This is a genomic window from Stenotrophomonas sp. VV52 (assembly GCF_002893095.1).
GTDB classification, from domain to species: domain Bacteria; phylum Pseudomonadota; class Gammaproteobacteria; order Xanthomonadales; family Xanthomonadaceae; genus Stenotrophomonas; species Stenotrophomonas aracearum.
On record NZ_PKQQ01000007.1, the window covers coordinates 169,987 to 264,396 of the forward strand.

The window sequence follows — 94,410 nt, forward strand, 5'->3', positions numbered from 1 at the left end:
TGCGCCAGATCGAAAACGACATCGAAGACCCCAGCGCCCAGCTGCATGCCATGACGATGGACCTGGTCGACGAGGTGGTGCGCAGCGAACAGCTGATGGACCAGCTGGCGATTCCGCCGGCCTTCCGCGACTGGATCGCCGACAGCTGGCGCCGCCGCGAGCCGCACCTGTACGGCCGCTTGGACTTCGCCTATGACGGCACCGGCCCGGCCAAGCTCTACGAGCTCAATTACGACACGCCGACCTCGCTGTTCGAAGCCTCGTTCTTCCAGTGGCAATGGCTGGAAGACCAGCGCAACCAGAACCGCCTGCCGCCGCAGGCCGACCAGTTCAACGCGATCCATGAAGCGCTGGTGGAGCGGTTTGCCGAACTGAGCGCGCAGCTGCCGCCGCCGCTGTACTTCAGCGCGGTAGGCAGTTCGGAGGAAGACCAGGGCACCGTGGACTACCTGCGCGACTGCGCGGCCCAGGCCGGGTTGCGCGGCGAGGCGATCGCGATCGAAGACATCGGCCTGTCCGAAGATGGCCGCTTCACCGCGCTGGACGACACGGTCATTGGCAGCCTGTTCAAGCTGTACCCGCTGGAAGACCTGATGACCGAATCGTTCGGCCAGGCGCTGCCCAGCTCCGGCGTGCAGCTGCTGGAACCGGCGTGGAAGGCGATCCTCAGCAACAAGGGCGTGCTGCCGCTGCTGTGGCAGCGCCACCGGGGCCACCCCAACCTGCTCGCGGCCGAGTTCGACGACGGCAGCGCATTGCCCGCGGGTTGGGTGCGCAAGCCGCTGTTCTCGCGCGAAGGTGCGAACGTGGCCATGCACCTGGCGGACGGCAGCTGGCAGGAGAGCGAAGGCCCGTACACCGGTCCGGCGATCCGCCAGGCCGCGCACCCGCTCACCGCGTTCGACGGCGGCTACCCGCTGATCGGCAGCTGGGTGGTCGGCGACCACGCGTGTGGCATGGGGATTCGCGAAGACAACAGCCGGATTACCCGCGACAGCGCGCGGTTCGTACCGCACGCGATCATCGACGAAGCGCCGACGCGCATCTTTGTTTGATTGCGAGCCGGGCAGAGCCCGGCTCTACGGGTAGTGCCGGGCTCTGCCCGGCAGGTCTCACAGCAACCCGTCGCGCTTCACCGCCAGATACCGCTCCACAAGCGCTCCCGGCAACGCATCCGCCGTCACATCCAGCACCATCACCCGGTGACTGCGCAGCGCCTCATGCGCGTCATTGCGCTGCTGCAGGTAACGCGCGATCGCACCCGCCTGCACCGCGTCCTGCAGCGTTTCCACCTCCTGCTCCAGCGCCGCGTCCAGCTCGCGCTCGCGCAGGCTGGCCACGCACACCAGGTGCTGGCGCTGCAGCAGGCGTACCGCCACCAGCAGGTCTTCGATGTCTTCGTCGCGCACGTTGGTGACCAGCATCACCAATGAACGTCGGCGCTGGCGCAGGCTGAGTTCGGTAGCCGCCGCCAGGTAGTCGGTGGCCACCGGCTGCGCCTGCAGGTCGTAGCTGGCGCGCAGCAGCGCGTCGATCGCGCCCATCCCGCGCTGCGGTGCCACCCAGCGGCTTTCGCCGCCGGCCGCAAACAGGCCCACCCCGTCGCCCTGGCGCAGCGCCAGGTAGGACACCACCAGCGACGCGTTGAGCACGTGGTCGAAATGCGAAATGCCACCTTCGCTGGCCATCATCCGTCGGCCGGTGTCGATCATCAGCACCAGCTGCTGGTTCTTCTCGTCCTGGTACTCGCGCGAGATCAGCTTGCGCGCGCGTGAGGTCGCCTTCCAGTCGATCTGGCGCAGGCTGTCGCCGATGCGGTATTCGCGCATCTGGTGGAAGTCGGTGCCTTCACCGCGCCGCCGCTTGAGGTGCGCGCCGACCAGCCGCGAGGCCTGTTCGGCGCTGAACAATGCGAAGCGGGTCAGCGGCGCGAAGTTGGGGTACACACGCACGGTCAGCGCCGGCGGCAACACGCGCCGCTGGCGCCACAGCCGCCACGGTGCATGCACGCGCAGGTGCACGCCTTCGAAGGCGAAGCGACCACGCGCGGTCGGCGTGAGCGTGTACTCCACGCTGCTGGCCACCAGCGGCTTGAGCGTGAGCGCACGCGGCAGGCCCTGCAGCGTCCACGCACCCGGCACCAGGTCGAACACGTCCACGCGCTGACGGCGGCTGGATTCAAACCGCAGCGTGGTGCGCCGTTCCACGTTCAGCGCCAGCGCCTCGGGCAGCTCGCGCTGCACGGTTGGCGAAGGCTGCCCGCGCAACCGCAACAGGTCGATCAGCGCCAACACCGCGATCGCAGCGGCGGTGGCCTGCCACGCCCACAGGGGCAGCAACCCGAACGCCACCGGCAGGCCGAGCAGTCCCCAGCCCACCAGCAACGCCAGCAGCAGCGGGCCTGGCCTCATTTGCGCGGCGCTTCCACCTTGGCCAGCAACGCGGTCAGTGCATCGTCGGCCGACTGGCCCTCGATCTGCAGCTCCGGGGCCAGCGCAATGCGATGGCGTAGCGCCGGGCGGGCCACTTCGCGCACGTCATCGGGGGTGACGAAGTCGCGCCCGGACAGGACCGCCTGGGCGCGCGCCGCACGCACCAGCGCAATGCTGCCACGCGGACCGGCGCCCAGTGCGATGCCGGGGAAGTGGCGGGTGGCGGCGACGATGCGCACCGCATAGTCCACCACCTCCGGATCCACCGTGATCGCCGCGGTGGCCTGCTGCAGCGCGATCACCTCGGCGGCGTTGAGCACGCGCGGCACCTGCGACAGGTCGAAGTCGGACGCGCTGCGCCCGGTGGTGATCGCGTCCACCATGCGCTTCTCGTCCTCCAGCGCCGGGTAGTCGATGATCACCTTGAGCAGGAAGCGGTCCAGCTGCGCTTCGGGCAGTGGGTAGGTGCCTTCCTGCTCCACCGGGTTCTGCGTGGCCAGTGCCAGGAACGGCGGGCTCAGCACGAAGGCCTTGCCTTCGATGGTGACCTGGCCTTCCTGCATCACTTCCAGCAACGCCGACTGGGTCTTGGCCGGGGCGCGGTTGATCTCGTCGGCCAGCAGCAGGTTGGTGAACACCGGGCCGCGCCGGATCTTGAAGCTTTCCGACTTCGGGTCGTACACCGCATGCCCGCTGACGTCGCTGGGCATCAGGTCGGGGGTGAACTGCACGCGGCCATAGTCCAGCTCCAGCGCCTGCGCCAATGCACGCACCAGCAGGGTCTTGCCCAGCCCGGGTACGCCTTCGATCAGCACGTGGCCACCGGCCAGCAGCGCGATCAGGATCTGGTCGAGCACCTCGGCCTGGCCGATGAAGGCGCGGCCGACGGCCTCGCGCACGGCATCGACACGCTCGACCAGGCTCTGGCCGGTCAGCGCGGGAGGGGACAGCGGCGGCGGAACGGTCGGCTCGGTCATAGCAGGTTTCTCATCTGGATCAGCAGGCGGATGCGGTCACGCAGGGCCGCGACATCCTTCGATGCCGGTACCTGCAGGGCGGTCTGGACGCGGGTGTATGGCCACTGCAGCAGGGTGGCGATGGCGTGCACCTGCGCGTCGCCGCTCAACGCGGCGGCGGTCGGCGCGCGCCGACGCAGGCGCGCGAGGAACGCGCGGCGCACGGCGTCGTACAGCAGCGGCGCCTTGCCATAGCGCAGCAGGTGTTCACCGCTGCCACGCACGTGTTCGAGCAGCGAGCGGCGTTCGGTGGCCGGCGCCGGCAGTTCGCTGCCCAGCCGCTGCGCGCGTTGCCACAGCCAGCCGAGCAGCGCCAGCAGCAGCGGCACCCACACCGGCCAGCCCTGGTAGAAGATGCGCGACCACAGGGTCGGCGGACGCGAGCCGTAGATCAGCCACACCGTGCCCTTGCCGTAGTTGGGCTCAAGCAGGTAGCGGGTCAGGTCGCGGTGGGCCGTGTCGTGCAGGCCGTCGGCCAGGCTGCCTTTGGGGTCGTCCGCGGTGAAGCTGCGCGGCGTGCCCTTCAGGAACTCCATGTCCGACAGCACATCGATGGTGCCGGCCCCTTTGCGCAGCCGGACGAACACCAGGCCGTCGTCGTCGCCCCACTCGCGTTCCACGCGGATGCCCTGCGGCGGGTCGATGCCGAAACGCAGCCCTGCGCAGAACTCGGAGTGCCCCGGGTCGTCGGCCACATGGAACGGCTTGCACACGCCCTCGTAGTACTCGGTGTCCACGCCCAGTGCATCCAGCAGCGGGCCCTGCGCGGCGTCCTCGTCCCGGTAGGGCACGGAGGTGCGCAGCAGCAGATGGCCACCGCGCTCGACCCAGGCCAGCAGGGCCTGCGTGGTGGGCGCGGGCACGTCGACACTGTCCTGCAGCAACAGCACCGTGTCGGCCGGCGCGAGCTGCATGCGCGGCAGGTCGATGCGCGGACTGCTATGCGTGGTGAGTCCGTCGGCGCGCAGCGCCTGACCCAGCACGTACAACGGGTTGTAACTGGCCTCGCCCTGCGGCGGCAGGTGTTCGGTGTGGGTCACTTTTTCGTGCGTGCGCAGGAACACGATCGACAGCGGCACGCCGATCGCCAGCAGCACGCCCAGCACCAGCAGCCAGCGCAGGCGGGCGCTCATGCGCGCCACCGGAACTGCGACTGCAGGGTGCTGGCCAGGTTCTCGAAATCATCCGGCTCGGGCAGGCGCCCGGCGTAGGCCGCGTACTGCCAGACCCGCACCACGCGTGCGAACAGCGTGCGGTCGGTTTCGTCGGGCATGCGTCGCGACGCACGCAGGCACTGCGATTCGGTCGCGCCCGGTGGCAGCACCACCCCGGCGCGTTCGCTCATCGACTCCACGCTGGCGCGGTACAGCAGGGCCAGCGCCTGGCGTGGGCGGCCCTGCTGCCACAGGTCGCGCGCGCGCGCGGCCGGATCCGGCGGAATCACCTCGGGCAGTTCCACCGCTTCTTCCACCACCGCGCCTTCCGTTCGGCGTCGGCGTGTGCCGGTGCCGCGCAACCAGCGCACCCACCAGGGGGACGTGACCAGCAGGAACAGCACCAGCGCGCCGACCAGCCCCCACAGGAGCCATTCGGCGATCTGCGCCGGCAGGCGCGGGCCCTTGGCGAACGGATTGGCGTCCTTGTCCCGGTTCTTGTCCCGCTTCTCTTTCTCCTTCTCCGCATCGCTCTGCGTACGTTCCCAGCGGCTGACCTCGCGGGTGGGCGTTACCAGCGGATCTTCATAGGCACGCTGCACGGCCTGGCGGAAGCCGGCGGTATCGGGCGTGCCCCCGAAGATGACCGCCGGGGTGTTGGAAGGATCGTCAGCCGGGACGTCTTCGGGGATGCCTTCATCGTCCGCGTCCGCGTCGGCATCTTCATGGAAACCGTCCGGCGTCCCGCAGCTGGGTGCCTCGTCGGATGCCTGCGCATGCAGTGCGCCCATCGGCCAGCACAGCACCAGCGCCAACACCAGCAATGGCGCCGCCTGCTGCAGGCGTTCGCGCAGGCCTCGGAAGGCGATCTCCACGTCCCAGGCTTCCATTTCGGTACGACGGTTGAGGTACAGCGCGAAGCCGGCCCCGGCGTAGAACGGCCCGATCAAGGTGGCCGCCAGCCAGAACAGGAAATTCACCCCCAGCTTCGCCCAGGCCGGCATGTCCTGGCGCACCATCTCCCAGGCCGCGCGCCAGGAATCGGAGAGCAGCTCCAGCGGCACGAACAGGAAGATCGCCGCGATGCAGCCGCTGACGACGACCAGCTCGAACACCATGCACATGGACGTGAGCAGCACCGCGTGTCCGAACGTGCCGCCCAGCACCGCGCGGCGCCGCACGCTGCGCTGCGCGGCATCGCTGCCTTCCAGCAGGTTCACCGGCAGCAGCAGGGAGCGGAACGGACTGAAACGGCGCCAGCCCAGGTAGCCCCAGAAGCCGCGCCAGCCCCAGTGGCGCTGCGCGCGCAGGGTCTGCAGCGGGCGCGGCTCCTCGCCGAACACGCCGCGCGACATCACATACAGTGCGATCCGGTCGGAGATCGGCTTGAGCCACCACATCAGCAACCAGGCCCAACCGAACGCATCGGCCCACCAGGCCGCGGCGTTGACCAGCGCGAACAGCGGCAGCGACACGCACACCAGCGGCAGCCAGATCGCGCGCGCATGGCGGCGCACCAGTGCGGTGCCCAGTTCCATCGCTTCCCACTCCGAGCGCGCGCGCAGGGTGACGTTGAGCTGGTCAATCCGCATCGCCGGCTCCGCGTCCACCGCGCCACAGCCACACCAGCACCCCCATCCACAACACGGCGGCCACGCTGTACTTGCCCCACGCGGGGACTTCGGCAATGGACGACCAGAACGCTTCGATGAAGGCGGCCACCAACAGCATCGCCGCCACCCCCAGGCACAGGCGTGCGCCGATGCGGCCACCGTCGACCAGCGCGTCGATGCGTCGGCGCCGTCCGGGCGCCAGCAGCTTCATGCCCAGCTGCAGGCCGGCACCGCCGGCGATCACGATGGCGGTCAGCTCGAATGCACCGTGGCCGACCACGAAGCGCCAGAACGGGTCGCCGTGGCCGATGTGCTGCAGGTGGCCGGCAGCGGCGCCGATGGTGAGCCCGTTGAACAGCAGCACCAGCACCGTGCCCAGTCCTGCCAGCAGGCCGCTGGCGAAGGTGCGCAGGCCGATGCTGATGTTGTTCATGATGTAGTAGCCGAACATCATCCAGTCGGTACCGCTGTCCCGCCCCAGGTGCGGCGAGGACGGGTCGTACATGCGTTCCATCGAGGCGATCTGCGCGTTGTCCATCAGCAGGTGGACCAGTTCCGGGTGCCACTGCAGCAGCGCGAAGCTGCCCACCAGCGGCACCACGAACAGCGCGGTGGCCACCCACATGCTGCGCGCCTGGCTGCGCACCAGCTGCGGGAAATCGGCCAGCAGGAATTCCAGCGCACGCCGCCAGCGCGGGGGCGGCGTGCGGTAGAGCACGCCGTGGCCCTGCTGCATCAGCAGCTGCAGTCGCGCCACCAGCTGCGGGCTGTAGCCGCGCCGGCGGGCCAGCGCCAACTGCTGGCACAGGCGCCGGTAGCGTTGCGGAAAATCTTCGTCGTTGAGCGTGGTCGGGTCCAGGGTGTTGCGCGCGTGCCGCGTACGGCCGCCGCGCAGCGCGAACCAGCGCTCCAGCGCCTGCCACTCGGCCTGGTACCGGGCCACGAACTGTTCCTGCCTCATCGGCGCCCCAGCAGCCAGTTGGCCATGGCATACAGGCGCAGTACGCCGACCTGGCCCTGGCCGCCGCTGATCGGTGCGGCCACTGCGGCCAGTTCCTGCTGGCGCGGGCCGGACAGGCGCGGCGCGCGTTCGGCAAAGGCGATGATGGCGGCCTGTTCGGCCGGCTGCAGCGGCTGCGGCGGGGCCAGCACGGTGTCGATGGCCACGCTGCCCGGGAGCGGCCGGGCGCTGTCGTGCACCACCACGGTGCCGGCCACCAGGTCGCCGAGGCGGCGACCGTTGCGGTCGAACAGGCTCGAGAGCAGGCCCAGCGCGTAGGCGAACGGCAGCATGTCCACGGTGCGCAGCAGGTTGCGGGTGATGGCCGCCATCCAGCCGATCGGCGCGCCGTCCTGCGCGACCACGCGCAGTCCCAGTACGCGCTTGCCCACGGTGCGGCCCCACAGGGCTTCCTGCACGATGGTGTAGGCCCACATCAGCAGGAACATCAGGCCCAGGTACAGGCCTCGGCCGAACTCGCCCAGCACGGTGAGCGGAATGCTGAGCAGCATCAGCGCGCCGACACGGATCACGAAGTCGATCGCCCAGGCCAGCGCGCGCGGCACCGGTCCGGCGGCGGGCAGGTGCAGGGGCACGCCTTCGGGCGTGATCACTTCACGGTAGGTATCCAGCATGGGCGCGCTCATGCGCACACGTCACTCCGGACGGCTGCCAACGGCATGCGGTTCTCGACGGCTTCCTGGGTCGGGTGTCGACTGTACCGCGCGCCGCTCACATTCCCAAATACTTGTCCTTCAAGCGCACGTAGTGGTCGGCCGAGTAGTGCAGCGACTCGATCTCATGGGGGCTGAGCGTGCGCACCGGGCGCGCCGGGTTGCCCACCCACAATTCGCCTTCGCCAACCACCTTGCCCGGCCCGATCACCGCGCCCGCCCCGACGAAGCTGTGTCGGCTGACCGTGGCCCCGTCCAGGATGCAGGCGCCCATGCCGATCAGGCTGTACTCGCCGATGGTGCAGGCATGGATGATGGTGCCATGGCCCACGGTGACGCCTTCGCCGATCAGGGTCGGGTAGCCGCCCTTGTTGTACGGGCTGTGGTGGCTGACATGGATGATGGTGCCGTCCTGGATGTTGCTCCGCGCACCGATCCGCACATGGTTGACGTCGCCACGGATCACCGTGCCGGGCCACACCGACACGTCGTCGCCCAGCACCACGTCACCGATGATGGTGCAGGCCGGGTCGATATAGGCGCGTTCGCCGACGACGGGGAAGGTGTCAAGAAAAGGACGAAGAGAAACCATGGGAAAAATTCCGGTAGAGCCACGCCCTGCGTGGCTGAAGCAATCAATCAGGCGACGCGACTACGCCGCGCGCGCTCCAGATGCACCAGCAGCAGCGAAATCGCCGCCGGGGTCATGCCCGGAATCCGCTGTGCCTGCCCAATGGTCTGCGGCCGCACCCGCTCCAGCTTCTGCTGCACCTCCGCCGAGAGCCCGCGCACGCCCGCGTAATCGAAGCCGGCGTCGATGGCGGTGTTCTCATGCCGCTGCTGGCGCTCGATCTCCTCGCGCTGGCGGTCCAGGTAACCGGCGTACTTCACGCCGATCTCCACCTGCTCGGCCACCTTCGCATCGTCCACGCCCGGGCCCAGCGAGGGCACCTGCATCAGCTTGGCGTAGTCCAGTTCGGGGCGCTTGATCAGGTCCAGCACGTTGGTTTCGCGGCTCACCGCCACGCCCAGCGTGGCCTCCACTTCACGACCCAGCGCATTGGCCGGGGTCGCCCACAGCGCACGCAGGCGCGCCGACTCCTGCGCCACCGCCTCCTGCTTGGCCTGGAACGCAGCCCAACGTCGGTCGTCGACCACGCCCAGCTCACGACCGATCCCGGTCAGGCGCACGTCGGCGTTGTCTTCGCGCAGCTGCAGCCGGTACTCGGCGCGGCTGGTGAACATACGATACGGCTCGGTGGTGCCGTGGGTGATCAGGTCATCCACCAGCACGCCCAGGTAGGCCTCGTCGCGGCGCGGGCACCAGCCCGCTTCGTCGCGCACGTGGCGCGCGGCGTTCAAGCCGGCCAGCAGGCCCTGCGCGGCGGCTTCTTCATAGCCGGTGGTGCCGTTGATCTGGCCGGCGAAGAACAGCCCCGACACCGCCTTGGTCTCCAGCGTGTTGTTCAGTCCGCGCGGATCGAAGAAGTCGTATTCGATGGCGTAACCCGGGCGGGTGATGTGCGCGTTCTCGAAACCGCGGATGCTGCGCACCAGTGCCAGCTGCACATCAAACGGCAGCGAGGTGGAAATGCCGTTGGGGTAGATCTCCACCACGTCCAGCCCTTCGGGCTCGACGAAGATCTGGTGGCTGGCCTTTTCGGCAAAGCGCACCACCTTGTCTTCGATCGACGGGCAGTAGCGCGGGCCGATGCCTTCGATCTGCCCGCTGTACAGCGGCGAGCGGTGCAGCGCGCTGCGAATGATCTCGTGGGTGTGCTCGCTGGTGTGGGTGATCCAGCAGCTCACCTGCTGCGGGTGCTCGTCCACGCTGCCCAGGAACGACATCACCGGGCGCGGATCGTCGCCGGGCTGCTCGTCCATCACGCTGTAGTCCAGCGAGCGGCCATCGATGCGCGGGGGCGTGCCGGTCTTGAGCCGGTCGATCGCGAACGGGCGCTCGCGCAGGCGTGCAGCCAACGTGGTGGCCGGCGGGTCGCCCATGCGGCCGGCGGCGTACTGGGTCTGGCCGACATGGATCTTGCCGGCCAGGAAGGTGCCGGCGGTCAGGACCACTGCCGGTGCATTGAACTGCAGCCCGGTCTGGGTGATCACACCGCGCACCGCATCGCCTTCAATGACCAGGTCGTCCACCGCGGCCTGGAACACGGTGAGGTTCGGCTGGGCCTCGACCATGCCGCGGACGGCCATGCGGTACAGGTTGCGGTCGGCCTGGCAGCGGGTGGCGCGCACGGCCGGGCCCTTGGACGCATTGAGCGTGCGCCACTGGATACCGGCACGATCCGCGGCATGCGCCATGGCGCCGCCGAGGGCGTCGATCTCCTTGACCAGATGGCCCTTGCCGATCCCGCCGATGGCCGGGTTGCAGCTCATCGCGCCGATGGTTTCCACGTTGTGGGTCAGCAGCAGGGTGCGTACGCCACTGCGGGCAGCCGCCAGCGCGGCTTCGGTGCCGGCATGGCCGCCGCCGATCACGATGACGTCGTAGCCGTAGAAAGAATCGGTCATGGGGTGCTCGGAGCGGGGCCGGAACGGCCCGGATCAGCCCTGGGGCAGGGCGCGGGCGACAATTTTAGCGCCGTTCGGGGCGGTTCCCTGAATGGGGGCATGCAAAAAAATCCGCAATCAGCCCTCAAGTTGGCACGTTATCTGCAGATAACCCAATAGCACCCAGGATGGCAGGCGCCGTCAGGCGCTACGGATCGGAATTGGAACAGGGGCTGATCCATGCGCATCCCGGGGAAGCAGAGGGGCCGGCAGTCGGGGGACTGTCGGCCCTGTTTTTTTGTCCCGCTTACGCCCGTAAAGCAGAAGGCCCCGCCATTGGCGGGGCCTTCTGCTTTGTAGGTGCCGACATCCGACAGGGCCGGAACAGGGGGGATCCAGATGTTCCTGTCGGATATCGACGTAGAGCTCAATGTGACGCCCCTCGTCGTTTTTGTCACTTTTCGACCGAGGCCGTCACTGCCCGTCTAGAGTGGACTGAGTACCTGGTGAAAATCAAGCGGTCTCACTTCTCAAGTGTGCGCTGGTGCAACTTATTCATGTTCCGCCACGGCGAGCCGTTGTTCCGCTGTTGCGGCGGCGGGGTCGGCCGCGACTGCGGCATACTGGGCGGACGCTGCTGCTGGACCTGCTGCGGCGGACGATCCGGACGCTGCGGGCGGCCCACCGAGTCCATGTTCCGCCACGGCGAGCCGCCGTTGTACGGCGGGCGCGGACGGTCCGGCGGACGCACCTGGCCGCCATTGCCGTTGCCGGGACGCGGCGGCGGGCGATGGTTGTGCGGCGGGCGGTAGTTCGGATACGGACGGTAGATCGGGTAGTTGTAATAGCCACCGTAGCCGCCATAGCCGTAGTAGCCACCGCCACCGTAGTAGCCGCTGCCGTAGCCATACGGATAGCCGGCCGGGTAGCGGTACTCCACCGACGGCGCGCCGTGGTAGTAGCCGCTGCCACCACCGCCGCCGCCCACGTAGTCGTAGGTCGCGCAGCCGGACAGGGCCAACAACAGGCCGCCGGCGAACATCAGGCGCATCTTCATCATTCGAGTCCCCCCTAGGGTAGGTGTCCAGCTTCGGGCCGGGGCATTGAATCGGCCCTTAACTCGGGCCGGTGCGGATGAACCGTTGCCGTTTCATCCGTTAATCTTGTGTCATGACCGATTCATCCCTGCCCTGCGTCGATGACCTGTTGGCCGCCGCCGCGCGGATCGCACCGCATGCCAGCGTCACCCCGGTACTGCAGTCGCGCGCGCTGGACGCGATGAGCGGCGCACGGCTGGCATTCAAGGCCGAACATCTGCAGCGCGGTGGCGCGTTCAAGTTCCGCGGCGCCTGCAATGCGGTCTGGGCCCTGCCCGAGACGGTCGCCGCGCGCGGCGTGGTCACGCATTCCTCGGGCAACCACGGTGCCGCGCTGGCGTTGGCCGCGCGCACCCGGGGCATTGCCTGCCACGTGGTGGTGCCCGACGGCGCGGTCGCGGCCAAGCTGGCCAATATCGAACGCCACGGAGCGACCCTGTGGCGCTGCGCGCCCAGCATCGCCGCACGTGAGGCGATGTGCGCCCAGGTTGAGGCCGACACGGGTGCGACGCTGGTGCATCCCTATGCCGACGCGCGGGTGATCGCCGGGCAGGGCACCGCCGCGTTGGAGCTGATCGGCAGCCACGGACCCTTCGACACCCTGGTGGTGCCGGTGGGCGGTGGCGGGCTGGCGGCCGGCACCCGGTTGGCACTGCAGGCCGCGGCGCCCAACGCCCGGCTGGTGCTGGCCGAACCGGCCGGCGCGGCCGATACCGCACGTTCGCTGGCCGCAGGCGCGCTGCGCCTGGACTTCACCCCCGACACGATCTGCGACGGCCTGCGCGGCACCCTGGGTGCGCCCAACTTCGCGCTGCTGCACGGCGCGGCCGACGTGGTCGTGGTGGATGACGCGGCGACCGTGGCGGCCATGCGCCTGCTCTGGCAGGTGCTCAAGCAGGTGGTGGAACCTTCATCGGCCATCGCCCTGGCCGCGATCCTGGCCGAACCGGCGCGCTTTGCCGGGCAGCGGGTCGGCGTTGTGCTGTCCGGCGGCAATGTCGACCTTGACGCGCTGCCATGGGCGCTGGCATGACCCGGCGCCACCGGGTCGGACTGGCCGGCTGGCTGTGGCGGTTGTGCCTGCTGCTGGCGGCGTGGCTGCTGTGCGTGACCGCGTGGATCGTCTGGGTCGGTGAGCGCGACCAGGCGGCGAAGGCCGACGCGATCATCGTGCTGGGCGCTGCCGCCTACGACGCCAAGCCCTCGCCGGTGTTCGAAGAGCGCATCCGACATGGTTTGGACCTGTACCACCAGGGCTATGCGCCACTGCTGATCTTCACCGGCGGCTATGGCGGCACTGGAGCGCGTTTTTCCGAATCGCAGGTGGCGCGCCGCTATGCGCTGAAGCAGGGCGTGCCGGAAAACGCGATCCTGATCGAAACCGCGTCGCGCACCACCCGGCAGAATCTGGTGGAAGCGCAGCGCCTGATGGAGAAGCGCAAGCTGCACCGGGTGATCATCGTCAGCGACCCGCTGCACATGGCGCGCGCGCTGCGCCTGGCGCATGAGCTGGGCATCGATGCATTGGCGTCCTCAACGCCGAGCACGCGCTTCCGCAGTTTCCACACCAGCTGGAAGTTCCTGGCGCAGGAAATCTATTTCTTCCACCGGGACATGATCTCGACCGGGGCCTGATCAGGTCGTCCTGCGACGGATCGGAATGGCCGACACCGGCACCGTGGCGACGTCATGTCCGTGCTCCCTGATCGGCGCGCCGGCTTCGGGCGCCCACGCATGCGCGTAGATCACTTCCCAGCTGCTCGGCAGCGTGCCGTCTTCGCGGCGCAGCGGTTCGTAGGAGGCGCGCGCGGCGGCGAAACGGCCACGCCCGGTCAAGGTGTGGCGGCGGTCCTGCCGCGCGTTGGTGGCGCCGATCGCGCGCAGCTCGCGCATCAGCGCGTCCATGTCCTTGTACGTCAAGGTGAACAGGTCGCGGTCCAGTACCGGGTCGCGGAAGCCGGACATCATCAGCGCGTCGCCAAACTGCGCGATCGGCGGGAAGCGGCTCACATGCGGGACGTCGTCGGCGCTGGCGAACGCGTCGCGCAGTTCGATCAGCGTCTCCGGCCCGAAGGTGGAACACACCAGCAGCCCGCCCGGCTTGAGCGCGCGGCGGAAGCCAGCGAACACCGCCGGCAGGTCGTCCACCCACTGCAGGCACAGGTTGCTGTAGATCACGTCAACGCTCTGGTCCAGCAGCGGCAACGCGCGCGCGTCGCCGCACACGCGCGAGAACGGCTTCCACCAACCGGCCTGCTTCTTCGACTCGCGCAGCATCGGCAGGGCCATGTCCAGCGCGATCACCTGCGCCTTCGGCCAGCGCTTCTTCATTGCCGCGCTCGCATGCCCGGTGCCGCTGCCAACGTCCAGCACCACCTCCGGCTGCCGCGCTTCCAGGTAATCCAGCGACTCGAGCAGGCGCTTTTCGACCTCGCGCTGCAGGGCAGCGGCGGCGTCGTAACTGGTGGCGGCACGCGAGAACGCGCGGCGGACATGCTGGGGATCGAAGTCGGTGGTCATGCAAGGCTCACTGCGGAAAGCAACTGCGGAAAACAGGAAGGTACGGGTCAGAACGTGCCAGGGTAGGCGCCGCCGTCGATCAGCAGGTTCTGCCCGGTGATGTAGCCGGCCTGGGCACTGCACAGGAACGCGCAGGCGGCGCCGAACTCATCGGCCTTGCCGAACCGGCCGGCGGGAATATGGGTGCGCTTGCGTTCGGCGATCTGCCCGGCGTCGACGCCCTGCTGCTGCGCCATGTAGGCGAAGTTGCCGCGCAGGCGGTCGGTGTCGAACTGGCCCGGCAGCAGGTTGTTGAGGGTGACATTGTTGGCCACGGTACGGCGGGCCAGCCCGGCTACGAAGCCGGTCAGGCCGGAGCGCGCACCGTTGGACAGCGCCAGGATGTCGATCGGTGCCTTCACCGACGACGAGGTGATGTTGACCACGCGGCCGAAGCCGCGCTCGATCATGCCGTCCACGGTGGCGCGGATCAGCGCGATGGGCGCCAGCATGTTCGCGTCCAGCGCCGCGATCCAGTCCGCGCGTTCGAACTGGCGGAAGTCGCCGGCCGGCGGGCCGCCGGCATTGGTGACCAGGATGTCCACCTGCGGGCAGGCCGCCAGTGCGGCGGCGCGGCCGGCGTCGGTGGTGACGTCGGCGACCACGGTGACCACCTTGCCGGCACCGGGAAGCGCCCGCAGTTCCGCACCCGCTTGTTCCAGTGCCTGTTCACCGCGTGCGGCGATCACCACGTTCACCCCTTCGCGGGCGAGTGCGCGGGCGCAGCCCAGGCCCAATCCCTTGCTGGCGGCGCAGACGAGGGCCCAGCGGCCGGCAATTCCAAGGTCCATGGCTCAGTTCCGTAAAGGCGGAAGGGTGGAAACAAAGTGGAGCAGCTGTGCGGCCACGTCGTCGGTGTGGCCGAGGAACGGCGCGTGGCCGCCATGGGCGACCACATGCACGCTGGAACGCGGTGCCAGCGCCGCAGCGGCCTGCATGCCACGCGCCGACACCAGCCGGTCGCGCTGCCCGGCCAGCCACAGGCTGGGGACCGGCAGGCTGGGCAGGGCGCCGCGCAGGTCGGTGCCCTCGAGCAGGCGCAGGCCTTCCTGCAGCGCGCGCGGCGTGGGCTCGCCGCGCTCCACCAACATGGCGCGCAGGCTGCGCAGCTCCTGGCGGGCGTGCTCGGAGCCCATCGCATCCAGTGCCAGGAAGCGCTCCAGCGTGCCGCGGTAGTCGGTGGCCAGATCCTGGCCGAACTGTTCGAACACGGACGGTTCCACTGCGTGCGGCCAGTCCTCGCCACGCACGAAGCGCGGCGTGGCCGCGATCATCGCCAAGCCGCGCACCTTGGGCACGGTGGCCGCGGCGTGCAGTGCGAACAGGCCGCCCAGCGACCAGCCGCACCACACGGCCGGCGGGGTGGCGGCGGCAATCGCGTTGACCACGAAAGGCAGGCGCAGCGGCGTGGCATCGTCGCGGCTGTGGCCATGCCCGGGCAGGTCCACCCGATGCAGCTCGAACTGTGCGGCCAGCCGCTCCACCAGCGGTGCGAACACGCCGCCATGCAGGGCCCAGCCGTGGATCAGCACCAGCGCCGGCCCGCTGCCGGTCACCTCGATATGCATGCTCACCGGTACCGCCCGTGCATCACGCGCTCAGTGCATCCAGTGACTGCTGGCGCAGCACATGGTCGCGCGCGTGCGCGATCGCGTCGGTCAATGCGCGCACTTCCGGAACGGTGTGCAGCGCGGACAGGGTCACGCGCAGGCGTGCCTTGCCCTCGGGCACGGTCGGCGGACGGATCGCGCTGACCAGGAAACCGGCTGCTTCCAACGCGGCCGACAGCGCCATCACGGTCGACTCGGCGCCGCACAGCAGCGGCTGGATCGGCGTGTCCGACGGCATCAGTTCGAGCCCGTGCTGGCGTGCGCCGGCACGGAACACGCCGACCAGTTCGGCCAGCTTCTCGCGGCGCCAGTCGTCGCGGCGGGCCAGCCTCACCGCCGCCAGTGCGGCAGCGGCCTGCGCCGGCGGCACGGCGGTGGTGTAGATGTAGGGGCGTGCGGTTTCGGCCAGGTGCTGGATCAGCGCGTCATCGCCGACCACTACTGCACCACTGCCCCCCAGCGCCTTGCCGAGCGTGACCAGCTGCAACGGCACGTCGGCCACGCCCAGCCCGGCCTCGGCTACGCAGCCCCGGCCATGCTCGCCGACCACGCCCACGCCGTGCGCGTCGTCGACATACAGCAGGGCCTGCTGCATGCGCGCCACCAGCGACAGCGAGCGCAGCGGCGCGATATCGCCGTCCATGCTGAAGACGCCGTCGGTGACCAGCATCGCCGCGCCTTCGGCCGCATGCTTGAGCTGGCGCAGCGCGCCTTCGGTGTCCAGGTGCGGGTAGCGGCGCAGGCGGCAACCGGCCAGCCGCGTGGCGTCGAGCAGGCTGGCGTGGTTGAGCCGGTCCTGCACGCACACGTCATCTTCTTCGGTCAGCAGCGCCTGCTGCACGGCCAGGTTGGCGGCGAAGCCGCTGCCGAACAGCAGCGCGCGCGGGTAGCCGAGCCAGTCGGCCACTTCCTGCTCCAGCGCCTCGTGCAGCGCATGGTGGCCGCAGATCAGGTGCGAGGCGGTGGCGCCGGCGCCTTCGCGCGCGGCAGCGTCCTGCAGCGCACTGACCACGCCGAACTGCTGGGACAGGCCCAGGTAGTCGTTGCTGCAGAAGCCAGTGAGCCACTGGCCATTGAGTTCCAGACGCACGCCATCCCGGCGGGTCACGGTGCGGCGCACGCGGATCCGGCCCTGCGCATCGCGAAGCTTGCGCTGGGACTGAATACGGTCGTGCAGGTCAGGACGGGCCATGGTCGTCATGTCTCATGGGCGGGCAGGGGAGCTAGCGTACCCGGTTGCCGGGCGTTGCGCTGCACCGCCCGGGGCGGGGCTCAGGCCGCTTGTCCGCAACCGCCGCCACAGGTGATGTCGGCATGCACGGTGGCATCCACCTGCACCGCCATCGGGCGCAGTCCCAACCGGCTGAACAGGACCAGGTCGCGCTCGGTGTCCGGGTTGCCGGTGGTCAGCAGCTTCTCCCCGTAGAAGATGGAGTTGGCCCCGGCCAGGAAGCACAACGCCTGCAGCTCGTCGCTCATCGTCTCGCGCCCGGCCGAGAGCCGCACCATGGCCTTGGGCATGGTGATGCGGGCCACCGCGATCATGCGCACGAACTCGAACGGATCCAGCTCGGCGCTGCCGTGCAGCGGCGTGCCCGCGACCTGGACCAGCCGGTTGATCGGCACCGAATCGGGGTGGGCTGGCAGGTTGGCCAGCGCCAGCAGCAGTCCGGCGCGGTGCGCACGGGTCTCGCCCATGCCGACGATGCCGCCGCAGCAGGTCTTCAGCCCGGCCCGGCGCACGTGTTCCAGCGTATCCAGCCGGTCCTGGTACTGGCGGGTGTGGATGATCGAGTCGTAGTAGTCCGGCGCGGTGTCCAGGTTGTGGTTGTAGTAGTCCAGCCCGGCCTCGCGCAGGGCAGCTGCCTGCTGGCCATCGAGCATGCCCAGGGTGGCGCAGGTCTCCAGCCCCAGCGCCTTCACCTCGCGGATCATCGCCGCCACCTTCGGAATGTCGCGGTCCTTGGGCGAACGCCAGGCCGCACCCATGCAGAACCGCGACGCGCCCGCCGCCTTGGCCTGCCGGGCCTTGGCGACCACCTCGTCGGTGGCCATCAGCTTCTGCGCGCTCACCCCGGTGTCATAGCGCTGCGCCTGCGGGCAGTACGCGCAGTCTTCCGGGCAGCCGCCGGTCTTGACCGAGAGCAGGGTGGACACCTGGACCTCGGCCGGATCGAACGCCTCCCGATGCACGCCCGCGGCCCGGTACAGCAGCTCCGGGAGGGGCAGCTCAAACAGCGCCAGCAGCTCCTCGGGGTGCCAGTCGTGGCGGATGACAGAAGCCATGGGAGTGTCCTGACAGATTGCGGAAGCGAGGGGCGGCAGTCTGGTGAACGTCATCGTGACTGTCAACTTATCGGTATCGATTACGGTTTACATGGGTAGTGCCGCTGTCACCGTTAATGTAAGATAAAAACATCATTAATCCATTCTGTGATGATTTAATTCAACATACAAAATGCGTATCCGACTTTTCATGAACAATGTGAGATAAATGCATCACCAAGCCATCCTGTGATGGATATATCCGACATGGCAAAGCGAACTCCTCCTGCAAGACCGCAGCATGCCAAACGCATTGAAGCGATGGGGCAACGCCTTCGTACTGCCCGGTTGGCCCGGGGGATGACCCAGGCCAACCTTGCCGAACGGGTGGGCGTGGACCGCACCACGATTGGCAAACTTGAGGCAGGCGACCCCAGTACAAGTCTCTCGACAGTGCTCCGCGTGTTGTCCACGCTGGGCCTTGAGCAGGACATCGACAGGATCGCAGCAGCCGACGAGGTGGGGGCACAGCTCGCTGCCGGGAACCTGCGACGTCCGTCTCCGCAGCGGAGCAAGCCAAGCCGGCGTGTTGCCGGAACTCAAACCGATCAGGTCAACGAAATGCGAACGCCTGCGGCCAGCAGGGTTGCAGAGCCCGAAGCAGACCGTTATGCACTGCGTGACCGCCATCGGCCGCCGCCGATCCCGCTTCCTCCAGGTGCGAGAGCCAAACCAACGCGGGGCAGCTAGGGATGGCAACGTCCGAACAGGTCGATCGGGAAGTCTGGCTCGACGCGCCAGCGCTATGCAGGCCAGTGCAATTGGGTTGGCTGAGCAAACGTCCGAGCAGGGCAGGGGATATCGTCGCCTTTGCCTATGCCGACCAGTGGCTGGACGGTGTACAGGGAACGCCATCATTTGCGCTCGACGGAAGCTTGCCGCTGGTCGAGGGTTGGCAGTACGCCCACAGCGGTGCAGCCGGACTGGCCCCTGCCTTCCATGACTGCTCGCCAGATCGCTGGGGTCGCCTTCTGATGGAACGTCGAGAAGCGGCCCGCGCACGCCGTGACGGCGAAAAGCCAAAGGGTCTGCGTGCCTGGGACTATCTGATGGGCGTGGACGACTACACCCGGATGGGCGCTCTACGGTTGCGTGACCCGGACAGCGGCGTCTGGATGGCCGACGGGGAACCTGCAACACCGCCCATCACCGATTTGCGGCGTCTGGAGACCATCGCGGAGAAGGTGGAGTCGGGCGCCAGGATGACTCCGGACGAGGAGGCGCGATGGCTGACGCAACTGGTGGCGCCTGGCGCCTCGCTCGGCGGTGCCAGGCCCAAGGCAGGCTACCGTGATCCCGATGGCTCCCTGTGGCTGGCCAAGTTTCCCGGTCGCGACGACGGCCATGACGTTGGCCTATGGGAATACGTCACCCGCGAGCTTGCTGTCGCAGCAGGCATAGAGATGCCGCCTGCAGTACTTCTGGCCCTGTCGCCACGCGGGCACACTTTCGCCGTAAGGCGCTTTGATCGAGTCGGAACCGATCGTATCCACTTTGCCTCGGCCCACACGCTTCTCCAAGCCGAACACAGCGAAGACCACAGCTATCTCGACCTGGCACGCGTCATTGAAGAGCACGGCGCTGAAGGACAGATCAAGAGCGATCTCGAACAGCTGTTTCGACGGGTTCTCTTCAATGTGGTCATGGGGAACCGTGACGACCACCTTCGCAATCACGGCTTTCTGCGGCAGCAGACAGGATGGATGCTGTCCCCGGCCTATGACATCAACCCCAACACGGCCAGCGACACACACGTGCTCGCACTGGATGCAGGTGACCCGACGCCAGGCACGGCGCATGTTCTGGACACCGCGGGCTACTATCAACTCTCCGAAGAACGCGCAGCCAACATTGAACTCGAAGTGCGACGCGCAGCGGAGCGCTGGAAACACGTCGCACGAGCTCACGGAGCGAAAAGGACGGAAATTGACCTGATGGAAACCGTCATTGATCCCCATCGCTGACTCGCTTCTGGTCCGGTTGGCCACACCCGGAGCGGGCTTTTACTGATATCGCCGAGCGGCTTCGCGCTCGAAGCTTGTGAGGCCGATTCAACTCTCGCCTTCTGAAATGCTCAGCAGCTTCCGCAACGTGCTTTCGTGGATGGGCCGTCAGGTCCTGCCGCTGCGTTGCCTGGTCTGCGCCGATCCGGGCCATGAGGGGTTGGACCTGTGCGCCGCGTGCTACGCCGACCTGCCCTGGAACGACCATGCCTGCCCGCTGTGCGCGCTGCCCCTGCCGCCGGAGGAGCCGGCGGCCATCTGTGGGGCATGTCTGCGTCAGCCGCCACGGCAGATGGGCGCAGCTGCCACCTTCATCTACGCGCCGCCCATCGACCGTCTGGTCCTGCGTTTCAAGTTCCATCAGGACTTGGCGGCAGGAAGGCTGCTGTCGCAGTTGATGCTGCAGGCTGTCCCGGAGTTCGCGTTGGACCCGTTGATGCCGATGCCGCTGCACCGGCGGCGGCTGCGCGAGCGCGGTTACGACCAGGCGCGGGAGTTGGCCCGGCCCCTGGCGCGTGAACTGGGCGTGCCGCTGTGGTCGGGGCTGTGCCGCAGCCGCGCCACGGTGGCGCAGTCGACGCTGGACGCGGAGGCCCGCCGCCAGAACCTGCGCGGGGCCTTCGCCGTAACGGCCACCCCGCCGTCCCGGCTGACCCTGGTCGATGATGTGATGACCACTGGCGCCACTCTGGACGGCGCCATGCGCGCGCTGAAGCGATCCGGGATGGAGCAGGCCACGCTGTGGGTATGCGCCCGCGCGCCCTGACACCTTGTCGCGGCGCCCATGCAGGCCTAGCATCGCGCTTGACCTCCTTCACAGGAACACCGTCATGAGCCAGGCGTCGGATCTGCGCGGTACCTCGTTGTTGTCGTGGGTGGGCCGCAGCTGGTGGGTACTGCTGCTGTACGGCCTGGTGGCCATCGGCTTCGGCCTGATCGCGGTGATGCGGCCCCTGTCGGCGGCAGCCGGCCTGGCCTGGGCCATCGGGGTCATGGCCCTGATCGAAGGCCTGATCAGCCTGTTCGCGGTGTTCGGCGGCAACAGCGGCGCGCCGCGCGGCTGGGCGCTGGTCTACGCGGTGGCGTCCGTCGGCTTCGGTGCACTGGCGGTGATCAATCCACTGGTGACCGCAAAGGTCCTGGTACTGCTGCTGGCGATCTGGCTGGTCATGGCCGGCGTGTACCGCATCGTCTACGCGATCCGGGTGCGCAAGCAGATCGAAGGCGAATGGCTGCTCATCGTCAGCGGCCTGCTGGCCATCGTGCTGGGCGGCATGATGTTCGCCAACCCGCTGGGCGGGGTGGCGGTGACCACGCTGTGGATCGGCATCGGCAGCCTGCTCTACGGCTTCCTGCAGATCGCAGTGGCATTCCGCCTGCGGAAGCTGCGCTGAGGCTTCCGCAGCGCGGTCAGCGGAACCGCGCTTCGATTTCTTCCAGTGTCTTGCCCTTGGTCTCCGGCAGCAGGAACGCGGCCACCAGGAAGTACAGCAACGTGCAGCCGGCCCAGAAGAAGAACATGCTGGCGTAGCCGTGGTGGCCGACCGTGGGCAGGAAGATCGCGGCGATCACGGTGGACACGAACTGGTTGATCAGCAGTGCGATGCTCATGCCGTTGGAACGGATGCGGGTAGGCATCAGCTCGGACAACGCCAGCCACACGCAGACGCCGGGGCCCACCGCGAAGAAGGCCACGAACAGCAGGATGCAGCCGGCCACCAGCCAGCCGTGGGTGGGCGACGGCACCGGGCCGATCACCGCGCGCTCGATGACCAGCGGCGCGCTTGCGGCGGCAGCCGGGTCCGGGAACGGATTGAGGTGGAGGCGGCGGAAGAACGTGCCGATCACGCTGTCGGCCGAGACCGCATCTTCGCGGCGGATCTGCAGCGTGGTGTCGATCGGGTTGTCGCTGCGCAGCGAGCGTACGTTGCTGAAGCCGCCATAAGAGTAGGAGACGGTGAGCTGCAGCGGCTGCCCCTCGGCGCTGCCGTCCAGGCGGCGCCACTGCGCGGCATCCATCGGCAGCGCAAGGGAGTCGCCGACCAGCTGCTGCTGCAGCGTGGCGTGCACGTCCAACCGGCCATGCTCGCTGCGCACGAACAGCAGCGCCGCGCACAGCAACGCCACGGTGATGCCGCCGGTACCCAGCATCAGCAGGAACTTGCGGCCCTTGCGGTCCACCAGCACCAACGCGACCACGGTCATCAGCGCATTGAGCAGCTTGATCGAAACGTCGGCCCAGTTGGCCACCGCTCCGGGCAGGCCGGCCTGGTGCAGGATGTTCACCGCATAGGCCAGCACCGAATTGATGCCGGTGGCCTGGGTGAAGGCCAGCACCAGGCAGGCCAGTATGAATGGCCACACGTAACGGCGGCTCAGGAGCGGGTCGCGCTTTGCGGGCGTGCCGTCGCTGGCGGGGGCGTCAGGCGCCTGCATGCGGGCCAGGGTGGCTTCCACCTCGGTCGGCGCCACGGTGCGCTGCAGTGCGCGGCGGGCTTTGTCGATGCGACCGCGGCGCACCAGCCAGCGCGGCGATTCGCTGATCAGCAGCGCGCCGCCGGTGAACACCAGCCCCGGCAGCAGGCAGCTCCAGAAGATGGTGCGCCATGCATGGTCCTTCACCGCGAACAGCAGGCGCTGCTGCTCTTCGCCGGGCAGGTGCGCCACGGCTGCCGTGGCCACGTCCACGCTGTGGGCGTGGTACAGGCCGATCACCGCCGCCAACACGAGGCCGATGGTGAGCAGCAGCTGGAACATTGCCGCACCGCGACCGCGCCGCTCCGGGCTGAGCACTTCAGCCAGGTACAGCGGCACCACCACGCCGATCAGGCCGCCGCTGATGCCCTGCAACAGCCGCCCCATCAACAGCGGTCCGTAACCCTCCGAGAGCGCCATCACCGGAATGCTGGCGGTGAACAACAGCCCGGCCAGCACCATCGCCCCGCGCCGCCCGATCAGGTCGGCCACCGCGCCGGCAAACAATGATGAGAGCACGCTGCCCAGCAGTACCGCGGCCACCACGAAACCCAGCTGCTGGGTGGTGAGCTGCCAGCTGGCCGTAGCGGTGGCCTCGAGATAAGGCAGCGCGCCAGCGATGATGCCGATGTCGATGCCGTAGAGCAGGCCGCCCATGCCGCCAATGAACAGCAGATAGCGCACCGGCCAACGCGGTGCGTCGGCGACAGCGGGCACGGGCATGGCGGCGGAAGCGTCGTTCATGGTGCGGTCCTGTCTACGTTTTGAGCGCGCCGCAGCCGGCGCGGAGTGACTTAGTCGAGCGTGATGCGTTCGCCTTCCACCACGACCTGCTGCACGCGCAGGTCGCGGTCGAGCACCACCAGGTCCGCCCAGGCGCCAGGTTGCAGGCGACCCCGGTCTTCCAGCCCCAGATAGTCGGCCGGGAAGCGTGAAACACGGTCTGAGGCGTCATCCAGCGCCAGTCCCAGCGCAACCAGGTTGCGCAGCGCCTGGTCCATGGTCAGTGCGCTGCCGGCCAGCGAACCGCTTTCCAGACGCACGCAGCCCAGGCACTTGTGCACCCGCTGCACGCCCAGCGCGTACTCGCCATCGGGCATGCCGGTGGCGGCGGTGGCGTCGGTCACGCAGTACAGGCGCGGGATCGCGCGCAATGCGGTGCGGATCGCGCCGGGGTGGACGTGCTGCAGGTCGGGGATGAGTTCGGCGTACTGCGCATGCGCCAGCGCCGCGGTGGCGATGCCGGGGTGGTAGTGGTCCACGCCGGTCATGCCGTTGAACAGATGGGTGAAGCCCGCTGCGCCGGCGTCCAGCGCCGCTACGCCCTCTTCATAACTGCCGGCGCTGTGACCCAGCTGCACGCGGATGCCCAGCGCACTCAAGGCGGGAATCAGCGCCAGGTGCTGGCCGATCTCTGGCGCCATGGTCAGCACCTTGATCGGTGCGATGGCGTGCAGCTGGCGCACGTCGTCCAGCGTGGCTTCCACCACCAGCGGCGGCTGCGCGCCCAGCCGTTCGGCGCTGATGAAGGGCCCTTCCAGATGCACGCCCAGCACGCGGGCGGTGCCCGGCGCGCGCTGCGTGATCGCACCTGCCAACCCCTGCAGCGCCCGCACGATGTCGTCCGCCTCGGCGGTCATGGTGGTGCCCAGCAACGCGGTGGTGCCATGCCGCGCATGCGCGCGCGCCACGGTCACGGCGGTGTCGCCACCCTGCATGATGTCCACCCCGGCGCCGCCATGCACATGCAGGTCGACGAAGCCCGGCAGGATGTACGGCACCTCGTCGTCGCCACGCGGGTCGGCGTGCTCGCTGCGGATCGCAACGATGCGCTGGTCGAAGTGGATGTCGCCACGCACCCACCCGGACGGGGTCAGTACGCGGCCATGCAGGAAGGCGGCAGGGTTCACGGCGGGGACTCGGCGATGATCACTTCGATGCCCAGCTTCTGCAGCCCGTCCAGGTAGTCCGGGTCGATGCTGGCGTCGGTGATGATGGTGTGGACCTGGTCGAGGCGGGCGATGCGGTGCAGGCTGACGTGGCCGAACTTGGACGCGTCGGTCAGCACCACCACGCGGCGCGCGCGCTCCACCATGCGGTGGTTGAGGCGGGCTTCGGCTTCGTGGTGGGTGGTGAGCCCGAACTGCAGGTCCAGGCCATCCACGCCCAGGAACAGGGTGTCGAAACTGTAGGTGTTGAGGCTGGCCTCGGCTTGGCTGCCCTGCAGCGACAGCGATTGCTTGCGCAGCAGGCCGCCGGTGAGCAGCAGTTCCACGCCCGGTGCATTGGCCAGTTCCCAGGCGATGTTGAGCCCGTTGGTCATCACCGTCACGTCCTGGTGTTCGCGCAGGTGGCGGGCCAGGGTCATGGTGGTGGACCCGGAGTCGATGATGATGTTGTCGCCGGCCCGCACCAGCCGCGCGGCATGCGCGCCGATGCTGTCCTTCAGCGGCAGGTTCAGCGCGTCCTTCTGGTGGATGTCCTGTTCCAGCGGCGGCTTGCGCACCAGCGTGGCACCGCCGTGGGTGCGCGTGGCCAGGCCCTGCGACTCGATGTGGGTCAGGTCGGCACGGATGGTCACGGCCGACACGCCGAAACGGTCCACCAGTTCACTGACCTGCACGTTGCCGTGGTCGACCAGCAACTGCAGGATCTGCTGGCGGCGCTGCCGTGTGTTTCGCATGAAGGCGATTCCGTTCGGAAGGAAAGCCGAAGCTTACCGTTCCGAAACCTCCGTGGCAGAAAAACTTTCGTTGACGCACGCTCGCGCGTACTCGGCCAGGCGCAGCCCCACCTTGTGGCGGATCAGCGCCAGCGGCTCGACGGCCAGCACGCCGGCCTGCACCGCACGGGTCTGCTCCGGCAGGAACTGGCTGAGCAGCATCAGCGGCGGTGGCACCCGGGTCAGGTTGTCGACCAGCGTGGCCAACGCCGCCTGCACTTCCGGCTCACCCCAGTAGTAGCGGCTGCGGTCGCTCAGCGAGTACGCACGCAGCAGGCGCTGTTCGTGCGCGCTGCCGGTGTAATAGCTGGCCCAGCTGCCGGGCTTGTCCAGCATGCAGCGCTCCAGCACGTCGATCAGCTGCGAGGCCTCGGCGGCGGGCAGCAGTTCGCGTTCGATCATCGCCAGCGCGAACACCGCTTCGCGGAACGCATACGTCGCCGCCGGACCGACCTTGAGGATGGCGAAATGGTCGCGCACCAGCGCGTGCAGGCCCGCTTCGGTCTGGTAGTCGGTGGAGTGCGCCTCGAACACGATGCGCGGCTGGGTTTCCACGAACGCGGAGAGCGCCTGCGCGGCGGCCGGGTCGTAGTAGTGCACGCTGCTGTGGTCAAAATCCACGCCGGGTTGCACCACCATCGCGATCACCCGTTCCCATGCCGGCAGCAGGTCCGGTGCAGAGAAGGCTTCGCGATGGATCGCCAGCGTGAGCGCGGCGGCCGTCGGCGTGGTTACCGCCAGCCCGCCTTCCAGCGAGGCCTCGCCGCCCGGCACCGGCACTTCGGTGCCGATCACATACACCGGTGGCGGCAGGCCGTTCTCGGCAGCGGTACGCTCGGCGATGCGCGCCAGCTCCGCCGAACGCGCCGCGACGATGGCGTCGGGCAGCGGGGTCGGATCGTCGGCGCAGGACATGCTGCAGTCCAGGTGGATCTTGTGGAAGCCGGCCGCCACGTACGCAGCGATCAGCGTGCGCGCGTTGGCCATCGCCACGTCGGCAGGCCCCTTCTGCCAGGCATTCGGACCGAGGTGGTCGCCGCCCAGGATGAGCCGCTCCACCGGGAAATCGTGGTTGCGTGCCAGCTGCAGTACGTAGTCGCGGTACTGCGGCGGGGTCATGCCGGTGTAGCCGCCGAACTGGTCCACCTGGTTGGAGGTGGCTTCGACAAGCAGCACCGTGTCGTACGTACGCGCCACGTCCATGGCCGCCAGCAGCACCTGCTCGTTGCTGCAGCACACGCTGTACAGGCCAACAGGCTGGCCCTGGCGATGGGCAGCGATCAACGATTGAACGGCAGACATGGCAGCACTCCTGGCGCAGCAGAATGGGGGAAGGGATTCAGGGCGCGCCGTGCAGCTGGCGGGCCAGCAACGCCGCGCCGCGTGCACCGCCGGCATCGCCGAACACCGGCGGCAGGATCGGCGGCACGCGCACCCCATTGAACAGGTAGGCCGCGATGGCCGCAGGCAGGTCGCGGTACAGCTGTTCCAGCTTGGAAAGGCCGCCGCCCAGCACGATCACGTGCGGGTCCAGCGCCAGGATCAGGCTGGCGAAGCTGTAGCCGAGCAGGTCGCGATGGATCGCCAGTGCGCGCAGCGCGATCGGGTCGCCGGCGTGCGCCAGTTCGACCACCGTAGTGGCGTCGCGGGCCTGGCCGCCGTGGCGTTCGTGGATCATGGCCAGGCCGCTGCCGGACACGTAGCGCTCCAGGCAGCCGCGCAGGCCGCAACCGCAGTCCAGCAGTGGCAGGTCGTGGCGCAGCTGCAGGGTGGCGGGCAGGCTCCAGTGACCCCACTCGCCGGCGATGCCGTTGTTGCCAGCCACCAGCTGGCCGTGCAGGCAGTAGCCGCCGCCGGCACCGGTGCCCAGGATGACGCCGAACATGCTGGGGTAACCGGCCGCGGCACCGTCATGCGCCTCGGACAGCGCAAAGCACTGCAGGTCGTTGCCCAGCGCGAGCGGGCGTTGCAGCCGCGCTTCCAGATCGTGCCCGACGGTACGCCCGCTCAGGGCCGGTACGTTGGCGCTGAGCTGCACACCGCTGTCGCGGTCGCGCACGCCGGGCAGTCCGATGCCCACTGCACTGGCGCGCGTTCCGAGCGCAGCGTCGGCATCGTCCACCAGCTGGCCGATGGTTTCGACGAACGCGGCGTAGTCGTGGGTGGGGGTGGCCACGCGCTGGCGGTGGTGCACCTTCAGTCCGGCGTCGCAGGCCACCAGTTCGATCTTGGTGCCACCGATGTCGATGCCATACCAGCGCTGCAGGGGCATATCGGACTCAGCCATGGTCGTGGATGGTCACGCCCTGCACCACGCGGTTGACGGTGCCGTCGGGGAAGGGGTTGTCGGGGGTCAGGCCCAGCGCGGCCGAACGCTGCAGCGCGAAGCACTGCGCCATCACCAGCCAGAGCGGGGCGAGCCAGGTGTCGGGCAGGGCGGGCACGTCGAGCACGAAGTCGCCTTCGGCGCTGTCCGCGCCGGCCGGGCCGACCGAGATCACCCGTGCGGCGATGCCATCACGGCGCAGCTCTTCCAGCAGGTCCTGTTCGTAGCGGCGTGCCAGCGGCAGCGCGCTGCGCAGCATCACCACCAGCGTGGTGCCGTTGAGCGTGGATTTGGGGCCGTGGCGGAAGCCCAGCGGCGTGTTGGCCAGTGCAAGCACGCGGCCGGCGGTGAGCTCCAGTACCTTCAACGCGGCTTCGCGTGCGGTAGCCTCCAGCGGTCCGCTGCCCAGGTAGATCACCCGCGAGATGTCGCCTTGCGCAAGCGCAGCGACCGGCGCGTCCCAGGCCTGCACGGCCTGTTCGCCACACTCTGCGAGGTTGCGCAGGCGCGCGGTGCGTTCCGCCCACGGAGCGCGCTCGAACACGCTCAAGGCGGCCAGCAGCATGCAGCTCAGGCTGCTGGTCATGGCGAACGCGCGGTCGCAGCTGGCCGGCGGCATCAGCAGAGACAGCGTGTCGCTGCGACCCTGACCGCGCTGCGCCAGCGCGCCATCGGCATTGCAGGTGATGTCCAGGAACCGCGCCTCGTCCACCTGCGCACGCACCAGTTCCACTGCTGCCACGCTCTCCGGGCTGGAACCGCTGCGCCCGAACGACACCAGCAGGGTCGGGCGGTCGCGCTGCAGGTACAGCATCGGGTGGGTCAGCAGGCTGGTGGTGTGGAGGGCGCGCACGTCGGCCGGCCACTGCGCGTTGATCTGGTCGGCCACCATCTCGGCAATGAAGCCCGAGCTGCCGGCACCGGTGAAGATCACCCGCTGGTTGGGATTGTTCAGGGCGTCGCCCAGGAAGGCGTCGATTCGTTCGCGCGCGCCGTCGATCACCGCAGCCAGGTTCGACCACAGGGCCGGTTGCTGCGCGATCTCTTCAGCGGTATGCGCGCCACCAAGGCGCTGCCAGGCGGGCAAATCAGGGAGCAGGGTGACGTCCATTCGCGGTTCCTGTTGGGCAGGCAAACAATCTTCGTTTTCTTTCGAAATGTCAAATAACGAAAGATATAAATAAGATTGGTCGGTCACAGTTTGCAATCGCAATTTTCCCGGCAGCGCAATCGGAATCGTGCGCGCCGTGACAACTCAAGGGAAAATCCGCGCATTCAGGTAACAGAAAGCAAGTGGTGCTTTGCATCAACTTTCGTTTCAAACAAATTCCTAAGCTTTTTTCTTTGCAATTTATTGACATCTTTCGACAGCCTGCCCCATAGTCGGCCGCACTGGTTTCGGACACCCGCCAACTGCGGGCTTTGGGGGCGAAGTGGTTACCCGTTGTCGACGCACCGTACTGGCCATCGCGCTGCTTTCGTCCCTGTCGCTGGCGGCCCTGCCTGCGATGGCCGCGCCGCTGGGCAATCTCGCCACGGTGCAGGCTGCGCCTGGCAGCGAGACCACCGCCTGGAACCTCAGCACCGACAATGGCATGACCGTGCGCGTGGACCTGCTGCGCACCGATCTGCTGCGCGTGCAGGCCAGCCGCACCGGCACGTTGCAACCGGCGGGCGACAAGGCTGCGCCGATTGTGTTGCCGCAGCCCGCCGGCGCCGTACCGTTCACGCTTGAAGAAGACGCCGCCGAGGTGCGCATCCGCACCGACGCGCTGGTACTGCACATCCAGCGAAAGCCACTGCGGCTTGCACTGGACCGCCGCGAGGGCGGCAAGGACGTGGCGCTGTGGCGCGAACTGCAACCGCTGGACCTGGACACCGCACAGAGCGTGCAGGTGCTCAGCAGCCAGCCGGACGAGCAGTTCGTCGGCGGCGGCCAGCAGAACGGCCGGTTCGCCTTCAAGGGACGCGAACTGGAGGTGTCCTATTCCGGCGGCTGGGAAGAGGGCGACCGCCCCAACCCGGCGCCGATGCTGCTCAGCTCGCGTGGCTGGGGCATGCTGCGCAACACCTGGAGCGATGGCAGCTACGACCTGCGCCAGGCCGACCAGGCCACGCTGCTGCATCGCGAAGACCGCTTCGATGCCTATTACTTCGTCGGCGACGGTCTGCCCGCGCTGCTGGATCGCTACACCGCGCTGACCGGCCGCGCCGCGTTGCTGCCGCGCTGGGCGTTCTCGTATGGCGATGCCGACTGCTACAACGACGGCGACAACATCAAGAAGCCCGGCAGCGTGCCCGAAGGCTGGAGCGATGGCCCCACCGGCACCACCCCGGACGTGGTCGACAGCGTGGCGAAGCAGTACCGCGCGCACGACATGCCTGGTGGCTGGATCCTGCCCAACGACGGCTACGGCTGCGGCTACAAGGGCCTTCCGGAGACGGTGAAGGGCCTGGCCGGCTACGGTTTCAAGACCGGGCTGTGGACCGAGAACGGCGTGGACAAGATCGCCTGGGAAGTGGGCACCGCCGGTACCCGCGTGCAGAAGCTGGACGTGGCCTGGACCGGCAAGGGCTACCAGTTCGCGATGGACGCAAACCAATCCGCGTTCAACGGCATCCTGCACAACTCCGACTCGCGCCCGTTCCTGTGGACGGTGATGGGCTGGGCCGGCATCCAGCGTTACGCGGTGGCCTGGACCGGCGACCAGAGCAGCAGCTGGGACTACATCCGCTGGCACATTCCCACCCTGGTCGGTTCCGGGCTGTCAGGCATGGCCTACGCCAGCGGCGACGTGGATGCGATTTTCGGCGGCAGCGCCGAAACCTTCACCCGCGACCTGCAGTGGAAGGCGTTCACTCCCGTGCTGATGGGCATGTCCGGCTGGTCGGGCAGTGCGCGCAAGCACCCGTGGTGGTACGACGAACCCTACCGCAGCATCAACCGCGACTACCTCAAGCTCAAGATGCGCATGACCCCGTACATGTACGGGCTGGCGCATGAGGCGGCCACCACCGGCGCGCCGATCCTGCGCGCGCTGATGTGGGACTACCCGCAGGATCCGAATGCGTGGGACGAAACGTTCAAGTACCAGTTCCTGCTCGGCCGCGATCTGCTGGTGGCGCCGGTGTACCGCAGCCAGGCCGCCAGCCGTGGTTGGCGCCGCGACATCCATCTGCCGCAGGGCCGCTGGATCGACTATTGGGACGGTCGCGAACTGCAGGTGGGGGCGGAAGGCCGCACCCTGGATCGTCCGGTGGAACTGGCCACGATTCCCCTGTTCGTGCGCGCCGGTGCGATCGTGCCGATGTACCCGGAGATGCTGTTCGACGGCGAAAAGCCGCTCGACGAAGTCACCTTCGACCTGTACCCACAGGGCAGCTCGCAGTACACGCTGTACGAAGACGACGGCAACACCCGCCGCTATGAGAAGGGCGAGTCCAGCCAGCAGCAGGTGCGCATGCAGGCACCGGCGCAGGGCAGCGGTCCGGTGCAGGTCAGCATCGACGGCGTACGCGGCCAGTACCAGGGCCAGCTGGCGCAGCGGCGCTATGCGCTGCGCGTGCTGAGCCGGCAGCGCCCGACGGCGGTGGCCCTCGACGGCCTCGCGCTGCCAATGCTGGCCGACGCTGCCGCGTGGAACGGGGCCAGCGAAGGCTGGTACTACGACGCTGCCGAGCGCAAGGGCACCGTGCATGTGCGCACCGCTGCGGTGGACATCCGCACGCCGCTGGCCTTCCAGCTCGACATCCCGCAGGCCACGGCGCCTGCCGATGACGCCTTCCCCGCCGCGCCGGTGCTGGGCCGCGCGCTGCCCGCCGACAGCCTGCTGGTGGTCAACCGCCCGGCCGAAGAGCGCGGCTATGAACTGGAGAAAGCCTTCGACGACGACCCGGCCACCTGGTTCCGCACCGTGCGCAACCAGGCCGTACGCACCGGCGCCCACGAATGGGTGATCGGGTTCGGCGAACGCCGCCTGGTCGACGGTATCGTGCTGGCGCCGCGCAACGACCAGCACTGGAAGAGTGGCCAGGTCCGCGACTACGAGATCTACCTGGCCGACACCAATGGCGAGTGGGGCGAACCGATCAAGCGCGGCCGCCTGGCGCTCAGGCAGGACAAGCAGCAGATCGACTTCCCCGCGCATGCCGGCCGCCTGCTGCGCTTCCGCGTGCTCAGCGTGCAGAACCCGGAAGGCGACGGCGCCGCCGCCAGCGATCCGATGGTCACCGCCGCGCAGGGCAGCGTCGCCCGCGCGGTGGACGCCCTGCAGCCGCGCGACGTCGGGCCGATCACGCTGAGTACGTTCCAGATCCTGGAGCACCAGGTACCCGAGCGTCCGGCGCAGCAGCGCTACCTCTCCGAGCTGGCGCTGCCGGCCGCCGCGACCGCACAGGTGCGCGCCGACCTCGCCTTCCAGGGCGGCCAGCCGATGCGCATGAACGGCCTGCTGTTCCGCCGTGGACTGGGCGTGGGTCCGGCCAGCCGCATCGACCTGCAGTTGCAGGGCCAGTGGCGCCTGCTGCGTGCCGACCTCGGTATCGATGACGCCTGCCGCACCGCTGGTGGCATGCAGTTCCAGGTCTGGGGCGATGGCCGGCTGCTGTACGACAGTGGCCTGGTCAAGGCGCCGGGCGTGGTCAAACCCGAACTCGACATCCGCGGGCTGCAGACCCTCAGCCTGCGCACCCTGGGCGCACAAGGCGCGCAGCCTACCCAGGTATGCGGCAACTGGGCCAACGCCGCACTGATCGGACAGGAGGGCGATACCGCCAGCATCGTATCGCCGTAACCCACCGCACCACGCGTCATACCACCTCACTCCACGGTTTTCCGACTTCGGCCCTCTGGCCGTGGTGCGGGGAACTGTTGCCCGAAACAAACCCACCCTGGCAGCCCCACGCTGCGGAATGTACAAGGAGCCAACGATGTTGAACGCACGCCATCGCCGCATCCCCGCCACCCCCTTGTCCGTCGCGCTGGGCCTTGCCCTGGCCGTGAGCGGCCCCGCGTTCGCGCAGGACGACGACACCGCCACCGACGCCAAGTCCAAAGCCAACGCCAACGCCACCGAACTCGCGCGCGTGCAGGTCACCGGCTCCAACATCCGCCGCAGCGACGTGGAAACGTCCTCGCCGGTGCAGGTGATCAGCAAGCAGGACATCGAGAACATGGGCGCCCGCACCCTGCTGCAGGTGCTCGACAACCTGCCGGCGGCGCGGCCCGGCCAGCAGGATTCGCGTTCGCTGTTCACCGGCTCCGACGGCGCCTCGCAGGCCAACCTGCGCGGGCTGGGCGCGCAGGGCACGCTGGTGCTGCTCAACGGTCGCCGCCTCTCGTACTACGGTGCACCGGCCGGGTTCCAGACCCAGTTCGTCAACATCGACGCCATTCCTGCCGCCGCCATCGAACGCATGGAAGTGCTGACCGACGGCGCCTCTGCCGTATACGGAACCGACGCGGTCGCCGGAGTGATCAACGTGATCACCAAGCAGAGCTACCAGGGCGCGGAGGTCAACATCACCGCCGACCGTTCCTCGCGCATCGACTCCTACGGCGAGCAGCAGGGCAGCATCACCGCCGGCTTCGGCGACCTGGACGAGGACCGCTACAACATCTACGCCTCGGTCAACCTGTACCGGCGCAATGCAATTCCGCTCAGCGACTTCTACGACAAGCGGCCCAGCCAGTACTACGTCAACAACCCGAACTACATCACCAACCTGCGCCTGGGCACCGGCAGCAAGCCGGGCGTGTTCAACCCAGGCAGCTACTTTGCGTTCGATCCGGTCACCGGTGCAAAGGTCCAGGAGGCGGCGCCGGGCTGCAACAACATCCTCACTACCGAAGCAGCGGGTCCCCGCTGCATCTGGGAAACGTGGATGAACAACGAGATCGACGCAGGCGCGAAGACCGAGCGCAACACCGTCTACCTCAACGGGCACTTCCTGCTGGGTGAGTCCACCGAGGCATTCGCCGAAGCCACCTACACCGACATCGACCTGACCGCCAACGGCGGCACGCCGCGCGCCTACAACACCACTACCGGCAACCCCACCAGCTGGTTCTCGCGCAACACCGGTACCACCGTCAACCAGTTCCTGTACCCGTACCTCGGCCCCAACAACGAGTACAACCTTGCCAGCCCGGAGCTCAAGGCGATGATGGGCGGCGTGGTAGGCCTGCAGTACCTGCTGCAGGACGTTGGCGCCAACCACTTCGGCCAGCGCAACACCGACCAGAGCTATCGCGTACTGGCCGGCCTGCGTGGCAGCCTGGGCGAAGACTGGAACTGGGAAACGGCCTTCGCTACCGCCGGCACCCACTCGGTGACCTACCAGACCACCAACGTGAACCTGGAAGGTTTCGAGCGTGCGTTCGGACCGTACACCGTGGACCCGGGCACCGGGCGCGTGATCATCTCCGATCATCCGGCGTACCAGTTCGGCGTGATCAACGAGAAGAACGCCCAGCTGATCCGCGAAGCGTTCCCGACCTTCGACATCCAGTCCTGGACCCGGCTGCACACCCTGGACGGCAAGATCGAGGGCCCGTTGTTCAGCATGCCTGCCGGCGACGTGCGCGCCGCGTTTGGTTTCAATGCCACCCGCGAAACGTTCTACACGCCTGGCAACCCGGACGCGGCCAATGGCCTGATCACCCAGCAGGGTGGCTCGTGGTTCGATGGCAAGCGCAACACCTATGCGCTGTTCGCCGAAGCCGTGGCGCCGCTGACCGACAAGCTTGAACTGGATGCGGCGCTGCGCGTGGACAAGTACCCCAACTTCAGCGCCAACCTCGCCCCGAAGATCGGCTTGAAGTACCAGGTGCTGCCGCAGCTGCTGCTGCGTGGCACGTACTCCGAAGGCTTCCGTGCCCCCAGCCTGGCTGAGGCAGGTACCGGTGGTGTGTTCGCCCAGCTGGGCGGCTTCCGTGACGAGATCCGTTGCGACGAGACCAATGCCATCGCCAACCTGCTGCGCCAGTCCAGCCGCAGCGGCGACGTGGAGCTGGGCAACTCACTGCTCAACAGCGACTGCAGCCGCACCGTGGCACGCATGACCCAGCCCAACCCGGATCTCAAGCCGGAAAAGGCGAAGATCTCAACACTGGGTTTCGTCTATGAGCCGGCCAGCTGGATGTCGATCTCCGCCGACTACTGGTTCATCTATCGCCGCAACGAGATTGCTGCGCCCGACTACAGCAAGGAAGAAGACATCCAGTCGATGACCCGCTCGCCGATCACCGATGCGGATCGCGCCAACCAGGCGGCGCTGGCGGCCATGTGCGCCGGTCCGGCCAGCGGCGTGGCTTGCCCGACCACGCTGCCGGGCTACAGCGTCGGCAACGTGTCCAGCGTGGTGGGACAGTACAAGAACCAGGGCCGCACGCTGGTGGACGGCTTCGATATCGACGCACGCAGCCGCTTCTCGCTGGGCGACTGGGGCTCGATGAACATCGGCGTGGCGGCGACCATCGCGCGGCGCAAGGAGACCTACACCGACGATGAACTGCGCTGGTACTACGGCAACACCATCGGGTACTACGGCAACCCCCGTCTGCGCGCCACCTTCAACGCGGACTGGAACTACAAGCAGGTCACCACCAGCTTCTTCATCAACTACGTGGGCACCACCAAGTGGGCCTGGGACCGGATCGATGCGGAAGACAACAACCCGGAAACCTGCACGGCCGGTTACCTCCCGGTGAACCCGGCCCAGTGCGACGGCGTGCCGTCGTGGTGGACCGCCAACCTCAGCGTGGGCTGGCGCCCGGACGACCACTGGAGCCTGGGCTTCACGGTCAAGAACCTGTTCAACCGTCTGCCGTTCTACGACCCGAACAGCTTCTTGGGTGACTCCAGTGACTATGCCAGCATCTTCGGCCGCAGCTACAGTCTGCAGGTCGGCTACAAATTCTGATTGTTGCAACAGGAGTAACGTTCCATGAAACGTAGGGAATTCATTGCCGCCAGCGCGGCCCTGGCCGCCACCAGCCTGCTGCCGGAAACCCCGGCCTGGGCCCGCGGGCGCACGCTGCGGCTGGGCCTGATCGGTACCGGCATGCGCGGCCAGGTGCTGCTCAAGGAGCTGGTCCGCCGCGACGACGTTGAAGTGGTCGCGCTGTGCGACATCGAACCGATCATGCTCAAGAAGGGCATGGACATGGTGGCGAAGACCGGCAAGCCCGCACCCAAGGCGTACGGCCAGGACGGCGACCGCAACGCCTGGAAGCGCCTGCTCGAGCAGCGCGGCCTGGACGGCGTGATCATCGCCACCCCGTGGGAATACCACGCCCCGATGGCCATTGCCGCCATGCAGGCCAAGGTGGCCGTGGGCTGCGAAGTGGTGGCCGGCATCACCCTGCAGGACCACTGGGACGTCCTCAAGACCCAGCTTTCCACCGGCACGCCGTACATGCTGCTGGAGAACGTCTGCTACCGCCGCGACGTGATGGCCGCGCTGCAGATGGTGCGCAAGGGCGTGTTCGGTGAACTGGTGCACCTGCAGGCCGGTTACCAGCACGACCTGCGCGGGGTGAAGTTCAATTCCGGCGATCCCTCCCAGCCGTACGACAGCGGGGTGGAATTCGGCCCCAACGCCTGGTCCGAAGCGCGCTGGCGCACCCAGCACTCGGTGGATCGCAACGGCGAGCTCTACCCCAGCCACGGCATCGGTCCGTGTGCCATGTACACCGGCATCAATCGCGGCAACCGCTTCACCCACATCAACGCCTTCGCCAGCAAGTCGCGCGGCCTGCATGAGTACACCGTGGCCAAGAGTGGCGGCACCACCCACCCCAGCACCAAGGTGACGTTCAAGCTGGGCGACATCGTGACCACCACCCTGGCCTGCGAGAATGGCGAGACCATCCTGCTGCAGCACGACACCTCGCTGCCGCGTCCGTACTCCATGGGCTTCCGCGTGCAGGGCACCAAGGGCCTGTGGATGGACGTCAACCAGTCCATCCACATCGAAGGCCGCAGCCCGCCGCACAAATGGGAAGCCTTCCAGACCTACCAGGACCAGTACGAACACCCGCTGTGGAAGCAGCACGCCGACACCGCCGCCAGCGCCGGCCACGGCGGCATGGACTGGTTCGTGATTCACGCGTTCGTTGAATCGCTCAAGGCCAAGGCCCCGATGCCGATCGACATCTACGATGCCATCACCTGGAGTGCGATCACGCCGCTGTCCGAGCAGTCCATCGCCAACAGCTTCCAGACGTTGGAGTTCCCGGACTTCACCGCTGGGTTGTGGAAGCAGCGAAAGCCGATCTTTGCGTTCGACGGGACGTACTGATCAATGGACCAGCCCGGCGCAACTTCGGTGCGCCGGGTACCCCGCAACCACGGACGAACACAACGCGGTAGAGCCACGCCCTGCGTGGCTGCGCGGTGAATTCTGCGGAACGGGGAAAGATGGCGCGCCCGGAGGGATTCGAACCCCCGACCAATGGCTTCGGAAGCCACTACTCTATCCGGCTGAGCTACGGGCGCATCTTGGAACCGCCGCAGCGCCATGAGACGGTGCGGGACGGGCATTCTATCCGTAAACGCGGCGCAGGTCTGCCCCCTTGGGCCAATCGCGTCGCAGCGCACCCCGTCGGGGGGCTTGGCGGTATCCTTTACGCATGGCTTACGAACGTTTTGACGCCCCCGCCGGCGCACCGCCGTCGCGTTGGGGCCAGTACTGGAAACTGATGCGCGCCGATCGCCCGATCGGCACCCTGCTGCTGCTGTGGCCCACCTGGTGGGCGTTGTGGCTGGCTGCCGGCGGCCTGCCGCCGTTGTGGATCCTGTTCGTGTTCACTGCCGGGGTCTGGCTGACGCGTTCGGCCGGCTGCGTGATCAACGACTACGCCGACCGCTGGCTGGACCCGCACGTCAAGCGCACCAAGGACCGCCCGCTGGCCAGTGGCCGCGTCTCCGGGCGCGAGGCGCTGGTGCTGTTTGCCGGGCTGATGCTGGTGGCGTTCGCGCTGGTGCTCACCCTGAACGCCCTGACCATCGGCATGAGCTTCATCGGCATCTTCCTGGCCGCCAGCTATCCGTACCTCAAGCGCTATACCCACCTGCCGCAGGTGTACCTGGGCATGGCGTTCGGCTGGGGCATCCCGATGGCGTTCGCCGCCATCCAGGGCGAAGTGCCGGTGGTGGGCTGGCTGCTGTACGGCGCCAACATCCTCTGGTCCACCGCCTATGACACCTGGTACGCCATGGTCGACCGCGACGACGACCTGAAGATGGGCTCGCACTCCACCGCCATCCTGTTCGGCGACCTGGACCTGGTCATCCAGGGCATCCTGTACGCGCTGTTCCTGGGCACCATGGCGATGGTCGGCATGCGCAGCGGGTTGGGGCTCTACTACTGGCTGGGCGTGGCCGTGGCCGCCGGGCTGATCGCGTACGAATTCTGGATCGCCCGCAAGCGCGAGCGCGACCCCTGCTTCAAGGCCTTCCTGCACAACAACTGGGTGGGTGCGGCGTTGTTCGCCGGTATTGCTGCTGCGTTGGCGCTGGGCTGAGGGCCACCCGGCTGGGGCCGGGTGCTACCAATTGATGAACCTGGGAGGGTAGGGCATGGCCACTACGGCATCGGCGGCAACGCAGGACGGCTGGATGGCGCGCGCCGCGCTGCGTTCGGCGGCATGGGCAGAAAAGTGGTTCCCCGACGCGTACGTGTTCGCGGTGCTGGGCGTGGTGATCGTGGCGCTGGCCGCCATGGGCTTCGGCGCTACCCCGCAGGCCACCGCCAAGGCCTTTGGCGACGGCTTCTGGAGCCTGATTCCCTTCACCATGCAGATGGCCTTCGTGGTCATCGGCGGCTATGCCGTGGCCACCGCGCCGGTGGTGGCTCGCTTCATCGAGCTGCTGGCCCGGGTGCCGCGCACCGGCCGGTGCGCGGTGGTGTACGTGGGCCTGGTCAGCATGCTGGCCTCGCTGCTCAGCTGGGGGTTCTCGCTGGTGTTCGGCGGACTGCTGGTGCGGGCGCTGGCCCGCCGCGAAGAACTGCACATGGACTACCGCGCTGCCGGTGCCTCGGCGTACCTGGGCCTGGGCGCAGTGTGGGCGATGGGGCTCAGCTCCTCGGCCGCGCAGCTGCAGGCCAACCCGGCCAGCATGCCGCCCGGCCTGGTGGAGATCACCGGCGTGCTGCCCTTCACTGAAACCATCTTCCTGTGGCAGTCGATCGCGCTGACGGCCGCGCTGATCCTGGTCTCGCTGCTGATCGCGTGGCTGACCGCCCCGGGCCCGGCAACGGCTCGCACTTCGCGCGATTTTGCCGGCGCGGCCCAGGCCGAACCGGAGCCGCTGCAGCCGCGCGCGCGTGCCGGTGAATGGCTGGAGTACAGCCCACTGCTCACCGTGCTGCTTTCGCTGCTGGCCTTCGGCTGATTGTTCAGCGAGTTCGCCAGCAAGCCGGTGGTCACCGCCATTGCCAACCTCAACACCTACAACTTCCTGTTCATTTCGCTGGGGCTGCTGTTGCACTGGCGCCCGCGCAGCTTCCTCAACGCGGTGGCCAAGGCCGTCCCCAGCACCACCGGCGTGTTGATCCAGTTCCCGCTGTATGGCGGCATCGCCATGATCCTCACCCACGCCGTGGGCAGTGGCGGCGAAACCCTCGCGCATCGCCTGTCCACCGTGTTCGTGCATATCGCCACCACCGACACCTTCGCGCTGGTAATGGGCATCTACTCGGCAGTGCTTGGGTTCTTCGTACCCTCCGGCGGCGGCAAGTGGATCATCGAAGCCCCGTATGTGATGCAGGCGGCCAATGAGCTGAAAGCCCACCTCGGCTGGGCGGTGCAGGTCTACAACGCCGCCGAAGCCCTGCCGAACCTGATCAACCCGTTCTGGATGCTGCCGCTGCTCGGCGTGCTGGGCCTCAAGGCCCGCGACATTGTCGGCTTCACCTTCATACAGCTGCTGGTGCACATCCCGCTGGTGCTGGGGCTGCTGTGGGTGCTCGGAATGACCCTGACCTATGTGCCGCCGGTAATGCCGTAGACGGAACCGACCGCCGGGCTCACCCCGGCGGCCAGTCATGCGCGCGCGACAGGACTGCGTGCAGCACCGCCTGCACCTGAACTTCCTTCAGGTGTCGGCGCAGCAGGGGTTCCAGCCGGTCGCGCAGGTGCTCGTGGAACAGAATGCGGGGACCGGCGTGCGCTTCGGCTACCACGACGTCGATCAAAGCGCCCATGGAAATGCGGTCGGCCTGGTGCCTCGTGGGGCCGAACAGGCCTTCCAGCACTGCCAGGCCGCGTGACGGTGCACAGCCGCCGCCCCCACCGTGCAGCGATACCTGCAGCGTGGCTTCGAATGCCTGCAGTGCGTCCAGTCGCATCGGGCCGACGGGGCTCAGCAGTATCTGGCTCAGGTTGTAGCGAGCCTGCTCGATCAGATGCGGCTCTTCCCCGGTCTGCCCGAGCTGGTGGCGCAGGCGGGTGTACATCTCGTTGGACTGCTGTCTTCCTGCCGGGTCGCTCTGCTCGACCGGAGCGAATACCTGGTAGTCCAGCGGCTCCTCGTGCACGGCCGGTGCGCGCTCGCGTGCCCAGTGACGCACGCGCAGATCTTCGGGGTTGAAGCGGTCCTCTTCCAGCGCCAGCTGGCTGACCGCGTCGCGCAGCACCGAATAGCGATGCAGGGTGCTGCGATAGCGCGCACTTGCTGCGGCCTGGTCACCGGTGAACGCCGCTTCCGACGCGATGGCCACCTGAAGCCTCTGGCCGAACTCGGTAACGCGCCGATGCAGCAGGTCACGTCGGCGCCGGTTCATGTCGATGTCGTCGCCATGCGTGCCCAGCGTCCAATCCGGTGCAAGGTGATCGCGGCAGGCGTGGAAGTTCTCCTCTGCACGTTCGGGCAACAACCCCTGCAGGCGCCGATCATCACCCGCCAACGCGTCGCGGTTGACCTGCACCGACGCAGGCATCCACTCCTGCCCGGGCGCTTCATTCATCCCGCTGGCATGGAAGTCCACGACCAGTGCGGCGCGTTTGTCCGGGTAGGGGGCATTGATCAGCCCCACCGCGCGCAGCCGCTCGGGATCCGACAGCGGGCGGTCCACGTACAGCAGGCCCAGCCGCGCGTCTTGCGACGCTGGGAGATCGCCATGTGCAATCACCAGCTCCACCTGCGGCGAAATGCCTTCCGATGCCCGCTGCGTGGGCAGGCCGCGACTGTCGTAGCCGGTCAACTGGGTCTGCAGGCGCCCGTCGGCATGGAGGGCACGTTGGTAGTCTTCTGCCTCCTTCGGCGTCTCCACCAGGAGCGTGCCGCGCAGGTTGCGCTCTGCAACGCGAACAACGCCGTGGAAGTGTTGGCTGATCGCCGTGGCCACCTGCGCTTGGCGCAGCTCTCCAGGGGTGGCCTGGGCATCTGCCGGCATATCGCGACTCAGCACCGGGTAGATCGCGCCTCCATCGCGCCATGCCGGCACCACCACGCCGTCGGCCACCGCATGCTCCGGTGGGTAGTGGTACAGCGGCGCGCCGGGGTCCAGGTCCGCGGCGGGCAGCAGGATCGGCTGCGAACTCAACGTGAGCCAGGTCGAACGCGGCAGGCAGCGACGCAGGCGGCGCAGCAATGCCGGCGGGCTTTCCCAGAAGTTGGCATCGACCAGCAGCAGGATCTCGGTGCCGGCTTCCGCTGCAGGCGTCGGCGGGGCGGTCTTGCGTCCCCAACCACGAAACACGCGCAGCGGAACCTCGTGTGGCGAACTGGCATGGCCGGCCAGGAACTCGGTGAGCTGGTCGGCCGCCTGCGGGCCCGGCCTGCGCTTGTGGTCCTGCGGCGCCGGAGTGGGGCGGGCCACTGGCAGCAGTATGCGTAGCCCCTCGAACTCGGGATCCACGCGCAACGCGTGCAGCAGCCAGTAACGTGCGCGCTGCAGTCCACTGCCGGCGGCAAGACACAGCTGGCCGCCGCCCCGCCTGCCTTCAAAATCACGGGAGCGCAGCGCCTGCAGCGCATGCTGCACGGCGAAGAACTGCCCGGGGCGCGCCACGTAGCGTCGTCCATGCGCGCCGGTATGCAGGAAGCCGCGCAGCAACTGCAGGAACCGCGCCGGCCCCAGCACACCCTGCAGCAGTTCGGCATGGGCGGCCCATGGCGGGTCCAGCGTCACCTGCGCGAAGGGCACAGGACGGTCGCGCAACTGCTCCACCGTCTCGCGGCTCCAGCCATGTTCCCGCCAGCGCATCCAGCCATGGGCCGGCGTACCCACGCTGGCATAGCAGCCGCCACGCCGGTCCAGGCACAGCAGCAGTTGCGCGTGCAGCGCTGGCCGATGCGAAGCAAAGGCGGTCTTGCCACGCCACAGGTGGGAAATTCCGGCAGCGACGGTGCCCCAGCGCTTCTCGCGGTCGCGCTCCACGCACGCCAGCACGACCAACGGAATGCCATTGACGTATCCGACCAGCTCGCGGATGTCGGGATCGAGCGGATCCGGATACGGCTCCGCATCGGCTATGTCCCAGTGGTTGCGCTGCACATGTTCCCAGTCGATCAGCGGAACCAGCACCTCGGTGCTGCTTCCACCCGGCAGCTGTTGCACGGTACGCGCGCCCTCCACCAGCAGGCGGTGCACGGTCGCGCTGGATGCCTCCCAGTCGAGGCTGTGGCAGCAGGTATCTACTGCGGAAATGATCTCGTGGATGCCTTCCGGCGAAAGCGGCAGCAGCTCGCCCTGGCGCTCAAACCGGAAGCGCCGCAGCCACGGCAACAGGCGGTTCTCCAGCAGTGTGCTTTCCGGAAGCCCACGAAGCGGACCGAGCTCGCGTGCTTCCAGGTAGTTCCACCCAAGTCGACGCAACCAGCCCAGCGCCGATTGGCGAACACCGAATCTTCCGTGGTTGACGCTCATGCACGCACCTCGGGGAGACGGGGGCGGAGACGAGCGTCCGCGACGACGAAGTTGGGATGGGCGATGTTCATGCTGACAGTGTGTTCGATCACATCCATCTCACACTGTGTGCATCATTCCGAATCATGCGTTCGATGTGCAGAACACGGAACGCGTTATCAATCCATTTTCAAATTCGAATAGAGAACGCCAATCGGTCGCACCTTTACGCGTCGTTTCAGGCCAGTTTCGAGAACTCGCGCTCCAGCGCGTCCAGCTCAGCGTTCAGCTCCTGCTGGATCGCCGCAAACGTCGTTTCCAGCGCTGCACGCCGCGAGCGCAGCGTGGCCAGGTCGGTAGCAGCCTCAACCGGCACCGGTCGCACGTAACGCGCAATGCTCAGGTTGCCGTGGTTGGCGGTGATCTCGTCGAACCGTGCCAGATGCGCCAATCCGGGTTTGCTTGTGCGCTTTGCACACAGGCGCAGCAGCGCTTTCGCTCCCTCCATATCGAGGCGCGGACCACGCTTGCCCGCGGTGGACAGCCGACGCGCATCGATGAACAGCACCGCCTGGTCCTTCCGCACCCTTCGCAGCACCAGCAGGGCGGTCGCCACCGATGACCCGGCGAACAGGCGGTCCGGCAGCCCGATCACGGTTTCCACCAGGTTCACGTCCAGCCATGCCTGGCGGATCCGGGCTTCCTCGCCGTCGCGGAACAGCACCCCGTGCGGCACTACTATCACCATGCGTCCGCGCTGCGGATCCAGCGTGGCCAGCATGTGCTGGATCAGTGCGGCATGCGCCCACTGGCGGGGCGCGGTGCCGTGCAGGAAGCGCAGGTAGGGGTCGTGCGCAGCCTGTGCGGACACCCATTTCAGGTGCAGCGGTGGGCAGGCCAGCGCCACGTGGAAGCGCTGCAGGCGACCGTCTTCCAGCAGCGGATCCTCCAATGCGTCGCGCGACCGCAGGTGCGGGTTGTCGCTGCCATGCAGCAGCAGGCGCAGGCGAGCCACGGCGCACAGCAGCGGGTCGGCCTCCTGCCCATACAACGGGTAGCGGTACGCCGGGCTGGCTTCGGCGCCCTGCTTGCGCATCCGGCGCGAAGCGGCCAGCAGCAACGTACCCTGCCGGCAGATGGGGTCGTACACAGACTCGCGGGCGTCGGGATCGGTAAGCGCCGCCATCAACCAGGCCAACGCACCCGGTACCTGGCCCGCCTCGACCGGGCCGCGCCCGGCCACCGGGCGCTCCAGCAGACCTTCCACGGCATCGCTGATGCAGACATTGCCAAAGCCGGGCTGTCCACGGAAGTTCAACGCCGGTAGCGCCAGACGTTCCAGCAGGTGCAGCAGCACCTCGTCACGGCGGGTCTCATCGGAAGGCAGCGCATCGCCGAGTTGCAGCGCCGGGAAGATGCCGCCCAGCTTGCGCGGGTTGGCCAGCGTGAACACCCGCAGCGCCGTCATCACCCGCAGCCCATTGCCCTGCACGTGGCGTTGCCGGTACAGCGTCTCGAATCGCGCATGGGCCGGAACGCAGAACGGCACCGAACGCAACCGGTCGAACGGCGCCTGTGCAGAAGGCGGGGTGCAGGCCTGGTGCGCGTCGCTGGCCAGCTTGAGCAGCAGCAGGGACAGGGTCAGATGCGTGTCGGCATCGGGACGCCTGACCTCGCCGAGGGCATCACGCGCATGGACCAGGGCGGCGAGAGTTGCCGGGGTTTCGGTTGTCATCATCGCGTGTACGGAGTGATCGGATCGCCGACGCTACACCCGGATTCTCAATATCGGAAAACGCGATATTTGCCTATAAATCATGGGCATAACAGTGCATCACTGGGTCAGATGGAGACGCCGCCGAGGAGGTGTGCCGCATAGCGCGAGACCTCTTCATTGCGCGCTGCGATCAACTGCTCGCAGTGGGATCGCTCAAGCAGTGCCGCTCTGGCGATGGTCACGATCCGCTGCTGTTGGTGCAGCGGCGGCAGCCTCATCGGCAGGTCCTCGACGGATGCCTTCCGAAGGCTCTGCTGACGTGATCCGGCCGATTGCCTGTGTAAATGCTCCCGGGCGGAGGACTGGTTCAACTGCCAGGCGATGAAGGCAGGCAAAGCCCTGGCCGCATCAGCTACCCGAATCACGTAAAGGTGAGGGCTGCACACCGTCCTCTCTGGCGGATCGGTGAGCAACGCTGCCATCGGGTGACCACCTCGTGCTGTAAGCACCACGTCCCCATCCTTCACCCAGTCCGGCGATTTTCGGTTGCTCAGATGCGTGCGCATCAGGGCATGCACATCGTCCATGCCATTCACACCGACGTTCTTCAACTGAATGACCTGCACCGATCCATCCACGGCTGCTCTGATCGCTCCGCGAAAAGGATGTCCCTGGCGGATGCTGGCGATGTCTCCCAGCCTGGCGATGGTGTGTGAAGTGTTCATCGCAGGGACCATGCGCGGCACCCCGAGAGGCGTCAACGTGCGTATCTGCACCATTTCAAATGATGCGAATTCAGGTGCTGGAACTGGAACGTGTTTGGCGCTTTACTGATAGGGACGGTGAAATTGCTTTCCCCAGTGCCAATGACGGCATCAATCGGACTTCGATAGGTTGCGCAAATCGAATGACACCGAATCCGCGCGCGGGTGCGCGTTCATGCTGCTGACTGCGGCGGAAAGCGGATAGGGACATGAGCGCATTCCATCGTGGAATAAGCCTTGCCCAAGAGCTCGCCAAAGCCCCTGGAAACACGGTATCTGAAGCCGAATTCAGGCCCGCGTTTGACGAATTCGTATGCAAATTGCCACATGGTTTTAACCGACCCCTGCACAGCATGGCCATGACCGCGGCATCCCGCCCGCGGCTTCCGGAGATCCGAGATGGCCCAGCAGCGCAATCAGAGTTCCCAGCAGAACCAGCGTGGTCAGCAGGAGGGGCGCGGACGCGACCAGCAGCAGCAACAGCAGCAGGAACAGCAGCAGCGCAACCAGAACCAGCAGCAGGGCTGGAAGGACGAAGAAGAGTGACGGCTGGCTGTAGCGCCGGACGATGAGGCCCCGCTTCGGCGGGGCCTTTTTTGTACTAAGATCGCCCGGACCAGGGAATGCCGGGATCACTCATGAGGGGAACACCGTGAGTAAGCGTAGCCAGTGGATGGGTCTGACCGCAGTGCTTTGCTGCGCATCGAGTGGGTGTAGCGCGTCCCAGGGTTCAGAGCTCAAGCTCGGTCAGATTGACGCCGCTCAGGAGTTCGCTGCCGGAGTCACCCGAGCGGACATTGAAGCCGCGCGCGTCCGCTTGAATCCTGCCAGGGTTCCCGGGGAGCTGAGGGCGGTGGTGCCATTTGCCGAGCGCTGGGGAATCGGTGACGACGCCATTCGCGAAGCGGCACTGGACGCGGCCACCGTCGAGGAAAAATCAAAGTTCGCGGCTTCCGTAAACCCGTACAACGCTCGAATCACGAAGTGGCTGGACAGCTTTCCCCAAGATTCCGGCATGAGCGACGAAGCGGCGGCCTTCATGTTCATGCAGTCAGCCCTGGATGAGCTCGGGCTTTATGAAGAACCCATAGATCAGGGCTGAGCGGTGAGGAGCCGTGACTTGGGGCTCCGAAAACTGAACAAATGGCAGCATCGGAGCAGCCTCGACCTACCACGGCCATGGTAATTATCATGGCCGTGGTATATAACATGGCCATGGTAAGAGGTGAGTATGGCCATTCAATCCCCGAAGCGAAGCAGTAGTGAGGCGCCGGCAGAGCTGGTAGCCGAGCTGTTGCGTACCCACGGCTGGGAGGCCCACGTAGATCATGGCCCAGGTGGGCTTCGGCCAGATCTCGTGGCGCGTAGCGGATCCAAAAACTACGCCGTGGAAGTGAAGTCCGTCAGCGAAGGGCGCCCCGATCGCGTAATTGCACTGCTTTCCCAAGCCATCCTGCAGGCCTGCCGGCACGCGGAACGGTCAGGGTTGTCTCCTCTGGCAATCGTGTACGTCGGGAACGCATCGCCCTCGCTTCAGCAGAAGGTCGAGCAGTTCCATCACGACTACGCATCGGATGTTGCCGTTGGTCTGGTTACCGGAGAAGGAGGTAGTCACTTCATTGGTCCGGGTCTGGACTCACTCAATGTCGAGGCTCCACGCCGCTTCGGCAAGCTGAAAGCGGCAAAGCCGCGCAGGGCGAACGACCTGTTCTCCGACCTCAATCAGTGGATGCTCAAGGTGCTGCTGGCACCGGAGCTGCCCGAGGATCTCCTGAATGCCCCACGAGCCGACTACCGCTCTGTCTCCGCCTTGGCGGGAGCGGCAGACGTCTCCCTGATGAGCGCATCCCGATTCGTGCAACGTCTTCGGGAAGACGGATTCCTTGACGACTCCGGTGATGCCTTCCGCTTGGTGCGACGTCACGAGTTGTTCAAACTGTGGCAGTCAGCTGCGCTGCGCTCTTCCCCCGAACTACGCATGAGTTACGTGATCCCCGGTTCTGGAATACGCCAGCTGCAGAAGTCAGCATCACGCCTGAACGCATGCATAGGGTTGTTCGCCGCGGCAGACCTGCTGAACCTGGGGCATGTAAGTGGCGTCCCCCCGCATCTCTACGTGCGGCGCCTCGCACCTTCAAGCAAGGCGGACTGGCCAGGTCTGGTTCCTTCCGGTCCAGGCGAGCATCCTCAGATCATCCTGAGGCAGGCCAGCGCTCCCGAGTCCATGTTCCGTGGTGCGGTGAGGGTCGATGACGTACCCGTCGCAGACGTGCTGCAGATCTGGCTGGATGCCTCCGCCCACCCTGCGCGCGGCGCTGAGCAGGCCGATCTGCTGAGGCGCAAGGTACTTTCCGGTGTCCTCGGGGATAACGCGTGAACGATCGCGAGTCATTCGCGACGCTCGCACAAACGCTGGCCCCGTGGGCTGATCAACTGGTGTTCGTCGGCGGGTGGGCCCACCGGCTGTATCGGCTGCACCCGAAGGCAACGCGGCCTGCCTACCAACCTCTGGCAACGCTGGATGCAGACGTTGCGTTTGCCGAGCGCGAGCGGCTGGAGGGCAGCATCAAACTGGGATTGCAACAGGCCGGGTTCAAGGAACAACTCACGGGAACCCATCGGCCGCCGGTTTCTCAGTACACGTTGGGTGATGAGTCCGGTGGCTTCTATGCTGAATTTCTGACACCGTTGATCGGGCGGGGCGTCACCCGTGAAGGGACGCCCATAGCTACGCTGTCGAAAGCGGGCATCACGGCACAACGCCTTCGCTACCTTGAGCTGCTTCTCCATGCTCCGTGGAAGGTGGAACTAAACAGCGAATGGGGCGCTGATGCCCCCGTTGATCTGCGCATTCCCAACCCTGTGAGCTTCATCATCCAGAAGCTCCTGATCCATGAAGATCGGGCGCGCGACAAGAAAGCGCAGGACATTCTCTACATACACGACACGCTTGAGCTCTTCGGCGCAGACATCGACGACCTTGCCGTCGTTTGGAGGGACACCGTGCGCGGAGCGATGCACGTGAAGTGGGTGAACAACCTGTTGTCGACCAAAGACGCTCTCTTTGGGCAAATGAACGATCAGATCCGTGACGCGGCGGTACTGCCGCAGGATCGTCAACTCGAACCGGAGAGAATGCGGGCCATGTGCCACGCAGCGCTTGGTGAAATTCTGGAGTGACCGGGGAGTCAACTCAATGGCTGTCCAGCTCCCGCCATCAACTCATCCTCAACCGCCGAGAACCGCCCCAGGTCGAACGTATCCAGCCGCATCGCCTGCGCGGCCGTTGAGAACGCCAGCGTAGCCAGCACCCGCTCCGGATGCTGCGCCCACGGCGGCACATAGCGCGGCGGCGCGATCAACCCAGAGGCGCGATACGGTGCCAGCGTGACCAGGTCACCCAGGTCGACGCGCCCGCAGAAGAGCAGCCGCAGCGTATCGCCGCGATTCTCATGCAGGGCGCGCTTGATGAAGGCGGTGACCAGCAGCAGGCCTTCCAGGTAGGCGCCGTCCTTGGTGAAGCACACCCGGCCGCGCACGTCGCCGCCACGGAAGATGCGCGCAGCGCTTCGGTAGCTGTCTTGCTCGGACTGACCGGCGACCAGGAAGGCCTTGAAGACATCGATGAAGTCCGCGCCTTCCAGCGCTTCCTGCAACCGGACCACGCGCAGCGCAAGGCGACGCAACCGGTTGATGTCCATCGATCCGGTGATGATTTCCGAGAATGTGGCCAGGCCCTCCTGCGTACGCGTTGTACGTGGCGAGCCCGTACCCAGGCAACGCAGCCATGGCTGGTGCTTGCCATTGAGCAGGGTGCCGGCGTGGATGAAGGCTTCGTGCTCCACCAGCTGGTCCAGGTCAAGCTGCGAGAACAGTGCATCCGCACGCAGGCGGATGACCTTGCTGCCGGCGGCGGCCTTGGAGGCCAGCTCGGTGTCCAGCACCACCTTCACCGGGTCATCGGTGAAGAAGGGATCGATGCGCTTGCGCAGCATCTCCGAGAAGTCCGGCGCGGGAATGTCGTAGGCAATGCGGGGGACGTACTGGGAACCCAGCAGCTGGTCGGTGATGGCCAGCATCTGCGCGGCGGACTGCGCCGTGGTGGTGGTCTGCGAGCGGTACTGGGTGCTGGGGTGCCCGTAGAGCAGGGTGGAGCACTCGGTGAACTGCGGCGTGCCGATGCTGGAGAGCATGCGCGCGGCCACGCGCATGCTCCACGCGGTGCGGTACAGCCAGTCGCCCACCGGGTGGCCGCGATCCAGGCGCTGCAGGATGTCGTCGAGCGCGGCGATGGTTTCGGCGTGGTCCTGCGGCTGGGTAGGCGGGGCCGGCAGTTCCGGCTTGCCGGCACGCCAGCCTTCCAGGAAGCGGGTCTCCGTTTCGATGGGCCACGCCAGGCCGGAGAGGATGCGAATCTTTCCCCCGAGCTTGGCCAGCCGCGCATCCACCTCCAGCAGGGGGCCAAGTGCAGGATCGTCCCGGGTGGGGTCGGAAGCGGGGGCGGAGGTGAGCAGTTCCACGGCGGGCAACCTGGGGTGGGCTGCAGCCACTGTGTTGCCGGCGCGGGGACCGCGCAACGGTCCTTCTACCCGTCGTGGCTCAGCAAATGTACTGGCCGCGCAGGTGAATGCGCGGAAGCGGCGTGTTCAGCCTGCTTGGGGCGCAGTGACCTGCCAACCTTCGACGTCATCGGCCAGCTCCCCGGCGTCCACATCGCCCAGCGTGACCTCGATTCCGCGTGCATTGGGCAGCACCTTCTGCTCCGGGAACCAGTGGCGGGTGGCATCCACGACGATCAACAGGCCTTCGTCATCGCCCAGTGCGGCGAAGTGCGGGGTCGGCGGGCTGAGCGGCTGCAGCCCGAAGGCCGCCTCGGCGTCGGCGGTCAGTGCGCCGACATCGGCAGTAGGCAGGCCCACTTCACTGATGCAGGTGAGCTCGCTGCCGTGGAACGCGCCGGTACGCCCGGAGGCAGGCAACCGCCGACGACCAATCAGTTCCAGGATCAAGGCGTCGGGGCCGTCGTAGTAGATCGACTCCGACTCCCAGCGCCCGCCGAAGGTGAAGTGGGCTTCCCCTTTGGCATTGCGCTGCAACGGCGAGCGTTCCAGCAGCCATGCGGTGGCAGCCTCGAAGCGATCGGCCGGGACGTTGAAGGCCAGATGGACGCCACCTACCGGGTCACTGCCCGCGTCGCGCAGCTGCAGCGTGGTTCAGCCGATCTGCACGGTACTGCCCTGTACAGGAAGTTGCATGACCTCGCCGAACCACGCAGCGACTGCGGATACGTCAGACACCGGAAGCTGGAGAACGTTGATGCGCATCGAGCCAATCACCAGAAAGCAGGGGCGGGTGTCAAAGGGCTGACATCGCCAGGGAAGACAATAAAAGCACACGCATTACAGTGTGATGAGTTTCACGTAAATCATGTGCCTCACATCACGCATGGCATGCGCAAGCCGCGATGTAGCGGATATGTGAACGTCATCGCATTGGCGCGTCGCTATGCTACGCGACCCGGCGTAGTGTGATGTACGCCACGACACGAATCAGGAGGATCCGTTGTCCCATCATCGTCCCATGACCCTGCTCGCCGTTTCGCTGAGCATCCTGCTGGCCGCGTGCAAGCCCGACGCCGCCATCGAGCCCGCAAACGCAAACGCAGCGCCGCCGTCGACCACAGCATCCACCATCGCGCCTGCAGCCAACGAACACGCCGCACCCGGTGCGGCAAGCGCTGACGCGACCGCCAGCTGCGCCCACGCAGATTTCGACGCATTCCTGCCGCAGTTCGGCCGGGAAATCGCCCTGCAGGAAAAGTCCGTGGCCAACCCCCTGATCAGCGAGCGCTACGACACCCAGGGCGATGAGCCAAAGCTGGTGACCGAGAACGTACCGCTGGATGATGTGACCTGGCCGGTCATGCCCAATCCGTCAGGCTTGAAGGACATGGGGCGGGAAATGCAGGTGAGCCGGCAGGACGACGGCAGCATGAAAGTGCTGATCCGTACGCCGGACACCAGCAACCAGCAGTCGTACTACTTCGCCCAGCGCCCGTGCTGGCAGCTGGTGCGCATGACCGACGAGTCGATCTGAGTTGCAGGGCCGCGCGTCCGCACGCGGCCCTTTCCACAACGGAGCCTGTGATGTCGAAACTGCGTTTCGTACCCGCGTTCGCCCTTCTGTTGGCCGCGTGCAGTGCACCCTCCGGAACCCCCGGCGCCGCCGCCACACCCGAGCCTGCCGCCGCAGCGCCGGCCGCTGCGGCAGCCACCCCTTCACCCACCCAGCAGGAAGAGAAAGGCATGCACAAGGAATGCGCAGGTGCACGGCTGCACCTGACCGCGTTTCCGGCCCATGACGGGCAGGCGACGCAGACCCGCCTGGAGATCGAGAAGGACGGCCAGCGCCGCACCGTCGATGCCCCGGCGGAAATGAGTGGCTACACCGCCGTTGGCCTGGCCTGCGTTGAAGACGCGCAGGGAACACCGTATTTCGTGGTGCAGTACGGCGAGCTGCCGTACGGCTGTGCGTTCTGCGAATGGTTCTACCTGTACGACGCCAATGGCAAGCAGCTCACCCACAGCAACCCGCCGGTGCGCGGCGAAGGCGAGGCGCAGTCGCCCAACAACGACGAGTACTCGCAGCTCATCGCCAAGCTCGGCATCAAACACCCGGAGGTGGACGACATCGAAGACTGAAACACTGGAGCAACACCCTTTAAGGAAAGCCCCTTTCTCACAGAATGGATAGCACAGACATGCCAAACGACATCTACACCAGCATGGTGCAGCCGCCTGGAGCGGCGTACCGCAGCAGCCAGATCGAGCCGTGGAGCCATTACCGCGAGCCGATCGACGAAACACGCCCCCTGCATGGGCAGTCGCGCCGCTGGGGCGATGCTTCACCGGAAGTGCAGTCGCGCGTGATCGACTCGCTGATCGAATCCTCGCGCGAGGCCGGCCTGACGCCACGCGAAACCGCCTACGTACTGGCCATTGCCCGCGTGGAATCCGGCTTCAATCCGGATGCCGCCGCCGGCACCACCTCGGCCTCGGGCCTGGGCCAGTTCATCGACCGGACCGGCAAGCACTACGGCCTGAACAACGCCAACCGATTCGACGTGGACGCGCAGTCCGACGCGCTGGTGGCGCACTTCGTCGACAACCGCAACCTGGCGCGCGATCGCGGCCAGGGCGAAGACTACATCTACAAGTACCACCATGACGGCCCGACCAGGGACTACGGCGGCCTCGGCCTGTCGCAGCGCAAGGTGGCGCCGCACCTGGATGAGTACGAGCAGTTCGTGAACCAGCGCCTGGGCCAGACGCTGGACCAGGCTCCGACGCAGCAGCAACAGTCGGCGCCGGTGGGCGCCGCAGCGGCCGTTGGCGCGGCGTCGCAGGTGCGTTCGTACGAACACACCATGCAGGTGATGCTGCCGCCGCAGAACGGCGTGAAGCCGCACATCACCGGGCACTTCGGTGAGCACCGCGGCGAAAAGGCGCACGGTGGCAGCGACTTCAACTACGTGGGCGGCCAGACCGGCCGCAACCTGCAGCACCCGACCATCCACGCGCCGATTGCCGGCACCGTGACCTCGGTGGGCGGGAAGTACGGCACCGTGATGATCCAGGATGCCGATGGCATCTCGCACCAGATCCTGCACATGCAGAGCACCCAGGTGAAGGTGGGCCAGCACGTGGAACCGGGCGACCCGATCGGCACCATGGGCGGGCGCGGCCCGCAGGGCGCGAACCAGTACGCGCAGCACGTGCACTACCAGATGAAGGACGCGTCCGGAAAGCTGATCAACCCGGAAAGCTATTGGAACAAGGGCGTGCAGCAGGCAACAGGCAAGCACGACCACGAGCATGCCCCGGCCGGCACGCTGCGCAAGGGCGACCGCAGCGACGAGGTGACCGAGCTGCAGCAGGCGCTGAACCGCCAGGGCGTACGCGATGCCAATGGCAATCCGCTGGCCGAGGACGGCAAGTTCGGTGACAGCACCCGCGAAGCGGTGCTGGCCTTCCAGAAGCAGCAGGGCCTGAAGGACGACGGCGTGGTGGGTCGCGAGACCGCCGCCAAGCTGGCCGCCACACAGGTCCAGGCAGCGGAGACCCGCAGCCCCACTGGCCCGCAGCTCGGCGACAAGGCGCACCCGGACACGGCGCTGCACAATGCCATCCGCAGCCGTTTGCCCGCGGCGATCTCCAACGAGGTGGCGGCCAATGTCACGCTGCAGGCCAAGCAGGCTGGCATCGACTCGGCGGAGAAGCTGCAGAGCGTGAGCGTGCAGGACGGCAAGGCCTTCGTGATGGGCACCACGCCGGGCTACCGGGCGGCGGTGGACCTCAGCCAGGCCCCGCCGCTGGAGCAGACCAACGCCGCACTGCTGGGCAATAACGAGGGCCAGCAGCAGCGCCAGGTGCAGGAAGAGCAGCAGAAGGTGGCGATGGGGCGGTAAACCCCCGTCGCCTTACGCTTGATGCGTGTGTAGTGATGGAGCCAGCCGGGGCAACCCGGCTGGCTCTTTTTGTTCCCGTGCCCGGCTGCCTTAAACTACGGCGCTGGGCGATGCCCGGGTATCGGTAGTGAACAAGGTTGAACGAAATGGATAGTGGGCAGCGCCCGGCGGCGATTGAACTGGTGGCCATCGACATGGATGGCACCCTGCTGGATCCCGCGCATCGCCTTACCCCGCGGGTGAAGCAGGCCATCGCCCGCGCCCGCGAGCAGGGCGTCCGCATCGTGCTGACCAGTGGCAGGCCTGTTTCGGGCCTGGCGCCGTTCCTGGACGAACTGGGCATCGATGGTGCCGACGATTACTGCATCGCCTGCAACGGTGGCCTGGTTACGCGCGTTGCCAGCGGCGAGGTGGTGGTGGAGTACCCGCTGAGCTTCGACGACTTCCTGTTCTGCGAGCAGGTCGCCCGCGAGATGGGCGTGCACTTCCAGGCGCTGGACGGCGAGCGCCTGTACACGCCCAACCGCGACATCAGCATCTACACCGTGGCCGACTCCCACCTTTCCCGCGTGCCGCTCTCGTACCGCAGCGTGGCCGAGATGGACCCGGAAATGTCCTTCATCAAGCTGATGATGGTGGACGAGCCGCAGGTGCTGGACGCGGTCATTCCGCGCCTGCCTGGCGCATTGACCGAACGTTTCGCGGTGCTCAAGAGCGCCGCCTTCTTCCTGGAAGTGTTCGACCACCGCGCAGGCAAGGGCCCCAGCCTGCAGAAGCTGGCCGAACACCTGGGAATCGACCGCAGCCAGGTGATGGCCATCGGCGACCAGGAGAACGACCTGACCATGCTGCAGTACGCAGGCACCAGCGTGGCAATGGGCAATGCTGTCGACATCGTAAAAGCGACAGCGCTGCACCAGACATCAACAAACGCGGAAGACGGCGTCGCCTTGGCACTCGAACAGTTCGTTCTCCGGTAGGGGCGGTTCCCAAACGCCCGCCCGTAACGATGGTCAATGCATCAACGCATTGACCTGAGACCGAGCGATGCCTCCGGAGCCATGCCACCGCACTACGCCTGCTTCCCACCCGCCCGCTGCGCAACATACGCCTCCCACAACGCGGCCAGATCATTCCCGGTGCGCTGCTTCCACAACGCCGGCGTGTAGCTCCCCTTGCGCAACGCCCCATCCAGCGCTTCCACCAACCCCGGATGTTCCGCCTCGCTCCACTTCAGGAACGCGCCGGTCACCCGGTACCCCGTATCCACCTTGTGTTCGGCCTTGACCTGCGCCGGCAGCGCCCAGCCGCCGGCGGCATTATCCACGCCGTAGACATCGCGGGCGTAGTCGGCAATGCCCTCCACCAGCCACGAAGGCGCCTGCTCGCTGGCGTAGCCCGGGTAGCCCTGCACGATGTGCATCGCTTCATGGGTGACCAGGTCGGTGTCGTTGGGATGCTTCTCCAGCCAGCGCGGATTGATGGTGATGGTGGCGGCCTTCTCCTTCTCGCCGACATAGGCGACACCGTCGTAGGACGGGTCCATCACGATGCGCACGCTGGAGGGCGCGGCCGGGTGGAAGTCGGCGCGTTCGCGCGGGTAGGCGGAGAAGAAGGTGGCAATGATGCGGTCGCGTACCTCCGCGTTCGTTGAACCGCTCGGGTCCTGGTAGGTCAGCGTGACCCCGTCACGGGTCTGCGTGATGTCCGCAGCATGTGCGGCGGGGAAGGCGAGGACGGCGGCAACGGCAGGAACGATCAGGCAACGGCGCAAACGCATGGACGGCACTCCGGGACGTGACGGAACAAACGCGCTGATCCTGCACCAGCCTCCGGGACCGCCGCAAGTGCCATTTCGTTCGATCTAATCCCGGGAAATTAGTTTCATTACAAATTATTGACAACCAATTTAGATCGATCTAGAAAAGTGGCTCCCCACGCTTCACGGAACCCCCCGCATACCCAACCCTCCTGCGCCGGACCGGCAGCGGGAGACCTTGTACTGGAGAGCTGCAGAATGAAGCGCACGTTGCTGTCGTTGCTGGTGTCGTCCGTACTGATGTCCCCCCTTGCCGCCCAGGCACAAACCACCCCGCCCGAAGAAAAGGGCACCGAGCCGGCCACGCGCCAGCTCGATGCGGTGAATGTCACCGGCTCGCTGATTCCCCGCGCACAGATCGAAGGCCCCTCGCCGGTGACCACCATCACCGCCGAAGAAATCGAGGCCCAGGGCTTCACCACCGTATTCGACGCGCTGCGCTCGTTGCCTGTTGCCAATGGCTCTGTGCAGGATTCGCAGGGCACCGGGTTCTATACGCCGGGCGCGAAGACGGTCAGCCTGTTCGGCCTGGACCCGAGCTACACACTCACGCTGCTCAACGGGCGCCCGCTCAACAGCTACCCGCTGGCCTACAACGGCAACACCAGCATCGTGGACATCGCCAACATTCCGTTGGGCATGGTCGAACGCATCGACGTGCTCACCGGCGGGCAGTCCTCGGTGTATGGCTCGTCGGCCGTGGCCGGCGTGATCAACATCGTGCTGAAGGACAAGGTGGAGGGCGCGCACTTCCGCTACCGCGCCGGCGGCTACAGCGACGGGGGCGGCTCCAGCCAGCGCTTCATCTTCAGCAACGGCCACACCTTCGGCAACCTGGACCTCAGTTACGGGCTGGAGTACACCAAACAGAAGCCGATCTTCGCCTCTGACCGCAGCTACATCGACAGCGTCAACGACAGCCCGACCGGCCCGCAGGATCCGTCGCGTACCTTCCTGCGCATGCAGATGTCGCCCAACGGCTACATCGATCCGGGCCAGGCCACGTGCGAGCCGCTGTCCTATCTGTTCGGTGGCAGCACCAGCTACGCGCACCGCAACGCGGCGGGTACCGGCTACTACTGCGGCAGCCCGAACAATGTCGGCACCGCCACGCTCTACAACAAGAGCGAGGACGTGAACGCAACCACGTTCCTGCGCTACCACCTCAGTGAAACCACCGAGCTGTACTCGGACATCCTTTTCAGCTACGGCCGGCCGACCTACTCGGGCGGCAGCCCGTTCTGGAACAAGACCTTCTACAACCAGACCAGCGGCAACTACGAGCAGTGGCAGCGCATCTATGCGCCTGAAGAAGTGGGCATGGACTCGAAGGACCAGCGCGTCTATACCCGCTCCTGGAACATCACCGCAGGTGCGCGCGGCGGCCTGGGCGACACCGGCTTCGATTACGACGTGTACGTGAACCGCTCCAGCACCGATGTGACCCGCAAGTCGACCGACTTCCTGGCGGCGGGCGGTATCGATGACTACTACCTCGGTCCGCTGGTGGGCAAGGTCAATGGCTACGACGCCTATGCGCCGAACCTGGACGTGCTGTACCAGCCGCTGACCCGCGGGCAGTACGACCAGTTCAGTGGCACCAATCGCGCCGAGTCCAACGCGTCGCGCACCGGCGTGACCGCGCTGGTGACCAACACCTCGCTGTTCGAGCTGCCGGCCGGCGACGTCGGCTTTGCGATGATCCTGCAGGGCACCCGCGAGAAGTTCTTCAACCAGTCGGCCGACCCCAATGCCGCCACCCTGTTCCGCGGCCAGACCGCAGGCACCTCGGCCGAGGGCCAGCGCGACCTGTACGCGGTGGGCGCCGAGCTGCAGGTGCCGATCTTCGACACCTTCAGTGCCAACCTGTCCGGGCGTTATGACAAGTACTCGCTGCAGGGCGGTGGTGGCAACGGCAAGGCGACCTGGAAGCTGGGCCTGGAGTACCGCCCGATCGAGTCGCTGCTGCTGCGCGGCAGCTATGCGACCGCCTTCCGCTCGCCGGACATGTTCTACCTGTACTCACGCGAGAGCAGCGGCTACACCACCAACGTGGACACCTTCCTGTGTCGGCAGGCGGGATTCACCTCCGAGAACTTCGACGAGTGCCCGCAGTCGTCCCTGTCGGTGCTGTCCTCCAGCACCGGCAACCGCGACCTGAAGGACATCACGGCGGAAACGTTCACCTACGGCTTCGTCTGGTCGGCGCTGGACAATGCGTTGAACCTGTCGGTGGACTACAACTCGGTGAAGATCGAGAACGAGGTGTCCATCCTCGGTACCGACAGCATCCTCACCTCCGAAGCCAACTGCCGACTGGGTACGTCGGAGAATGGCGACGTGAACTTCGACATCAACTCGCCGACCTGCCGCCAGATCCTGGCCCAGGTACAGCGCCTGCCGGCCACCGACCCGATCAATCCCAACGGCGTGTCCAAGGTGTTCTCGTACCCGATCAACCTGGCCAAGCAGCGCCAGACCGGTATCCAGGCAGCGGCCGACTACAAGTGGAGCGCGGGGCGTGCGGGCGACTTCGGCGTGAACGCGGGCTACTACCGGCCGCTGAAGCACGAACTGCAGCAGCAGGAAGGCGACCCGGTCTACGACATGCTGTGCTGCGCCAACTCCAACGAGCTGCACTACCGGGCGACGTTCGGTGCGAACTGGAACATCGGCGCGTTCAGCACCAACGTGTACGGCATCCGCAATGCGCCGACCTGGAATGCGATCGGCGAAGAGCGCAACATCGGCCCGTGGACGACCTGGAATGCCACGGTCAACTACCGCATCAACAAGCTGGCCAGCGTGATGCTGACGGCCAACAACCTGACCAACGAGCGACCGCCGGTGGACCGCACCAACGGCAACTGGCCGTACTACGACCAGGGTGTCTACAACGCGTTTGGCCGCTCGATGTTCGTGGAGCTGTCGCTGGACTTCCAGTAAAGGGCTGCCGGGGTGGTCGCTTGTGCGGGCACCCCGGCTTCATCCTGTGCCGCCCCGATCCACCTGCCTGTACCCGATCGCCTCAGCCAGGTGCTCAGTGGCAATTCGTTCGCTATGCGCCAGATCCGCCAGTGTTCTAGCCACACGCAGAATGCGATGCATCGAGCGTGCAGAAAGCTGCAGCTGCTCGACCGCTGATTCCAGCAGGTGTTGATCGTCGGGCTCGAGTCGGCAGTGGAGGTCCAGCTCCGTTGGTAGCAGCTGGGCATTGGGCTTGCTGCTGCGCTCGAGCTGCACATTGCGAGCGGCCACCACGCGTGCGCGGACGGTAGCGCTGTCTTCTCCACAGGGCGCGTCGCTTCGCAGCTCCCTTGGTTCCAGCCGTGGCACCTGCACATGCAGGTCGATGCGGTCGAGCAGCGGGCCGGACACACGGCCGCGATACCGCTGGATGGCTTCACCGCTGCAACGGCATCGGCCACTACGGTCGCCGGCCCAGCCGCAGGGGCAGGGGTTCATGGCTAGGGTTATCAACCCCGTTATCTGCAAAAATGATCCCAGTAGCACCTTCCATGCCGGACCCTGCAACCGTCCGGTTCTTCAGTCGTGGCGTTTGACCGCCCATTGGTGTCCCTCAACCCGCTTTGCGCTTGTCTGGCCGGGCGACGAGAGTCTGGTCGAATTCGTTGACCGCAGACACTCGGTTGGCGCGTCAAAGTCTAGGAAAAGAATCAGGTACGACGCCTACTGTGGCCCATACCATCCGCACCCTAGGACGAAGCTAGGACTCACGGCGGCCAGCCCTTATCCACCCTCCCGCCATCCGGTTTGAGTGAATAGCACCAACTGGGAATCGAGCCGTCGTGGCCATTCAAGAACTGACACGGTGATTTGGCTCAATGAAAGCACGCTTAGCTGACACTGATAGTTTCTCACTCTACGCTTTCAAAAAGCCGGGATGCTCGTTTCCTCGCTGCGATAGCAGATCGCGCCATCCTCGTTTATCGACTGCACGGATATTCGGCACCTCCTCAAGCACTTTTAGATAATGGATCAGATGCAGCAACTCATCATCTGACACGTCGCCGAGGAATTCCCGTGCCAGAACTAAATTCCCATAGTTCCGAGCGTACTTGCTAGCGGTGTCATCTATTCCGATGATCTGGTCCAGTGTGAACCCATGCTTCTTCAGCTTCGCTATCCGCTTCTGTGTTGAGTAGCCGCCTTCCTCCCAATCCCTAACTAAGCTGCACCTCTCGGATGACCATACAAATTCTAGGGGACGCTTTGGCATCAACTGTGCGACAAGAGGCTCAGCGTAGAGACGTCCAGACGATGTCCAAACGCCGACCCTAAACCTTGAGAAGGCGAAGTCCAGAAATGTGTCGAGATGGGGCCGCTTGTAGACGTGATACCCGACGACACTCAGATCCGCTGGACGATCCAAGGGGCGCTCAGTTGAGAAGACGAGCGTTTCATCAAGGTCTAGTACCAGAAGCTTCCTTTCTCGGAGACTCATGGGCGTTTCTCCTTATTCTGATGTCGCTGTTTGGCGGATGTCGAGATTCGTTCTGCACCGTGACCCTGCTGGTACGCATGCGGAATCAAGAATTCCTTGATCGAGCTCCGGGATCTGAGGAGGACCAAATACACTCGCCGCCCGAAAGTGCTACGGGGTGGTCTGGCAAGGCTCATCAATCGGCGATGGTCCTCCGCCGGTTCTTTCCTATCCGATAATCTCGAAAGGACGTCTTTCGATCAGTCAGAGAGTCAATGGCGGAGTCCGAGCCATTTCGCGCCGGCTATACTCTGTGCTCTTCAGCCCACTTGTGGATGAAGCATTCTTGCTCGAGTGTCTCTACAGCTCCGGGACGAACCCTTCGTACCGCGAGGATCGCGCTTTCAGCATCACTGTTCGTCTTAGTGCTCAATAGAAGCAGCGAGGCAACTAGTCCTGCACGACCCAACCCTCCCTTGCAATGCACGACTACTCTTCCTCCGTCGAGCAGGGCGCGACTCAGATATGGTCCGAGCTCCTTCCAACGTGCCAGGAAGCGGTCGTCTGGCGCGCTACCATCCGTGATAGGCAGTCCATGCCAAGCCAAGCCATGCTTAGCAGCATGATCAGGTAGGGAGGAGATCCTGAGGTCCTCGAACTCCCACGGCTCGATAAGCGTGATCAAAAATCTTGCGCCCCAAGCACGAATCGCCTCCAAGTCCATGTCTAAATCCCTAGCCCAAGCGCCAGTCATTGCGCTCTCTTGATGCTTTCCGGGAGCAAATGTCACGCCAATTGCCCCATCCTTCGTTCCCACCGGTAACTCGGCAATAGCCAGTGGATGGGTGAGACTAGTTCGACTTGTCATAGTAGTAATGTGCCATCGACATTCTGCGCTCTTGCGCGTCGCTTCGGCCAACCAGAAGGCGGGTGCAGAGAGAGGTGCGGCAATGGATTCAAGGCCACCGGCCGCGCGAGGCTATGAAGAGATGCATGGCCTGACGGGACTCCATAGCCTGCTCAGGAAGTTCAATCTTTCGTTGGTAGCAGATTGAACGGGCATAGGCGATCTGCGCTTTTGTGGGCCTTTTGACATCCCAGTCAAGCATCTCTGGGACCAGTCTAGATAGCTCGGCGGCAAGGCGTCTGGAGAGGGTTCCGGCGTCTCCGCCCTCCTGAAGCTTTGCGAGTTGGCGCCGCAGATCCTGCTCCGACTGTTGGCTCAATGACAGTTCTAAGGTGAACTCTGATTCAGCATCTACCAAGAAGAAGCTCATACCTACCTGCCAAGGTCCGTAAGCGGCGCAGGCCCCCGAATGGGAGGTGGGGAGGGGGCGGCCATTGTCAAATATGCTACCGTAAGTACTGTAGACCAAAAGTACTACGAAACCAAAGCTTAGGGGGTGAAAACTTCCAAGCACCAGTTGGCCCTTGGCGCCGCCGTGAAGGCGAGACGGACGGCGCTGGGCGTCTCTCAGGAAGATTTCGCAGCCCGACTAGGTATGCACCGTACGCAACTTGGGCATATTGAGCAGGGAAAGAAGGACTGCAGGCTCTCTACCGTTATTAGGCTCGCCGATGCGCTTGGTCTATCGGCGTCAGGCCTGCTCCATACTGCGGACCTCTAGCGGTTAGTTTTGAGTGCAGACCCGGTGTTGGTTCCGGGTTTCTTGAAGCGTCTTTGACTATCCTTGCCGGTAGCAGGAAGATCTCTACGTGCTCGGCAAAGGTCAGCGCTCTCAGGGACCTTCACCGTTTCGGGGGCTGAATCCCGCCATGTTTAGCCGGCCCGACTGGCGCCTGCAAAGCGCCGAGGACTCGACACTCGGAAACCAGACCACCTGGACAGTGGGAGAGTATGCGAGTTAGCTCTTTGTTCAGTGCCTGGAGGTCTCTTACCTTCTCCTCAATACTGCGAATCTGACTCCGGACCAACTCATCCACAGCCCCGCACTCCTGGTCGCCATGGGTCTCTAATTCAATGAGATCCCGGATCTGGGCGATGGGGAGTCCAAGCTCTCTGGCACGGCGAACGAAGGCAAGCCTGCGCCGATCAACTTCAGTGTAGTGGCGGTAGTTGGCTTGTGAACGGGCCGGAGACGCAAGGAGGCCAATTTTCTCGTAGTAGCGAATCGTCTCAGCCTTGGTTCCGGTACGGAGTGAGAGTTGGCCGATCGTGAAGACGGTGGACATAGCTTGACCCTCTAGTTGCTACAGGGTTGATAAAGGCAGGATGAGCTGATTTCAACCCCAGAAGCCTTTTATAGGACTCACGATGGACCACTGCTGCGGTAACAAGCGCCAAGAACTCGAGCGGATGGCACAACAGGGCGCTCAGCGCCGCGTGCTGCTATGGGTGATGGCTATCAACTTGGTGATGTTTTTCGTCGAGTTTGGCGCCGGCATAGTCGCCAACTCAAGTGCGCTCCAAGCCGATGCGGTGGACATGCTTGGCGATGCAGCCGTGTACGCGCTCAGTCTCTGGGCCGTGGGGCGTGGTAGTCGGTGGGAGGCAGGCGCGGCCTTGGTAAAGGGCTTCTTGATCCTTGGATTCTTCGTTTTCATTGTCGTCGAGGTCGTGAACAAGATGATCACCGCGGTTCCACCGGCCAGCGGCATCATGCTCATCTTCGGATCAATTGCACTTGTGGCGAACCTATCCTGCTTGGCTTTCCTTTGGCGATTCCGCGCCCTAAACATCAACATGAAGAGCACGTTCGAATGCTCACGTAATGACGTGGCTGCCAACGTGGGCGTTCTCGTAGCCGCGGGCGGGGTGGCCCTCATCGGCAGCGGGTGGCCGGACATCGCCGCAGGATCAATCATCGCCCTGCTCTTTCTTCGATCTGCTGTAAGCGTGATCGTTGAGGCGTGGCCCGCATGGCGCTTGGGAGCCGAGCAGCGTTAGTTGGTACTGCGTCACACCAAGCTACCCGAGCCGCATCGGTCCTTTCAAACACCACAAGGCACACTGGAGCTATTTCAATGAAAGCAGCACGCACGATCATAGCGGTGTTGATACTATCTCTCGCCGCATTTTCCCCCACTTCATTCGCTCGGAGTGCCGAGGGCCCGGCCAATGACCAATCGCCTCAAGCCGGTGTGGTAGTACGGCCTCATTCGCCTGTCATAGGCCCGGTCAATGCGCCCGTCACCATCATCGAGTTCTTCGATCCAGCTTGTGAGGCCTGCCGGGCCATGCATCCAGAGGTCAAAAGGATCCTGAGAGAAAATGCGGATGCTCGGCTGGTGCTTCGCTATACGCCCTTCCACGGGAAGACATCTGTCCTCGGCATAAACATTCTTGAGGCTGCGCGCCAGCAGAACCGGTTTGCGGCCGTTCTCGAAGCGCTAATGGATGCCCAGCCCGCCTGGGCTTCACACGGGCGGGAAGACTCAGCGATTGCTTGGGAATTTGCGCGAAAAGCTGGCTTGGACGTGGCTAAAGCCCGCGCATACATCGCTACGGGCGTAGTGGAAAAAGTGATTGCGGTCGATCTCGCCGACGCGAAGGCTGCAAAGATTGGCGGAACTCCGTCCTTTTTTGTGAACGGAACTCCGCTCCCGCGACTCGATCCCGCACTGCTCAGCCAGTTAGTCCGTACAGAAGTCAAGGCAAAGCGTTAATTTGTCGTCCCGCCCGCATCGCATGTGGTTAGTCCTCAACCCGTTCATTCTTCCGAGCAAGCCGCAGGATGCGACTCATACACGACCGCGCGGTTGATGAACAAGTGCCGGCTTGCTGATGAGCGCCGTCCACGGTATCTTCTCGACCTCAACCGTATTGGTCAGAGCCGCACGTGACTTCCTTCGTCATCCACGCTAAGCGCTACGCTCTGGCACTGCTACTTGCAGTGCTGGTGGTCGTGCCTTTCGTGGATGCGTCGATTTGCTCTTCTGAAGAGCAGGCCCATCAGGACGTAGCAGGGGCAGGCGACGGCCATTCCGACAAGTCACACCCTGCGTGTGGTCATGGGCACTGCCACCACAGCAGCACCTTCGTCGCGTCCAACGGATTCACCAGTGCCGACGCTGCACTAAATGAAGACGGGCATACGTTCTACGAACAGCCTGTGACTTCCCACACGCCCGAAAGGCTGATTAGACCTCCCAGGGCTTGATCGCGACACAGGCGCAGCGCGTCTGCTCGTACTTCTGCGATCACCTTTAACAGGTCTCTCCATGATCAAACTTTGTTGCTGGGCGCTTGGCGCGCCCGGCCGACGCGTGGCTGCTGGTGCAGCCGCCGAACGGCATCGTGCCGCCTTCAAAAAGGTGGACTAAATGCCTCTTCCGATTCCCACCTCTAACCGAGTTTCGTACGGTCAATCTGCCGTGCTGACGACAGCTTCTGTGCTGATCATTCCCGCACGCCCTGGAGACGGTGCTCTATCTCCAGCCGGTGAGGCACGTTTGGCCTCGGTCTTCTCCCCTGAATTCGTGGATACCGCTACCTGGTTGCCGTGGCACAGGGACGGCCTGGTCGTAGGCAGACCTCCGCTACTGACCGGGATTCAAGCCACGCTGGCGCAACTAACCGAAACCTTGCGGACTTCCTTCTTGGGTGCCTCCCGGGTATCAGTCTCTGCGTATGCGTGGATACGTAGTGTCTCAGTGCTTTCAGTCTCACGCGGTGCGTTGAAGAGGCCTTCCCCGGGCATGAGCGCCGTAGGAGTCGTCCAGGCGCTTGCGAGTTCCAAATGGCACAGCGCTTCAAAGCTATTTCCAGGGACTTCCGCGCGAGTAGCCAGACGTACCCGGCCCTCCGCAGCGCATAGACGCTACAAGTGGCTCGGGGAGCATTCGGCTTCGACGCAGTCAGTCGCGACCGGTTATGGATTCGCGCAAGCCAGTCAGCGGCAGCCTGCACTGGTGATGAACTGTAACCGCCACCGACTGCGCAGGCGTCGACTACTTATCGAGGGATCAGCGCTCGGCGACTGTCCCGGTGAAGATCCGAAACCTCGCAAGCTCTCTACCCCAACCAATCGCTACTTCAGGACTCTGCCTCTTGGCGGCGATGCGTCTGCTTGCGCGGACTCAATACAGCGGCCTTATGCATCGCCTCTTGCGAGTGCAGACGCACCTTCTCCCAGACCTGCATCGCATCTCTAAGCGCCCGTTGGAATTAGACCCGCGAGCAGGAACGCCCTTCGACGAGTTGGCGCGGTCTGCGAAGTGCCTCCGCATGCGCCATGAGCGCATTTGGCGGTCGATCAAAAGGAAGCAGCTATGCGTTACATGAAAAAATACCTGAACCACAGTTGGAAGCTTGGTGGGAATGGCTCAAATCCACTAGGACGGCTCGGCCGGCCTCTTCGTGGGCCTCAGGCCGGGATCAACACACTAATCGTGATCGTCGCACTCTACTTCACGTTGTTCCTCAACAACGCCTTCTTTGCAGAGGTAGTTGAAAAGAGTGGTGTGGAGGGTGTGGCGCGAGCGCTGCTTGTCGCGTCTACGGCCGCGCTTCTTACGGCTATGAACGTACTTATTCTTGGGCTTCTGTGCGTCCGATGGACGTTGAAACCGATTGTTGCTTTGCTCCTCATTGTGTCAGCAGCGGCGGCATACAACTCCGACAATTACGGCGTGTACTTCGATTCGAGCATGATTCGAAACGTGCTGAAGACTGACAGCGCGGAGGCCGGAGAGCTGCTGACCTGGGGATTGTTCCTGTCGGTGCTGGTCAAAGGTCTGCTTCCCGCCGTTGCGGTATGTGCGGTACGAATTCGACCTCACTGCACCATGGCGCGCGGACTACTTTCCAGAGCTCTCTTGCTGGGCATGGCTATAGTGGTAGTTGTTGGTGCGGCACTGGCCTCATTCGACAACCTATCCTCGCTTATGCGCAACCACAAGTCAGTCAGATACCTTGCGACGCCCGGGAACTACCTTGCCTCGATAGGGAAGGTCATCAAAGAGGAGACGCGCGCAGAGCGTGGACCGATCAAAGTAGTCGGTCCCGACGCCACGATGGATCCTCATCCACCAGGCGCGAAGCCACACTTTCTTGTCATTGTTGTAGGCGAGACGGTTCGCGCCCAGAACTGGGGGCTGAACGGATACGCTAGGAACACGACACCGCAACTTGAAGCCCTGGACGTCGTGAACTTCACCGACGTGACGGCCTGTGGTTCCAATACCGAGGTGTCCGTTCCTTGCATGTTTTCTATGTATGGAAGGCGAGACTACGACCGAGACAAGATCAAAAGATCCGAGTCGCTTCTGCACGTATTGGAGCGCGCCGGAATCAAGACCCTGTGGCGCGACAACCAGACGGGATGCAAGGGGGTGTGCTCTGATCTTGCATTTGAGTCTTACCGCGTTCCCGCCAAAGATAGTCTATGTGACGATCAGGCTTGTCGCGACGAAATCATGCTGCAGGGATTGCATGACTCCATTGACGACAATCCCGGCGACGTCGTCGTGGTTCTGCATCAGCTTGGTAACCACGGACCTAGCTACTACAAGCGATACCCCGAGAGCCTGAGGAAGTTTACTCCTGACTGCCGCAACGCCGACCTTGGCAAGTGTACTCGCGCCGAGATAGTCAATGCCTATGACAACGCAGTCTTAGCGACGGATGACTTTCTGGCAAAGACAATCCGTATGCTCGAACAGGACAAGAGCCACGATACAGGCTTGATCTATGTATCCGACCACGGGGAGTCATTGGGCGAGGCGAACGTCTATCTGCATGGTCTTCCCTACGCCATTGCCCCGGAGACTCAGATCAAAGTGCCGATGGTGATGTGGATGTCAGAGGGCATGAAGAGCAGCAACAAGCTGGATATTGAATGCGTCCAGGGACGTTCAAGGCTGCCAGCCACTCACGACAACCTCTTCCATTCTGTGCTCGGTCTCATGCAGGTGCGGACAAAAGCGTTGGACCAGAGCCTAAATCTGTTCTCCGGCTGCTCCGTTGGCAGTGTCGCCGCCCCATAACCATTTCTCGGGAGCAGCGCTGCCGGGAGATCCCGGCAGCGCCTCCTAACGGCAGAAGAAGGAAACATCACAATGGCAGACATGTATGGTCATCGTCCACGGAGCATCGCCCGTGTGTTGAAAGCGCTGCGCTGGTCTCTTCAGGGGCTGCGATCGGCCTGGCTGCATGAGTCTTCTTTTAGGCTAGAGGTCGTCATGGCCCTGGCGGCTCTACCCGCCGCAGTCTGGTTAGGCGACTCAGGGGTAGAGCGAGCCCTCTTGGTAGGGAGTGTGCTGTTGGTGCTTGCGTTGGAACTACTGAACTCGGCCATCGAAGCAGTTATTGAACGATACGGGCCGGAGATCCATGAGCTCGCTGGTCGTGCCAAAGACATGGGCTCAGCCGCTGTGTTCGTAGCACTTTGCAATGTCGGACTGACCTGGGCATTCCTCCTCCTAGACTGACCACCTTAGCTCCAAACCTGAACGGAAGCCTAAATCGTGCCAAAAGCGGTCGCTTCCACCCTTCTATGTAATTGTATCCGTCTCAATCAGGTTGATAGCCTTCCCACCATGCGCCGGTCCCTTCCTGCCATTCGTATGTACCTAATGCTGCTGCTTTTGGCGGTATTTGTGGTCGTGCCTGTGGCCGAGTCGTTGGCGTGTGCGCAGGAAGCACCGGCTAGCCAGGGAGATGTTCACGCCCTGAGCAGTGACTCAGACCTGGAATCGGGCAAGGACAAGAGTAAGCAATCATCCGGCGCCGACTCCTGCGGTCACGGGCATTGCCACCACTCAACCGCTAGTCTCCCCGCCGCCGGCCACGACGATCTGCTCGCCAATGGTCGAACCTTGCTGCGCAATACCGAGCACGGGGATGTCTACGCACTTCGACTCGACGGGCCCATGCGCCCCCCCCGTATCTGATCTCGCTCTGCCCCGCGCTAGCGGGTAGTTCGCTCAGATAATTTACGGGAGTTTTTATGTCGATTTTGACAGGTCGGTCGCTATCAGCGACCGGGTTGGCTGTTGCTGTTCTGCTGGCATTGGTGCCTGGCGGGGATGTAGGTGCTCAAACTGCACCGTCTTACGAATCGTTGCTTTCTCGTTTGGACCAGATGCCTGCGTCCGTCCAAGGTGCCGCGCTGGCCGAGGCCGCAGAGGCTCGGGTGCAACAGGCCCGGGCTGTACCCAATCCGACGGTCTCCATCGACGCAGAGAACGCGTACGGTACTGGTGCCTATCGGGGTTTCTCCAACGCTGACACCATTGTGACGCTTTCCCAGCCGCTCGAAATTTGGGGTCAGCGGGGCGCGCGAGTGCGCGCTGCGCGTGCAGAGGCAGGCGCAGCGGGCCTGCGGGGCGATCTGATGCGCAGCGATGCGGCTGGTCGTCTGGCAGCCACGTATGCGGAGGCAGAGGCTGCTCTGCGCCGCTATGAGTTGGCTAGCGAAGCTTTGGCGTTGATTGAACAAGACGCGAAAGCCGTAGGTGCGATGGTTAGCGAAGGTCGGGAACCCAACTTGCGCGGCGTCCAGGCGCGTAGCGAGGTTGCTAACGCGAAGGCCAGCCTGGATGAGGCCGAGGCCTTCCGGGACGCGGCTCTAGCGCGGCTAGCCGGGGTGTCTTTGTTGGATGGCCGGCTTACCGAGATCGGTGAAAGCCTTCTGGATCGCGTGCCATCTCACCCGGTCGCAAACGAGGCCGCCCCGCTCGCTGTTCGAATCGCCCAAGCCGAAGCGGAGGCGTCAGGTCGGCTCATCGATGTCGAGCGTAAGCGCGCTTTGCCACAACTGAGCGCATCTGTGGCTCAAACGCGCTTCCGCCAAGCAGGCGACGAGGCCTACAACGTTGGCATCAGCCTTTCCATTCCCCTGTTTGACCGCAACCGCGGGGCGATTCGGGCTGCATATGCCGAGCAACGTGCAGCTGAGGCGGTTCTAGAGGGTCAGAAGCGTGACAGCGAGGCGGCTCGGTTGGGAGCGGTAGCGAGTCTCAAAGCGTCCAACAGCCGCGCGCGAGCTGCGGATGAGAGCGTACAAGCCGCAGACGAAGCCTATCGGTTGGCCCGCATCGGATTCGAGGCAGGTCGTATATCGCAATTGGAGCTGCGTAGCACCCGATCAACTTTGATTGCTGCGCGTGGCAGCGCTGTAGATGCCCGCCTTAGCCGGGTGACAGCAGAAATCGACCTCGCTCGCCTTGAAGGGCGCGCACCGTTTGTGGAGGCAAAATGAATAAGTACGGAAACAAGACGCTCATCGGAGCGACGCTGGTGGCTGCCTTCCTGCTCACCGGGGGGCTTACCGCATGCAGTGGCGGTGCGGAGGAAACGGAAAAAGCCGCCGGCACCGAGGCCAAGAGTAAGGGCAGCAAAGAAGAAGGGAAGGGTGGTCACGCAGATGAGGCCACGCCTGATGGTGCAGAAGCCCACAATGATGGCGACGGCGACGGTGAACACGGCGAGGAGGAGGCTGAGGAGGGGCTAGTCAAGCTGACGTCCGATCAGATCAAGGCATCTGGCATCGGCGTGGTTGCAGTAGGGCGGGGCGGTGGCGCTTCAACTAGGCTTGCAGGTCGCGTCGAGCCCGCCATCGGGGGGCGCGCAGCGATCGCCTCGACGGTCACTGGCCGGGTTGAGCGCGTACTCGTTGCGCCAGGAACAGCGGTCAAAAGCAATCAACCTCTAGTAGTTGTGGTTAGCGGCGAAGCTGCGACGTTCAAGGCCGCAGCTACTGCGGCGGCGGCAGAGGCAGAAGCTACTCGCTTGGCCTACAGCCGCGATAAATCTCTGGTGGACCAAGGTGTGGTGGCGCGTCAGGAGCTGGAGGCCTCGCGGGCCCGCTCTTTGGCGGCCGATGCTGCGGCCAGTGCTGCCCGTGCTCAAGTCGCTGCCAGCGGCTCTCCGGACAGTTCCGGCCGGGTGACCATCACCAGTCCGGTCGCTGGGTTGGTAGGCAACGTCCAGGTAACACCAGGTGGTGTCGTCTCGGCTGGAACCTTGGTGGCGGAGGTTTCCAATCCCGACATGAATGAACTCGTGTTTACCGCGCCCCCCGCGCTGGCCACCGTCGCCATGCCAGGGATGAAGTTGGAGGTCACGGGCCCCCGAGGTAGCTTCGAGGCTGAAGTAATTGCTGCGGCTGCGAATGTGATGCAGCAGGGTGGCACCGCCACGATTCGTGCCAAGCCAATCTCCGAGAAACTTCCACCGGCCGGCTCCCCCGTTTCGGCACTGATCATTGCCGGTGGTGCCGCCGAAGGTATGAGCGTGCCTGCTGACGCGGTCCAAACCGTTGACGGCAGAAGCGTTGTCTTCGTGGCCGTCGAGGGCGGCTTCAAAGCAACGCCGGTACTCGCCGGGCGCCGTGCAGGCAATCGAATCGAGATCCTTAACGGTCTGACGGGCAGTGAGCGCGTCGTAGGCGCCAACGCCTTCCTGCTCAAAGCCGAACTGGCCAAGGGCGAAGCCGAACACGGCCACTAAGGGAACTCATTCACCATGTTCAACATCATCATCGAAGCAGCGGTCAGGTTCCGCTGGCTCATGGTGTTTCTGGCCGCATTGATTGCCTGCTTTGGCTTGTTCCAACTAAGCAAGCTACCAGTCGATGCCGTACCAGATATCACCAACCGCCAGGTCCAGATCAATACCATCGCCCCAGCCCTGACCCCTGAGCAAATCGAGCGTCAGGTTACGTACCCCTTGGAGACGGCCTTGGCTGGCATCCCGGGGCTGAACACCACCCGTTCGCTATCGCGCAATGGCTTCTCCCAGGTCACTGCAATCTTCACCGACAAGACTGACATCTACTTCGCACGCCAGCAGGTCGCTGAGCGCATGCGGGAAGCGGCCGGGGACCTGCCTGACAATGTCTCACCCATGCTTTCGCCCGTTACTACGGGTTTGGGTGAGGTACTGATGTGGACAGTGGACTTCAGGCCATTCGACCCCAAGAAGCTGGCCAAACCTGGCCAAGCCGGTTGGCACGAGGGCGAGGTCTACCTGACCCCGGAAGGCGATCGCCTTGCTACCGCGCAGGAGCGCGCAACGTATCTGCGTACCGTCCAAGATTGGATTATCGCGCCCCAGATGCGCTCAAGCCCGGGCTTGGCGGGGGTTGATACGGTAGGTGGCTACGTCAAGGAATACGGTATCTACCCCGACAGCGCACGGCTGGCGGCATACCGACTTGGCTTGGCCGATCTCGTACAGGCATTGGAGCGTTCCAACGTTCAAGCAGGTGCGGGCTTCGTTCAACGTGCAGGTGAGGGCCTGGTAGTACGGGCCGACGGCCTTGCGTTGACGACCGACGACTTGGCCCAATCCCCGGTAGCGACCAAGGACGGCGTGGTTATTCGCGTAGCCGATGTAGCAGAGGTCGGTCTGGGTCGTGCCCCGCGGCTGGGCGCGGCTAGCCGTAACGGACATGAGGCCGTGCTTGGCACTGCTCTGATGATCGCCGGAGGTAATAGCCGCACCGTGGCACAGGCGGCCGCTGAGCGTCTGGCGCAGGTCAACGAATCTCTGCCGGCCGATATCTTTGCAGAACCGGTGCTTGACCGAAGCGTGCTGGTCAACTCGACCGTCAAGACGGTCGCCAAGAACCTGACTGAAGGTGCTCTGCTGGTAGTTGTGGTTCTCTTCCTGCTACTGGGAAACTTCCGTGCAGCAGCCATTACCGCGCTGGTGATTCCGCTCTCGTTCCTGTTTGCCGTTATCGGCATGAACAAGTTTGGTATCAGCGGCAACCTGATGAGCTTGGGCGCCCTGGATTTCGGCATTCTTGTAGATGGTGCGGTGATCGTGATCGAGTCCACCCTGCTGATGCTGGGCAAACGCCGAGCAGAACTTGGCCGGCCTCTGAATGCCATGGAACGGCTCCGCGTGGCGGCAGATTCAGCCAAGAAGATGGCGCGTCCTGCGGCGTTCGGGCAGATGATTATTCTGCTGGTGTTCGCACCGATCCTCACCTTGGAGGGCGTTGAAGGTAAGACGTTCCAACCGATGGCAGCTACTTTCATGCTCGCCCTGATTGGCGCATTTATCTTCTCCTTTACCTTCGTGCCTGCAATGGCTGCGCTCCTTGTGAGAGATCCAAAGCCTCATGCGAACAAGGACGGCAAGGATTCTCACGACAATGAAGAGCACGAGACTGCAATCATCCGCGTCCTGAGAAGGCGCATTGAGCCAGCAATCCAAGGTGCCATTCGTAGGCCCAAGGCTGTGCTTGCTGGCGCTCTGATGATGCTTGTGATGGGCGTGGTCGGCTTCACGATGCTGGGTCGGGAGTTCATGCCAACGCTTGATGAGGGAAACCTTGCCATGCAGGCGCTTCGCGTTCCCTCGACGTCCTTGGAGCAATCGCTGGCTATGCAACTGGCGCTGGAGAGGTCCATCGCGGCTGAGCCTGAGGTAGTGACCGTCTTCTCAAGAACAGGTACTGCCGAAGCTGCTATCGATCCAATGCCAACCAACATCTCTGACAGCGTGATCGTGCTCAAACCGCGCAAGGATTGGCCTGACTCTTCCTTGAGCAAGGAGGATCTAATCGCCAGGTTTGAGAAGATCGCAGCCTCGCAGATAGGTAACAGCTTCGAGTTCAGTCAGCCCATCGAACTGCGCTTCAACGAGTTGATCTCGGGTGTGCGTACGGATTTGGCTGTCATGATCTACGGCGACAACTTCGAGCAGCTTCAGGCTGTTGCCGATCAGGTTGCGCTGAAGCTGAGGAACGTGGAGGGCGCTGCGGATGTTCGTGTGGAACAGATCTCTGGTCTGCCCACGCTCAATGTAGCGATCGACCACCTTGCAGCAGCACAGTACGGTCTGACGGCTGCAGATGTTAGCGACGCCCTTGCAACGGGCATCGGCGGCGCGGCGGCCGGCAAGATCTTTGAGGGGGATCGTCGTTTCGATGTCGTCGTTCGCCTCGGAGACGATGCCCGCAATGATCCCGATCAGCTTGCATCACTGCCAATTGCAACTCCCACCGGCGGGATTGTGCCCCTCTCATCTGTTGCACGCATCGACATCAGCGAGGGACCTAATCAGATCAGCCGGAACAACGGTAGCCGGCGTGTAGTGGTTCAGGCCAATGTACGCGGCCGTGACTTGGGCGGGTTCGTAGGTGAAGCCCAAGCTGCAGTGAAGGATGTTCAGTTGCCCCCGGGTGCACACATGACTTGGGGCGGGCAGTTCGAGAACCTCCAGCGGGCGGAAAAGCGACTCTTGACCGTCGTGCCGATCGTGTTCCTGCTGATCGGTAGCCTGTTGTTCATGGCACTGGGCAGTGCAAAGGAAGCGGGCCTCGTGTTCAGCTGCGTTCCGCTAGCACTGGTCGGCGGCATTCTCGCTTTGCTCGTTCGTGGCATGCCGTTCTCGGTGTCTGCTGCAGTCGGATTCATTGCGGTTTCTGGCGTGGCAACGCTGAATGGTCTGGTGCTCATGCAGGCTATTCGAGAGCGCCTGGACGCCGGCGATAGCCCTCTGATTGCTGCGATGAATGGCGCCGGCAGCCGAATTCGGGCCGTGGTGACCACCGCGTTGGTCGCCATCGTCGGCTTCATTCCGATGGCTATTGCGAGTGGTTCGGGTGCCGAAGTGCAGAAGCCTCTGGCTACGGTGGTCATTGGTGGCTTGTTGACTGCAACGGTCTTGACGCTGCTTGTCTTGCCGACCTTCGCGGGGCGACTGGCCAAGTCAGATCCTAAGGTGGAGCCGGAGACCGCCCACTGATTGAATGAGTGTTTGGGCCCGGCAGCGCATCTGCCTGCCGGGCCTCCCGATCCAATCTCTTGACGTTGGAGGCAATACGTGAACATGACCACAGAAGTCGAACTGCCGGTCGTACTCCCCGGCGTACCTCAAGAGGACCACTGCGTACAGAGACTGGCCGATGAGCTGGAGGAAATGGCCGGTATATCACGCGTGCATCTGCGCGGGGTAAGCGCAGGAGCTCCGGAGGCCCTATGCATTCACTATGACCCCGAGCTGATCTCACTTCAGCGCGTGCGCGAACTAGCGTCGTCTATGGGGATTGGCCTGGGTGAGCGATACGGCCATCTGTCCTTGGAGATGGACTCGTCCGTGCATGCCCGCAAGGCAAGGACGATCGCGGGGCAGCTACAAGCTATACCCGGTGTCGTTGAAGCGACCACCAGCCCTGCTGGAAGGGTGAACATCGAGTACGACCGGACCCAGACAGGAGAAGCTGATCTGAGGGCGAAGCTCGAGGATTTTGGAGTGGGAAGGAGCGGCCCCGCCCCCGACCAAGGCGCGCAAGGTCAGCACGAAGGTCACAATCATAAGGATGGGCAGGACCATGCTCATTCCCATGGTGGAATCCTTGGTGCCAACAGTGAGCTACTGTTCTCACTCGCATGTGGCCTGCTCCTCCTGATTGGCTTTGCACTTGAAAAGCTCGGCTTGCTCGCAAACGACTGGGTCCCTACTTCTCTTTACGTGGCTGCCTACCTGTTCGGAGGTTGGTTCACGCTCCGCGAAGCTATTGAGAACATCAAGCTAAAGCGCTTTGAGATCGACACGTTGATGCTTGTTGCGGCGGCAGGTGCTGCTGCGCTGGGCGCATGGGCAGAGGGCGCACTGCTTCTGTTCCTCTTCAGCCTCGGCCACGCGCTCGAACACTATGCGATGGGCCGCGCAAAGAGAGCGATTGAGGCGCTTGCCAAGTTGGCCCCGGAGACAGCCAGGGTTGTCAAAGACGGGAAGGTCACTGAAGTCCAGGTTGAGTCGCTGATACCTGGAGACGTGGTGGTTGTTCGTCCCAATGATCGGATGCCGGCGGACGGATTCGTTGTTAAAGGAACCAGCAGCGTTGATCAAGCGCCTGTAACCGGTGAGAGCATCCCGGTAGATAAGCTGCCGGTAGGTGATCGTGCGCTGGCGCGGGTGCGTCCGGACTCCGTTGAGATGCAGTCCCGCGTCTTCGCCGGCACCATTAACGGCTCCGGCGCAATGGAAGTTGAGGTGACCCGCCGATCAGGGGAGTCGGCCTTGGCCCGCGTCGTCAAGATGGTGAGTGAGGCCGAGACCAGAAAGTCGCCAACTCAACGCTTCACCGACAAATTCGAAAGAGTATTCGTTCCGGCAGTTCTGATTCTGGCAGTGCTGTTGCTTTTCTCGTGGGTAGTGATCGACGAGCCATTCCGAGATAGCTTCTATCGAGCGATGGCAGTACTGGTCGCGGCAAGCCCGTGCGCACTGGCTATTGCCACACCAAGTGCCGTTCTGGCCGGTATTGCTAGAGCGGCCCGGGGCGGAGTGCTCATCAAGGGTGGCGCCCCGCTAGAAGAACTGGGAATGGTTCGCGCCATCGCGTTTGACAAGACTGGAACCCTCACCGAGGGAAAGCCGCGAATCACCGACATTAAGGTGATGCAAGGCTCTACAGAGCAGGAACTGCTGCAGGTTGCGGTCGCCGTAGAGGCCTTGAGTGATCACCCACTGGCGGCAGCCATTGTTCGAGATGGCAACGCTCGCTTGGGAGAGGTTCCCGTGCCAGTAGCCACGGATCTCGCTAACTTCACTGGAAGCGGGGTTCAGGCGAGGGTGAATGGCCTAAACGTCTGGATCGGAAAGGCAGAGATGTTCGGCACCGGCGGCATCAGCACCCTGACTGCGGAGGCGCAGTCGGCCATCGACGAGCTTCGCAACGTTGGACGAACCACGATGGCAGTTCGCCTAGGTGACCGTGATATCGGTGTCATTGGCCTTATGGATACGCCGCGCCCAGAAGCACGAGAAGCATTGGACAAGCTGCGAAGCTTGGGCATCCAGCGGATGATCATGATTTCCGGCGACCATCAGACAGTGGCACAGGCCGTGGCAACGGACGTGGGCCTAGACGATGCTTGGGGCAATCTAATGCCCGATGACAAGGTGAAGGCCATCCGCCAGCTCAAGGATACGGAGCGAGTGGCGATGGTTGGTGATGGTGTGAACGACGCGCCTGCGATGGCGAGTGCGAGCGTCGGCATCGCGATGGGCGCCGCGTCCTCGGACGTTGCTCTGGAGACGGCCGACGTAGCACTCATGTCCGAAGACTTGAGGCAGGTAGCGTTCTCAGTGGCGCTTAGTCGACGCACCCGAAGTGTGATCCGCCAGAACGTTTACGTGAGCCTGGGCGTAGTGGCGGTGTTGGTGCCTGCGACAGTCATGGGTCTTGGGATTGGTCCTGCTGTAGCAGTGCATGAGGGATCGACTCTGTTGGTCGTGTTCAATGCGCTGAGACTCCTCGGCTACCGCCAATCCTGACATGCGCATTCTATTGATTGAGCGCGACCTCAAGGACGCAGCGCAAATTCTGGACTACTTCGAGTCCCGTGGTCATCAGCTTGATGTAGTGGCCGATGGTCTGGCGGGCCTACATCTGGCGGCTACCAATCTATACGACGCAGTCGTGCTTGACTGGTTGCTTCCTCGCATGGAAGGACTGGAGGTTCTTAAAAGGATGCGGCTTGACCACGGTGTTCCAGTGCCGGTTTTGATGCTGACCGCGAAGGACGACCTTTCGGACAAGATCACCGCGTTCCGCTCTGGTGTCGACGACTATGTAACCAAACCTTTTGATCTCACCGAGCTTGAGGTTCGACTGGAGGCCTTGGTCACTCGCACAGAAGGGCGGGTGACAAGGAGACAACTGGTGGTTGGAGATCTGACGTTAGATCTTAGGACATTGGAAGCTACAAGGGCTGGAAGGCGACTGCATCTTTATCCAGCTTGCCGGAAGCTCCTTGAGGCGCTGATGCGGGCAAGTCCTGCCGCTGTCACCAGGCAGCAACTGGAGAGCCGGCTTTGGGGCGATAACCCTCCTGACGACGACCTTCTGCGTTCACAGATGTCCAGCCTTCGCCGAGCTCTTGACGGCCCGTTTGATGAGAAAATGATCCAAACGTTGCCGCGCTTTGGTTATCGGCTGATATCAGTATCGGCACCTGTGCACTCGCCCCCTGCTAATGGTGAGGAGCAGCCATGATCTCGGAAAGGTCAGTGCAAACGTGGTGCGGCCAACTTCTTGGCTGTGGGCGCTGAGCGGCTCATGAGCATGTTGAAGCTCTCGGCTCTTCCGCTTGCTGCGTTCATGGGCGCAGCAATTTGGGGCGCTGCAGCCATGGTGCCGTTCGCACCAGGGCCGGACGAAGATATGTTCTGGATACCGGTGTCCTTAGCACTTACGAGCGCGGCGATAGCATCGGTTGCCGCAATCCTGCAAGACATGTTCTTGTTCGGACTGAAGAGATGGAGAGGCTTCAGTAAGGCCTACCCCAGTCTTTGCTCTGAGTTGGTCCCTTTCGTACTGTTCCCGATCGGTCTCACTCTTTCCGGAGCCGCAGCGTTCGATCCAATATTGCTGAGCTCTGTTCTTCTTTTGATTGGATTGTCATTTGGGGAGACGCTAACGTCTGCCGCGTACTACAGAGCTCGGGCAATGCCCACAGCGCTAGTAGTTTTTGTTGAGTGCAGCGCCCTCGTGTTTGCAGCATACATGTACCGGAAGGGCGTGCTAACAAACGTCAGCGTTACTAGCCGATCTTGGTTTGCGACATCTGTTGCATCCATGGGTCTGCTTTCGTTCCTTGTGGGCCGGTATTGGACAAATCTTCTGCGCGATTCTGAGGTGAAGTTCTCGCCCTTACTCAAGCGGCTCCTGGTAACCTTCATAGCTGAGGGGTCGACAACGGAATGGAGTCAATGGAGGCTGAAGCAACGTACGAAGAAGCGGAAACTTCCACAGAATCGGTCGAAATCGGCTTGAAAATTAGCTCTAGCTCTCCTCTGAGCGGACGAGGTAAGCACATATTCCAAACTTTGGGCGGCGGTGAGATGGCCGGATTTGAATCCTCGCTGGAGCGGTACTGGCTCCGGCTAGGCTACGTACCGCGATGTACCCACCACCTCGTTTCCCGTTAGAGTCTGCTACTGAGTCATGCGTTTTGCGTCAAATCCGCTGACGTCAAATTCGGCCATGACCGAGCCTTGCTGATACACATTGAACTCCACTCGGAGGCGCTTGGCTTTACCCAGCTTACTCGTGAGGGTCTTGTATCCCGGGATGAAGACCATCTCGCTGCTGTTGTCGGATGGCTCAGTTCCGGTGAAGGTTTTGGCGGACTCATCGTCGAATCGGATACGCACGGGGCAGGAGCTGAAGCTATGGCACAGGATCTGCCCCTTCTCGATGCTGACCATTACATCGTTGCCCCATCGAGGGTGACGCCTGATCGTGAGCTCTGCCTTCTGCCGGCCTGAGTAGGGGAAGTCAAAGTTGAAGCTGTTGGTGCTGGTTACCCGTGCCGTGCGGACGGGTTTTCCCGACATGTCATCCTGCTGGGTGGAATAGGACCACTGCAGGCCTATCGGGTTAAGCTCGGCGTGGAGTTGAGCCTCCAGCTTCGGCCGCATTGCATCAGCCTCCTTGGCTTGGGCCGAGCCGGCATGATTCTTGAGGATCAGCGTGAGGTTCGCCAAGCGTTCGGAAGTTGGCCGGGCCTGGTCCTTTGCGGCAGCCAGAAGTTCGGGCGCAGACACCTCGACCGTTGTTGCCTTCGCAGCGCTCTGGTCCGATGCGTGACCGGAGGCTGCCCCGCTCTGGCTGGCAGTGCCGCGGCTTGCCGATGGAGTGGCTACTTTCGTCTCGGGCCCCATGCCGTAGCCCAAGACCAACAGGACGAGAAGGCCGACGAGTCCAAGCATAACGAATGTTCCACAGCCCGACTTCTTCGGTGCTGGGCGCGGTGCCGGAATGGAGGTCGCAACAGGCGCTGCTGGCGCGGCTCGGTTCAGATCTGAAGACGGGCCCAGCGGTGGTGGAGTTGGGATGCCAGGAGTCGGGTTGACTCCTGCGGACATCGGGAATCCACAATTCGGACAAGCCGAAGCCTGATCACTGATTTGCTTGCCACATTCGCGGCAGTTCACCAAAGCCATGGCACCCCCTGTGCACACTTTGCCGAAGACAACGCTGTTCCAGGCCGAGGTGTTGCCCTCGGCAGTCCAGCCCTACGCGAATCGTAGCAGCGCATCGGCTGACGCGGCCATAGGACATGACGTACAGAATTTATAAAAAGCGACAATGCACTGCTGCTGCTGTAGGGAAGGTCACTACATCCCTAAGCGCCTTCGCAGAATGCAGGAAGACGGGTTGCTACCGGGAAACCGCGGCCACGTAAGGAGATTGATACTTTCCTGCGGTCCTGTGATGCAGGTCATTTAGGTAGCTTAATAGCCCATCAGAGATGGCTTGTTCGTCAGCCGCCACGGACCTTCCGAAGATGCTGGACAGGGCGCTGTTGACGTCCGGACGGGATCTTACCTTGGCCGATACATAGGCCAACCCGAAGTGGCCGATGATGATTGCGATGGCGTCCTCCAGGCAGAGGATCTGAGCCCAGCTGAAACTTCCTTCCACCGTCCCGCCGACCTTGCACAGCGCAACGAGCGATCGCTTGTCGCCGGTGATCAGGCCGGCGCTACTGTCCTCACAGAGCGCGGCAAACAGGGCCAGCTCTCCGCCATCTATGTCCGGTGTGCCATCCAGCAGGGCGTAGTTCGCCGATTCAACCAGAACCACGACCTCGCTCGCCTGCGCTACGAGTAGGTTGAGCTGCTCAACCGCCAGCGCGCTCCCCAGTTTGGCAAGCGCCTTGGCGGGATTGGCTGCGTGCAGCTGGAACCGCAGCTGGGCCAGGATCGAAAAGTCCCGAAGCTCGACCCGCAGGGCGGTGGCCATGTCCTGAAGGAGGCCGTACTGACAAAGCGCTTTGGCGGCGTCACTGTCCAAGAGGTAGTGCTTGGCGCTCATCAGAATCCTTGCATGCTGAGCAGGTAGGCGCGATTGTCGTCCGTGAGCCTGTCAACATCGCAGTTGGCCAGGAAGCGATCCTTGAGCAGTTCCTTTGCGTTGGCCTGGTCTGGGAAGTAGCCAAGGGCCTGATTAGCCAACAGCCAGTCATCATGATCGCGTGCGTAGCTCAAGATGATGTGTCCTGGGTCGACACTGAGGCTGTCGCCGAGACTCATGGCCATGTTTACCAGCTGGGCAGCCGACATCGTGCCGTGGTTATCGAGGGGAAGGGTAAGTCGCCCGTTGCGTAGCATGGCCAGTGCAAACTGATCGGCCTGGCGCTCCTCTGCGTCGCCATGCTGATCCGCCTCACGCTCGATAGCCTCCGTGATGGCGTCCATTCCCTCATCGATCAGCACGCCGGTACCGGCGACGTGGCCAAGGCAGATATGGGCCAGTTCGTGGGCTAGCACGAACAGCTGCTTTGCATTCTGGCCAGACTGGAAGCCTAGGACGATCACCGGCCTGTCTTCAATCCGCATGGCCATACCGGTAATGCGTTTGCTGCCGCGGGGGAGCTCCTTCAAGAACAGCACGGGGATACCGTGCTGCCAGCAGAAATCCAGCAACGACCCGAATCCTATTGCCGCAGCCCCGGTCGAGGTGCGCACCCTCTTGGACAGCTCCTTGGGGTCTGCCGGGAGCGGGTCGGCGGTGCCATCAGTGCAATACAGCGCAAGCTTGCCCAGGGCCATGCCCAGGCTCGAGCAGACCTGCAGCTCGCTCACCAGCGTGGCAGATCTCTTTTTGTAACGGGCAGGGCGATTTGAGGCGAGCACTTCAAGCTCACCGCTGTCACCAAATCGGACATCCAAGCCAAGCCGTTGCTTGAGTATCGAGGCAAACTCGATAGCCCCGCTGCTTGTCTTGAAAAGTGCGTTGTCCCACCAGTCCGGTAAAAGGCGAGATACAAAACTCTTAGGGTAGCCGGCCGCGCCGAGCGCGTGATATGCGCTCTTGACCGTCACCGTTGGCGTGTTCTTGTTCATCCTTGGCCTCCGTTGGGCCTAGGCCAATTCTTACATGTGGGCCCGCTGGTGGGCAAAAAGAAGCTTCGCCAGGCGATGAGCGTGCCCGTCGGTTCCATCCCATACAGCCGACAGAGCATCCATCAACACCTTGGACTCCCCGGGATCACTGGTGCCCTCGTATGCATCAATGCCTGCATATTTGCATAGATGCTTCAATGTCCGAGTAACGCGCTTGGGCCCACCGAACAAATTCCGGTAGACCTGAGGCTGGCCAATGCTCGCAGCGCGGGCAATCGCAGAACTGGTGGTGAGCCCGTCTGCCTCAAACCTTCCACGCAACTCCAGAGCCAGGCGGTGCGGCTGCTTCAGACGTTTCATGCAAATAGATATTGTGAAGTGCATATAAGCATAACTATGATATCCTCCCGCTGTACACCCCTCCGCCTTGGTTCCCATGAGAGAGCTACAGATCAAACAGGCTTTGGCCGGCCATCTGGCGAGGCAATCTGCTGTCCAAGCGATCTCGCTGCTGGAAGAGCTGCGGCTGCACGGTGGGGAGGTGCGGGCCGATCTGGTGCTGGTTGAGGATATGCATTGCTTTGAGATCAAGAGCGAGGCCGATAGCCTGTCCCGGCTGATCAATCAAGGCTCTCGTTACGGCTGGGTCTTCGATCGGGTCACCTTGGTCATGGCCCCCTGCCACGTGGCCAAGGCTATGGACCTGTTGCCGCCTTGGTGGGGTGCAATGGTGGTCGACGCTGAGACGGGTACCTTCCAGTGCTTGCGCGAGGCGGGCTTGAATGTCCGGCACAAGGCCGCATCCCTCGCTTCCATCCTGAACAAGGAGGAGGCATTGGAGGTACTGCGCTTGGAAGGGCAATTGAGAGGCTGGAAGAGCAAGAGCCTGTACCTGATCCAGCAGCACATCACCGAGACGCTGAGTCTGGAGGAGATCAAGGCACACATTCGCACTGCGCTGCTCGTGCGGGCGAACAGCGCAGTGGCGCTCCACTAATACTGTTTTTTCAGCACATAGCTGATGTGATGTGTCCAGAACTCAGAGATGTGCAGATGGCCGCCGGCTTTGTTCTTCAGCGGAACGGCTGGATCGACCCGATCTGCAATCAGGCGATCGCCGAATGAGAACGGGGCTCCCAAGAATTCGTTGGCATACACCGTGGTCATGACCTTGGAGATGGCGATCGACTCGGCCTTGGTGGCGTTCTGACCGCGTATGATGCGCCACTTGTCATTCAGGGCGTAGCGAATGATGACCCGATTGCCTCGCCGCTTGAGCGTCTCTTCGGACCAGTTGGGGTTGAGCGGTCCATAGTCGGCGAAGCCAATGAGCGTGTCCGGTGCCAACGCATTGATCTGCGTCCATAGCTCCCAGTCCTTGCGCTTTACCTCGCCAGCACCATTGATGTGAGCCAGCGATGCAGGGAAGGAACCCGACGCAAGGTGCACGTGCTTGAAGCCCTGGCCCTTCAGCGCCTGCAGGGAAGCCGCTAGCACCGGTCGGTTTGCAGCAGAGATCGCCGGCGTCTGGCCCAAGTCGACGATGAGTCGCTCCACCCGTTGTCGTAGTCCGGGGACTTCAAGGGCGGCCTTAACAATCAGGATTGCGCCTGGCGCATCGCCTGGCTCAGGGAGGCGCAGACGAAGGGCTATCTTCCTGTTGCCCAGGGATGGCCCAATGGCCGGGAAGTCCTTTGCCGCGGTGGCGGGGTTGAGGACCGGCGTGACCAGCTTGCCTGAGCCGCCTACCACCTTTAAGAACTCGTTGAGTTCCTTGATGCGGCTGGCATTGAGGTCGCCATCCGGATTGGAGTAATCAATCAGCGCTGGCTGCTTCCATACATCAGCATAGGATTCGAGCATGGATGCGTGCTGCCCAGGCAAGCGAACCTCGATGCACGGCAGGGTTCGCCCCACCACTGGAGCAACCAGCTCGGACAATGCGCGCTGCTCGAATTTCTGCCACTTGATGATCGGAACATATTGCGGATGCGTGTCGAATCGAGCCGCCATGGCCCCCTCCTTGGCAGTTAATATGTCCTGGCGAGCCATTGGTGGACATCGCCAGCAATATCACTCCTGAAGGAAACTCCCTCCATGGAGTAGCCCAGATACTCTTAGGGTTTTGAGAAAGAGTCAAATCACCCGACCCAAAGACCGAGCGCCATTTCATTTAGGCAAATGCCGGCTTCTCTCCATGCTCTTCAGCTGGCAAGCCCGTAACCCCGCACCGGTGCCCAATGCAATTGACACGGAGTGTGTGATGTCCGCAGCGGTACGCCACCGCCCAAAAATTTTAGGCTGGAAGCCGTAAGCCGCAGCAGTGGTACGCCGTTGGTTGCTCCGGCGGGGAGGTGACGAACGTCTGCGGGGACGGATCATGCCTGGGAAACGGGAGCCGGCCTCAAATTATCGCGTCAAGTACTGAGGGCGCAGTTCTGTGATAAGTAGCTCCTGATCCCTAAACGTTTTGGGTCAGGACAGGCATCGGCAACCATCCACCGCAAGCAGCGTGCTTGGAGGCCAATCCGTCTTGAGCCAGGTTGTGGTACTCACAGGTCGCCAGGCGCTGGTGTATCCAGCGCCTGAGCGCCAACCATCATTGGCTCTGTGGCGACACCTCCTTCGTCAGGATGGGAGGTCGACGGAACTCGATGCGGATGTCCAGGACCTAATGGCTGATCCGCCTCGCGAGGGGCCTGCGTAACACCGACTGAGAGGGGAGCTGGGCATGATCGTGTACCTGGGATGGGGTTCTCTGGTGTGGCAGCCTCGTGATCTATCGATGGTCGGGGGCTGGCGGGAAGATGGGCCGCCCGTGCAGGTGGAGTACCTGCGGCAGTCAGGCAACGGACGCCTTACCCTGGTTCTAAGCCCGAACACATCTGCGCTCCCATCGTTCTGGACCGTCTACGACGGTGGAGAGGATGTCCTGCAGGCCAAAGACAGCCTGCGTGCTCGTGAGAAAATTCTGCCTCGCAACCTTGATCGCCATGTTGGCGTCTGGCTTTCCGGATCAGCCGATCCGGCCGGCATCCCTGGGTTGCAGCAATGGGCTGCGGCCCGTGAGATCGACGTAGTTCTATGGACGGCCTTGCCGCCCAAGTTCAATGGCGAAGATAACCTGATTGCCAGTGCGGACGAGGTGCTGACCTACCTCAGTGATCTCAACGGTGAGGTGCGGGAGCGGGCAGAGGAGTACATCCGCCGCACGCCTTTGCAGATCGCGACACCCTACAGGCGGGACATCGAGCAACAGCTCGGGTGGACCCCGCTCTAGACGCGAGCGGCCGAAGGGGCATCTTGCCGACGATTGGAGAGCAGCAGTTACGCGGTCAGGATGAACCGTACGACATTGGCCAGCATCGCGCGGTCAATCTCGCCGGCGACACCGGGGTGCCGAATCGACCTCACCGACAGCCCATGCTCATGGTGCTGAAAGAAGTAGGCATCAAGAGAACCGAGGAACAGCTGCGAAGCGCCTACTCTTCGAGTAGGTGGACTATGAAGACCTGAGAAGCGAGCGAGGATGGCGCTGAGGTGCTTCGACGCCGCCGTCGACCTGGCCAGGTGACGAGCCGGCTAGGTCGTCGTGATGGGAGGGGCGACTGACGGTTCTATGGGGGGGGGCCAGAACGGGGTCGGAAGTATGAACGAATGTGCGACTTCCGACCCACCATTTAAGCTGTTTCAGTCGCAGCAAATCTAAGTTCTTGATTCTCGCCGGTAAAAAATTAGCTCGTAGCTTGCAGTGACAGGTGATCGTGCTAAAACTGAGTTGCCGGCACTGCCAGCCTCGACCTGCCGTCCAAGGGGACTGTCGCGAGTACTTTCACCAGTGATTAGAGAAATGGAAAGGAATGAAGCAAATACCGACACGCCCAGCACGTTAGATCTCATCACCAATTTTGGTGTGACGACCTTCAGTGCAGCATCCGGGCTCAGCGTTGATCGTAAGCACGCGTTCATGAGCTGGGCACAGTGCTCTGACATCCCGGACCAACTGGAAGTCACAAAGAGCCACGCGTGGACGAACCTGAAGGCTCTGCAGGGTGCGATGAACGATGCTCATCCCTTGCGCGGTCCAATTGACAGCGAGATCGATGATCTTCAGTCTGGCATGCAGGGCTTGGAGGAACGGATCTTGTCCGCCCAATCTCCTGACGAACTGGCGCAGGCTGTTCTGGAATACCAGGAACCGGTAAATGCCGCCGCCAGCATGTGGTCCGCGCGCACGCCGGGCACCAACTCCGGTGAGTCCTAAGGACGCACCGCCCGAGTCCCTAATAACTCGACAGATGTAACGGAAGGGCGTGCCGTACCCGGCACGCCTTCTTCTTTTGGGTGGAGTCCTGCGCCTCTGCTTTGGGATGCCATCGTGACCAAATGGCCTGTCATGGCCTGGCCGGGACCTGTGCCGGATAAGGTCGGATTTTGAGAGTATTCTCGGACCAGACCACAAGGAGGTTTTTGGACCATGCCTCAACCATCGGTTGGCCAAATCGAAGACGTGAAAGGTGCCGCGGTTCGGACTTTCATACGGATCTCGCAGGCGTGGCGGCTGTCTGACAATGAGCAACGCCAGATCCTTGGGGTGCCCGACCTGCCTCGGTTAGATGAGTCCGTGGAAGGAATGGTTGATGATTCGGTCCTTTTGCGGATCGGGTACATCCTTTCGATCTACAGGGCCTTGCACACCCTGTTCCCTGATGCGGCTCAAGCCGATACCTGGATCCATCGCGCCAACTCTGCGCCATTGTTCGGTGGTGACCCGGCCGTCAGGCCATTGTGCAGCGGGGCTGCTGGTAGCTTGCAGGCGGTCCGGGACTATCTTGAACTTCAATTGGGGTAATTCAGGTGCTGTCCCTACCAGGTCCGAGCCAGCGTACGACACCGAAGCACGGCGGGCTGATCCTTGTCAGAAGGCTTAAGTGATCGACAAGCCCTTGGGGAGGGGCAATGTAAGTGGACGCGACCTTTGAGGGGCCAGACATGAAGCCCTCTATCCTGGCATTGGACCTGGAAGGAACACTCATCTTTAACGCCATCAGCCAGATCCCACGGGCTGGCCTCTATGGATTTCTTGAGGATGCGCGATCGCGATTTGGGGAGCTGGTGATGTTTACCACCGTTCCTGAGGACCGGATGCGCAGCATCGCCGCCCTGCTGGTCAGCGAGGGCAGTGCTCCGGCCTGGTTCGCGCAGCTTCGATATGTGAAATGGTCCGGCAAGACCAAGGATCTTAGCTTTGTGTCTGCTCGCCTTGGCGAGGCGCTATTACTGGATGACCATGGCCCCTACGTCCACCCCGGGCAGGAGAAGTTCTGGGTGGAGATACCGCTGTTCGGATCTCCTTATCCGCTGGAGGACGAAGGCATGAAGGTCGCGTAACAGCAGCTGTTTAAACGAATCGAGACACTGCAAGCTGCCAAAGATCGCTGATCTGAGCCTGCCTAGGTTGGCCTATTCACTTCCGAAAAGTGTGGCTGGTCCCGACGCCACTGTGCAGTTCGGCCGCGCATGGAAGATGGTGCGCGGCACTGTGGCCAGTCGACTGGATCAGAGCTATGTGTCGCCGGAAAGTACCCCAAGGGTTGCTGTAACGGCATGAGCTAGTCGCGTTGATCGTGACTCGTGACACTCTTAGATATCGGCTTAATGCGATTGCTTTAGCGGCATGGATCAGGCTCAGGGTTCATAAAAAACTCGCAGCTAGTTGGCTCCTTACTCGCCAGCTACTAGGTGATAGAGAGTTCGTCGCCATCATTGAGGCATCCAAGCAGGCGTTCCATTGCGAGGCTGAGGCCGTCGTCTTCTGCTGGATAGGGAGATCCAAACAAAGGAATTTTCACCCATAGATGCTCTTGGCCAGGATGCACATAGGGGCCGTAATCATCGAGTAACAGCGCTTGACCTAGATGTGGCGAAATGAGTCGTAGGTCCTTTGTCTTCCCCGACCAGTTGATGTACTGGAGTGATGCAAACCAGTCAGGGGCACTGCCATCTCGAGCCAGAAGTGTGGCGATGGTCCGAAATCGCTCTTCGGGAACAGTGGTGAAGATCATCAATCGATCAAATCGCGTTCGGACGTCCTCCAGGAACCGGCAGAGTCCGGGCCTGGGAATCTGACTGATTGCATTGGAGATGAGCGTTCCTTCAAGGTCCAGCGCCAAGATTGTCGGCTTCATCCCCTGTCTCTGCGAAAGATGCTTGCGCACACATTGCTCCTTTGGCGTGTCTCTGTCTATCTCGCGCGCCTACTGGTTAGGCGAATGCTTGAGCCCGTAGTTCGCAGTGGGGCCGGTTGGACTGGGTTACCTGTTCCAGTAGCTTGCAAGTGACACCGAGGCGGCAGAAGGTTCGTTAGGCGTGAACGATCACTCTGACTCAACTGCAGCGACTCCCAGACGAATCAATAAGTTGTGATTGGGGTCTTGGCGTCCGCCTGCATTCATTCTCAACAATGAACGTCCGACCTCGGCAATCAATGGAAATGACAACTGAACGTAGACCCCCCATGCTTCGATGCTCTTCCGGCGGACAGCCACGTCGCGGTGCACAAGCAAGGATCGGCTTGCGAAAAAGAAATCCGCAAACATCTCATGCACGGTCATTGCCAACACCTCGCTTCGCTAGGGCCTCACGTAGAGAAGCGATCTGGCCGCGGAGGTGAGCATTCTCATCGGATAGGCGGACGTGTTCCTCCTTGTCCCTAAAGGTCGCAGTTCCGCGTATACGTCGCTGTACATCTCGTACGTAAGCAGCTTGGCTGCCAAGGCTTTCTTGGCCAAGTGCACTTGCGATTGACATCGCGATTGCATCGCCTCCTGTGTCTAAGCCCAGTTCAATGCGGGCGTCCAACTCGCGCTCCAGATAGGCGTTGGTGAATCCGCGTCGCCAAGCGTGAAGCCCAGCTCCCCTGGGCCAAGCAAGCGCAATGCGGGCCTTGCTAAACATCGTGGATACAGCGCCAGCGGTGAGTGGATTCCCGGTCCTCTCGTTGAGAAATACAGCGCGACTCACACTATCCGTACGTTGGATGATCGCGCGTCTTTCGTTGTCGATGTAATCAAGCACCTGCAATGCAGCGCCAGCGGGCACACTGAAACTATTGCTGTAGCCAAATTTCTGTGCCGATGGTGCTATCTGTAGGTCCGTGTCAGGCCGATTGCGTGCGGGATCGAAGTCACCTGTGGTCAGGCTGAGGATCGATCCCCGTCGCCATCCGACGGCCCACGCCAGCCCAAAAAGAAGGCAGTTCCGACGCGCCTGATCTGGCGGGCAGGTATCGTAGAAGTACTCGGTGAGCGCGGCGCGATCGGCTTCACCTGGTACAAAGCCCATCCTGTGCTTGCTACGTTCTCCGGCATTGCGGAAGGTCAACGGATAGCGCTTACGTGGTGAAGCTATCTTTTCGGATCTTTCATCCACCAACGTGCTTGTAATCTGGCAAGCTGTGCGACCGAGTAGACGACGGCCGTTGCCATACACGTAATCCCGCTGTAACCAAGCGTAGAACAAGTAAACGTTGCGCAAGTCAAGGTTGACTGTGCGCCGCCGGGCCTGCTGGTCGCCACTGCTATTGATCGCATCACGTGCCATCAGCCCATCGCGGAACTGTTTGATCAAGTTATCCGAGGCTTGCCACAGTTCAAGTCTCCGTTCGGCTAAGTATCGATACCACTTCACCAGTGTGTAGGCGCGGTTTTCAACCGTCTTGTTAGCCAACTGCTGCGTATCAATGCAGTCAATGATGTAATCCAAGAATGGCCAGTCAGTATGGCCATCAGATCCCGTTAGATGCCAGAATATCCGTCCGTCATGGGCGCGGTCCTTACGTAGGACGACTCTGTCGACGCAAATCAAATTACCACCTCCACTCGGTCGTTGAGTGATACGGGGTCGGTGATCTTGGGCACGGCTAAAGATATCAACTGGTCAGAGCTGGAATCGATCTTCAGCATCTGGGTGGCAACCACGACCGTGCGCTGGTTGGCAAGGCAGTGAACTTCCTCCCACCAGCCGATAGTTGGCGACTGTGCCGTCGGCCAGACGATGATCAAGGTTTCGAATTCACTCCCCTCGAACCAGCTATGGGGAGCCGTTCCAGTGTGCATCTCGACGATGTTGGTGCATCGCATGTGTTTGTGATGCCATTGCCGCAGAAGGGCATCGCGCTGGGAATCGCTCAGCCCCACCACACACACCGAACCCTCTAAAGCAGCTTGATAGCATACCCCCAGTAGTGCAGCCTCGAGCTGCTGTTGCGCTATCTGAAGCACCAAATCACCTTTGCGGTCAGCCCGTCGAGAGTCGTACGAAGGCAGCTGTAAGACACCATCTGAGTCAATCGCGGGGATACGTCCATCATCGGTGACTAATTGCGCTAGCCGCGTCTCCTCCGATTCGCAGCGCTTCAACATCGTCGCCACGACATCGTCCCCAGATCGTGCTGATCCATCATCGACGACGGTCAGGCAGCATACGTGCCGCACGTTGGCCAGAATGCGGGCTAAGACACGAACCCTGGCTCTGGCGGTGACCCATATCACCCGGGTCGCGCTTTCCAGCAAGGCGCAGGGCATGCCGATTTTCTGCTGTTCCACGATAGTGGCGCCAGGCAATCGAGTCCGTAGACAGTTGGTGACGACCGCGCTATCAGTCACGACAACTGTGATGCCACCCTGTGGCGCGGTTTCAAGGCGGCTATGTAGCTGTGCGATTTGGTTGGTATCCGTCCACCCTCGCACCCAGTGAATTCTTCTCGGCTCCGAGGGTTGCGCGTCTACTTCTGGACGATCCGCAGGTTCCCAAGCGCCGCCTGCATCGCCGCTACACATCATATGGAGCCGCGTTGCAACGAATGTGATCACATGGCTTGTTGCATCACTGATCCACGCATCCCGTGGGGCGTTGACAATGCGGCCAGATTGACACGAAGCAGAGATAGCTAGCGTTGCACCTACGCGATCACCTAAGACGCTCACCAGCGCCTCTCGCAAGTCGGAATCCGGCAATGCATCCCGTCCAACATCGAGCGCCTGATGCATCAGGTCATCCACGGCGCCACGCAGCCGACGAAGGTCGTGAGATTGAACGCCGAGATTGCCCGCAATGGCGTCCACCGTAGCAAAGGACGCAAAGGCGAGCATTCTATAAGGGTCATCGTTTAGCATCGCAGCGGCAGCTTCGCCATAATGGTCCAGCATATGTGCGGCCAACTCGTCGCTTGCTTCGTGCTCGTTCATCTCTCGCACCAATGCCAAATGGTGGGTCTGGCGCTGCCAGTACTCCACAGCTTGCGTGGCCCAGCAGTCCGCTAACGGGTGGGGGGCGAGCACTTCCGCGAGTTCTGTGTATCGGGCTCTAGTAAGAGCATCACCAAGTGATCCGGGCCAACGCTTCTGCCAGCGCGCCGCCCGGTATTCCACCAAGCCTGGAATGTGGTAGCTCAGAAAGCGTGAAATCAGAGCACCTGGGGGCAGGGCGCGCTCTCCGCGCTGAACTTGCCATAGCTCTCCACCCATAGGGTGATGCATCGCCCTCCCCAAGAATCTCCATACCTGCCCTGTCTTGGGTCCAGCGGGCAGTACGCCAGTGGGAACATGGATGCGCCAAGCTCCATTCTCGGTTTGCCAGCGTACAAACAGGCCAGCTTCATCAATCTCCAGTACGCTTTCAATCATGCCGATGTGCCACACCGGATCCTCGTTCGCTAATGTGCCCTTCATGATCGAATGATCCGACCGGATGACAGTAGCCATGAGACGGACTTCAGTTGACGCTTGAGTTGCGCGTTCTCTTCGCGCAGTCTGGCGAGTTCGTGCTCGATTACCGCCTGAGTGGGGCATCTGGTGTTTGAAGGATAAGACAGGGAGTCGTCGCCACCATCCAGTGAATCTATCAGTGCGCGCAGGTCGACGTTACTGTTGGCCGAAGACCGGCTAAGGCCAACCAAGCGACACAGAGCAGCACGGTTTACCCGACCACGAATTCGCGGAACCCTATGGCCCTCGGTGAGCCAGCCCTCCAGTCGTTCCACCAAAGAGATGCCTGGATCATTTGCCTTAGGTGCCATGGCCGCTCTTCCTCAGCGGAGTAATTTTTGCCATCAGAGCGGCTAACTCTGCGTTGCGCCCGCGCTCCTCGTTCAGAGCACTGCTCAAGCGGTCGAACACGCGTTTGAACTCTTCAGTTTCGCCTTGATGCTTGGCCTGCAGGTTTGAGTAATCACGACGCAAGTCCCGAATTTGACGCTGTTGCTCTCGGATTTCCCCAATACGCAGGTCTACGGCCTGGCGCGTCAATCGTAGCTCCACCTCAAGGCGGCGCAGGGTCGACGCTCGCCCTTCTTCCATTTGGCTCCTTGCGCGATCTCGCAAGGTGGCGATCAGTCTTACCGCCTGCTCTGTACTGGTTGGTCGTTTCGCAAGTGTATCGTTGCCTGTAACACTCAGCCTGGGCAAGGCGGTCCTCAGTTCAGGTGAGTTCTGCGAACCATCCCATTGCTTGAATTGACGCAAGCTCGACGGAAAATATTCCAGTAGCTTTCTGTCATGCGTATCCAGCAAGGTGTGTCCACTCGCGTCGTGCCGATAGGGGATGCCGTTGCTTGCCCAGTCGCGCAGCACAGCCAATTTTCGGTCGATTGCCGCCTGCGCGGCCTGCTTGGCAACTTGCGACTGGTGAGCTGAGGTCTTCATGACTTGGCCCGCTGAGCCCGCAAGGCGCGCATGTGCTCGGCATTGGAGTCCATGTTCTCCCGTGTGAGACTGATCAAGCGGTCAAGATTGGAGTGATCAAAGCGAGCGCGTGCCTGCTGCATCGGGGGTAGCAGAATGTCGTGCGCTTCCTGCTCCAGTTGCCGCAAGTCCTCTTGCAGGTTCTCCAAGTAAGCCTCATTGTTGAAATGATAGGGGCAGGCGTGACATTGGCGCGCACCAGCATGCTCGCGTGCAAGCTCGCCTGCGCGCTCACATCGCGCCTTCAGGTGACGATTGCTGTCTGGCGCGTGGCATTGGCCATGGCTCATTGGCCGCACTCGGTAGCCGCGCCCGGCGAGCTTATCGGCAATCTCGGGTATCTGATCAGCGCCTATCGTGATCTGCGAAGACATCTGTCGATACAGCTTCCGCACAACACGACTAAAGCCTCCTGCGGTGGGTCTACCTTCCAGAACCTGTTCGATCGCCTGCTCCAATTTCTCTCGCTCAACCTCAGCCAATGCAGCGTCCAGGTCACCTTGCTGTTCATCGAGTGCAGTGCGCACCTTCTCATTAGCGACCATGAACCGGTCGCGTCCCAGGGTAGCGCGGATCTGCTCAGCTAATGGGCGTGATGCGGGATCGGTGACGTATACTCGCGTCATCGCTACGTCAAGATGTCGCAAATGTTGCTTGAGCGCGCGCAACTCGGCGTGGTCGTACTGATGGTAGTAAAGAATTGCATAGAAGCGTCGGAACATATGAGTGGAGAAGGGAGAACGTTCCGCGTCGCCAAACGCTACCTGCAAGAAGCTCGATAAAGATCGCGTGCGCCCCTTATCGAAGGTGAATGCATAGTGGGCTTCTGGCTTCACTCCAACTTGGGTGCGTCGCCCGCAAGCGAATAAGCTATCACCAGCAGTGATCGCGGTATCGAACGGAGCGCAGGCAATTTTAAGCATCTCTAGGCAGCGCAGGGAATCGGCAGAGGTGCGATTGATGTAGAAGGTATGGCGATCGAAGTACGTCTTCTGGATGTAGAAGCTTGTCTGATAGATCCCAAGATCGTCATCGAGAACTTCTAGGTCGCCCACGCGCACGCCAATATGAGGATCGCAGATCTCTCGCTGTCGGCGGGCGTTCATCGCGGCCAATAGCACGCCGCACGCTCCCTGGACTGCACCAATCAACTGTTCCACCGTATACACATCATCCTGCTTGCCGTAATGGCCGCTATTAACCCAGCGGGCCACGGGCTTTCCTGTCAGCGTGCCAAGTTCTTTGGTAATAGGCTGTGACTGCAGCCATTCGGCCGATAGGATTGGGGCGGGTGTAACGGCGCACTGGACAGCCTTTGCGTACTGGCAGAGTTCAACAACGCGTGGCGCGACGTCATACAGAAGGCGCAAGGAAGCCTTCAGAAGATCAATCGCCGTTGGCAGGCTGAGGTTGTCGGTGCGCCCTGCTGCCTTAAGTGACATACGCGCTGCGACATGCGAGGGTCGGTTAGCAACGCGGTGCCGAAGGCGATCAACAGTAGCGGGTAGATTGCACCAGTCGTTAAGCCAGCCCAGTGTGTTATGAACTACTCCTTCTCCTGGAGCACCGTCTGAGATGACGGACCGGTCTGTCCATCCCTGCGAGAGTGGTGCATCCACCATGCTCTCGATGCGCGCCTTGATGATCTCTGGAAGTCCCAGAATCCCGCCCCAGCCTAGTCGTGCTCGCCAGAAAGGCTGCAGAAGCGTTTCGATGTGCGCGATAGAGCCACCTTGAATGCGGTAGTGGAAACCGCGGGCGAGCTCGTCAGGTGTGATCACATCAAGAGCGCGGTGCCATCGGGCGGTCAGGTCCAATGCTCCGGGCCAGCCACGGGTAACAAACTCTTTGATCAAGGTGCTGGTGTGTTCTGAAGTAGCGTCAGATAGGCGATACACACCGTGTGCACGTAGCCAGTCGAGAGTATGGCGGAACAGGTAGAGCTGGCGACTAAGCATGCGCGGCGCAGGCATGCCCGTTTTTGCGCTAAGCAGTCGGCGATCGGCGATGGCCAGTGCGGTGGCCAAGTACGCCGGCTCGTCGGGCAGCCGTGATACGGCTTGGTGCGAGCTGGTCGGAGGGAGAAATAGTTCGGACAGATCAAATTGGTGAGTGCTGTCGTCTGCTCGATAGCTCAGGTAAGTCCCTTCCAGAGTCAAGCGGTTGGACTGAACCAGATAGGGATCGGATGCAGTGGAAGCGGATTCGGAACCAAGTCGTGCTTTAGGCAGCATCATGTCAGTGCCCTTTGCGCGTTTCGGAGAAGGTCTGGGCGACGGTCCTGCACGATCTTCAATAGCACGTGCATATACAGCAGGCGAGGAAGGTGAATGCGGGAGAATGCCTCAGGATTGGAGCGTGAGAGCTCGAACCAACGTGCGCGATAGTAACTCTGGGTTCGTAGTGCCATCTCTAGCGTGTGCTCGTCGGCGTGAAGCCGATAGTGAGGACAGCCCACCCCTGTCTGGCAATGCAAGCCCGCACATGGTTCGTCGGTTTCCATTGAGTGGCCTGGTGGTCCGGAGAAAGGGTTCGTGCACAAGCCCCCGTCACCGGTGGGTAGCATGAGCGCGGCATCGACATCGAGCAATCGTAGTTGGCGCTTATCTACGAGGGTCTCGCCGCCTTGAGCGAAAGTAATCGTGGTCTCGATGCGGCGCTGAAACTGAAGCATGTTTGCTTCGTTCATGCGGAAGAAGAGCGTGTCACGGAGGTACGAATCAGTGACGGTCAAGTCGTTATGTCCAAGTAGGACGCGTACCGCCTCGAGATCACGCTGCGGGAGGTAAGTGAGCCCAGCCTTCAGCGTTCGTATCTCCGAAGGTCTGAAGCGTTCTAGGCCATTTCTCTCGCAGAAGGCGTGGATTCGCTTGTCCGAGGTGAAGGCTGTGATGTTGGAGAAGTTGTCGCGTTGCCAGCCAAACCAGACACGACGTTCGGAAGCGTCTATCAGTCCGGCCTTCTCCAGTTGGCTACGGTTCCATAGAAGTAAGGAAACCGCCTTGCACACCATTCTCGCGGAAGGTGGGATGTCTACGACTGGAGTGTCGTCGTCGGTTTTGCCTTTGTATCCTTGAAGTCGATACCCTCCTTGGACAAGTGGCTGAATGCCATTAAGGGTGAGCGAGCCCACCGAGCCGGTGTTCCAGCCCGTGTGTAGCATTAGGGCAAGAAAGATGGCGGTCAACACCGCGTTGGGCAGTCGATCGCGTGCGTGGAACCATGGTGAAGATACCGCGCGAAATAGGTATGCGCCGAAACCTTCAAGCGCTGCGAAGGGTTCACCCCCGTTTTCACGGACACTT

Annotated in this window: 75 protein-coding genes, 1 tRNA gene and 3 pseudogenes (1 of these 79 only partly in view); 35 read left to right on the forward strand and 44 right to left on the reverse strand. The window is 63.6% G+C overall.

All coding sequences use genetic code 11. The annotated features are described in order from the left end of the window. Window positions 1–1,055 carry the 3' portion of a glutathionylspermidine synthase family protein gene (locus tag C2U58_RS13140; RefSeq protein WP_102946269.1) on the forward strand. 124 nt of this gene lie to the left of the window's left edge, so 1,055 of the gene's 1,179 nt are visible here — the last part of the coding sequence; its start codon lies beyond the left edge, outside the window; the stop codon is at window positions 1,053–1,055. A 57-nt stretch (window positions 1,056–1,112) separates the two neighbouring features. Here C2U58_RS13140 and C2U58_RS13145 read toward each other — a convergent pair whose 3' ends face one another. The 9 genes from C2U58_RS13145 to C2U58_RS13185 all read right to left on the reverse strand — a co-directional run bounded on the left by C2U58_RS13145 (window position 1,113) and on the right by C2U58_RS13185 (window position 11,454). Further along, window positions 1,113–2,411, reverse strand: a complete 1,299-nt coding sequence (locus C2U58_RS13145; protein ID WP_102946270.1) for a DUF58 domain-containing protein — start codon at window positions 2,409–2,411, stop codon at window positions 1,113–1,115. Next, window positions 2,408–3,409 (reverse strand): MoxR family ATPase, encoded by a 1,002-nt coding sequence (locus C2U58_RS13150; RefSeq protein ID WP_070208213.1) that lies wholly within the window; start codon window positions 3,407–3,409, stop codon window positions 2,408–2,410. Before C2U58_RS13150 ends, C2U58_RS13145 begins: the two co-directional genes overlap by 4 nt. Beyond that, on the reverse strand, window positions 3,406–4,581 hold the full coding sequence (locus C2U58_RS13155; RefSeq protein WP_102946315.1) for a DUF4350 domain-containing protein: 1,176 nt from the start codon (window positions 4,579–4,581) through the stop codon (window positions 3,406–3,408). Before C2U58_RS13155 ends, C2U58_RS13150 begins: the two co-directional genes overlap by 4 nt. Next, window positions 4,578–6,194: a DUF4129 domain-containing protein gene (locus C2U58_RS13160; RefSeq protein WP_102946314.1), complete on the reverse strand. Its 1,617-nt coding sequence runs from the start codon at window positions 6,192–6,194 to the stop codon at window positions 4,578–4,580. Before C2U58_RS13160 ends, C2U58_RS13155 begins: the two co-directional genes overlap by 4 nt. After that, a complete protein-coding gene (locus tag C2U58_RS13165; protein ID WP_102946271.1) occupies window positions 6,184–7,176 on the reverse strand; it encodes a stage II sporulation protein M in 993 nt (330 codons plus the stop codon). Before C2U58_RS13165 ends, C2U58_RS13160 begins: the two co-directional genes overlap by 11 nt. Beyond that, the gene (locus tag C2U58_RS13170; RefSeq protein WP_102946272.1) at window positions 7,173–7,862 is read right to left on the reverse strand and encodes an RDD family protein; all 690 of its coding nucleotides are present in this window, start codon (window positions 7,860–7,862) and stop codon (window positions 7,173–7,175) included. Before C2U58_RS13170 ends, C2U58_RS13165 begins: the two co-directional genes overlap by 4 nt. A gap of 85 nt (window positions 7,863–7,947) precedes the next feature. Further along, window positions 7,948–8,481: a gamma carbonic anhydrase family protein gene (locus C2U58_RS13175; RefSeq protein ID WP_102946273.1), complete on the reverse strand. Its 534-nt coding sequence runs from the start codon at window positions 8,479–8,481 to the stop codon at window positions 7,948–7,950. A 47-nt stretch (window positions 8,482–8,528) separates the two neighbouring features. Then, a complete protein-coding gene (gene mnmG, locus C2U58_RS13180; protein ID WP_102946274.1) occupies window positions 8,529–10,418 on the reverse strand; it encodes a tRNA uridine-5-carboxymethylaminomethyl(34) synthesis enzyme MnmG in 1,890 nt (629 codons plus the stop codon). Window positions 10,419–10,920: 502 nt separating this feature from the next. Beyond that, the gene (locus tag C2U58_RS13185; RefSeq protein ID WP_102946316.1) at window positions 10,921–11,454 is read right to left on the reverse strand and encodes a hypothetical protein; all 534 of its coding nucleotides are present in this window, start codon (window positions 11,452–11,454) and stop codon (window positions 10,921–10,923) included. A 113-nt stretch (window positions 11,455–11,567) separates the two neighbouring features. Here C2U58_RS13185 and C2U58_RS13190 point away from each other — a divergent pair, with 113 nt between their 5' ends. Both C2U58_RS13190 and C2U58_RS13195 read left to right on the forward strand, forming a co-directional pair. Then, window positions 11,568–12,527 carry a pyridoxal-phosphate dependent enzyme gene (locus tag C2U58_RS13190; protein WP_102946275.1) on the forward strand — a complete coding sequence of 320 codons (960 nt, stop codon included), beginning with the start codon at window positions 11,568–11,570 and terminating at the stop codon, window positions 12,525–12,527. Next, entirely contained in the window at window positions 12,512–13,129 is a 618-nt protein-coding gene (locus C2U58_RS13195; protein ID WP_070208220.1) for a YdcF family protein, read from the forward strand. The genes C2U58_RS13190 and C2U58_RS13195 overlap by 16 nt, the downstream gene beginning before the upstream one ends. Here the strand turns inward: C2U58_RS13195 and bioC are convergent, their stop codons facing one another. From bioC to bioB, 5 genes are all read right to left on the reverse strand, one after another. Further along, entirely contained in the window at window positions 13,130–14,014 is an 885-nt protein-coding gene (gene bioC, locus C2U58_RS13200) for a malonyl-ACP O-methyltransferase BioC (RefSeq protein ID WP_102946276.1), read from the reverse strand. A 47-nt stretch (window positions 14,015–14,061) separates the two neighbouring features. Continuing rightward, the gene (locus C2U58_RS13205; protein ID WP_102946277.1) at window positions 14,062–14,844 is read right to left on the reverse strand and encodes an SDR family oxidoreductase; all 783 of its coding nucleotides are present in this window, start codon (window positions 14,842–14,844) and stop codon (window positions 14,062–14,064) included. Window positions 14,845–14,847: 3 nt separating this feature from the next. After that, window positions 14,848–15,621: a pimeloyl-ACP methyl ester esterase BioH gene (gene bioH, locus C2U58_RS13210; RefSeq protein ID WP_102946278.1), complete on the reverse strand. Its 774-nt coding sequence runs from the start codon at window positions 15,619–15,621 to the stop codon at window positions 14,848–14,850. A gap of 22 nt (window positions 15,622–15,643) precedes the next feature. Then, window positions 15,644–16,855, reverse strand: a complete 1,212-nt coding sequence (bioF, locus tag C2U58_RS13215; protein ID WP_102946318.1) for an 8-amino-7-oxononanoate synthase — start codon at window positions 16,853–16,855, stop codon at window positions 15,644–15,646. 80 nt (window positions 16,856–16,935) lie between these two features. Further along, window positions 16,936–17,949 carry a biotin synthase BioB gene (gene bioB, locus C2U58_RS13220; RefSeq protein WP_102946279.1) on the reverse strand — a complete coding sequence of 338 codons (1,014 nt, stop codon included), beginning with the start codon at window positions 17,947–17,949 and terminating at the stop codon, window positions 16,936–16,938. 300 nt (window positions 17,950–18,249) lie between these two features. Between bioB and C2U58_RS13225 the strand changes: the two genes are divergently transcribed. The 4 genes from C2U58_RS13225 to C2U58_RS13240 all read left to right on the forward strand — a co-directional run bounded on the left by C2U58_RS13225 (window position 18,250) and on the right by C2U58_RS13240 (window position 21,385). Continuing rightward, window positions 18,250–18,678, forward strand: coding sequence for a helix-turn-helix domain-containing protein (locus C2U58_RS13225; RefSeq protein ID WP_301182356.1), 429 nt, complete (start codon window positions 18,250–18,252; stop codon window positions 18,676–18,678). 2 nt (window positions 18,679–18,680) lie between these two features. Next, window positions 18,681–19,952 carry a HipA domain-containing protein gene (locus tag C2U58_RS13230; RefSeq protein WP_102946280.1) on the forward strand — a complete coding sequence of 424 codons (1,272 nt, stop codon included), beginning with the start codon at window positions 18,681–18,683 and terminating at the stop codon, window positions 19,950–19,952. A 106-nt stretch (window positions 19,953–20,058) separates the two neighbouring features. Next, a complete protein-coding gene (locus C2U58_RS13235) occupies window positions 20,059–20,757 on the forward strand; it encodes a ComF family protein (protein ID WP_102946281.1) in 699 nt (232 codons plus the stop codon). Window positions 20,758–20,821: 64 nt separating this feature from the next. Beyond that, window positions 20,822–21,385, forward strand: coding sequence for a DUF308 domain-containing protein (locus C2U58_RS13240; protein WP_070208226.1), 564 nt, complete (start codon window positions 20,822–20,824; stop codon window positions 21,383–21,385). Between the two features lie 16 nt (window positions 21,386–21,401). On the opposite strand, the gene C2U58_RS13245 is transcribed toward C2U58_RS13240, so the two are convergent. Genes C2U58_RS13245 through C2U58_RS13270 form a run of 6 tightly spaced genes read right to left on the reverse strand, consistent with a single transcriptional unit; the run spans window position 21,402 to window position 28,625 of the window. Then, on the reverse strand, window positions 21,402–23,210 hold the full coding sequence (locus tag C2U58_RS13245) for an MFS transporter (RefSeq protein WP_102946282.1): 1,809 nt from the start codon (window positions 23,208–23,210) through the stop codon (window positions 21,402–21,404). Window positions 23,211–23,260: 50 nt separating this feature from the next. Then, the gene (gene nagA, locus C2U58_RS13250; protein WP_102946283.1) at window positions 23,261–24,376 is read right to left on the reverse strand and encodes an N-acetylglucosamine-6-phosphate deacetylase; all 1,116 of its coding nucleotides are present in this window, start codon (window positions 24,374–24,376) and stop codon (window positions 23,261–23,263) included. After that, window positions 24,373–25,149: a DeoR family transcriptional regulator gene (locus tag C2U58_RS13255; protein ID WP_102946284.1), complete on the reverse strand. Its 777-nt coding sequence runs from the start codon at window positions 25,147–25,149 to the stop codon at window positions 24,373–24,375. The genes nagA and C2U58_RS13255 overlap by 4 nt, the downstream gene beginning before the upstream one ends. A 33-nt stretch (window positions 25,150–25,182) precedes the next feature. Further along, the gene (locus C2U58_RS13260) at window positions 25,183–26,490 is read right to left on the reverse strand and encodes a D-tagatose-bisphosphate aldolase, class II, non-catalytic subunit (protein ID WP_102946285.1); all 1,308 of its coding nucleotides are present in this window, start codon (window positions 26,488–26,490) and stop codon (window positions 25,183–25,185) included. A gap of 37 nt (window positions 26,491–26,527) precedes the next feature. Next, window positions 26,528–27,475 carry an ROK family protein gene (locus tag C2U58_RS13265; protein WP_172448142.1) on the reverse strand — a complete coding sequence of 316 codons (948 nt, stop codon included), beginning with the start codon at window positions 27,473–27,475 and terminating at the stop codon, window positions 26,528–26,530. Next, window positions 27,468–28,625: an SIS domain-containing protein gene (locus tag C2U58_RS13270; RefSeq protein WP_102946287.1), complete on the reverse strand. Its 1,158-nt coding sequence runs from the start codon at window positions 28,623–28,625 to the stop codon at window positions 27,468–27,470. The genes C2U58_RS13265 and C2U58_RS13270 overlap by 8 nt, the downstream gene beginning before the upstream one ends. Before the next feature lie 322 nt (window positions 28,626–28,947). On the opposite strand from C2U58_RS13270, the gene C2U58_RS13275 reads away from it, so the two are divergent. The 3 genes from C2U58_RS13275 to C2U58_RS13285 all read left to right on the forward strand — a co-directional run bounded on the left by C2U58_RS13275 (window position 28,948) and on the right by C2U58_RS13285 (window position 36,817). Further along, entirely contained in the window at window positions 28,948–32,307 is a 3,360-nt protein-coding gene (locus C2U58_RS13275) for a TIM-barrel domain-containing protein (protein WP_102946288.1), read from the forward strand. 136 nt (window positions 32,308–32,443) lie between these two features. After that, on the forward strand, window positions 32,444–35,437 hold the full coding sequence (locus C2U58_RS13280; protein ID WP_102946320.1) for a TonB-dependent receptor: 2,994 nt from the start codon (window positions 32,444–32,446) through the stop codon (window positions 35,435–35,437). A gap of 24 nt (window positions 35,438–35,461) precedes the next feature. Then, window positions 35,462–36,817: a Gfo/Idh/MocA family oxidoreductase gene (locus C2U58_RS13285; protein WP_102946289.1), complete on the forward strand. Its 1,356-nt coding sequence runs from the start codon at window positions 35,462–35,464 to the stop codon at window positions 36,815–36,817. A 120-nt stretch (window positions 36,818–36,937) separates the two neighbouring features. On the opposite strand, the gene C2U58_RS13290 is transcribed toward C2U58_RS13285, so the two are convergent. Then, a tRNA-Arg gene (locus C2U58_RS13290) sits at window positions 36,938–37,014 on the reverse strand. Between the two features lie 134 nt (window positions 37,015–37,148). Between C2U58_RS13290 and ubiA the strand changes: the two genes are divergently transcribed. Both ubiA and C2U58_RS13300 read left to right on the forward strand, forming a co-directional pair. Then, complete coding sequence (gene ubiA, locus C2U58_RS13295; protein ID WP_102946290.1) at window positions 37,149–38,042, forward strand: 4-hydroxybenzoate octaprenyltransferase; 894 nt, start codon at window positions 37,149–37,151, stop codon at window positions 38,040–38,042. A gap of 55 nt (window positions 38,043–38,097) precedes the next feature. Beyond that, a pseudogene (locus C2U58_RS13300) lies at window positions 38,098–39,528 on the forward strand (TIGR00366 family protein). Between the two features lie 19 nt (window positions 39,529–39,547). On the opposite strand, the gene C2U58_RS13305 reads toward C2U58_RS13300, so the two are convergent. The 3 genes from C2U58_RS13305 to C2U58_RS13315 form a co-directional block, all read right to left on the reverse strand. After that, window positions 39,548–42,391, reverse strand: a complete 2,844-nt coding sequence (locus C2U58_RS13305) for a type I restriction endonuclease (RefSeq protein ID WP_146033466.1) — start codon at window positions 42,389–42,391, stop codon at window positions 39,548–39,550. A gap of 217 nt (window positions 42,392–42,608) precedes the next feature. Then, window positions 42,609–44,105 (reverse strand): N-6 DNA methylase, encoded by a 1,497-nt coding sequence (locus C2U58_RS13310; protein WP_172448143.1) that lies wholly within the window; start codon window positions 44,103–44,105, stop codon window positions 42,609–42,611. 107 nt (window positions 44,106–44,212) lie between these two features. Next, a complete protein-coding gene (locus tag C2U58_RS13315; protein WP_253256738.1) occupies window positions 44,213–44,812 on the reverse strand; it encodes a restriction endonuclease subunit S in 600 nt (199 codons plus the stop codon). 438 nt (window positions 44,813–45,250) lie between these two features. Here C2U58_RS13315 and C2U58_RS20070 point away from each other — a divergent pair, with 438 nt between their 5' ends. From C2U58_RS20070 to C2U58_RS13330, 4 genes are all read left to right on the forward strand, one after another. Next, window positions 45,251–45,397 (forward strand): hypothetical protein, encoded by a 147-nt coding sequence (locus C2U58_RS20070; RefSeq protein WP_171966802.1) that lies wholly within the window; start codon window positions 45,251–45,253, stop codon window positions 45,395–45,397. 106 nt (window positions 45,398–45,503) lie between these two features. Further along, a complete protein-coding gene (locus tag C2U58_RS13320) occupies window positions 45,504–45,953 on the forward strand; it encodes a hypothetical protein (protein WP_146033467.1) in 450 nt (149 codons plus the stop codon). A gap of 285 nt (window positions 45,954–46,238) precedes the next feature. After that, entirely contained in the window at window positions 46,239–47,228 is a 990-nt protein-coding gene (locus C2U58_RS13325) for a hypothetical protein (RefSeq protein WP_102946294.1), read from the forward strand. Next, entirely contained in the window at window positions 47,225–48,031 is an 807-nt protein-coding gene (locus C2U58_RS13330) for a GSU2403 family nucleotidyltransferase fold protein (RefSeq protein WP_102946295.1), read from the forward strand. Before C2U58_RS13325 ends, C2U58_RS13330 begins: the two co-directional genes overlap by 4 nt. An 8-nt stretch (window positions 48,032–48,039) precedes the next feature. On the opposite strand, the gene C2U58_RS13335 is transcribed toward C2U58_RS13330, so the two are convergent. After that, complete coding sequence (locus C2U58_RS13335) at window positions 48,040–49,371, reverse strand: flavohemoglobin expression-modulating QEGLA motif protein (RefSeq protein ID WP_216362403.1); 1,332 nt, start codon at window positions 49,369–49,371, stop codon at window positions 48,040–48,042. Window positions 49,372–49,497: 126 nt separating this feature from the next. Next, window positions 49,498–50,175 (reverse strand): annotated as a pseudogene (locus C2U58_RS13340) (VOC family protein). 256 nt (window positions 50,176–50,431) lie between these two features. Between C2U58_RS13340 and C2U58_RS13345 the strand changes: the two are divergent. The 4 genes from C2U58_RS13345 (at window position 50,432) to yidA (ending at window position 54,298) form a co-directional block, all read left to right on the forward strand. Next, on the forward strand, window positions 50,432–50,947 hold the full coding sequence (locus C2U58_RS13345; RefSeq protein WP_172448144.1) for a hypothetical protein: 516 nt from the start codon (window positions 50,432–50,434) through the stop codon (window positions 50,945–50,947). 50 nt (window positions 50,948–50,997) lie between these two features. Continuing rightward, window positions 50,998–51,552 carry a hypothetical protein gene (locus C2U58_RS13350; RefSeq protein ID WP_253256739.1) on the forward strand — a complete coding sequence of 185 codons (555 nt, stop codon included), beginning with the start codon at window positions 50,998–51,000 and terminating at the stop codon, window positions 51,550–51,552. Window positions 51,553–51,611: 59 nt separating this feature from the next. Beyond that, window positions 51,612–53,318: a peptidoglycan-binding protein gene (locus tag C2U58_RS13355; protein WP_102946298.1), complete on the forward strand. Its 1,707-nt coding sequence runs from the start codon at window positions 51,612–51,614 to the stop codon at window positions 53,316–53,318. A 146-nt stretch (window positions 53,319–53,464) separates the two neighbouring features. Further along, on the forward strand, window positions 53,465–54,298 hold the full coding sequence (gene yidA, locus C2U58_RS13360) for a sugar-phosphatase (protein ID WP_102946299.1): 834 nt from the start codon (window positions 53,465–53,467) through the stop codon (window positions 54,296–54,298). A gap of 92 nt (window positions 54,299–54,390) precedes the next feature. On the opposite strand, the gene C2U58_RS13365 is transcribed toward yidA, so the two are convergent. Then, entirely contained in the window at window positions 54,391–55,098 is a 708-nt protein-coding gene (locus C2U58_RS13365) for a basic secretory protein-like protein (RefSeq protein ID WP_102946300.1), read from the reverse strand. A gap of 237 nt (window positions 55,099–55,335) precedes the next feature. Between C2U58_RS13365 and C2U58_RS13370 the strand changes: the two genes are divergently transcribed. Beyond that, complete coding sequence (locus C2U58_RS13370; RefSeq protein WP_102946301.1) at window positions 55,336–58,083, forward strand: TonB-dependent receptor; 2,748 nt, start codon at window positions 55,336–55,338, stop codon at window positions 58,081–58,083. Window positions 58,084–58,122: 39 nt separating this feature from the next. On the opposite strand, the pseudogene C2U58_RS13375 reads toward C2U58_RS13370, so the two are convergent. From C2U58_RS13375 to C2U58_RS13400, 5 genes and pseudogenes are all read right to left on the reverse strand, one after another. Continuing rightward, window positions 58,123–58,605: pseudogene (locus C2U58_RS13375) on the reverse strand (ATP-binding protein); the annotation flags it as partial. 415 nt (window positions 58,606–59,020) lie between these two features. Further along, window positions 59,021–59,602 (reverse strand): HAD family hydrolase, encoded by a 582-nt coding sequence (locus C2U58_RS13380; RefSeq protein WP_101099233.1) that lies wholly within the window; start codon window positions 59,600–59,602, stop codon window positions 59,021–59,023. 283 nt (window positions 59,603–59,885) lie between these two features. Continuing rightward, window positions 59,886–60,449: a cyclin-dependent kinase inhibitor 3 family protein gene (locus C2U58_RS13385; protein WP_101099234.1), complete on the reverse strand. Its 564-nt coding sequence runs from the start codon at window positions 60,447–60,449 to the stop codon at window positions 59,886–59,888. Between the two features lie 88 nt (window positions 60,450–60,537). Continuing rightward, window positions 60,538–60,858: a hypothetical protein gene (locus C2U58_RS13390; protein WP_101099235.1), complete on the reverse strand. Its 321-nt coding sequence runs from the start codon at window positions 60,856–60,858 to the stop codon at window positions 60,538–60,540. 472 nt (window positions 60,859–61,330) lie between these two features. After that, window positions 61,331–61,774, reverse strand: coding sequence for a helix-turn-helix domain-containing protein (locus C2U58_RS13400; RefSeq protein ID WP_101099237.1), 444 nt, complete (start codon window positions 61,772–61,774; stop codon window positions 61,331–61,333). An 82-nt stretch (window positions 61,775–61,856) separates the two neighbouring features. Between C2U58_RS13400 and C2U58_RS13405 the strand changes: the two genes are divergently transcribed. From C2U58_RS13405 to C2U58_RS19855, 10 genes are all read left to right on the forward strand, one after another. After that, window positions 61,857–62,489, forward strand: a complete 633-nt coding sequence (locus C2U58_RS13405) for a cation transporter (protein WP_101099238.1) — start codon at window positions 61,857–61,859, stop codon at window positions 62,487–62,489. A 77-nt stretch (window positions 62,490–62,566) separates the two neighbouring features. Next, complete coding sequence (locus C2U58_RS13410; protein ID WP_157825118.1) at window positions 62,567–63,208, forward strand: thioredoxin domain-containing protein; 642 nt, start codon at window positions 62,567–62,569, stop codon at window positions 63,206–63,208. A gap of 1,605 nt (window positions 63,209–64,813) precedes the next feature. Beyond that, window positions 64,814–66,529, forward strand: coding sequence for a phosphoethanolamine--lipid A transferase (locus tag C2U58_RS13415; protein WP_101099240.1), 1,716 nt, complete (start codon window positions 64,814–64,816; stop codon window positions 66,527–66,529). A 72-nt stretch (window positions 66,530–66,601) separates the two neighbouring features. Continuing rightward, complete coding sequence (locus tag C2U58_RS13420; protein ID WP_101099241.1) at window positions 66,602–66,973, forward strand: diacylglycerol kinase; 372 nt, start codon at window positions 66,602–66,604, stop codon at window positions 66,971–66,973. A 518-nt stretch (window positions 66,974–67,491) separates the two neighbouring features. Next, window positions 67,492–68,745: a TolC family protein gene (locus C2U58_RS13430; protein ID WP_101099243.1), complete on the forward strand. Its 1,254-nt coding sequence runs from the start codon at window positions 67,492–67,494 to the stop codon at window positions 68,743–68,745. Beyond that, the gene (locus C2U58_RS13435; protein WP_054663599.1) at window positions 68,742–69,995 is read left to right on the forward strand and encodes an efflux RND transporter periplasmic adaptor subunit; all 1,254 of its coding nucleotides are present in this window, start codon (window positions 68,742–68,744) and stop codon (window positions 69,993–69,995) included. The genes C2U58_RS13430 and C2U58_RS13435 overlap by 4 nt, the downstream gene beginning before the upstream one ends. Window positions 69,996–70,010: 15 nt before the next feature. Beyond that, window positions 70,011–73,247 carry a CusA/CzcA family heavy metal efflux RND transporter gene (locus C2U58_RS13440; protein WP_101099244.1) on the forward strand — a complete coding sequence of 1,079 codons (3,237 nt, stop codon included), beginning with the start codon at window positions 70,011–70,013 and terminating at the stop codon, window positions 73,245–73,247. Between the two features lie 84 nt (window positions 73,248–73,331). After that, window positions 73,332–75,785, forward strand: coding sequence for a heavy metal translocating P-type ATPase (locus tag C2U58_RS13445; RefSeq protein ID WP_232767661.1), 2,454 nt, complete (start codon window positions 73,332–73,334; stop codon window positions 75,783–75,785). Between the two features lies 1 nt (window position 75,786). After that, window positions 75,787–76,506 (forward strand): response regulator transcription factor, encoded by a 720-nt coding sequence (locus C2U58_RS13450; RefSeq protein WP_054663593.1) that lies wholly within the window; start codon window positions 75,787–75,789, stop codon window positions 76,504–76,506. 63 nt (window positions 76,507–76,569) lie between these two features. After that, window positions 76,570–77,286 (forward strand): hypothetical protein, encoded by a 717-nt coding sequence (locus tag C2U58_RS19855; protein ID WP_101116303.1) that lies wholly within the window; start codon window positions 76,570–76,572, stop codon window positions 77,284–77,286. 161 nt (window positions 77,287–77,447) lie between these two features. Here the strand turns inward: C2U58_RS19855 and C2U58_RS13455 are convergent, their stop codons facing one another. The 4 genes from C2U58_RS13455 to C2U58_RS13470 all read right to left on the reverse strand — a co-directional run bounded on the left by C2U58_RS13455 (window position 77,448) and on the right by C2U58_RS13470 (window position 80,723). Continuing rightward, window positions 77,448–78,224 carry a hypothetical protein gene (locus tag C2U58_RS13455; protein ID WP_101099247.1) on the reverse strand — a complete coding sequence of 259 codons (777 nt, stop codon included), beginning with the start codon at window positions 78,222–78,224 and terminating at the stop codon, window positions 77,448–77,450. Between the two features lie 451 nt (window positions 78,225–78,675). Beyond that, window positions 78,676–79,332, reverse strand: coding sequence for a hypothetical protein (locus C2U58_RS13460; RefSeq protein ID WP_101099248.1), 657 nt, complete (start codon window positions 79,330–79,332; stop codon window positions 78,676–78,678). Then, window positions 79,332–80,363: an ImmA/IrrE family metallo-endopeptidase gene (locus C2U58_RS13465; RefSeq protein WP_101099249.1), complete on the reverse strand. Its 1,032-nt coding sequence runs from the start codon at window positions 80,361–80,363 to the stop codon at window positions 79,332–79,334. Before C2U58_RS13465 ends, C2U58_RS13460 begins: the two co-directional genes overlap by 1 nt. A gap of 30 nt (window positions 80,364–80,393) precedes the next feature. Further along, window positions 80,394–80,723, reverse strand: a complete 330-nt coding sequence (locus tag C2U58_RS13470) for a hypothetical protein (RefSeq protein WP_102946302.1) — start codon at window positions 80,721–80,723, stop codon at window positions 80,394–80,396. A gap of 76 nt (window positions 80,724–80,799) precedes the next feature. On the opposite strand from C2U58_RS13470, the gene C2U58_RS13475 reads away from it, so the two are divergent. Then, on the forward strand, window positions 80,800–81,360 hold the full coding sequence (locus C2U58_RS13475; RefSeq protein WP_101099251.1) for a sce7726 family protein: 561 nt from the start codon (window positions 80,800–80,802) through the stop codon (window positions 81,358–81,360). Here C2U58_RS13475 and C2U58_RS13480 read toward each other — a convergent pair. Beyond that, window positions 81,357–82,376 (reverse strand): hypothetical protein, encoded by a 1,020-nt coding sequence (locus C2U58_RS13480; protein WP_157825119.1) that lies wholly within the window; start codon window positions 82,374–82,376, stop codon window positions 81,357–81,359. The two genes, C2U58_RS13475 and C2U58_RS13480, sit on opposite strands and share 4 nt — an antisense overlap. 718 nt (window positions 82,377–83,094) lie before the next feature. On the opposite strand from C2U58_RS13480, the gene C2U58_RS19860 reads away from it, so the two are divergent. The 3 genes from C2U58_RS19860 to C2U58_RS13500 all read left to right on the forward strand — a co-directional run bounded on the left by C2U58_RS19860 (window position 83,095) and on the right by C2U58_RS13500 (window position 85,754). Continuing rightward, on the forward strand, window positions 83,095–83,643 hold the full coding sequence (locus C2U58_RS19860) for a hypothetical protein (RefSeq protein WP_101116305.1): 549 nt from the start codon (window positions 83,095–83,097) through the stop codon (window positions 83,641–83,643). A gap of 570 nt (window positions 83,644–84,213) precedes the next feature. Next, window positions 84,214–84,627 carry a hypothetical protein gene (locus tag C2U58_RS13490; protein WP_101099255.1) on the forward strand — a complete coding sequence of 138 codons (414 nt, stop codon included), beginning with the start codon at window positions 84,214–84,216 and terminating at the stop codon, window positions 84,625–84,627. 728 nt (window positions 84,628–85,355) lie between these two features. Further along, on the forward strand, window positions 85,356–85,754 hold the full coding sequence (locus C2U58_RS13500; RefSeq protein ID WP_101099348.1) for a hypothetical protein: 399 nt from the start codon (window positions 85,356–85,358) through the stop codon (window positions 85,752–85,754). Window positions 85,755–86,101: 347 nt separating this feature from the next. Here the strand turns inward: C2U58_RS13500 and C2U58_RS13505 are convergent, their stop codons facing one another. The 7 genes from C2U58_RS13505 to C2U58_RS20075 all read right to left on the reverse strand — a co-directional run. After that, window positions 86,102–86,581, reverse strand: a complete 480-nt coding sequence (locus C2U58_RS13505) for an NIF family HAD-type phosphatase (RefSeq protein WP_232767659.1) — start codon at window positions 86,579–86,581, stop codon at window positions 86,102–86,104. A gap of 159 nt (window positions 86,582–86,740) precedes the next feature. Further along, window positions 86,741–86,977 (reverse strand): hypothetical protein, encoded by a 237-nt coding sequence (locus tag C2U58_RS19865; RefSeq protein WP_146033470.1) that lies wholly within the window; start codon window positions 86,975–86,977, stop codon window positions 86,741–86,743. Continuing rightward, a complete protein-coding gene (locus C2U58_RS13510; RefSeq protein ID WP_101116217.1) occupies window positions 86,964–88,127 on the reverse strand; it encodes a tyrosine-type recombinase/integrase in 1,164 nt (387 codons plus the stop codon). Before C2U58_RS13510 ends, C2U58_RS19865 begins: the two co-directional genes overlap by 14 nt. Window positions 88,128–88,225: 98 nt before the next feature. Further along, complete coding sequence (locus C2U58_RS13515; RefSeq protein ID WP_172448145.1) at window positions 88,226–90,127, reverse strand: helix-hairpin-helix domain-containing protein; 1,902 nt, start codon at window positions 90,125–90,127, stop codon at window positions 88,226–88,228. Between the two features lie 303 nt (window positions 90,128–90,430). Beyond that, window positions 90,431–91,066, reverse strand: coding sequence for a hypothetical protein (locus C2U58_RS19870; RefSeq protein ID WP_101099260.1), 636 nt, complete (start codon window positions 91,064–91,066; stop codon window positions 90,431–90,433). After that, entirely contained in the window at window positions 91,063–93,342 is a 2,280-nt protein-coding gene (locus C2U58_RS13525) for a hypothetical protein (RefSeq protein ID WP_146033471.1), read from the reverse strand. The genes C2U58_RS19870 and C2U58_RS13525 overlap by 4 nt, the downstream gene beginning before the upstream one ends. After that, window positions 93,339–94,410, reverse strand: a 1,072-nt coding sequence (locus tag C2U58_RS20075; protein WP_172448146.1) for a hypothetical protein, incomplete at its 5' end; no start/stop codon positions are given. The genes C2U58_RS20075 and C2U58_RS13525, both read right to left, overlap by 4 nt.

Coding starts and splice junctions, on each gene's coding strand:
- C2U58_RS13260 (WP_102946285.1), bottom strand. CDS start 26,490: ATGTCTGCCGTTCAATCGTTGATCGCTGCCCATCGCCAGGGCCAGCCT.
- C2U58_RS13235 (WP_102946281.1), top strand. CDS start 20,059: ATGCTCAGCAGCTTCCGCAACGTGCTTTCGTGGATGGGCCGTCAGGTC.
- C2U58_RS13365 (WP_102946300.1), bottom strand. CDS start 55,098: ATGCGTTTGCGCCGTTGCCTGATCGTTCCTGCCGTTGCCGCCGTCCTC.
- C2U58_RS13230 (WP_102946280.1), top strand. CDS start 18,681: ATGGCAACGTCCGAACAGGTCGATCGGGAAGTCTGGCTCGACGCGCCA.
- C2U58_RS13525 (WP_146033471.1), bottom strand. CDS start 93,342: ATGATGCTGCCTAAAGCACGACTTGGTTCCGAATCCGCTTCCACTGCA.
- C2U58_RS13170 (WP_102946272.1), bottom strand. CDS start 7,862: ATGAGCGCGCCCATGCTGGATACCTACCGTGAAGTGATCACGCCCGAA.
- C2U58_RS13165 (WP_102946271.1), bottom strand. CDS start 7,176: ATGAGGCAGGAACAGTTCGTGGCCCGGTACCAGGCCGAGTGGCAGGCG.
- C2U58_RS13470 (WP_102946302.1), bottom strand. CDS start 80,723: ATGAAACGTCTGAAGCAGCCGCACCGCCTGGCTCTGGAGTTGCGTGGA.
- C2U58_RS13445 (WP_232767661.1), top strand. CDS start 73,332: ATGACCACAGAAGTCGAACTGCCGGTCGTACTCCCCGGCGTACCTCAA.
- C2U58_RS13350 (WP_253256739.1), top strand. CDS start 50,998: ATGTCGAAACTGCGTTTCGTACCCGCGTTCGCCCTTCTGTTGGCCGCG.
- C2U58_RS13280 (WP_102946320.1), top strand. CDS start 32,444: ATGTTGAACGCACGCCATCGCCGCATCCCCGCCACCCCCTTGTCCGTC.
- C2U58_RS13440 (WP_101099244.1), top strand. CDS start 70,011: ATGTTCAACATCATCATCGAAGCAGCGGTCAGGTTCCGCTGGCTCATG.
- C2U58_RS13460 (WP_101099248.1), bottom strand. CDS start 79,332: ATGAGCGCCAAGCACTACCTCTTGGACAGTGACGCCGCCAAAGCGCTT.
- C2U58_RS19865 (WP_146033470.1), bottom strand. CDS start 86,977: ATGACCGTGCATGAGATGTTTGCGGATTTCTTTTTCGCAAGCCGATCC.
- C2U58_RS19870 (WP_101099260.1), bottom strand. CDS start 91,066: ATGAAGACCTCAGCTCACCAGTCGCAAGTTGCCAAGCAGGCCGCGCAG.
- C2U58_RS13305 (WP_146033466.1), bottom strand. CDS start 42,391: ATGAGCGTCAACCACGGAAGATTCGGTGTTCGCCAATCGGCGCTGGGC.
- C2U58_RS13355 (WP_102946298.1), top strand. CDS start 51,612: ATGCCAAACGACATCTACACCAGCATGGTGCAGCCGCCTGGAGCGGCG.
- C2U58_RS13420 (WP_101099241.1), top strand. CDS start 66,602: ATGGCAGACATGTATGGTCATCGTCCACGGAGCATCGCCCGTGTGTTG.
- C2U58_RS13155 (WP_102946315.1), bottom strand. CDS start 4,581: ATGAGCGCCCGCCTGCGCTGGCTGCTGGTGCTGGGCGTGCTGCTGGCG.
- C2U58_RS13270 (WP_102946287.1), bottom strand. CDS start 28,625: ATGGACGTCACCCTGCTCCCTGATTTGCCCGCCTGGCAGCGCCTTGGT.
- C2U58_RS20070 (WP_171966802.1), top strand. CDS start 45,251: ATGGCCCAGCAGCGCAATCAGAGTTCCCAGCAGAACCAGCGTGGTCAG.
- C2U58_RS13285 (WP_102946289.1), top strand. CDS start 35,462: ATGAAACGTAGGGAATTCATTGCCGCCAGCGCGGCCCTGGCCGCCACC.
- bioC (WP_102946276.1), bottom strand. CDS start 14,014: ATGACCACCGACTTCGATCCCCAGCATGTCCGCCGCGCGTTCTCGCGT.
- C2U58_RS13265 (WP_172448142.1), bottom strand. CDS start 27,475: ATGGCTGAGTCCGATATGCCCCTGCAGCGCTGGTATGGCATCGACATC.
- C2U58_RS13405 (WP_101099238.1), top strand. CDS start 61,857: ATGGACCACTGCTGCGGTAACAAGCGCCAAGAACTCGAGCGGATGGCA.
- C2U58_RS13475 (WP_101099251.1), top strand. CDS start 80,800: ATGAGAGAGCTACAGATCAAACAGGCTTTGGCCGGCCATCTGGCGAGG.
- C2U58_RS13410 (WP_157825118.1), top strand. CDS start 62,567: ATGAAAGCAGCACGCACGATCATAGCGGTGTTGATACTATCTCTCGCC.
- C2U58_RS13190 (WP_102946275.1), top strand. CDS start 11,568: ATGACCGATTCATCCCTGCCCTGCGTCGATGACCTGTTGGCCGCCGCC.
- C2U58_RS13435 (WP_054663599.1), top strand. CDS start 68,742: ATGAATAAGTACGGAAACAAGACGCTCATCGGAGCGACGCTGGTGGCT.
- C2U58_RS13240 (WP_070208226.1), top strand. CDS start 20,822: ATGAGCCAGGCGTCGGATCTGCGCGGTACCTCGTTGTTGTCGTGGGTG.
- C2U58_RS13415 (WP_101099240.1), top strand. CDS start 64,814: ATGCGTTACATGAAAAAATACCTGAACCACAGTTGGAAGCTTGGTGGG.
- C2U58_RS13370 (WP_102946301.1), top strand. CDS start 55,336: ATGAAGCGCACGTTGCTGTCGTTGCTGGTGTCGTCCGTACTGATGTCC.
- C2U58_RS13500 (WP_101099348.1), top strand. CDS start 85,356: ATGAAGCCCTCTATCCTGGCATTGGACCTGGAAGGAACACTCATCTTT.
- C2U58_RS19855 (WP_101116303.1), top strand. CDS start 76,570: ATGAGCATGTTGAAGCTCTCGGCTCTTCCGCTTGCTGCGTTCATGGGC.
- C2U58_RS19860 (WP_101116305.1), top strand. CDS start 83,095: ATGATCGTGTACCTGGGATGGGGTTCTCTGGTGTGGCAGCCTCGTGAT.
- C2U58_RS13315 (WP_253256738.1), bottom strand. CDS start 44,812: ATGAACACTTCACACACCATCGCCAGGCTGGGAGACATCGCCAGCATC.
- C2U58_RS13160 (WP_102946314.1), bottom strand. CDS start 6,194: ATGCGGATTGACCAGCTCAACGTCACCCTGCGCGCGCGCTCGGAGTGG.
- C2U58_RS13450 (WP_054663593.1), top strand. CDS start 75,787: ATGCGCATTCTATTGATTGAGCGCGACCTCAAGGACGCAGCGCAAATT.
- C2U58_RS13480 (WP_157825119.1), bottom strand. CDS start 82,376: ATGGCGGCTCGATTCGACACGCATCCGCAATATGTTCCGATCATCAAG.
- C2U58_RS13400 (WP_101099237.1), bottom strand. CDS start 61,774: ATGTCCACCGTCTTCACGATCGGCCAACTCTCACTCCGTACCGGAACC.
- C2U58_RS13225 (WP_301182356.1), top strand. CDS start 18,250: ATGGGGCAACGCCTTCGTACTGCCCGGTTGGCCCGGGGGATGACCCAG.
- C2U58_RS13175 (WP_102946273.1), bottom strand. CDS start 8,481: ATGGTTTCTCTTCGTCCTTTTCTTGACACCTTCCCCGTCGTCGGCGAA.
- C2U58_RS13150 (WP_070208213.1), bottom strand. CDS start 3,409: ATGACCGAGCCGACCGTTCCGCCGCCGCTGTCCCCTCCCGCGCTGACC.
- C2U58_RS13385 (WP_101099234.1), bottom strand. CDS start 60,449: ATGACAAGTCGAACTAGTCTCACCCATCCACTGGCTATTGCCGAGTTA.
- ubiA (WP_102946290.1), top strand. CDS start 37,149: ATGGCTTACGAACGTTTTGACGCCCCCGCCGGCGCACCGCCGTCGCGT.
- C2U58_RS13255 (WP_102946284.1), bottom strand. CDS start 25,149: ATGCGAAACACACGGCAGCGCCGCCAGCAGATCCTGCAGTTGCTGGTC.
- C2U58_RS13310 (WP_172448143.1), bottom strand. CDS start 44,105: ATGACAACCGAAACCCCGGCAACTCTCGCCGCCCTGGTCCATGCGCGT.
- C2U58_RS13430 (WP_101099243.1), top strand. CDS start 67,492: ATGTCGATTTTGACAGGTCGGTCGCTATCAGCGACCGGGTTGGCTGTT.
- C2U58_RS13380 (WP_101099233.1), bottom strand. CDS start 59,602: ATGAGTCTCCGAGAAAGGAAGCTTCTGGTACTAGACCTTGATGAAACG.
- C2U58_RS13205 (WP_102946277.1), bottom strand. CDS start 14,844: ATGGACCTTGGAATTGCCGGCCGCTGGGCCCTCGTCTGCGCCGCCAGC.
- C2U58_RS13390 (WP_101099235.1), bottom strand. CDS start 60,858: ATGAGCTTCTTCTTGGTAGATGCTGAATCAGAGTTCACCTTAGAACTG.
- C2U58_RS13455 (WP_101099247.1), bottom strand. CDS start 78,224: ATGCTTGGACTCGTCGGCCTTCTCGTCCTGTTGGTCTTGGGCTACGGC.
- C2U58_RS13345 (WP_172448144.1), top strand. CDS start 50,432: ATGACCCTGCTCGCCGTTTCGCTGAGCATCCTGCTGGCCGCGTGCAAG.
- bioH (WP_102946278.1), bottom strand. CDS start 15,621: ATGCATATCGAGGTGACCGGCAGCGGGCCGGCGCTGGTGCTGATCCAC.
- C2U58_RS13195 (WP_070208220.1), top strand. CDS start 12,512: ATGGGCGCTGGCATGACCCGGCGCCACCGGGTCGGACTGGCCGGCTGG.
- C2U58_RS13185 (WP_102946316.1), bottom strand. CDS start 11,454: ATGAAGATGCGCCTGATGTTCGCCGGCGGCCTGTTGTTGGCCCTGTCC.
- bioB (WP_102946279.1), bottom strand. CDS start 17,949: ATGGCTTCTGTCATCCGCCACGACTGGCACCCCGAGGAGCTGCTGGCG.
- C2U58_RS13145 (WP_102946270.1), bottom strand. CDS start 2,411: ATGAGGCCAGGCCCGCTGCTGCTGGCGTTGCTGGTGGGCTGGGGACTG.
- yidA (WP_102946299.1), top strand. CDS start 53,465: ATGGATAGTGGGCAGCGCCCGGCGGCGATTGAACTGGTGGCCATCGAC.
- C2U58_RS13515 (WP_172448145.1), bottom strand. CDS start 90,127: ATGGCTACTGTCATCCGGTCGGATCATTCGATCATGAAGGGCACATTA.
- C2U58_RS13245 (WP_102946282.1), bottom strand. CDS start 23,210: ATGAACGACGCTTCCGCCGCCATGCCCGTGCCCGCTGTCGCCGACGCA.
- C2U58_RS13465 (WP_101099249.1), bottom strand. CDS start 80,363: ATGAACAAGAACACGCCAACGGTGACGGTCAAGAGCGCATATCACGCG.
- C2U58_RS13490 (WP_101099255.1), top strand. CDS start 84,214: ATGGAAAGGAATGAAGCAAATACCGACACGCCCAGCACGTTAGATCTC.
- mnmG (WP_102946274.1), bottom strand. CDS start 10,418: ATGACCGATTCTTTCTACGGCTACGACGTCATCGTGATCGGCGGCGGC.
- bioF (WP_102946318.1), bottom strand. CDS start 16,855: ATGGCCCGTCCTGACCTGCACGACCGTATTCAGTCCCAGCGCAAGCTT.